The organism is Virgisporangium aliadipatigenens (assembly GCF_016863615.1).
GTDB classification, from domain to species: domain Bacteria; phylum Actinomycetota; class Actinomycetes; order Mycobacteriales; family Micromonosporaceae; genus Virgisporangium; species Virgisporangium aliadipatigenens.
Genome location: NZ_BOPF01000008.1, coordinates 228403 through 342410, shown reverse-complemented (window position 1 = coordinate 342410; position 114008 = coordinate 228403). Strand labels below are relative to the sequence as shown.

The 114008-nt window shown below is 72.1% G+C and carries 110 protein-coding genes (2 of these 110 only partly in view); 34 read left to right on the top strand and 76 right to left on the bottom strand.

What is annotated here, in order from left to right; genetic code table 11:
• The 6 genes from Val02_RS14225 to Val02_RS14200 form a co-directional block, all read right to left on the bottom strand.
• Positions 1–821, bottom strand: the 5' portion of a protein-coding gene (locus tag Val02_RS14225) for an NAD(P)-dependent alcohol dehydrogenase (protein ID WP_203899492.1). It extends 130 nt beyond the left edge of the window; only the first 821 of its 951 coding nucleotides appear in the window; it begins with the start codon at positions 819–821; the stop codon falls past the left edge of the window.
• Positions 818–1042 carry a helix-turn-helix transcriptional regulator gene (locus Val02_RS14220; RefSeq protein WP_203899491.1) on the bottom strand — a complete coding sequence of 75 codons (225 nt, stop codon included), beginning with the start codon at positions 1040–1042 and terminating at the stop codon, positions 818–820. Before Val02_RS14220 ends, Val02_RS14225 begins: the two co-directional genes overlap by 4 nt.
• Before the next feature lie 3 nt (positions 1043–1045).
• Positions 1046–1465, bottom strand: coding sequence for a hypothetical protein (locus tag Val02_RS14215; RefSeq protein WP_203899490.1), 420 nt, complete (start codon positions 1463–1465; stop codon positions 1046–1048).
• A gap of 88 nt (positions 1466–1553) precedes the next feature.
• Complete coding sequence (locus Val02_RS14210; protein ID WP_239152868.1) at positions 1554–4133, bottom strand: bifunctional acetate--CoA ligase family protein/GNAT family N-acetyltransferase; 2580 nt, start codon at positions 4131–4133, stop codon at positions 1554–1556.
• A 4-nt stretch (positions 4134–4137) separates the two neighbouring features.
• Positions 4138–5322, bottom strand: a complete 1185-nt coding sequence (locus Val02_RS14205; protein WP_203899489.1) for an acetoin utilization protein AcuC — start codon at positions 5320–5322, stop codon at positions 4138–4140.
• Position 5323: 1 nt separating this feature from the next.
• Positions 5324–6175 carry a sulfurtransferase gene (locus Val02_RS14200; protein WP_203899488.1) on the bottom strand — a complete coding sequence of 284 codons (852 nt, stop codon included), beginning with the start codon at positions 6173–6175 and terminating at the stop codon, positions 5324–5326.
• Between the two features lie 92 nt (positions 6176–6267).
• On the opposite strand from Val02_RS14200, the gene Val02_RS14195 reads away from it, so the two are divergent.
• Positions 6268–6978: an iron-dependent transcriptional repressor DtxR gene (locus Val02_RS14195; protein WP_203899487.1), complete on the top strand. Its 711-nt coding sequence runs from the start codon at positions 6268–6270 to the stop codon at positions 6976–6978.
• On the opposite strand, the gene Val02_RS14190 is transcribed toward Val02_RS14195, so the two are convergent.
• Positions 6975–7565 (bottom strand): hypothetical protein, encoded by a 591-nt coding sequence (locus Val02_RS14190; RefSeq protein WP_203899486.1) that lies wholly within the window; start codon positions 7563–7565, stop codon positions 6975–6977. The two genes, Val02_RS14195 and Val02_RS14190, sit on opposite strands and share 4 nt — an antisense overlap.
• A 114-nt stretch (positions 7566–7679) precedes the next feature.
• On the opposite strand from Val02_RS14190, the gene Val02_RS14185 reads away from it, so the two are divergent.
• On the top strand, positions 7680–8687 hold the full coding sequence (locus tag Val02_RS14185) for a lysylphosphatidylglycerol synthase transmembrane domain-containing protein (protein WP_203899485.1): 1008 nt from the start codon (positions 7680–7682) through the stop codon (positions 8685–8687).
• Here Val02_RS14185 and Val02_RS14180 read toward each other — a convergent pair.
• Positions 8666–9655, bottom strand: a complete 990-nt coding sequence (locus Val02_RS14180) for an ADP-ribosylglycohydrolase family protein (protein WP_203899484.1) — start codon at positions 9653–9655, stop codon at positions 8666–8668. The genes Val02_RS14185 and Val02_RS14180 overlap by 22 nt on opposite strands.
• 165 nt (positions 9656–9820) lie before the next feature.
• Here Val02_RS14180 and Val02_RS14175 point away from each other — a divergent pair, with 165 nt between their 5' ends.
• Genes Val02_RS14175 through Val02_RS14150 form a run of 6 tightly spaced genes read left to right on the top strand, consistent with a single transcriptional unit; the run spans position 9821 to position 13415 of the window.
• Positions 9821–11242 carry a diguanylate cyclase domain-containing protein gene (locus Val02_RS14175; protein ID WP_203899483.1) on the top strand — a complete coding sequence of 474 codons (1422 nt, stop codon included), beginning with the start codon at positions 9821–9823 and terminating at the stop codon, positions 11240–11242.
• A 47-nt stretch (positions 11243–11289) separates the two neighbouring features.
• A complete protein-coding gene (locus tag Val02_RS14170; RefSeq protein ID WP_203899482.1) occupies positions 11290–11697 on the top strand; it encodes a YbaB/EbfC family nucleoid-associated protein in 408 nt (135 codons plus the stop codon).
• Between the two features lies 1 nt (position 11698).
• On the top strand, positions 11699–12028 hold the full coding sequence (locus Val02_RS14165) for a type VII secretion target (RefSeq protein ID WP_203899481.1): 330 nt from the start codon (positions 11699–11701) through the stop codon (positions 12026–12028).
• A gap of 5 nt (positions 12029–12033) precedes the next feature.
• The gene (locus Val02_RS14160) at positions 12034–12522 is read left to right on the top strand and encodes a WXG100-like domain-containing protein (protein WP_203899480.1); all 489 of its coding nucleotides are present in this window, start codon (positions 12034–12036) and stop codon (positions 12520–12522) included.
• A gap of 4 nt (positions 12523–12526) precedes the next feature.
• The gene (locus Val02_RS14155; RefSeq protein ID WP_203899479.1) at positions 12527–12961 is read left to right on the top strand and encodes a hypothetical protein; all 435 of its coding nucleotides are present in this window, start codon (positions 12527–12529) and stop codon (positions 12959–12961) included.
• 13 nt (positions 12962–12974) lie between these two features.
• Positions 12975–13415: a DUF6334 family protein gene (locus Val02_RS14150; protein ID WP_203899478.1), complete on the top strand. Its 441-nt coding sequence runs from the start codon at positions 12975–12977 to the stop codon at positions 13413–13415.
• Positions 13416–13428: 13 nt separating this feature from the next.
• Here the strand turns inward: Val02_RS14150 and Val02_RS14145 are convergent, their stop codons facing one another.
• The 4 genes from Val02_RS14145 to Val02_RS47330 all read right to left on the bottom strand — a co-directional run bounded on the left by Val02_RS14145 (position 13429) and on the right by Val02_RS47330 (position 18993).
• Positions 13429–14103, bottom strand: a complete 675-nt coding sequence (locus Val02_RS14145) for a class I SAM-dependent methyltransferase (RefSeq protein ID WP_239152866.1) — start codon at positions 14101–14103, stop codon at positions 13429–13431.
• Positions 14100–17018, bottom strand: a complete 2919-nt coding sequence (locus Val02_RS14140) for a vitamin B12-dependent ribonucleotide reductase (protein ID WP_203899477.1) — start codon at positions 17016–17018, stop codon at positions 14100–14102. The genes Val02_RS14145 and Val02_RS14140 overlap by 4 nt, the downstream gene beginning before the upstream one ends.
• Positions 17019–17164: 146 nt before the next feature.
• Positions 17165–17623 (bottom strand): transcriptional regulator NrdR, encoded by a 459-nt coding sequence (gene nrdR / locus Val02_RS14135; protein ID WP_203899476.1) that lies wholly within the window; start codon positions 17621–17623, stop codon positions 17165–17167.
• A gap of 218 nt (positions 17624–17841) precedes the next feature.
• Positions 17842–18993 carry a LysM peptidoglycan-binding domain-containing protein gene (locus tag Val02_RS47330; RefSeq protein ID WP_239152864.1) on the bottom strand — a complete coding sequence of 384 codons (1152 nt, stop codon included), beginning with the start codon at positions 18991–18993 and terminating at the stop codon, positions 17842–17844.
• 532 nt (positions 18994–19525) lie between these two features.
• On the opposite strand from Val02_RS47330, the gene lexA reads away from it, so the two are divergent.
• Positions 19526–20272: a transcriptional repressor LexA gene (lexA, locus tag Val02_RS14125; RefSeq protein WP_203899520.1), complete on the top strand. Its 747-nt coding sequence runs from the start codon at positions 19526–19528 to the stop codon at positions 20270–20272.
• A 94-nt stretch (positions 20273–20366) separates the two neighbouring features.
• Here lexA and Val02_RS14120 read toward each other — a convergent pair whose 3' ends face one another.
• Both Val02_RS14120 and hflX read right to left on the bottom strand, forming a co-directional pair.
• Positions 20367–21767, bottom strand: coding sequence for an esterase-like activity of phytase family protein (locus tag Val02_RS14120; protein WP_203899475.1), 1401 nt, complete (start codon positions 21765–21767; stop codon positions 20367–20369).
• A 51-nt stretch (positions 21768–21818) separates the two neighbouring features.
• The gene (gene hflX, locus Val02_RS14115) at positions 21819–23249 is read right to left on the bottom strand and encodes a GTPase HflX (protein WP_203899474.1); all 1431 of its coding nucleotides are present in this window, start codon (positions 23247–23249) and stop codon (positions 21819–21821) included.
• Positions 23250–23393: 144 nt separating this feature from the next.
• Between hflX and Val02_RS14110 the strand changes: the two genes are divergently transcribed.
• On the top strand, positions 23394–24809 hold the full coding sequence (locus Val02_RS14110; protein ID WP_203899473.1) for an NAD-dependent malic enzyme: 1416 nt from the start codon (positions 23394–23396) through the stop codon (positions 24807–24809).
• On the opposite strand, the gene Val02_RS14105 is transcribed toward Val02_RS14110, so the two are convergent.
• Positions 24804–25679 (bottom strand): LLM class flavin-dependent oxidoreductase, encoded by an 876-nt coding sequence (locus Val02_RS14105; protein WP_203899472.1) that lies wholly within the window; start codon positions 25677–25679, stop codon positions 24804–24806. The two genes, Val02_RS14110 and Val02_RS14105, sit on opposite strands and share 6 nt — an antisense overlap.
• 57 nt (positions 25680–25736) lie before the next feature.
• On the bottom strand, positions 25737–26177 hold the full coding sequence (locus tag Val02_RS14100) for an HNH endonuclease (protein WP_203899471.1): 441 nt from the start codon (positions 26175–26177) through the stop codon (positions 25737–25739).
• Between the two features lie 49 nt (positions 26178–26226).
• On the opposite strand from Val02_RS14100, the gene Val02_RS14095 reads away from it, so the two are divergent.
• Together Val02_RS14095 and Val02_RS14090 are read left to right on the top strand one after the other, a co-directional pair.
• On the top strand, positions 26227–26385 hold the full coding sequence (locus tag Val02_RS14095; protein WP_203899470.1) for a hypothetical protein: 159 nt from the start codon (positions 26227–26229) through the stop codon (positions 26383–26385).
• Positions 26386–26476: 91 nt separating this feature from the next.
• Complete coding sequence (locus Val02_RS14090; protein ID WP_203899469.1) at positions 26477–27082, top strand: MBL fold metallo-hydrolase; 606 nt, start codon at positions 26477–26479, stop codon at positions 27080–27082.
• Here the strand turns inward: Val02_RS14090 and dapF are convergent.
• The 3 genes from dapF to Val02_RS14075 are packed head-to-tail and all read right to left on the bottom strand — an operon-like array spanning position 27079 to position 29468.
• On the bottom strand, positions 27079–27858 hold the full coding sequence (gene dapF / locus Val02_RS14085; RefSeq protein ID WP_203899468.1) for a diaminopimelate epimerase: 780 nt from the start codon (positions 27856–27858) through the stop codon (positions 27079–27081). The two genes, Val02_RS14090 and dapF, sit on opposite strands and share 4 nt — an antisense overlap.
• The gene (gene miaA, locus Val02_RS14080) at positions 27859–28770 is read right to left on the bottom strand and encodes a tRNA (adenosine(37)-N6)-dimethylallyltransferase MiaA (protein ID WP_203899467.1); all 912 of its coding nucleotides are present in this window, start codon (positions 28768–28770) and stop codon (positions 27859–27861) included.
• Positions 28767–29468 (bottom strand): class III extradiol dioxygenase subunit B-like domain-containing protein, encoded by a 702-nt coding sequence (locus tag Val02_RS14075; RefSeq protein ID WP_203899466.1) that lies wholly within the window; start codon positions 29466–29468, stop codon positions 28767–28769. Before Val02_RS14075 ends, miaA begins: the two co-directional genes overlap by 4 nt.
• A 189-nt stretch (positions 29469–29657) precedes the next feature.
• Here Val02_RS14075 and Val02_RS14070 point away from each other — a divergent pair, with 189 nt between their 5' ends.
• On the top strand, positions 29658–30872 hold the full coding sequence (locus Val02_RS14070) for a DUF349 domain-containing protein (protein ID WP_203899465.1): 1215 nt from the start codon (positions 29658–29660) through the stop codon (positions 30870–30872).
• Positions 30873–31035: 163 nt separating this feature from the next.
• Here Val02_RS14070 and miaB read toward each other — a convergent pair whose 3' ends face one another.
• Complete coding sequence (gene miaB / locus Val02_RS14065; protein WP_203899464.1) at positions 31036–32478, bottom strand: tRNA (N6-isopentenyl adenosine(37)-C2)-methylthiotransferase MiaB; 1443 nt, start codon at positions 32476–32478, stop codon at positions 31036–31038.
• Between the two features lie 5 nt (positions 32479–32483).
• Positions 32484–33287 carry a 5'/3'-nucleotidase SurE gene (gene surE / locus Val02_RS14060; protein ID WP_239152860.1) on the bottom strand — a complete coding sequence of 268 codons (804 nt, stop codon included), beginning with the start codon at positions 33285–33287 and terminating at the stop codon, positions 32484–32486.
• Between the two features lie 175 nt (positions 33288–33462).
• On the opposite strand from surE, the gene Val02_RS14055 reads away from it, so the two are divergent.
• From Val02_RS14055 to Val02_RS14035, 5 genes are all read left to right on the top strand, one after another.
• On the top strand, positions 33463–34257 hold the full coding sequence (locus Val02_RS14055) for an amino acid ABC transporter ATP-binding protein (RefSeq protein ID WP_203899463.1): 795 nt from the start codon (positions 33463–33465) through the stop codon (positions 34255–34257).
• Between the two features lie 51 nt (positions 34258–34308).
• Positions 34309–35202, top strand: a complete 894-nt coding sequence (locus tag Val02_RS14050; protein ID WP_203899462.1) for a glutamate ABC transporter substrate-binding protein — start codon at positions 34309–34311, stop codon at positions 35200–35202.
• A 71-nt stretch (positions 35203–35273) separates the two neighbouring features.
• On the top strand, positions 35274–35984 hold the full coding sequence (locus tag Val02_RS14045; RefSeq protein WP_203899461.1) for an amino acid ABC transporter permease: 711 nt from the start codon (positions 35274–35276) through the stop codon (positions 35982–35984).
• A 282-nt stretch (positions 35985–36266) separates the two neighbouring features.
• The gene (locus Val02_RS14040; protein WP_203899460.1) at positions 36267–37256 is read left to right on the top strand and encodes an amino acid ABC transporter permease; all 990 of its coding nucleotides are present in this window, start codon (positions 36267–36269) and stop codon (positions 37254–37256) included.
• Between the two features lie 104 nt (positions 37257–37360).
• Positions 37361–41662, top strand: a complete 4302-nt coding sequence (locus Val02_RS14035; protein ID WP_203899459.1) for an ABC transporter substrate-binding protein — start codon at positions 37361–37363, stop codon at positions 41660–41662.
• Positions 41663–41753: 91 nt separating this feature from the next.
• Here Val02_RS14035 and rny read toward each other — a convergent pair whose 3' ends face one another.
• The 8 genes from rny to Val02_RS13995 form a co-directional block, all read right to left on the bottom strand.
• The gene (gene rny / locus Val02_RS14030; RefSeq protein WP_203899458.1) at positions 41754–43553 is read right to left on the bottom strand and encodes a ribonuclease Y; all 1800 of its coding nucleotides are present in this window, start codon (positions 43551–43553) and stop codon (positions 41754–41756) included.
• A gap of 293 nt (positions 43554–43846) precedes the next feature.
• Positions 43847–44665, bottom strand: a complete 819-nt coding sequence (locus tag Val02_RS48660; RefSeq protein ID WP_203899518.1) for a regulatory protein RecX — start codon at positions 44663–44665, stop codon at positions 43847–43849.
• An 809-nt stretch (positions 44666–45474) separates the two neighbouring features.
• Positions 45475–46524, bottom strand: a complete 1050-nt coding sequence (gene recA, locus Val02_RS14020; RefSeq protein ID WP_203899457.1) for a recombinase RecA — start codon at positions 46522–46524, stop codon at positions 45475–45477.
• A 177-nt stretch (positions 46525–46701) separates the two neighbouring features.
• Positions 46702–46902 carry a DUF3046 domain-containing protein gene (locus tag Val02_RS14015; protein WP_203899456.1) on the bottom strand — a complete coding sequence of 67 codons (201 nt, stop codon included), beginning with the start codon at positions 46900–46902 and terminating at the stop codon, positions 46702–46704.
• Between the two features lie 9 nt (positions 46903–46911).
• Complete coding sequence (locus tag Val02_RS14010) at positions 46912–48507, bottom strand: MFS transporter (RefSeq protein ID WP_203899455.1); 1596 nt, start codon at positions 48505–48507, stop codon at positions 46912–46914.
• A 74-nt stretch (positions 48508–48581) separates the two neighbouring features.
• Complete coding sequence (locus tag Val02_RS14005; RefSeq protein ID WP_203899454.1) at positions 48582–49376, bottom strand: hypothetical protein; 795 nt, start codon at positions 49374–49376, stop codon at positions 48582–48584.
• Between the two features lie 35 nt (positions 49377–49411).
• Positions 49412–49996 carry a UdgX family uracil-DNA binding protein gene (locus Val02_RS14000; protein ID WP_203899453.1) on the bottom strand — a complete coding sequence of 195 codons (585 nt, stop codon included), beginning with the start codon at positions 49994–49996 and terminating at the stop codon, positions 49412–49414.
• Positions 49993–51291 (bottom strand): aminotransferase class I/II-fold pyridoxal phosphate-dependent enzyme, encoded by a 1299-nt coding sequence (locus tag Val02_RS13995; RefSeq protein ID WP_203899452.1) that lies wholly within the window; start codon positions 51289–51291, stop codon positions 49993–49995. Before Val02_RS13995 ends, Val02_RS14000 begins: the two co-directional genes overlap by 4 nt.
• Positions 51292–51318: 27 nt before the next feature.
• On the opposite strand from Val02_RS13995, the gene Val02_RS13990 reads away from it, so the two are divergent.
• Complete coding sequence (locus Val02_RS13990) at positions 51319–51945, top strand: pyridoxamine 5'-phosphate oxidase family protein (RefSeq protein ID WP_203899451.1); 627 nt, start codon at positions 51319–51321, stop codon at positions 51943–51945.
• Positions 51946–52034: 89 nt separating this feature from the next.
• On the opposite strand, the gene Val02_RS13985 is transcribed toward Val02_RS13990, so the two are convergent.
• Positions 52035–52733, bottom strand: a complete 699-nt coding sequence (locus Val02_RS13985) for a GntR family transcriptional regulator (protein ID WP_203899450.1) — start codon at positions 52731–52733, stop codon at positions 52035–52037.
• Between the two features lie 99 nt (positions 52734–52832).
• Between Val02_RS13985 and Val02_RS13980 the strand changes: the two genes are divergently transcribed.
• Positions 52833–54062 (top strand): MFS transporter, encoded by a 1230-nt coding sequence (locus Val02_RS13980; protein WP_203899449.1) that lies wholly within the window; start codon positions 52833–52835, stop codon positions 54060–54062.
• Entirely contained in the window at positions 54059–55435 is a 1377-nt protein-coding gene (locus Val02_RS13975) for an alpha/beta hydrolase family protein (RefSeq protein WP_203899448.1), read from the top strand. The genes Val02_RS13980 and Val02_RS13975 overlap by 4 nt, the downstream gene beginning before the upstream one ends.
• 199 nt (positions 55436–55634) lie before the next feature.
• Here Val02_RS13975 and Val02_RS47320 read toward each other — a convergent pair whose 3' ends face one another.
• Positions 55635–56534 (bottom strand): bifunctional helix-turn-helix transcriptional regulator/GNAT family N-acetyltransferase, encoded by a 900-nt coding sequence (locus Val02_RS47320; protein WP_239152856.1) that lies wholly within the window; start codon positions 56532–56534, stop codon positions 55635–55637.
• A 71-nt stretch (positions 56535–56605) separates the two neighbouring features.
• On the opposite strand from Val02_RS47320, the gene Val02_RS13960 reads away from it, so the two are divergent.
• A complete protein-coding gene (locus tag Val02_RS13960; RefSeq protein ID WP_203899447.1) occupies positions 56606–61126 on the top strand; it encodes an ATP-dependent helicase in 4521 nt (1506 codons plus the stop codon).
• Here Val02_RS13960 and Val02_RS13955 read toward each other — a convergent pair.
• From Val02_RS13955 to Val02_RS13945, 3 genes are all read right to left on the bottom strand, one after another.
• Positions 61123–61365, bottom strand: coding sequence for a hypothetical protein (locus Val02_RS13955; RefSeq protein ID WP_203899446.1), 243 nt, complete (start codon positions 61363–61365; stop codon positions 61123–61125). The genes Val02_RS13960 and Val02_RS13955 overlap by 4 nt on opposite strands.
• A gap of 165 nt (positions 61366–61530) precedes the next feature.
• Positions 61531–61698 carry a dimerization/docking domain-containing protein gene (locus Val02_RS13950; protein ID WP_203899445.1) on the bottom strand — a complete coding sequence of 56 codons (168 nt, stop codon included), beginning with the start codon at positions 61696–61698 and terminating at the stop codon, positions 61531–61533.
• A 59-nt stretch (positions 61699–61757) separates the two neighbouring features.
• Positions 61758–62711 (bottom strand): NAD(P)/FAD-dependent oxidoreductase, encoded by a 954-nt coding sequence (locus tag Val02_RS13945; RefSeq protein WP_203899444.1) that lies wholly within the window; start codon positions 62709–62711, stop codon positions 61758–61760.
• Between the two features lie 99 nt (positions 62712–62810).
• Here Val02_RS13945 and Val02_RS13940 point away from each other — a divergent pair, with 99 nt between their 5' ends.
• Complete coding sequence (locus Val02_RS13940) at positions 62811–63680, top strand: AraC family transcriptional regulator (RefSeq protein ID WP_203899443.1); 870 nt, start codon at positions 62811–62813, stop codon at positions 63678–63680.
• Here the strand turns inward: Val02_RS13940 and Val02_RS13935 are convergent.
• The 3 genes from Val02_RS13935 to Val02_RS13925 are packed head-to-tail and all read right to left on the bottom strand — an operon-like array spanning position 63677 to position 66133.
• Positions 63677–64432, bottom strand: a complete 756-nt coding sequence (locus Val02_RS13935) for an alpha/beta fold hydrolase (RefSeq protein ID WP_203899442.1) — start codon at positions 64430–64432, stop codon at positions 63677–63679. The two genes, Val02_RS13940 and Val02_RS13935, sit on opposite strands and share 4 nt — an antisense overlap.
• Positions 64429–65316 (bottom strand): LLM class F420-dependent oxidoreductase, encoded by an 888-nt coding sequence (locus tag Val02_RS13930; RefSeq protein ID WP_203899441.1) that lies wholly within the window; start codon positions 65314–65316, stop codon positions 64429–64431. The genes Val02_RS13935 and Val02_RS13930 overlap by 4 nt, the downstream gene beginning before the upstream one ends.
• Positions 65317–65326: 10 nt before the next feature.
• Entirely contained in the window at positions 65327–66133 is an 807-nt protein-coding gene (locus tag Val02_RS13925) for a DMT family transporter (RefSeq protein ID WP_203899440.1), read from the bottom strand.
• 262 nt (positions 66134–66395) lie between these two features.
• On the opposite strand from Val02_RS13925, the gene Val02_RS13920 reads away from it, so the two are divergent.
• Positions 66396–67508 (top strand): acyltransferase family protein, encoded by a 1113-nt coding sequence (locus Val02_RS13920; protein ID WP_203899439.1) that lies wholly within the window; start codon positions 66396–66398, stop codon positions 67506–67508.
• A gap of 4 nt (positions 67509–67512) precedes the next feature.
• On the top strand, positions 67513–68307 hold the full coding sequence (locus Val02_RS13915; RefSeq protein ID WP_203899438.1) for an SAM hydrolase/SAM-dependent halogenase family protein: 795 nt from the start codon (positions 67513–67515) through the stop codon (positions 68305–68307).
• A gap of 13 nt (positions 68308–68320) precedes the next feature.
• Here Val02_RS13915 and Val02_RS13910 read toward each other — a convergent pair whose 3' ends face one another.
• Positions 68321–68791, bottom strand: coding sequence for a GNAT family N-acetyltransferase (locus tag Val02_RS13910; protein ID WP_203899437.1), 471 nt, complete (start codon positions 68789–68791; stop codon positions 68321–68323).
• Positions 68792–68902: 111 nt separating this feature from the next.
• Between Val02_RS13910 and Val02_RS13905 the strand changes: the two genes are divergently transcribed.
• Entirely contained in the window at positions 68903–69736 is an 834-nt protein-coding gene (locus tag Val02_RS13905) for a DNA-formamidopyrimidine glycosylase family protein (RefSeq protein WP_203899436.1), read from the top strand.
• A gap of 3 nt (positions 69737–69739) precedes the next feature.
• On the opposite strand, the gene Val02_RS13900 is transcribed toward Val02_RS13905, so the two are convergent.
• From Val02_RS13900 to thyX, 16 genes are all read right to left on the bottom strand, one after another.
• The gene (locus Val02_RS13900) at positions 69740–70162 is read right to left on the bottom strand and encodes an SgcJ/EcaC family oxidoreductase (protein WP_203899435.1); all 423 of its coding nucleotides are present in this window, start codon (positions 70160–70162) and stop codon (positions 69740–69742) included.
• An 87-nt stretch (positions 70163–70249) separates the two neighbouring features.
• Positions 70250–71203 carry a helix-turn-helix domain-containing protein gene (locus Val02_RS13895; RefSeq protein ID WP_239152852.1) on the bottom strand — a complete coding sequence of 318 codons (954 nt, stop codon included), beginning with the start codon at positions 71201–71203 and terminating at the stop codon, positions 70250–70252.
• A gap of 93 nt (positions 71204–71296) precedes the next feature.
• Entirely contained in the window at positions 71297–72052 is a 756-nt protein-coding gene (pspM, locus tag Val02_RS13890; RefSeq protein WP_203899433.1) for a phage shock envelope stress response protein PspM, read from the bottom strand.
• Between the two features lie 16 nt (positions 72053–72068).
• Positions 72069–72938, bottom strand: a complete 870-nt coding sequence (locus tag Val02_RS13885) for a PspA/IM30 family protein (RefSeq protein WP_203899432.1) — start codon at positions 72936–72938, stop codon at positions 72069–72071.
• 157 nt (positions 72939–73095) lie between these two features.
• Entirely contained in the window at positions 73096–73533 is a 438-nt protein-coding gene (locus Val02_RS13880; RefSeq protein ID WP_203899431.1) for a helix-turn-helix domain-containing protein, read from the bottom strand.
• A 92-nt stretch (positions 73534–73625) separates the two neighbouring features.
• Positions 73626–74108: a CinA family protein gene (locus Val02_RS13875; protein WP_203899430.1), complete on the bottom strand. Its 483-nt coding sequence runs from the start codon at positions 74106–74108 to the stop codon at positions 73626–73628.
• Entirely contained in the window at positions 74089–74691 is a 603-nt protein-coding gene (pgsA, locus tag Val02_RS13870) for a CDP-diacylglycerol--glycerol-3-phosphate 3-phosphatidyltransferase (RefSeq protein ID WP_203899429.1), read from the bottom strand. The genes Val02_RS13875 and pgsA overlap by 20 nt, the downstream gene beginning before the upstream one ends.
• The gene (rimO, locus tag Val02_RS13865) at positions 74688–76139 is read right to left on the bottom strand and encodes a 30S ribosomal protein S12 methylthiotransferase RimO (protein WP_203899428.1); all 1452 of its coding nucleotides are present in this window, start codon (positions 76137–76139) and stop codon (positions 74688–74690) included. The genes pgsA and rimO overlap by 4 nt, the downstream gene beginning before the upstream one ends.
• 30 nt (positions 76140–76169) lie before the next feature.
• Positions 76170–76622 (bottom strand): DUF3291 domain-containing protein, encoded by a 453-nt coding sequence (locus Val02_RS13860; RefSeq protein ID WP_239152851.1) that lies wholly within the window; start codon positions 76620–76622, stop codon positions 76170–76172.
• Positions 76623–76636: 14 nt separating this feature from the next.
• On the bottom strand, positions 76637–77293 hold the full coding sequence (locus tag Val02_RS13855; protein WP_203899426.1) for a helix-turn-helix transcriptional regulator: 657 nt from the start codon (positions 77291–77293) through the stop codon (positions 76637–76639).
• A 15-nt stretch (positions 77294–77308) separates the two neighbouring features.
• Positions 77309–79867 carry an FtsK/SpoIIIE family DNA translocase gene (locus Val02_RS13850; protein WP_203899425.1) on the bottom strand — a complete coding sequence of 853 codons (2559 nt, stop codon included), beginning with the start codon at positions 79865–79867 and terminating at the stop codon, positions 77309–77311.
• Between the two features lie 21 nt (positions 79868–79888).
• Positions 79889–80284 (bottom strand): DUF2784 domain-containing protein, encoded by a 396-nt coding sequence (locus Val02_RS13845; RefSeq protein WP_203899424.1) that lies wholly within the window; start codon positions 80282–80284, stop codon positions 79889–79891.
• Between the two features lie 3 nt (positions 80285–80287).
• The gene (locus Val02_RS13840; protein WP_203899423.1) at positions 80288–81790 is read right to left on the bottom strand and encodes an NCS2 family permease; all 1503 of its coding nucleotides are present in this window, start codon (positions 81788–81790) and stop codon (positions 80288–80290) included.
• Between the two features lie 54 nt (positions 81791–81844).
• Complete coding sequence (locus Val02_RS13835; RefSeq protein ID WP_203899422.1) at positions 81845–83533, bottom strand: ribonuclease J; 1689 nt, start codon at positions 83531–83533, stop codon at positions 81845–81847.
• A 4-nt stretch (positions 83534–83537) separates the two neighbouring features.
• Positions 83538–84482 (bottom strand): 4-hydroxy-tetrahydrodipicolinate synthase, encoded by a 945-nt coding sequence (gene dapA, locus Val02_RS13830; protein ID WP_203899421.1) that lies wholly within the window; start codon positions 84480–84482, stop codon positions 83538–83540.
• A 46-nt stretch (positions 84483–84528) separates the two neighbouring features.
• A complete protein-coding gene (gene thyX / locus Val02_RS13825) occupies positions 84529–85281 on the bottom strand; it encodes an FAD-dependent thymidylate synthase (protein ID WP_203899420.1) in 753 nt (250 codons plus the stop codon).
• A 120-nt stretch (positions 85282–85401) separates the two neighbouring features.
• On the opposite strand from thyX, the gene Val02_RS13820 reads away from it, so the two are divergent.
• Together Val02_RS13820 and Val02_RS13815 are read left to right on the top strand one after the other, a co-directional pair.
• The gene (locus tag Val02_RS13820; RefSeq protein WP_203899419.1) at positions 85402–85911 is read left to right on the top strand and encodes a hypothetical protein; all 510 of its coding nucleotides are present in this window, start codon (positions 85402–85404) and stop codon (positions 85909–85911) included.
• A gap of 24 nt (positions 85912–85935) precedes the next feature.
• Entirely contained in the window at positions 85936–86757 is an 822-nt protein-coding gene (locus Val02_RS13815) for a DUF4097 family beta strand repeat-containing protein (protein ID WP_203899418.1), read from the top strand.
• Here Val02_RS13815 and Val02_RS13810 read toward each other — a convergent pair whose 3' ends face one another.
• The 3 genes from Val02_RS13810 to Val02_RS13800 are packed head-to-tail and all read right to left on the bottom strand — an operon-like array spanning position 86758 to position 89957.
• Positions 86758–87303 carry a DUF2752 domain-containing protein gene (locus tag Val02_RS13810; protein ID WP_239152849.1) on the bottom strand — a complete coding sequence of 182 codons (546 nt, stop codon included), beginning with the start codon at positions 87301–87303 and terminating at the stop codon, positions 86758–86760.
• Between the two features lie 4 nt (positions 87304–87307).
• Entirely contained in the window at positions 87308–88564 is a 1257-nt protein-coding gene (locus tag Val02_RS13805; RefSeq protein WP_373317890.1) for a winged helix-turn-helix domain-containing protein, read from the bottom strand.
• A gap of 43 nt (positions 88565–88607) precedes the next feature.
• Positions 88608–89957, bottom strand: a complete 1350-nt coding sequence (locus Val02_RS13800) for a glycosyltransferase 87 family protein (RefSeq protein ID WP_239152847.1) — start codon at positions 89955–89957, stop codon at positions 88608–88610.
• Between the two features lie 159 nt (positions 89958–90116).
• Here Val02_RS13800 and Val02_RS13795 point away from each other — a divergent pair, with 159 nt between their 5' ends.
• A complete protein-coding gene (locus Val02_RS13795; protein ID WP_203899415.1) occupies positions 90117–90707 on the top strand; it encodes a GNAT family N-acetyltransferase in 591 nt (196 codons plus the stop codon).
• Here Val02_RS13795 and dapB read toward each other — a convergent pair.
• The 15 genes from dapB to rimP all read right to left on the bottom strand — a co-directional run bounded on the left by dapB (position 90696) and on the right by rimP (position 106231).
• Positions 90696–91454, bottom strand: a complete 759-nt coding sequence (gene dapB / locus Val02_RS13790) for a 4-hydroxy-tetrahydrodipicolinate reductase (protein ID WP_203899414.1) — start codon at positions 91452–91454, stop codon at positions 90696–90698. The two genes, Val02_RS13795 and dapB, sit on opposite strands and share 12 nt — an antisense overlap.
• A 13-nt stretch (positions 91455–91467) precedes the next feature.
• Entirely contained in the window at positions 91468–92754 is a 1287-nt protein-coding gene (locus tag Val02_RS13785) for a M16 family metallopeptidase (protein WP_203899413.1), read from the bottom strand.
• Between the two features lie 29 nt (positions 92755–92783).
• Positions 92784–95237 carry a polyribonucleotide nucleotidyltransferase gene (locus Val02_RS13780; protein ID WP_203899412.1) on the bottom strand — a complete coding sequence of 818 codons (2454 nt, stop codon included), beginning with the start codon at positions 95235–95237 and terminating at the stop codon, positions 92784–92786.
• Between the two features lie 223 nt (positions 95238–95460).
• Positions 95461–95730 (bottom strand): 30S ribosomal protein S15, encoded by a 270-nt coding sequence (rpsO, locus tag Val02_RS13775; RefSeq protein ID WP_203899411.1) that lies wholly within the window; start codon positions 95728–95730, stop codon positions 95461–95463.
• Positions 95731–95799: 69 nt separating this feature from the next.
• Positions 95800–96774 carry a bifunctional riboflavin kinase/FAD synthetase gene (locus tag Val02_RS13770; RefSeq protein ID WP_203899410.1) on the bottom strand — a complete coding sequence of 325 codons (975 nt, stop codon included), beginning with the start codon at positions 96772–96774 and terminating at the stop codon, positions 95800–95802.
• A 10-nt stretch (positions 96775–96784) separates the two neighbouring features.
• On the bottom strand, positions 96785–97729 hold the full coding sequence (gene truB, locus Val02_RS13765) for a tRNA pseudouridine(55) synthase TruB (protein ID WP_203899409.1): 945 nt from the start codon (positions 97727–97729) through the stop codon (positions 96785–96787).
• A gap of 7 nt (positions 97730–97736) precedes the next feature.
• The gene (locus tag Val02_RS13760; protein ID WP_203899515.1) at positions 97737–99059 is read right to left on the bottom strand and encodes an MATE family efflux transporter; all 1323 of its coding nucleotides are present in this window, start codon (positions 99057–99059) and stop codon (positions 97737–97739) included.
• 304 nt (positions 99060–99363) lie between these two features.
• Positions 99364–99576, bottom strand: coding sequence for a DUF6186 family protein (locus Val02_RS13755; RefSeq protein ID WP_203899408.1), 213 nt, complete (start codon positions 99574–99576; stop codon positions 99364–99366).
• On the bottom strand, positions 99573–99989 hold the full coding sequence (locus tag Val02_RS13750) for a hypothetical protein (protein WP_203899407.1): 417 nt from the start codon (positions 99987–99989) through the stop codon (positions 99573–99575). Before Val02_RS13750 ends, Val02_RS13755 begins: the two co-directional genes overlap by 4 nt.
• A gap of 107 nt (positions 99990–100096) precedes the next feature.
• Positions 100097–100573: a 30S ribosome-binding factor RbfA gene (gene rbfA / locus Val02_RS13745; RefSeq protein ID WP_203899406.1), complete on the bottom strand. Its 477-nt coding sequence runs from the start codon at positions 100571–100573 to the stop codon at positions 100097–100099.
• Between the two features lie 91 nt (positions 100574–100664).
• Positions 100665–100958 carry a DUF503 domain-containing protein gene (locus Val02_RS13740; RefSeq protein ID WP_203899405.1) on the bottom strand — a complete coding sequence of 98 codons (294 nt, stop codon included), beginning with the start codon at positions 100956–100958 and terminating at the stop codon, positions 100665–100667.
• 68 nt (positions 100959–101026) lie between these two features.
• Positions 101027–104059 (bottom strand): translation initiation factor IF-2, encoded by a 3033-nt coding sequence (infB, locus tag Val02_RS13735; RefSeq protein ID WP_203899404.1) that lies wholly within the window; start codon positions 104057–104059, stop codon positions 101027–101029.
• Between the two features lie 86 nt (positions 104060–104145).
• Entirely contained in the window at positions 104146–104469 is a 324-nt protein-coding gene (locus Val02_RS13730; protein WP_239152882.1) for a YlxR family protein, read from the bottom strand.
• Between the two features lie 71 nt (positions 104470–104540).
• On the bottom strand, positions 104541–105569 hold the full coding sequence (nusA, locus tag Val02_RS13725) for a transcription termination factor NusA (RefSeq protein WP_203899403.1): 1029 nt from the start codon (positions 105567–105569) through the stop codon (positions 104541–104543).
• Positions 105566–106231 carry a ribosome maturation factor RimP gene (gene rimP / locus Val02_RS13720; RefSeq protein WP_203899402.1) on the bottom strand — a complete coding sequence of 222 codons (666 nt, stop codon included), beginning with the start codon at positions 106229–106231 and terminating at the stop codon, positions 105566–105568. Before rimP ends, nusA begins: the two co-directional genes overlap by 4 nt.
• Positions 106232–106456: 225 nt before the next feature.
• Between rimP and Val02_RS47315 the strand changes: the two genes are divergently transcribed.
• The 5 genes from Val02_RS47315 (at position 106457) to Val02_RS13700 (ending at position 111370) form a co-directional block, all read left to right on the top strand.
• On the top strand, positions 106457–106861 hold the full coding sequence (locus Val02_RS47315) for a hypothetical protein (protein ID WP_239152845.1): 405 nt from the start codon (positions 106457–106459) through the stop codon (positions 106859–106861).
• Positions 106858–107271, top strand: coding sequence for a ferritin-like domain-containing protein (locus tag Val02_RS47310; RefSeq protein WP_239152842.1), 414 nt, complete (start codon positions 106858–106860; stop codon positions 107269–107271). The genes Val02_RS47315 and Val02_RS47310 overlap by 4 nt, the downstream gene beginning before the upstream one ends.
• A 66-nt stretch (positions 107272–107337) precedes the next feature.
• Positions 107338–107916 (top strand): PadR family transcriptional regulator, encoded by a 579-nt coding sequence (locus Val02_RS13710; RefSeq protein WP_203899400.1) that lies wholly within the window; start codon positions 107338–107340, stop codon positions 107914–107916.
• Positions 107913–108623, top strand: a complete 711-nt coding sequence (locus Val02_RS13705) for an ABC transporter ATP-binding protein (RefSeq protein WP_203899399.1) — start codon at positions 107913–107915, stop codon at positions 108621–108623. Before Val02_RS13710 ends, Val02_RS13705 begins: the two co-directional genes overlap by 4 nt.
• On the top strand, positions 108620–111370 hold the full coding sequence (locus Val02_RS13700; protein WP_203899398.1) for an ABC transporter permease: 2751 nt from the start codon (positions 108620–108622) through the stop codon (positions 111368–111370). Before Val02_RS13705 ends, Val02_RS13700 begins: the two co-directional genes overlap by 4 nt.
• A gap of 134 nt (positions 111371–111504) precedes the next feature.
• On the opposite strand, the gene Val02_RS13695 is transcribed toward Val02_RS13700, so the two are convergent.
• The 4 genes in view from Val02_RS13695 to Val02_RS13680 are tightly spaced (at most 52 nt apart) and all read right to left on the bottom strand, a layout consistent with a single transcriptional unit that may run on beyond the window.
• Positions 111505–112206, bottom strand: a complete 702-nt coding sequence (locus tag Val02_RS13695) for a VIT1/CCC1 transporter family protein (protein ID WP_203899397.1) — start codon at positions 112204–112206, stop codon at positions 111505–111507.
• A 52-nt stretch (positions 112207–112258) separates the two neighbouring features.
• On the bottom strand, positions 112259–113116 hold the full coding sequence (map, locus tag Val02_RS13690) for a type I methionyl aminopeptidase (RefSeq protein WP_203899396.1): 858 nt from the start codon (positions 113114–113116) through the stop codon (positions 112259–112261).
• A gap of 9 nt (positions 113117–113125) precedes the next feature.
• The gene (locus tag Val02_RS13685) at positions 113126–113677 is read right to left on the bottom strand and encodes a pyridoxamine 5'-phosphate oxidase family protein (RefSeq protein WP_203899395.1); all 552 of its coding nucleotides are present in this window, start codon (positions 113675–113677) and stop codon (positions 113126–113128) included.
• Positions 113678–113717: 40 nt separating this feature from the next.
• Positions 113718–114008, bottom strand: the 3' portion of a protein-coding gene (locus Val02_RS13680; protein ID WP_203899394.1) for a gamma-glutamyl-gamma-aminobutyrate hydrolase family protein. Its footprint extends 396 nt past the window's final position; 291 of the gene's 687 nt are visible here — the last part of the coding sequence; its start codon lies off the right edge, out of view; its stop codon occupies positions 113718–113720.

Below are 114008 nucleotides of genomic sequence, written 5' to 3'. Positions count from 1 at the left end.
AGCTCGCGCAGGGCGTTCTCGTCCTCGCTCATGAACAGCGGGATCAGGGTCTGCTTCGTCAACGGGTTGAGCAGCAGCATCCGGAGCTGGCGGGTGACGCCCTGCAGGAGCCGGCCGCCGAAGCCCTCGCCACCGACGAGCACGAGCGTGCCGGTCGGGGTCAGCGCGGCGCGCAGTCGGGCGACCGTGCGTCCGCCGGCGGTGACGACGACGCGGTCGAAGACGGCGCCCGGCGGCAGGTCCGCGTACGCCTCGTCGGCGCCCAGGCCGCGCGCGAACTCGTGCTTCGCCGGGCGGCAGACCGCGGTCACGTGTGCGCCGCGCGCCTTGGCGATCTGCACGGCGAAGCTGCCCACTCCGCCGCCGGCGCCGGTGACGGCGACCCGGTCGCCGGCCTTCAGGCCCTGCAGCGCCTTGAGGGCGGTGACGCCGGAGATCTGCACCGTGGCGGCCTGGGCCATGGAGAGCGCGGCCGGCTTGGGCAGGATGCGGTGCTCCCGGGTGCGGGCGAACTCGGCGTAGCTGCAATCGGCCGCCCCGTACACCTCGTCGCCGACGGCGAACCGGGTGACCTCGGCGCCGATCGCCTCGACCACGCCGGCGACGTCCTCGCCGATGCCGTGCACCTTGGGCCGGCGCAGCCCGAACCCGACGGCCCGCACGAGCAGCGGCAGCCCCGTGATGAGGTGCCAGACGCCCTGGTCGACGCCGGCCGCGTGGACGCGCACGAGCACGTCCGTCGGACCGACCGGGGGAAGGTCGACGTCGCCGTAGGTCAGCGCGTCGGGGCTGCAGTAATGGTCGCGGACGATTGCCTTCATGACGACTCCTCCGGGTACTGGAACACCTCGTCCACCCGGACCTTGAAGACCCGGGCGATCTGGAACGCCACCTCGAGCGACGGCGAGTACTTGCCCTGCTCGATGGCGATGACGGTCTGGCGGGTCACTCCGACGTGCGCGGCCAGGTCGGCCTGGGTCATCTCGCCGTTGGCGAAGCGGAGTGCGCGGATCGAGTTGGTGATCTTCGTGGGCTTGACCATGTGTCAGAGACCCCGGCGGTAAAAGACGATCTTCGCGCCGGCCGAGGCCACCGCAGCGACGCAGAAGCTGAGGTAGATCGCGTTGGCGATCCAGAACGGGTCGAACTCGGCCATCGCGAGCCCGAGCGGCACGACGGTGCAGACGCTCATGACGATGAAGCCGACGGTGTAGCCGAGTCGGTCGTAGGCCACGTCCCGCTCGTCGCTGAGCTGCGGCTCGCGGTGCGACACGACGACGGTCGCGATGACGATCACCATGTTGGCGACGATCGCGCCGAGGATGGTGACGATCATGGGCCCGACGTAGGCGACGTCGGTCAGTGCGCCGTCACCGGCGCGGCCGAGGACGACGGCGGCGTAGATCGCGGGGCCGACGATCCCCACGACCAGGTAGATCCAGGAGCGCTTCTCCTCCAGGGACACGGCGACCACTCTCCATGTAAAGAATTCTGTACATGGGAGTGTCAACTGCAGCAGACATCATGTCAAGAAATTTTGACCTGACTTCCCTTCAGTGAACCTGGCGCGGGCCGGTGTCGGGCCGGGTCGCGGGCGGGCCCACCTGGATCTCGGCGCCGAGGACGCTCAGGCCGCGTTCGTGGGCCAGCACCGGGTTGAGGTCCACCAGCGTGAGCCGTGGCTGGTCGGCCGCCATCCGGCCGATGCGCAGCAGCAGATCCGCGAGTGCCCGGGTGTCCACCGGTGGGGTGCCGCGGTAGCCGTGCAGGATCGGGGCCGCCTTCGGGGCGCGGAGCAGCCGGACGGCGTCCCGGTCGGTGAGCGGGGCCGGGCGCCAGGCCATGTCCGAGAGCAGGTCGGTGGCGACGCCGCCCAGGCCGAAGCCGACCACCGGACCGAACGCCGGATCGTCGATCGCGCGGATCGTGCACGCCACCCCGGGCGTCGCCATCCGTTGCACGGTCACCTCGACCGAGAGGCCGAAGCGTTCCTGGAGGTCGGCGTGGGCGCGGGCGACCTCGGCGTGGGTGGCCAGGTCCAGCCGCACCGCGCCCAGGTCCACGCGGTGCCGCCACGGTGCGGCCGCCACCTTGAGCGCCACCGGGAAGCCCAGGTCGGCCGCCGCGTCGGCCACGTCCTGCGGGTCGCCGGAGAGGCGCCGGCCCGGCACCACGGGGATGCCGTAGCGATCGAGCAGGCGGGCGGCGCGGTCGTCGTTCCCCGGTGCGGTGCCGGTCCAGCCCGCCGCCGACGAGCCGACCACCAGGGCCGCCCCGGGCGGGTCCACGTCGGCGAGGTCGGGGTGCTCGCCGACCGGTTCGCGGCGCCAGGCGGCGTAGGTGGCGACCCGGCCGAGCGCGCGGACCGCCTCCTCGACGGAGGGGTACACCGGCACCTGGCCGACCGGTTCGCCCGCCGGGTAGACGCCGAGCACGGGCTTCTCGCAGTCCCGGGCCGCCTCGGCGACCGCGCGCTGCCCCTCGACCAGATAGGGCGGCGGGTGTTCGGGGTCCTCCCAGATCGGGGCCGCCGGATCGGTCGAGGCCGCCGGCGCGTACGCCACCAGCACCGCGTCGACCGCCGGGTCGGCCAGCGCCGCGCGCACCGCGTCGGCGAGCACGGCCGGCGTCACGTCGTACGACAGCCGGCGGACCGTGGTGACCGACAGCCCCGCGCGCGGCGCCGCGGCGGCCGCCAGCGCGGCGAAGACCTCCGCGTCGCAGACCACGCCCAGCCTGTTCCCGCCGGGGAGGGGCTGCGTGCCGACCAGTGCGCCGACGTCGAACATCGCCGCCACCGTCTCCGTGCGGATCACGCCCGACGAGGCGAACAGCGCCGTCTCCGCGCCGATGTCCAGCCGCGTCCCGTGACTGCGCGCCGCCGAGGCCACCGCGACGACCGGCTTGCGGCTCGCCAGTTCGCGGGCGATGCGGGCGAACTTGCGCGGGTTGCCGAACGTCTCCAGGTACAGCAGCACCGCATCGGTCGCCGGGTCGTCGTGCCAGTACTGCATGAGGTCGTTGCCGCTCACGTCGAGGCGCTCCCCCGCCGACACGAACGTCGACAGGCCGATCCCCCGCCGTCGGGCCGTCGCCAGCAGCGCCGTGCCGAGCGCGGCCGACTGGCTGAAGAAGCCCACCCGGCCGGGATGCGGCAGGGCCGGTGCCAGGGTGGCGTTCAACCCGATGGCCGTGTTGGCCACGCCCAGTGCGGCGGGGCCGATCAACCGCAGGCCGTTCGACCGGATCAGCCGGACCAGGGCGCGGCGCCCGGCGTCGTCGAAACCGCTCGACACGACGAGCACCGAGGTCACCCCCGCGGCGGCGCACTCCGCGACCACGGCGCCCACGTTGGGCGCCGGCACCACGATCACGGCCAGGTCGACCTCCGCCTCCGCCCGCAGCACCGCAACGGCCGCCAGCCCGCACACCTCGCCCGCGCTGCGGTGCACCGGCACCACCCGCCCGGTGAACCCGCCGTCGCGCAGGTGCCGCAGCACCTGGGCGCCCAGTCCCGTGCCGTCGTGCCGCGCCCCGTAAACGGCCACCGCGCGCGGCGTCAGCAGCTTCGCCACCGAACGCGCCTCGGCCCGCTGCTCCCGCCGCCGCTGCACCTCCACGGAACGGTCGGTCGGCGCGATCGGGAACGTCAGGTGCACCACGCCGTCGGCGTACTGCCGGGCCACCTCGTAGCCGGTGTCGACGAAGACCCGGATCATGCGCGCGTTGGCCGGCAGCACCTCCGCCACGAACCGGTGGATGCCCACGGGCGCGGCGGCCGCCGCCAGGTGCTCGAGCAGGACCGAGCCGAGCCCACGCCCCTGGTGCGCGTCCTCCACCACGAACGCCACCTCGGCCTCGTCGGCGCCGGCACCGAGCCGTTCGTAGCGCGCGACCGCGATCAGTTCGCCGCCGACCTCCGCCACCAGTGCCTCGCGGTCGTGATGGTCCACGTTGACGAAGCGCCGCAGGTCCCGGGCCGGGATGCGCGGGTACGGCGAGAAGTAGCGCAGGTAGCGGGTGCGTTCGGAGAAGCGGCTGTGCATCGCGACGACCGCGTCGGCGTCCTCCGGCGTGATCTGTCTGATGTGGACGGTCGCACCGTCGGAGAGCACGACATCGGCCCCGGACACGGGTTCAGTCCCGGGGGTCGAACGGGTCGAGGCCGTGTAACGGGAACACCGCGTTGCGGGTGGCGGTGATGGTGCGGTCCAGGGGGTTCGGCTCGCCGTCAGGCTGCCACGGCGCGTAGGAGGCCTCCGAACCGTCGCCCATCGTCTCCGGCACGATCGCGTCGGGGACCCTGCGGTGGGCCAGTTCGCGCCACTCCGGCGGGGTGGGCGTGGCCGGGTCGACCGGCTCCCCCGTGGCGACCGCGAGCAGGTGCGTCCACGCCCGCGGGACGGCCTCGGCCAGCGCGTAGCCCCCGCCGCCGGTCGCGACCCACTTGCCGCCGCAGATCTCGTCGGCGAGCCCGCGCAGCGCGATGTACGTGGCGCGCTGGGCGTCGACGGTCAGTTCGAGCCGCGCCAACGGGTCCAGCCGGTGCGCGTCGGCCCCGCACTGCGTGAACAGCAACTGCGGCCGGAACGCCCGCAACAACGCCGGCACCACCGCGTGGAACGCCCGCAGCCAGCCCGCGTCGCCGGTGCCGCTGGGCAGGGCGACGTTCACCGCGCTGCCCTCGGCGCCCGGCCCACCGGTCTCGCGCGGGAACCCGGTGCCCGGAAAGAGCGCCATCGGCGTCTCGTGCAGGCTGATCGTGAGGACCCGCGGGTCGTCGTAGAACATCTCCTGCACGCCGTCGCCGTGGTGCACGTCCACGTCGACGTAGGCGACCCGTTCGGCCCCGTCGGCGAGGAGCTTCGCGATGGCCACCCCGGGGTCGTTGTAGACGCAGAACCCCGACGCCCGGCTCGGCATCGCGTGGTGCAGCCCGCCGGCGATGTTGACCGCGCGGGCCACCTCGCCCCGCCACACCGCCCGGGTGGCCCGCATCGTGGCGCCCGCCACCAGCGAACTGGCCTCGTGCATGCGCGGGAACACGGGATTGTCCGGCGGCCCGAAGCCGAAGCCGCGGAAGCGGGGGTGTCCGGGCGCCGCCTTGACCGCCGCGATGTACTCGGCGGTGTGCACGGCCGTCAGGTCGGCGTCGGTGGCGGCGACGGGCTTCTCCCGCACGACACCCGGGCGGTCCAGAACGCCGAGGCGGGTGGCGAGGTCGACGGTCAGTTCCAGCCGGACCGGGTCCAGCGGATGGTCGCCGAGGTTGTAGCCGAGCAGCGCCTCGTCCCAGAGGACCAGCGTTTCGTCTTTACCCATGTCAGGCCTTGTCGATCGGGCGGTTCTCGTCAGTGATCCAGTCGCTCCACGATCCGACGTACAGCACGGGCGTGTACCCGGCAACCGTCAACGCAAGCACGGTCTGCGCCGCCGTGACACCCGAACCGCAGTAGGCGCCCACCGGCCCCTCGTCCGGCTCCAGGCCCAGCGCCTCGAAGCGTTCGCGCAGCGTGCCGGCGTCCAGCAGGCGGCCGTTGTCGTCGACGGTGTACGCGGCCGGCTGGTTGAGCGCGCCGGGGATGTGCCCGGCGACCGGGTCGACCGGCTCCTGTTCGCCGCGGTACCGGGCCGGCACGCGGGCGTCGAGCAGCCGCCCGTCGACCGCGAACGCGGCGGCCGCCCCGGCGTCGATCACCGGCTCGTGGTCGGGCGCGACGGTGAAACCGCCCGGTGCCGGTTCCACCCTGTCGTCCGTGACCGGCCGGCCGTCGGCCGTCCAGGCGGCGTACCCGCCGTCGAGGATCCGCACGTCGGGGTGTCCGGCCCAGCGCAGCACCCACCAGGCCCGGGCGGCGGCCCCGGTCGGCGGCGTCCCGCCGGCGTCGTAGACCACGACCGGCCGGCCGGCGTCGACCCCCGCGGCGCGCAGCGCCTCCTGGAGCACGGCCGGCTCGGGCAGCGGGTGCCGGCCGCCGGCGCCGGGTGGTCCGGCGAGCGCGGTGTCGAGGTCGACGAACGCGGCCCCGGGCAGATGCCCCGCGGCGTAGGCCTGCGCGCCGTCGCCTTTCAGGGTCCACCGAACGTCGATTAGAGTGGGCGGCCGCGCCGACGCCAGTGCGACGGCCAGTTCCGCGACCTCGATGAGCGGGTTCACCACGTCAGTTTGTCTCATCCGACGGGTACCATCGGGCACCGGGAGGACCGCGGCTGTGAACGATCTCGTCGACACCACTCGCGGGAACAGACCTGCGGGAGGTGGTACCAGTGAATGACCTCGTCGACACCACTGAGATGTACCTGCGCACCATCCTCGAGCTCGAGGAAGAAGGGGTGGTGCCGCGGCGTGCCCGCATCGCCGAACGCCTGCACCAGAGCGGCCCCACCGTCAGCCAGACCGTCGCCCGCATGGAGCGCGACGGGCTGCTGATCGTCGAGGGCGACCGGCAGCTCAACCTCACGGACGCCGGCCGGACCTACGCCGTCGCGGTCATGCGCAAGCACCGCCTCGCCGAGCTGCTGCTGGTCAACGTGATCGGCCTGCCCTACGAGGAGGCCCACCAGGAGGCCTGCCGGTGGGAGCACGTGATGAGCGAGAGCGTCGAGAAGCGGGTCTACGACCTGCTCGGCCGCCCCACCCGTTCGCCGTACGGCAACCCGATCCCGGGCCTGTCCGAGTTCGACGGGCTGCCGCACAGCGAGCCGATGGACGGCGAACGCAACCTCGCGTTCCCCGGGCTCGACGGCGCCGTCGTGGTGAGCCGCATCTGTGAAAGCGTGCAGACCAACGCCGACGTGCTGCGCCAGTTGCACATCGCCGGCGTGGACCCGGGCGCGCGGGTGTCGGTGCGGCAGGAGCGCGACGCGGTGCGCATCGACCGGGGCGACGAGCAGGTGCGGTTGCCGCGCGAGGTGGCGTCGCGGGTGTTCGTGACGGTCGGCGCGGCCACCGTCCAGGCGGGAGCCACGAACTCCTAGGCGGGATCCAGGAACCTCGCGAGGTCGACCAGGCGTTCGCCCATGGTGTCGGCCTCGGTCTGCGGTGCCGGCTGCGGCAGTCGGCACCGCACGACCATGATCTGATTGGTCTTCGTCAGCCAGCCGAGTTCGGCGCCGGCGCCCGGGCCCGCCGGGTCGGTGCCGGCCGCCGGGCGCACGAGCCGGTACGCCGCCTTACCGATCCCGGGCAGCTCCGTCGCCCCCGGCGGCGTCGCGCTCGCCTTGAAGGACTCCGGGGTCGCGCCGGTCGGCGTGATCGCGAGCGTCAGGTCCGGATACCCCTCTTCCCGCTGCTGGAGAACGCACGTGAGCGCGCCCTCGCTCTGACCGGCCGCCGCGACGTCGAACCTGATCCCGAGGAGCGTCTCGACGGCATACAGGTCGAGCAGCTGGCACGCTCCCCCGGCCGCGGCCGCCGGGGCACGTTCCTCCGGGCGCGCCGGCACACCCATCGACTGCGCCTTCGGCTCGCTGGATCCGGCCGCCCCGTCCGAACATCCGGCGGGAGCCACGCAGACGGCGGCAATCAGGACAACGGCGCCTTGGCGTCGGATCCGCGACATCACGCGCAGAGGGTACGACCCGGTGCCCGCTTCGCGCACCCCGCCGTCGCCGGATAGTAACCACGCCCGTGTTACTTTTTCGCACGTCTTGATTGCCGGCGAGCGGAGAAGTCGATCGTGGCCGAAGCGGAGACCGCGATGACCGAAGCCGCCCGACCCTCTCCGTGGCGCGCGCGCCTCATCACCGCCGCCCGGTACCTCACGATCGCGGTCGTCGCCTACTTCATCGTGGCGACCACGGTGGACCAGTGGCCCGCCGTGCGCGGTACGTTCGCGAGCCTCTCGTGGGGCGTCATGATCGCGTCCACGTTCTTCGCGGTGCTCTCGATCGGCGCCGTCATGATGGGCTGGCGCAGCATCCTCGCCGATCTCGGGCATCCCCTGTCGGTGCGCGCCGCCGCCCAGATCAACCTCGTGGGTTCGCTCGGCAAGTACGTGCCCGGCTCGGTCTGGGCGTATGTCCTGCAGATGCAGCTGGCGCGCCGCTTCGGGGTGCCGCGCAGCCGGGGGTTCCTCGCGTCGCTGGTGCTGACCGCGATCGGCATCTCGTCGGGCGTTCTGGTGGGCTCGCTGGGGCTGCGGGCGATGGCCACGATGACCGGCCCCGACGCCCGGACCGGCCGGTACGTCATGTGGATCTCGCTGGCGCTGGTGCCGGTCGTCATCGCGTACACCAACCCGTGGGTGCTGTCCCGCCTGGTCGGCCTCGCCCTCACACTCACGCGGCGGGAGCCCCTCGAACGCCCGTTCTCCGCGCGCGGGCTGGCGATCACGTTCGGGTGGGGGACGCTGGGCTACGTCTTCTCGGGGCTGCACCTGTGGGTGCTCGCGGGCACCGTCGCCGGCACCGGGCTGCGCGGCCTCGTGATCGCCTCCGCCGCCATGGCGCTGGCGATCATCGCCGGCACGGTGGCGTTCATCCTGCCCAGCGGGCTCGGGGTGCGCGAGGTCGTGATCGGCGCGACGCTGTCGGGGGTCGGCGTTCCGCCCGGGCAGGCGTTGGGGCTGGCGCTGGTGTCGCGCCTGCTGATGACCGTGGCGGACGTGGGCGGGGCGGCGATCGCCACCGTCGTGGCGCTGCGGCGCTTCGGGCCGCCCGCCGCTCAGTCCCAGACCGACGAGTAGCGGTGCAGGTCGTCGGCGTACTCGATGACGTTCTCCCAATGGGAAGGCCAGGCGGGGAACCCGAGTGAGGCACCGGCGTAGGCCCCGGCGAGACAGGCGATGGAGTCCGAATCGCCGGACGACGTCGCACCGCGCGAGATCGCGGCGACCGGGTCCTCCGGGAAGAGCAGGAAACACAGCAGCGACGTCACCAGCGCCTCCTCGGCCACCCACGCGGAGCCGGTGACCAGGCACGGGTCGGCGTCCCGGTCGCCCGCGGCGAGGGCGGTGTCGAGCCGGTCCAGCGCGTCGAGGCACTCGTCCCACCCCGTCGCGACGAAGTGCTCGGGTGACGGGTGGTGCGACTGCTTCCACAGCCCGCCGAGCCAGTCCGCGCGGTACACGCGCCGCTGGGAGCGGGCCCGCTCGCGCAGCGCGGCCGGCAGCTCCTTCGGCGCGACCGCCCCGCAGCGCAGCCACCACACCGCGAACGCCGTCAGCTCGCTCGCCGCAAGCCCGGTCGGGTGCCCGTGCGTGAGGGCCGCCTGGAGCTGGGCGGCGCCGGCCCGGTCGTCGTCGGTCAGGTCGGGGACGAGGCCGACCGGGGCGACGCGCATGTTGGCGCCGCAGCCCTTCGAACCGACGATTGTCGCCTCCTGCCAGGTGACACCCGGGTCGCCGAGGTTGGCGCAGGCGCGCAGGCAGGTGTTGCCGGGGGCGCGATCGTTGTCCGGGCTGATCGCCCACGCGAGGAACTCGGTGCGCAGCCGCTCGGCGAACCCCACCGGCTCGAGCGGGCCGCCGGCCAGCGCGGCCGCCACCGAGATCGTCATCTGGGTGTCGTCGGTGACGCGGCCGGTCTCCAACTCGCGCGGGCCCCGGGGACCGTACCGCTCGGCGATCATCGTCATGGACAGGAACTCCGTCGGCGCCCCCAGCGCGTCCCCGTACGCCAACCCGAACAGTGCACCCTTGGCCCGCTGCGTCACCCGGCCATTCTCCCGGGTTGCCTCAACTCGTTTCGGCCCGGACCGATGACGTGCCTGGAGACTCGTTCGCGGTATCCCGTGCCGCGCACCGGCGTACGACAACCGGGTGACAGAGGTCGCCGGGACAGCACTAAAGCCGGACCCGCCGCTGCCGATCTGCCACACGTGATCGTCGCCCAGGCCAACTCCGTCACCGTCGGTGCCGTGCTCCGCGCGGTCATCGAGGTTGCGGACGAAGCACTCGACGTGGCGGCGAGCGAGGAACAGGTGCTGTGCGTCGGCGTCAACGGCGTCGGCTCCGTCCTGGGGGACCGCTGCTCGATCCGGGTCACCCCGCTGACCGGCGCCGAACCGCCCACCACCGCCACCAGCCACCCGGACCCGATCGAGGCCGAGGTCGACGAGTTCGTCTCGGGGCTGGCCGTCAGCGCGACCGTGCTGGTCAACACCGACGAATCCGGCGACGACAGCCCGCAGGCGCGGGCCGCCGCGACCTGGCTCTCCCGGCACGGGCTGCGCCAGGCGGTCGTGGCGCCGCTGCTGGCCCGGGGGCGCGCCGTCGGCACCATCGCGGTCACCCGGGAGGCCGACCGCCCCTCCTTCACCGACGACGACGTGAACTTCGTCACATCCCTGGCGGACATGCTCGGCATCGCCGTGCAGAGCGCCCGCGTGCGCAACGACGCGATGGTCACCGTCGAGGACCTGCGGCAGCAGGTGCAGGTCACGGACAGCATCTCCGACGCCCTGGTGGCCTGCGACTCCTCGCACCTCATCGTCAGCTGGAACACCGGCGCCGAGAAGATCTACAAGTACTCGCGCGACGACGCCATCGGCTGCCACCTGTTCACGCTGCTCGCCACGGAGTTCTACAACACCGAGGGCGGGCAGATGAGCCCCGACGACGTCTTCGCCGAACTGGCGGAGATCGGCCAGTGGAACGGCGAGTTCCGCGAGCGCCGGGCCGACGGCGAGCCCCTGGTCGTGCTCTCCTCGCTGACCCAGATCTACGACGGGGCCCGCCCGACCGGCCTCGTGGCGGTGGGCCGCGACGTGACGGCGCAGCGCCGCGAGGAGTACCAGGCGATGCACGACGCCCTCACCGGGCTGCCGAACCGCCGCCTGCTCAACACCCGCCTGTACGAGGCGCTGGCCCGCGCCGTGCGCACCGACCAGCCGATCGCCGTCCTCTTCATCGACCTCGACGGGTTCAAGCCGATCAACGACACCTACGGGCACGCCGCCGGCGACGAGGTGCTCACCACCACCGCCGAACGCCTGCTCTCAGCCGTGCGCCACAGCGACACCGTGGGCCGGCTCGGCGGCGACGAGTTCCTGGTGATCCTGGAGGAGGCGGGCGGCACCGAGCACATCACCCGCGCCGCCGGCCGGATCACCTCCGCGCTCTCCGAGCCGATCGAGGTCGACGGGGCGGTCGTCACGGTGCTGCCGAGCATCGGCGTGTGCGTCTCCGAGCACCCGGCCTCGGACGCGGCGCCCGCGGAGCGGATGCTCGACTCCGCCGACCGCGCGATGTACGCCGCGAAGCGCGAGAAGAGCGGAATCGTGTTCGTGACCCCGGACTGACTACCATTGCCGCGAAGCGGCCGTCCGGGCTTGGGGGGACACTCACGGTGACTGGTGGGACACCAGACGTCGGCCGGTTGTTGGCCGACGCGATCGCGGCCCTCGGCCAGGCCACCAACGGGACGGTCGACAGCGAGCTGCGCGGCGCGGGCGAGGCACTCGACGGGCGGATCACGGCCACCGCCAAGCCCCATGGCGTCGTCGACTCGCTCGTGATCAGTCCGGGCGCGCTACGACTCGCGCCCGAGGCCCTCGCCGAGGAGATCCTGCGCGCGGTCAACGGTGCGTTGGACGACCTCCGTTCCAAGATCGGGTCCGCGCTTCCGGGCGCGCCGGACACCGCCGCACTCTCCGCCGAGCTGCGGGACATTCAAGAGCGTTCGACGGAACGGATGTCAGCGTTCCTGTCCGCGATCGAGACTGCCCGGACGGCGGCACGACCCGAGAAGCGCTGAGATGACGAAGCCGTTCAGCGTCGACCCTGACTCGGTGCACCGTTCCGGCGGTGAGGTGCTGGCCGCCGCGGATGCCCTGCGCAGCGTCGTGAACGCCGCGCGGGCTCAACTCAGCGAGTACACCGCCGCGTGCGGCGGCGACCAGATCGGCGCGATCATGGCGGAGACCGGCAACGGGTGCGCAGCGGTGATCTTCGACCTGTTCGACGAGATCGCCGATGCGCTGGGCGAGGACGGCACCGACCTCCAGGAGATGGCGGGCACCTACCTGCGCACCGACCAGGTCGCGGCGGAGACCATCACCGACGCCGGCCGTGGCCTGGCGGTGTAGCGCGCATGGGGCTTCAACTGCCGCCGCAACTGACGGAGCCGCTGAGCTGGATCGGGCTGGACTGGCCCACCGCCGACGAGGAGCACCTGTTCCGGCTCGGGCAGGGGTGGCTCGAACTGGCCGGCACCCTCGGCACCTCCGCGCAACGCGCCGACCAGGGTGCGCAGGCCGTGTGGACGGAAAACAGCGGGCCGGCCGTCGAGGCGTTCCGCAAGCACTGGGAGGAGGGCGGCGGCACCAAGGCGGTGCGCGGCGGGCAGGCCGCGGTCACGATCATCGGTGTCGGGCTGATCGTCTACGCCGCGATCATCCTCTTCCTCAAGATCAGCTTCATCGTGCACCTCATCGTCCTGTTGATCCAGGTGACCCAGGCGATCATCACGGCGGTGGCCACCTTCGGCGCCTCGCTCCTGGAGATCCCGGTCTTCCAACAAATCGCCCGTACCGCCGTGGACACGCTGCTCAACATGGTTCTCCTGGAAATCATCGGGTGACCGGGTGGGGCGGGGACGGCCACGCGGCGGACAGCGCGGACCGCGCAACTCACGCCTGGCGCGGGAGGTTTCCGAGGAGGTCGAGGAGACCGCCGAAAATCTCACCCGGCGCGGACGGCGGCGGCGCGGCAACGACGACGACACCGACACCGACAACACCCCGGAGACACCCGCCGGCCCGGTGAAGCTCTCCGCAGGCGGTCAGCGCAAGTTCGGCAATCTGCCGGCCGACATGAAGGACATGCCGGCCACCGAGGCGGTCAAGGCGCGCGGCGGCGGTCAGGCGCAGGTCAATATGATCGACAAGGAGTACCAGAACATGACCGTCGGCGAACTCGCCAACCGCGCGGCCGCCGGCGACGAGAAGGCCGAGACGGCCATGAAGATGGTCAAGCAGGCATCCTCGAAGGCCCAGAAGTACGGCCGCGGCGGCCACTGAGACGGAAAGAGCGATGACTCTCTACGACGACATCACCGACCTGACCGTGGACGCCGGACCGTTGCAGTACGTCGGATACCACGTCGACCCCGCCTTCCCGCGCGACGTCGCCGGCATCCGGCTGCGCTTCGCCCACGGTGCGTGGCTGGTCGGCGTCGACAGCGACGACGACACCGTGACGCTGCAGAAGGTCGAGGGCACCGCACCCGCCGGGGCAACCGTCGTGGATGCCGGCGGGCTCCTCCCGTGGGCGGCGGCACTCGGCAAGCATGTCCAGTGGCGATGGGTCCTGGAAAACCAGCAGGGCTACACCGACGCCCTGCAGATCGAGTTCACCGATCGCGTGCGCGTCGGCTCCGTGACGATCCAGGTGCTCGCGATCGGGTCCGCGCTGCGGGTGCACGCCGTGCTGCCGGTCGAGACACCCCTGCTGGTGCGCCCTCCGGCGGGCTGAACCCGGGCGGCGGCTACCGCACCGCCATGAGATACGCCTGTGCCGAGGACTCCATCGTCCCGGCGGGTTCGCGGAGCACCCGCGTGTGCACGGTCAGGCCGGCATCGTCGAGCATCCTCTCGACGAGCTGGGGCCCTCTCCGGTGGACCCGCAGTGCCACGGGGTGACCGTAGGCGCGGTCGAGGTCCCGCGGCTCATCGCCGGCCTGGAACGCCATCAGCAGTTGCCCACCCGGCCGTAGCACCCGCCGGAACTCGGCGAGGACCGCCGGCAGCCCTTCGGTCGGCGTATGGATGATCGAGTACCAGGCGAGCACTCCGCCGAGCGCGCCGTCCCCGATGTCGAGCGCCTCCGCCGAGCCCACGCGGAAGGGCAGGTCCGGGTGGCGCCTTCGGGCCTCCGCCACCATGCCCGGGGAGAGGTCGATGCCCTCGACGTCCGCGCCCAGGTCGCGCAGGAAGCGTGTGATTCTGCCCGGCCCGCAGCCGACGTCGGCGACCCGGCCGTCACCGACCTGCTCGGCGAAGGTCGTGAGCAGCGCGCGGTCGAGCGGCTTGCCGGCCAGTTCGTCCTCGAGGAGGGCCGCGTAGTCGACGGCGACCCGGTCGTACGACTCGCGGGTCGCCGTCACGTGCGCCGGGACGCCGGAAGCCGCAGCTCCCGACGCCCCGGTCAGCGGATCGATCAACTGCAGCCGCTGGTGCTGCCGCAGCCCTCACACACGTAGCAGCTCCCCGCGGGGCGCATCTTCGTGCCGCAGGTGAAGCAGAGCGGCGCGTCGGCGGCCTTGCCCTGCACCGCTTCGAGCAGTTCCGTCGAGGAACCGGCGGCGCGCGGAGCCGGCACCGACTCGGCGGCCCTGGCGGGCGCGGACGCCTCCTTGGGAGCCGACGACGCCAGCTCCGTCAGGTCGACCCCGGCCTCCGCCTCGGCCTCGGCCTTGATCTGCGCGGCCCGCTCCTTGGCCGTGAAGATGCCCAGCTCGGCGCGGTCGTCGTAGGGCAGGAAGTCCAGCGCCAGGCGACGGAAGATGTAGTCCATCACCGACGCCGCCATGCGAATGTCCGGGTCGTCGGTCATCCCCGCCGGCTCGAACCGCATGTTGGTGAACTTCGAGACGTACGTCTCCAGCGGCACGCCGTACTGGAGCCCTATCGAGATGGCGACCGAGAAGGCGTCCATCACACCGGCGAGCGTCGACCCCTGCTTCGACATCTTCAGGAAGACCTCGCCGAGCCCGTCGTCCGGGTACGACGACGCGGTCAGGTAGCCCTCCGCACCGCCGACCGAGAACGACACCGTCTCGCTGGGCCGCTTCTTCGGCAGCCGCTTGCGCACCGGGCGGTACTCGATGACCTTCTCCGGCTCCGGCTTGGTCTCCGCCTTCGCCTCTTCCTTCTTCGACTTGGCGGCCGACAGCGGCTGGCCGACCTTGCAGTTGTCGCGGTAGATCGCGAGCGCCTTCAGGCCGAGCTTCCAGCCCTCGTAGTAGATGCGCTCGACGTCCTCGACCGTGGCCGACTCCGGCATGTTGACCGTCTTGGAGATCGCACCCGAGATGAACGGCTGGATCGCCGCCATCATCCGCACGTGCCCCATCGGCGCGATGGACCGCTCGCCCATGGCGCAGTCGAAGACCGGGTAGTGCTCGGTCTTGAGGCCCGGCGCGTCGACGACGTGCCCGTGCTCGGCGATGAACTCGACGATCGCCTCGACCTGCTCCTCCTGGTAGCCCAGGGTGCGCAGGGCGCGCGGCACGGTCTGGTTGACGATCTGCATCGAACCGCCGCCGACCAGCTTCTTGAACTTGACCAGCGCCAGGTCCGGCTCGACACCGGTGGTGTCGCAGTCCATCATCAGGCCGATCGTGCCGGTCGGGGCCAGCACGCTCGCCTGCGAGTTGCGCCAGCCGACGCCCTCGCCGATCTCCAGGCACTTCTGCCACTGGGTGGTGGCCGCCGCGAGGATCTCGGTGTCGACGTCGCCCGTGGGGACGACCGCCGTGCTCGCCGCGGCGTGCTTGCGCATCACCCGGGTGTGCGCGCGGGCGTTGCGGCCGTAGCCCTCGTACGGTCCGACGACACCCGACAGTTCGGCGGAACGGCGGTACGCGGTGCCGGTCATCAGCGACGTGATCGCGGCGGCGAGCGAACGGCCACCGACGCTGTCGTAGGCGAGGCCGCTCGCCATGAGCAGGGCGCCCAGGTTGGCGTAGCCGATGCCGAGCTGGCGGTACTTGCGGGTGGTTTCGCCGATCTTCTCCGTCGGGAAGTCCGCGAAGCAGATCGAGATGTCCATCGCCGTGATGACCAGCTCCACCGACTTCACGAAGCGGTCGATCGCGAACGTGCCGTCCGAGGCGAGGAACTTCATCAGGTTGAGGCTGGCGAGGTTGCACGAGGAGTTGTCCAGGTGCATGTACTCGCTGCACGGGTTGGACGCGGTGATGCGGCCGGTCTCCGGGCAGGTGTGCCAGTCGTTGATGACGTCGTCGTACTGGATGCCGGGATCGGCACACTCCCACGCCGCCTTGGCCAGCTTGCGGAACAGCTCCTTGGCGTCGACGGAGGCGATCGCCTCGCCGTTCTGCCGCCCGCGCAGGTTGAACCGGGCGCCGGCCTCGTACGCCGCCATGAACTCGGCGTTGGTGCGCACCGAGTTGTTGGCGTTCTGGTACTGCACGCTCACGATGTCGGAGCCGCCCAGGTCCATGTCGAACCCGGCGTCCCGAAGCGCACGGATCTTGTGCTCCTCGCGCGCCTTCGTCTCGATGAACTCCTCCACGTCCGGGTGGTCGACGTCGAGGATCACCATCTTCGCGGCCCGGCGGGTGGCGCCGCCGGACTTGATGGTGCCCGCGCTCGCGTCGGCGCCGCGCATGAAGCTGACCGGGCCGGAGGCGGTGCCGCCGCTGCTCAGCAGTTCCTTCGAGGAACGGATCCGGGACAGGTTGACACCCGAGCCCGAACCGCCCTTGAAGATCAGCCCCTCCTCCTTGTACCAGTCGAGGATCGAGTCCATCGAGTCGTCGACCGAGAGGATGAAGCAGGCGCTGACCTGCTGCGGCGACTGCGTGCCGACGTTGAACCAGACCGGCGAGTTGAAGCTGAACACCTGGTGCAGGAGCATCCAGGTCAGCTCGTGCTCGAAGATCTCGGCGTCGGCCGGGGCCGCGAAGTAGCCGTGCTGCTCGCCGGCCGCCCGGTAGGTCTTCACGACGCGGTCGATGAGCTGCTTGAGGCTCCACTCGCGCTCGGGCGTGCCGACGGCGCCGCGGAAGTACTTCGTCGTGACGATGTTGGCGGCGTTGACGCTCCAGAAGTCCGGGTACTCGACCCCGCGCTGCTCGAAGTTGATCGAGCCGTCCCGCCAGTTGGTCATGACGACGTCACGGCGTTCCCAGGTGACCTCGTCGTAGGGATGAACGCCCTCAGTGGTCCACACCCGCTCGACACGCAGGCCCCGGGTGCTACCGCCGCCGTTCGTGCTCGCCGCGATCGCGCCACCTCCGTTCGCCGCGCTCGCGCGTCGTCCACCGGACCGCGCCGCCGCCACGCCGTTGCTCGCGCCGTTCGACGCCTTGGTCGTACTATCCCCCGCCATCAGGCCGGCCCCCTCACATACGCGGCATCTGCCGCGCTCCTCTGTAGCGGCCGTCGGACACCTGCCGACGGCCGTCGCGTTCAACGTCTTTCCGGCGGGGCGGTCGCGGACCTGCCTCGCCCTGGCACACCGGTCCGGGCGGCTTGTCAGCCCGGCACGTTCGCCTCTTCGCGCAGCGTCGCGATCTCGCGTTCGAAGTCCTCGATCGAGTCGAACGACCGGTACACGCTGGCGAACCTCAGATACGCCACCTTGTCGAGGTCCTTCAGCGGGCCCAGGATCGCCAGCCCCACCTCGTGACTCGGCACCTCTGCCGCCCCCCGCGCCCGGATGGTCTCCTCGACCTTCTGGGCCAGCAGCGCAAGCGCGTCATCGTCGACGGGACGGCCCTGGCAGGCCCTCCGCACCCCGGACATGATCTTCGTACGGCTGAACGGCTCCGTGACCCCGCTCCGCTTCACCACCGCGAGGACGGCCTCCTCGACCGTGGTGAACCGCTTCCCACACTCGGGGCACGAACGCCGTCGCCGGATCAGCTGACCGTCGTCGGCCTCCCGCGAGTCGACCACCCGGGAATCCGGATGACGGCAGTACGGGCACCGCATGACCGATCTCCTCCAACCGCCGAACATGCGCACGCGTCCGCAACGGTGAACCCGAAGGGCACCCCGCTGTGGATAAAGGTGTGCAGAAGCTGTGGGTAGGTGAACCCTACCTGTGGATACTTACACCGCTGTAACTACTAGATGTTGGGGTTGACGTTAGGCCGCGACCGACGCCGACGCAAGCCGAACGGCCGAATCCGGGCGGTTCGTTAGTCGTTTCACTCCCGCCCCGGCAGAACCAGTCGCTGACCGGGGTGAATTACATACCCTTCGAGGTCGTTGAGCCGCCGAATCTCCGCAATTGCGGCATAAGGGTCACGCCCAGGGAGGTTCCGCCGCGCGAACGCCCACAGGTCGTCGTCGGGCTGCACCACCGCGGTGCGCGGCGCGGCCGGCCGGTCGGCACGAACCGTCGAGGAGACGGCCAGACCCGCGCCGCCGAACATCAGCACCAACAGCACCAGCAGCACCAGGCGACCGCGCCGGGTCAGCCGGACCGGCCGGCGCCGCGTGCCGACCCGCCGTCCCGTGCCGCTCGCCCGGCGTCCGGCCGCGCCCCGCGACCGCGCTCCGATGGCCCCGGCGCGCGTCGACGCCGCTCCGCCGCGGGCGAACCCGTCCCGGCCGGACATCGATCCGACCGCCCCGTCGCGGGCGCCCCGGCCGGCCGCCCGGCGGGTCCGTGGGAGCGCGTCGTCGCCCGGGACGCGCACCTGCGGCGCATCGGGCGAGAGCGCCGCGTCCGGACCCCCCGGCCGGACGGCCGCGTCGCGGGAGGCCCACACCGGCACGCGGGCGTCCACGCCCGTCCCCGCGCCGTCGGCGGCGGCCCGCCCGGGGCGACCCGCGCCCGCCTCTCCCCGGTCGCCGGCGGTGCGCTCGCCGCAGGCCGCGCAGCCGCAGTCCCCCGGCCGCAGCGCCTCCCAGCCGACGATCCGGTCGCGACGGCACGCCGACCCGTCCCAGCCGGTGATCTCCGGCTCGATGGCCCAGTCGTGCGCGCCGTACGGGTCCTGGGAGACGTACGGCGCGTCGGCATCCGAGGCGTCCCGTGCGTCCCGTTTGTCCACAGAGGACTCAACGTCCGGATTCCGGGGTCCGCCGCCCCCAGATCCGAGCGCCGGCCCGTCGTCGCCCGGGTACCCGCCGGCGGTCCGCCCGTCCGCGACCCGCCCGTCGGCCACCCCCGGACCGCCCGCGTCCGACGTGCCCGGCCGCCGCTCGGCCACGTCGCGCTGGGCGGGTGGTGGAACGACACCGAGGCCGCCCGCCGTGGCGATCCCTGGGCCCGCCGACCCGTCGCGCCCCGGCGCCAGTGTGCGTCGGAACCCGGCGCGGCGCTCCGCCCGCCACGCCACGTACCGCTGCACGGATTCGTCAGAGGCCCACCGCGCCCGGCGGGATGCTGCGCCCCGCTCCGCCGAGACCAGGTTTGCCGCACATCGCCCACCAGTGGGCCTTCCCACGCCGCCCATGTCAAATACCTCCTCGGGCGTCGGCGAGTCGAACAGCCGTTCTATCGCACGGACGTACGATGGTGTACCAGACGGGTACGACAAAATCGAGCGACACGACGCGCCGCGTAGAACAGTTGTTTGAAACTGTCGGACCCGCCAGCTACCGTGCGAGCCACAGAAGATCACGGATCGTGCGCAGCACCACGCCGGGCGGTCGACGCGAATCGACCGGCCGGCCAGACAAAGGAGGGATGACGTGTCCGCCGACCAACGCGCCGCCGCGCAGAGCCGGAAACACGCAAAGGGTGGGCAGAGCGCCCCGGACGAGGCGTCCGCCCCGGCCGACCGCCCACCGACTTCCGCGACCGCCGGTGCGGCCGCCCGAGAGAGCACGACGACTTCAGCTTCCCCCGACGCCGCCTCCGCTCCCCCGGAGGAGTCCGAGCTGTCGGCCGCACGTTCCCGGCGCAGCGGCCGGCGTGCCAGCCGCCAGAAGGGCGGCGAGCCCGAGGTGCGCGCGGTCACGGCCGTGGTCAGCGCCTTCCCCGACCTGTTCGCCGCCGACCTGACGACGCGGCAGCAGCGGATCCTGGAGTTCATCCGGGGCTGGGTCGAGCGTTACGGCTACCCGCCGAGCGTGCGCGAGATCGGCGAGGCCGTCGGGCTGGTGTCGCCGTCGAGCGTGGCGTACCAGATGAAGCAGCTGGAGGAGAAGGGCTACCTGCGCCGCGACCCCAACCGGCCGCGGGCGGTGGACGTTCGGCCGCCGAGCGAGCTCATCGCGGAAAACGAGGAGGCCGTCCGGTCGGCGCGTCCCGCACCCGCGTTCGTGCCGGTGCTGGGCCGGATCGCCGCCGGTGGGCCGATCCTGGCCGAGCAGGCCGTCGAGGACGTGTTCCCGCTGCCGCGCGAGCTGGTCGGCGAGGGCACGCTGTTCCTGCTCCAGGTCAAGGGCGACTCGATGCTCGACGCGGCCATCTGCGACGGGGACTGGGTCGTGGTGCGCCAGCAGCCGACGGCGAACAACGGGGAGATCGTGGCCGCCATGCTGGACGGCGAGGCGACGGTGAAGACGTACCGGCGCCGGGACGGGCACGTCTGGCTGATGCCGCAGAACCCCGCGTTCGAGCCGATCGCCGGCGACGAGGCGACGATCATGGGACGGGTGGTGGCGGTCCTACGGCGGATCTGACGGACGCGCCGGGCCGGCCGGCGGGGCCGTCCCGGCACATCTCAGACCGTCATGCACGCGATCGGCACGAGCGCCGGTCGCGTAGAGGCGTCGCTCAGCGGCGCCCGTAGCCGCGCGGCTCGCCGTACGAGGCGTTGGGGTCGTCCCAGCCCGGCTCGGGGTCACGGCGGCCGCCGTACACGGCGCCCCCGCCGCCACCCTGCGGGGCACCGGACTGGCCGCCGCCCGAGCGGTACACGCCGCCCGTGGGCGGGTCCTGCAGCGACTCCCGCCGCCCGGCCCTCGGCATGCCCTGGCCCGGCGCGGGTGGGGCGTCGAAGTCGAAGTCGTCGCCGACGACCGGTGCCGGCGCACGCGCCGGGCCGTCGGGGCCGCGGCCGTCAGGGCCTCGGTTGTCGGTGCCGCGGTTGGCCGCAGCCGCGGCGCTGCGCTGTTTCCGGGAGCGCCGGATGCCGACGATCCCGACGACCACCAGCACCAGACCGAGGACCCCCACCCCGGCGACCAGGTACGTGATGTCGTTCAACGTGAGCTCGGACAGGCCGCCCGCCTCCTCTGTCTCCGGTGCGGCGCTCTTCTTGGTGTCGGCAACCGCCGCCGCCGGAGCCGCCGGCTTGTACTTGAGCAACGGCGTGGTCTTCGCCGTCACATCGGAAACAGTAACGAACGCCGATCCGTCCCGTGTATAGGTGATCGCCTCGCCCTGAGGCTCGTTGGGCAGGGGGGTGACCCGGGGCACACCCGTGGTGATGGCCTTGACGACGTCGCCGTCCGGAACGTCGTACTCCAGCGCGTCCGCGTACGTGCGCAGCACCACGCGCTTGTTGTCCGGCGCGTTGGCCCCGCCGGTGACGAGAGAGCGCCCGCCGATGCTGAACGGGTTGGGCGTGTCCGACGACGGCAGTTTGATCTCGCCGGCCTTCTTCAGCGGCACGCCCGCCTGGGTGTTCGGCTCCAGCTCCTTGGAGGGCACGAACACGCCGGGCGCCTTGCCGATGTCCTTCGTGATGATCATCGGGTTGCCGGCGGAGTCGAGCAGGATCGCCTCGGCGTCGTGCTTGCCGTCGGGATAGGTGACCCGGTACACGACCGGCGTCTGCCTGCCCGGTGAAAGCTTCCAGAACGCGACCGTGCGCCGCTCGGCGTTGTTGTCACCGATGTCGGCCGCCCAGACGGTGCCGTCGCCGGCGACCGCCAGATCCTCGACGTCGAGCGAGTTGGTCGGGTACTGCACGGAGGAGACGAGCTTGCACTGGTTGTCGAGCTTGAAGATGCGCTTCGCGGACTGGTCAGGATTGCTGTCGTTGATCACCCAATAGCCGCCGTCGATCGCGACTATCCCGGACAGTTCGGTCAGCTTGGAGTCGTTGATCGTGCACGCCGTCTCCGGGCCCGCGGCGGAGGGGGCCGGAGTCGGGGCATGGGCGGACGCCGCGGTCCCGGCCCAGGGAAGGGCCGCACACGCCACCGCGATGACCAAGGCAATCCGCCGCATCGGTCAAGCATTACAGAACCGCGCGACCACACCAGCGGCCCTACGGCCAGTTCACTCGGCGTGTTGCGGCTCCCACGCAAACGGCGCCAGCTCCGCCGCGAGCCCCTCGTCGACCCGCGCCCGCAGGACGGTGCCGCCCTCGGTGTGCTCGGTCGACAGCACCTCGCCCCGCCGGTGGGTCCGGGCGATGAGGTCGCCTCGGTCGTACGGGACGCACACCTGCACCTCGACGGCCGGCCACGGGAGGCGTTCCTCGATGGCGGCGCGCAGCTCGTCGACGCCCAGGCCGGTGCGCGCGGAGACGAACACGGCCGTGGGCCACAGCCGCTTGAGCCGCAGGACGGTCTCCTCGTCGGCCGCGTCGGCCTTGTTGATGACGAGCAGCTCGGGAACCTTGTCGGCGCTGACGTCGGCGAGCACCTCGTGCACCGAGCTGACCTGCTGCTCCGGGTCCGGATGCGAACCGTCGACGACGTGCACGACGAGGTCGGCCTCGGCCACCTCCTCGAGCGTCGAGCGGAACGCCTCGACCAACTGGTGCGGCAGGTGCCGGACGAACCCGACCGTGTCCGAGAGCGTGTACTGCCGCCCCTCGGCGGTGCGCGCCTGCCGGGTCGTGGTGTCCAGGGTCGCGAAGAGTGCGTTTTCCACCAGTACTCCGGCACCGGTGAGCCGGTTGAGCAGACTCGACTTGCCGGCGTTGGTGTACCCGGCGATGGCGACGCTGGGAACGGAGTTGCGCCGGCGGCCGCTGCGCTTGGTGCGGCGCATCTGCTCCATGTCGGCGATCTGACGGCGCAGGCGCGCGATGCGGGTACGGATGCGCCGGCGATCCACCTCGAGCTTGGTCTCACCGGGGCCGCGCAGGCCCACGCCGCCGTTGCCGCCGGCGCTACCACCGGCCTGGCGGCTCATCGCCTCGCCCCAGCCGCGCAGCCGCGGCATCAGGTACTGCAGCTGGGCCAGCTCGACCTGGGCCTTACCTTCCTTGCTCTTCGCGTGCTGGGCGAAGATGTCCAGGATCAGCGCCACCCGGTCGATGACCTTGACCTTGGTCTCGTTTTCCAGGCTGCGCAGCTGGCTCGGCGACAGCTCGCCGTCGCAGATGACGGTGTCGGCGCCGGTGGAGACGACGACCGAGCGCAGGTCGCCGACCTTGCCGCGGCCGATGAAGGTGGCCGGGTCGGGGCGCTGGCGCCGCTGGATCAGCCCGTCGAGCACCTGCGCACCGGCCGTGTCGGCCAGCGCCGCCAACTCGGCGAGGGAGTTTTCCGCGTCGGTCACGGTCCCCTCGGTCCAGACGCCGACGAGGACCACCCGCTCCAGGCGGAGCTGCCGGTATTCGACCTCGGTGACGTCGGTGAGCTCGGTCGAGAGGCCGGCGACCCGCCGCAGCGCGTTGCGCTCCTCGAGGTCGAAACCGCCGGTGCTCGTGTCCAGGTCGTCGTCGGTGACGGGGACGTGCTGTTCAGTAAGTCGCAAGATGCCCTCCAGAGCTTCGATCGTGACACGCCAGACCTACCCAGCGCATCCGCATTCAGGCCGCCGGAGGCGTGCGCCAGGATAGAAGCGCAGTTCTCGCCCGGGTCCGCCCGGGAGAACCCCTCATCGTCGAGTGGAGCGATCATGACCACACGTCGGCTTCCGAGTGCCGGCTTCTCCATCACCGTCCGGGTGTCGGTGCCCGCCGACGCCGCCGCCATCGGGCGGCTCACCACCGCCGTGGGTGAAGCGGGCGGGATCGTCACCGCCGTCGACGTCGTCGACTCCGACCCCGTCTCGGTGGTGGTCGACCTGACCTGTGACACCGCGGACACCACGCACGCCGACCAGGTGGTCGACATTCTCGAGGAGCTTCCCGGCGTCGACGTGCGCAAGGTCTCCGACCGGACGTTCCTGCTGCACCTCGGTGGCAAGATCGAGGTGAACTCCAAGGTGTCGCTGCGCAACCGCGACGAACTGTCCCGCGCGTACACGCCCGGGGTGGCGCGGGTGTGCCTGGCGATCGCCGACAAGCCGGAGGACGCGCGCCGGCTGACCATCAAGCGCAACACGGTGGCCGTGGTCTCCGACGGTTCGGCCGTGCTGGGACTGGGCAACCTCGGGCCGGCCGCCTCGCTGCCGGTCATGGAGGGCAAGGCGGCGCTGTTCAAGCGGTTCGCCGGGGTGGACGCGTGGCCGGTGGTGCTGGACACGCAGGACACCGAGGAGATCATCCAGGTCGTCAAGGCGATCGCGCCCGCCTACGGCGGGATCAACCTGGAGGACATCGCCGCGCCGCGCTGCTTCGAGATCGAGGCCCGGCTGCGGGAAATGCTGGACATTCCGGTGTTCCACGACGATCAGCACGGCACGGCGATCGTCGTTCTGGCCGCGCTGACCAACGCGCTGCGGTGCGTCGGCAAGCCGTTGGCCGACGTGCGGGTGGTGGTCTGCGGCGCCGGTGCGGCCGGCACGGCCATCGTCAAGCTGCTGCTGCGCGAGGGCGTGGGTGACGTGGTGGCGGTGGACCGCGCGGGCGCGCTGCACCGCGGCATGCCGGGGCTCAACGCGGACTGGCAGTGGCTCGCCGACAACACCAACCGCGAGGCGCGCACCGGTGACCTGCGCACGGTGCTGCGCGGCGCGGACGTGTTCATCGGGGTGAGCGCGCCCAACCTGCTCGTCGGGGACGACATCGCCACGATGGCGAAGGATCCGATCGTCTTCGCGCTGGCCAACCCGGACCCGGAGATCGACCCGCGGGAGGCGCGCGAGCACGCGGCCGTGGTGGCCACCGGGCGTTCGGACCAGCCCAACCAGATCAACAACGTGCTGGCGTTCCCGGGCGTGTTCCGCGGGATGCTGGACGGGCACGCCCGGGCGTACACGGACGAGATGGGCGTGGCCGCGGCGCGGGCCATCGCGGACACCGTGGGCGAGGACAAGATCAACCCGACGGTGATCGTCCCCAGCGTCTTCGACGCGCGCGTGTCGACGGCGGTCGCCGCGGCCGTCCGCGCGATCGCCCGGGGCGAGGCCCCGCCGAAGGCCGACTCATAACGTCGGGAGGACGTCGGCGGCGACCCGTTCCAGGACGGACTCGTCGCCGGCGTACCAACTCGACTCGCGGGGCCAGTGCGTGATCAGATCGGTGAACCCGCACTCGCGCGCCCGCCCGAGCGCGTCCACGAAACAGTCCACACCGGAGAGTGAGAACACGGGCGCGGCGTCGACGGAGAGGTGACGTTCCACTGTGGACGGATCGCGACCGGCGGCGGCGAGGATGTCGCTGAAGCGCGCCGACAACTCCCCCACGCCGCGCCACCAGTCGTCCCACGACGAGCCGCCGGCGCCGCTGGTGACCCAGCCCTGCCCGAGCCGGGCGGCGAGCCGCATCGTGCGCGGCCCGTTGGCCGCCACCAGGAACGGCACCCGCGGGTGCTGCACGCAGCCGGGGGAGGAACGCGCGTCGACGGCCGTGTACCACTCCCCCCGATGATCGACCCGCCCGCGCGTGAGAAGTGCGTCCAGCAGTTCCACGAACTCCACGTACCGGTCGGCCCGCCGCTTCGCCGACAGCGGCGGCACGCCCAGCACGTCGTTGTCGAACCCGGCGAGCCCGCCCGCCCCGACGCCGAGCGTGACCCGCCCGCCGGAGATGTCGTCGAGCGCCGTCACCTCCCGCGCGAAGTGCACGGGGTGCCGGAAGTGCGGCGACGCCACGAGGGTGCCCAACCGCATCGTGGAGGTGACCGTGGCGGCCGCGGTCAGCGTCGGCACCGCGTCGAACCACGGCCCGTCGACCAGGTCCCGCCAGCCGAGGTGGTCGTACGTCCAGCCGTGGTGGAACCCGTACGCCTCCGCACGCCGCCACCGCTCGCGCGCCACCGCCCACGGCTGGTCGGCCAGAATCACGATCCCCACTCGCACAGACGCATTCTCCCCGCCGGAACTGCCGCTTCGAGGAGCAGTCCGACGGGGAGAAGGTCAGCGGCCGACGAGCGACCAGGTGGGAACGACGGGCTTGTGGCGCAGCGGCATCCGGGCCTCACTCGGCGTCCGGTCACCCTTGCGCTGGTTGCACGCGTAGCAGGCGGCGACGGTGTTCAACCAGGTGTTGCCGCCCCCGCGCGAGCGCGGCAGAACGTGGTCGATGGTGTCGGCCTCGCGGCCGCAGTAGGCGCAGCACCGGTTGTCGCGCACCATCACGCCCGGCCGCGACCAGGACGGTCCGCGGGTGTAGCGCCACCGCGTCACGACGTAGCTGACCAGCCGCACCACCTTGGGCAGCGGGTACACGCCGATGAGGCGGTCGGGCTCGGCCTCGTGCACCACCGCGACCTGACGCAGCAGCATCCGGACGGCGTGCCGGAGGCTCACCCGGTGCAGCGGACCCAGGTCCGCGTTGATAACAAGAACCCCGGTCATCGGGTCCTCCTCCCCACAGCTCACAACCGAACGTCCCACGGACGGGGCGGTGGCAGCCGTGCTGGAGAAGCACCGCTATCCGGACCGGCCGACCGCGCCTGCCAACCGGGACCTACTCCGTCGGTGCGAACGCGGCACGACGGCGCCGCACGACCTGTGTCGCGCGGTGGTGCCGGCGTTGTGCGTCACGCGTGCTCCCGACGAGTAGCTGTCCTGGTTACGCCGACGATCGTAGATCGGCTGCGCCAGCGGGTCGACCGTTTTATACATTGCCAAGGGCCGATGGAGGGGGAACGCCGGTGCGGATCACGAAGTACACCCACGCCTGTGTGCGTCTGGAGGCGGACGACCGGGTCGTGGTCATCGACCCCGGCACGTGGAGCGAACCGCACGCGCTGCGCGGGGCGGACGCCGTTCTGGTCACGCACGCGCACTCCGATCACCTGGACCTGCTGCGGCTGATCGGGCTCGGGGTGCCGGTGTACGCGCCCGCCGAGGCGGAGATCCCGCGGCTGACCGTGCGGCGAGTGCATGTCGGCGAGGACTTCACGGCGGCCGGGTTCCGGGTGCGGGCGTTGGGCGGTCGGCACGCCACGGTCTACGACGGGCAGCCGGACTGCCCCAACCTCGGGTACCTCGTCGAGGACGCGCTCTACCACCCGGGGGACGCGCTGCACGTTCCGGCGCAGCGGGTCGACACGCTGCTCGCACCGGTGCAGGGGTCGTGGCTGAAGACCGCCGAGGCGCTGGACTTCGTAAGAGCCGTGGACGCGCGGCAGGTGTTCCCGATCCACGACGGGCAGGTCAACGCGCGCGGGCTGGCGAGCCTCAACGGCTGGTTCGCCGAACAGGCCTCGGGCTACCGCTGGCTGGCGCCGGAACAGTCCTCGATGGTGGCGACCTAGATCAGCACGTCGCCGTGCGCGACCAGGACCGCCGGGCCGGCCAGCCAGCAGCGGTCCGGCTCGATCGTGATCGTCAGCCGGCCCCCGGGAACCTCCACCGGCACCGTGCCGTCCGCGCCGCCGAGCACCACGGCGGCCACGGCGCACGCACCGGTGCCGCAGGAGAGCGTCTCGCCCGAACCGCGTTCGTACACGCGCATGCGAGTCAGCGACGCGTCGCCGGAGATCACCTCGACGTTGACCCCGGCCGGGAAGAACGCCGCGTCGAAGCGCGGGGCGTCGCGCAGGTCGACGATGTCGACGTCCGGCACCCGGCACACCAGGTGCGGGTTGCCGATGTCGACCGCCTGGCCGGCCAGTTGCAGGGCGCCCAGCATCGCGCTGCTCTGCCCCACGATCGCCGGCCGGCGCATCGCCACGGCGATCTCGTCCCCGTCGGCCACCGCCGTGATGACACCCGCCCGCGACCCGAACTCCAGCTTCGACCCGCCGGCCAGCCCCTGCTCCAGCAGGTAGCGCACGAACACCCGGGCGCCGTTGCCGCACATCTCGGCGAGCGAACCGTCGGAGTTGCGGTAGTCCATGAAGAACTCCGGCCCCTCGGGCGCGTCCGTCGCGGCGGCCGAACGCACGACCCGCAGCACGCCGTCGGCACCGATCCCGCGCCGGCGGTCGCAGAGGGCGGCGACCCGCTCGGGCGTCAGGTCCAGGGCGCCGTCGAGATCGGGCAGGATCACGAAGTCGTTGCCCGTGCCGTGGCCCTTCGTGAACCGCATTCAGCCCTCCCGGACGATCGCCAGCGCGGCGTCCGCCAGGTCCGGCCGGGCCGCGTCGATCCAGCGTACCGAGGGGTCCCGGCGGAACCACGAGCGCTGCCGACGCACGAAGCGCCGCGTCGCCCGCACGGTCTCGGCCCGCGCGGCCGCGTCGTCGCACTCGCCGTCCAGCAGGGCGATGACCTGCTGGTATCCGAGGGCGCGGCCGGCCGTGCGGCCCTCCCGCAGGCCCACCTTCAGCAGGGCGCGCACCTCGTCGACAAGCCCCTCGTCCCACATGGTGTCGACCCGTCGGGCGACGCGTTCGTCGAGGTCGGGGGTGTCGCGGTCGACGCCGATGAGCACCGCCGGGTACACCGGCGTCGGGTCCGGCAGCGACGCGGTGAACGGCCGCCCGGTCAGCGTCACGACCTCCAGCGCGCGCACGATGCGGCGGCCGTTGGAGGGCAGGATCCGCCCGGCCGCCTCTGGGTCCGCCGCCGCCAGCCTTTCGTGCAGGGCCGCGGGGCCGACCTGTGCGAGCTGGGCCTCCAGGTCCGCGCGCAGTCCCGGATCGGTCCCGGGGAACTCGAAGTCCTCCAGCACGGCCCGCAGATAGAGCCCGCTCCCGCCGACCAGCAGCGGTGTGCGCCCCCGGGCGGCGATGTCGTCGACCGCGGCCCGCGCCAGCCGCTGGTACTCGGCCACGCTGGCCGGCTCCGTCACGTCCCACACGTCGAGAACGTGGTGCGGCACGCCGCGCCGTTCGGACTCGCGCAGCTTGGCGGTGCCGATGTCCATGCCGCGGTAGAGCTGCATCGAGTCGACGTTGACCACCTCGCCGTCGAGCGCGTGGGCGAGGTCGAGGCTGAGCGCGGTCTTGCCGGCGGCGGTCGGGCCCACCACCCCCACCACCCGGGTCACGCCCCTCATCCCCAGCTCGCCACGAGGTAGGCCACGCCGTAGGGCGCGTCGTCGTAGTGCACCGTGCGCCGCGGGGGCGCCGCGTCGCCGGCCGCGCCCGCGAGCACCTGCCACGGCGCCCGGCCCGAACAGTGCAGCTCGTCCGCCAGCACGGGGTCGATGGCGGCCAGCTCGGCGACGTTCCCCCGGGAGAGCGCGGCGGAGACGGCGGCGTCGAAGGGGGCCGCGCGCGGGTCGAGGTACCCGGGCGCCTTCTCGGTGCGGCAGGTGGAACCGTCGCCCATCACGAGGAGCCCGACGGACGCCGCCGAGGCCGCGATCGACGCGCCGACGGCGGCGCAGCGCTCCGGCGGCGTGCCGGCGGGCAGTGACCGACCGATCACCGGACAGGGTGGCGAACCGAGCAGCCACGCCCCCACCGAAAGGCTCAGCGGCAGTGTCGGGTCTACGACACCCGACGGTGCCCCAAGGGTCACCAATTCCCGAACCCCCCACGGCGCGAACGACCCGACCGCGCCGGTCGGGTGATTCGCCTCGTCCGGACCGCACCCGACGACGACAATCAGATCCGGGGAACCGCCCAGCAAAACCGTGATCGCCGCACGGCACGCGGCCCGCAGCTCGTCGAGCTCGGGGGCCGCCGCACCGGCGAAAGCGGGCACGAGCAGCGGCGGATGGGGGCAGACGGCGGCGGCGACGAGGGACACGGACACACCGTATCGGGGCACAGGAATCGGATTGTCAGGCTGCTGAAGGTCACGAATTGGGCGCGACGGGTCGACGTAGCCCGGGGCCGACCTGTGAGAATGCCGGGCGGGGAACAATGCTGTGCGATGGCGGTGCCGCCGGGTGCGATCGACGATCCACTCCGGCGCCCGGGGAAAACGAGGATGGGCATGAGCGAGAGCGACCCGACGAGGTTCGGCCGGGTGGACGCCGACGGCACGGTCTACGTCAAGACAGCCGCCGGTGAACGGGCGGTCGGCTCGTGGCAGGCCGGTACGCCCGAGGAGGGCCTGGCGCACTACGCGCGCCGGTACACCGACCTGGTCATCGAGGTCGACCTGCTGGAGGCGCGGCTGGGCAGCGGAGCGGCCGACGCCGGTTCGACGCTGACCAGCATCAAGCGCCTGCGCGGCGGCCTGGACACCGCGGCCGTCGTGGGCGACCTGGACGGTTTGGCCTCCCGGCTGGACAAGCTGACCACCACCGCCGAGGAACGCGCCGGCGCGGCCAAGGCCGAGCGCGAGGCGGCCCGCGCCGAGGCCGTGGCCCGCAAGAACGCCCTGGTCGAGGAGGCCGAGCACATCGCCGCCGAGTCGACCGGCTGGAAGACGGCGGGCGATCGGCTCAAGGAGATCCTCGACGAGTGGAAGACCATTCGCGGGGTCGACAAGAAGACCGACTCGGAGCTGTGGAAGCGCTACGCGGCCGCGCGTGACGCGTTCGCGCGCCGGCGGGGTGCGCACTTCGCCTCCCTCGACCAGACCCGCAAGCAGGCCCAGACGCGTAAGGAGGAGCTGGTCGCCGAGGCCGAGTCGCTCTCGGACTCCTCCGAGTGGAACGCCACCGCCGACCGGCTCAAGCAGCTCATGGGCGAGTGGAAGGCCGCGCCGCGCGCCTCCAAGGAGTCCGAGCAGCGCCTCTGGGAACGCTTCCGCGCGGCCCAGGACGCGTTCTTCAGCCGGCGCAGCGAGACGTTCTCGGCGCGGGACGCGGAGCTGAAGGGCAACCTCGAGCGCAAGCAGGCCCTGCTGGCCGAGGCCGAGCAGATCGACGTGGACGCCGACCCGAAGGCCGCGCAGCAGAAGTTCCGCGAGATCCAGGGCCAGTGGCACGACGTCGGCCGGCTGCCCCGCGACGCGGGCGGCGGGCTGGACCGGCGGCTGCGCGCGGTCGAGGACAAGGTCAAGTCGGCGATGGACGCCGCGTGGCGCCGCACGGCCCCGCAGGACAACCCGCTGCTGGCCCAGATGCGGGAGCAGGTCGCCGAGGCCGAGCAGCGGCTGGCGCGCGCGCAGGCGGCCGGCGACCAGCGCCGGATCAAGGAGGCGGAGCAGGCGTTGGAGTCCAAGCGCCGCTTCCTGGCCCTGGCCGAACACGCGGGCTGAGCGCCGTAAGTAGTGGGGCCTTACGCAGGTCAAACCGGTTCGGTGACCTGCGTAAGGCCCCACTACTTGTGTACGCGGGCCTGGCAGCGGAGGCCCCCAGGGCCGGAGCGGTCCGCCGCGGGAGCAGCGGTCGTGCCCGCGACGGACCGTGGCAATGAAGCTCTTAGGCTTTGAGGCCGATCGTCGGCAGGCCGAGCAGGACGCCCTTGACCGGGGTCGCGGGCGGCGCCTCGCTCAGGTCCCCCGCCCGGGTCCGGCGGTGGGAGACCAGCGGGCCGTCGGCGTTGAGGTGGTGCGGGGCCGCGTAGGTGATCACGGTCTCGACCACGTCACCGGGGCGGACCTTCGCGTCGCCGGTGGCGAAGTGGACCAGGCGGCCGTCCCGGGCCCGCCCGGACATGCGGCCCGTCGCCGCGTCCTTGCGCCCCTCGCCGACCGCCGCGAGCACCTCGACCGTGCGCCCCACGAGGCGCTTGTTCTCGTCCCAGGTGATCTCTTCGAGGGTGGCGATCAGCCGGTCGTAGCGCTCCTGCACGACCGCCTTCGGGACCTGTCCCGCAAGCGTCGCGGCCGGCGTGCCGGGCCGCTTCGAGTACTGGAAGGTGAAGGCGCTGGAGAACCGCGCCGCCCGCACCACGTCCAGCGTCGCCTCGAAGTCGGCGTCCGTCTCCCCGGGGAAACCCACGATGATGTCGGTGGTGATGGCCGCGTCCGGCATCGCCGTCCGCACCTTCTCGATGATCCCCAGATACTTGTCGGAACGGTACGAACGGCGCATCGCACGCAACACGGCGTCGGAGCCGGACTGCAGGGGCATGTGCAGCGAGTGGCAGACGTTCGGCGTCTCGGCCATCGCCGCGATCACGTCGTCGGTGAAGTCCCGCGGATGCGGGCTGGTGAACCGCACCCGTTCGAGGCCGTCGATGTCACCGCAGGCGCGCAGCAGCTTGCCGAACGCCAGCCGGTCACCGAACTCCACGCCGTAGGAGTTGACGTTCTGGCCGAGCAGGGTCACCTCGAGCGCACCCTCGGCGACGAGCGCCTGCACCTCGGCCAGGATGTCTCCCGGGCGGCGGTCCTTCTCCTTGCCGCGCAGCGCCGGCACGATGCAGAACGTGCACGAGTTGTTGCACCCGACGGAGATCGACACCCAGCCGGAGTAGAGGCTGTCGCGCTTGGTCGGCAGCGTGGAGGGGAAGACCTCCAGCGACTCCAGGATCTCGACCTCGGCCGACTCGTTGTGGCGGGCGCGTTCGAGCAGGACCGGCAGCGAGCCGATGTTGTGCGTGCCGAACACGACGTCCACCCAGGGGGCGCGCTTGACGATCTCGCCGCGGTCCTTCTGCGCCAGGCAGCCGCCGACCGCGATCTGCATGCCGGGGTTGGCCGTCTTGGTCGGGCGCAACTGGCCGAGGTTGCCGTAGAGGCGGTTGTCGGCGTTCTCGCGCACGGCGCACGTGTTGAAGACCACCACGTCCGGCTGGTCCCCGTCGGCCGCGCGCACGTACCCCGCGGCTTCGAGCAGGCCACCGAGACGCTCGGAGTCGTGGACATTCATCTGGCAGCCGAAGGTGCGGACCTCGTAACTGCGGGGGTTCTCGTTCATGACGGTTAACCAGCGTAGCCGTCGACCGCGGGAACGCCGCCAACGGTTATCCCATCGAGCGGCACGGCGACGTCGAGCGCCTCCGCGACGGGCCGGATCGGCGTCACGGAGACGTACCCGCGGTGCATCCAGAACTCGTCCGAGTCGGCCTCCAGTTCGGCGTCGGTGTCGGTGAGCTGCATCCCGACATAGCCCTCCGGGTCCCGTTCCACCACGCCGAACTGCACCGCGCCGAAGTTCGCCAGGCCGCCGCGGCGCACGCCGCGCAGGTCCGCGTAAGGCAGGTCGGGCACGTTGACGTTGAGCACCACGCCGGGCGGCAGGTCCGCCACGACCGGCAGCAGGTCGGCGGCGACCACGCGGGCGGTCTCCCACTTCGGCTGCTGGCGCATCCGGATGCTCAGGCCGATCGAGAACGCCGCCGCGCGCCGGCCGTCCAGCGCGGCCGTGAGCGCGGCTCCCACCGTGCCCGAATGGGTGACGGCGCGGCCCGCGTTCGGCCCGAAATTGACCCCGGAGAGAACGACGTCCGGGACCGGCCCGAGCGCACCGTGCAGCGCGATCAGCGCGACGAACGCCGGCGACGCGGCGACCGAGAACGCCGGCACGCCCGGAAGTTCCGGCAGCTCACGCGCCTGCGTCAGGATCCGGCCGCCCCGCTCGACGGCGGTCAGCGCGGCACTCGCCCCGGAGAACTCCTGGCTCGGCGCGGCCACGAGCACCTCCCACCCGACGTCCTGCGCGGCGCCGGCGAGGGCCACCAGCCCGGGGCTGTCGATCCCGTCGTCGTTGGTGATCAGTACGCGCACCCGTGGCTCCTCTTGTCGGCCTTCTTCCGCTGTCGCTAGCCGGACCTTACGCGGCAGCCCCAGCGTTACCGTGCTGTGACCGCGCACCGTCTTTGCGCATGACACGCCGCCGTTAGAGTTCGGGCCACTGAGGCTCTTGACCATCCGCGTGGACAACTGAAGGAGGCGGAACCGCATGACGTCGCTCGACAAGGACGAGACCGGAGCCGCGGCCGGGCCCGAGACGCCGACCGGCGATCCGTTGATCGTGCTCGACGGCGTGAACAAGTGGTTCGGCTCGCTGCACGTGCTGCGTGAGGTCAACGTGGCGGTCGACCGTGGCGAAGTGGTCGTCGTGATCGGCCCGTCCGGTTCGGGCAAGTCCACGCTGTGCCGCACGATCAACCGGCTCGAGCCGATCAACTCCGGCTCGATCACGTTCGACGGCAGGCCGCTGCCGGCCGAGGGCAAGGCACTGGCGCGCCTGCGCAGCGAGGTCGGCATGGTGTTCCAGTCGTTCAACCTGTTCGCGCACAAGACCATCCTCGAGAACGTCATGCTCGGGCCGGTCAAGGTGCGCAAGGAGAAGTCCGACGTGGCGCGCGACCGGGCGTTCGCGCTGCTCGACCGCGTCGGCATCAGGGACCAGGCCGACAAGTACCCCGCGCAGCTGTCCGGTGGGCAGCAGCAGCGCGCCGCGATCGCCCGGGCGCTCGCGATGCAGCCCAAGGCTCTGCTGTTCGACGAGCCGACCAGCGCGCTCGACCCGGAGATGGTCGGCGAGGTACTCGAAGTGATGACGTCGCTCGCCCGGGAGGGCATGACGATGGTCGTGGTGACCCATGAGATGGGTTTTGCCCGGCATGCTGCCAACCGGGTCGTTTTCATGGCGGACGGCCAGCTGGTCGAGCAGGCCGCCCCGAACGAGTTCTTCACCAACCCGCAGAGCGAGCGGGCCAAGGACTTCCTGTCCAAGATTTTGACCCACTGAAATTCTCGGACCCGTTGTCCTCTGGCGACAGGTTCCTTTGGAGGGAGAGCAATGCGCGTGAAGCGTCTGGCCGCGTACGCAGCGGTCGCGGTACTGGCCCTCGGCGGTGTCTCCGCCTGTGGTGGGGACGACGACGACGCGGGTTCCGGCCCCGACGTCAAGAAGGACGTGACGTTCGAGGCCGGCACGACCATGGACAAGCTCAGCAAGGCCAAGAAGCTGCGCGTGGGCACCAAGTTCGACCAGCCGGGCTTCGGCCTCAAGGGCCTCGACGGCAAGCCGGCCGGGTTCGACGTGGAGATCGCCAAGATCGTCGCGGCCGAACTGGGCATCTCGGCCGACCAGATCGAGTACTCCGAGGCGCCGTCGACCGTGCGTGAGCAGGTCATCGAGCAGGACAAGGTCGACATCGTGGTGGCGACCTACACGATCAACGACAAGCGCAAAGAGCGGATCAGCTTCGCGGGCCCGTACTACGAGGCCGGCCAGACGATCCTGGTGCGCGCCGACGAGACCGGCATCACCGGCCCGGACTCGTTCAAGGCCGGCGGCAAGAAGGTCTGCTCGGTGAGCAACTCGACCCCGGCCGGCAACATCAAGAAGTACCTGCAGAACGAGGCCACCCAGCTGGTGCTCTTCGACACGTACCAGAAGTGCATCGACGCCATCAACAGCAAGCAGGTGGACGCCGTCACGACGGACAACGTGATCCTGCTGGGCTTCATCTCGACCAACGAGGGCAAGTTCAAGCTCGCCGGTGACACGTTCACCAAGGAGCCCTACGGCATCGGCCTCAAGAAGGACGACACCAAGTTCCGTAACTGGATCAACGACGTGCTCGAGAAGGCGTACGCCGACGGTCGCTACGCCAAGGCGTGGCAGGACAGCGCCGGCAAGATCAAGGACGCCAAGCTCCCGTCGCCGCCGGCCGTCAACCGGTACTGATCATCCCCGTCCCGCCCGGCGGTGCACACCACACCGCCGGGCGGGCCTAGGACTGGAGGCGGCAACCTCTCATGGGTGTGTTGTTCGAGAATTTCGGCGTCTTCCGGGACGGCTTCCTGCTCACGCTGCAGGTCGTCGTGCTGTCCGCCATCGGGGCGCTGATCCTGGGCACCATCGTCGCGGTCATGCGGATCTCCCCGGTACCGCCGCTGCGGTGGCTCGGCACGGCGTACGTGACGGTGATCCGTAACTCCCCGCTGACGATCATCTTCTTCTTCACCGCGTCGGGACTGCCCACCGCGCTCGGGTTCGACGCGTCGTTCCTGCGCATCCCGGGACTCGACGCGGTCTTCACCCGGCTCACGATCGACCTGCCGTTCTTCCGGTTCGCGATCGTCGCGCTGTCGGTCTACACCGGCGCGTTCGTGTGTGAGGCCATCCGCAGCGGCGTCAACGCCGTCAACCCCGGCCAGGCGGAGGCGGCCCGGGCGCTCGGGCTGACGTTCACCCAGACCCTGCGGCACGTGATCCTCCCGCAGGCGTGGAAGGCGGCGGTGGTACCCCTCGGCACCGTCATCATCGCCATGATCAAGAACTCCGCCATCGCCGGCTTCTTCGGCCTCGTCGGCGACCTGTCGCAGAGCGGCTACGACCTCGTCGTCCAGCAGGGCTACTCGGTGCTGCCGGTCTTCGTCGGCGTCTCCATCGGCTTCCTGATCCTCACGATGCCGCTGGGCCTGCTGCTCGACCGGCTCGAACGGAACGGAGCCCTGGCCCGATGAGCGAGGGATCGACGCCGCGGTGCGGCCTGGACCGGAGCGCAGCGGAGGGAAGGCCGCACCACCGGGCGGCGGCGAGCGCTGAGCGGGAAGCAGAGCGCGGACGCTTGCGGGAGCGAATCATGAAGCACTGCGCGCTCGCGTCTCGCGGCGCCGGGGAGCGAAGCGAGGCGGCGGCGTGAGCGAGCGATCGACGCCGCGGCGCGGCCTGGAGGGAGCGGAGCTTGCGGAGCGGAAGGAAGGCCGCGCCTCCGGGCGGCGGCCTGCGCTGAGCGGGGAGCACAGATGAGCGAGCAGACGGTTCTGTACGACGCCCCCGGGCCCCGGGCCCGGATGATCACCATTGTGTCGAGCGTGATCGCGGCCGTTCTCGTCATCGCCGGCGCGTACTTCTTCGTGTACCTGCCGATGGACGAGAAGGGGCAGTTCGACGAGGCGCTGTGGGGGCCGCTCCTCGACCCGTCCAACGCGGTCTTCGACCAGGTGTGGGAGCGCCTCGGTGAGGGCTTCCTCGCCACGCTCGAGGCGGCCGTTCTCGCCATCGTCTGCTCGCTCGTCGTCGGCACGCTCCTCGCCATCTGGCGGGTGCAGCTCAAGGCGTTGAGCAGGCGCCGGTTCCCCGGGGTGGCCGGTGTCCGGTTCCTGGTTGTCGCGCTCAACGTGATCACCCGGTTCTTCGTCGAGGTGTTCCGCGGCATCCCGGTCGTCGTGACGATCGTGTTCTGCTGGGCGCTGCTGCCGAAGCTCGGGATCGACCTCGGCGGCGACCTCGGCGCCCTGGTGCTCGGGCTCACGATCTACAACTCGGTGGTCATCGGCGAGATCCTGCGTTCCGGCATGGAAGGGCTCCCCGGGGGCCAGCGCGAGGCGGCCGACGCCATCGGGCTCACGACCGGACAGTCGATCCGCCTGATCCTGCTGCCGCAGGCGTACCGGATCATGTTGCCGGCGCTGATCAGCCAGCTGGTCGTGGTGCTGAAGGACACCTCACTCGGGTTCATCATCACCTACGAGGAGGCGCTGCGGATCAGCAACACGACGATCATTCCGGCGCTGCACAACCCGATCCAGACGTTCGTCGTGGTCGGCGCGATCTTCATTCTGGCGAACTACCTGCTGTCCAAGCTCGCGTCCTACACGCAGCGGCGGCTGGCCCGTGGCCGGAAGGCCCCCGGCGGCAGAGCGGCACCGCCCGCGGCATTGTCGGGTGAAATGCCCGGCGCCGTCGCGGTCCAACCGGCACCGGTCGGCGGACCACCGAAAACCGACGATTGATCTACCAACGGGCCACTCCGAACGGGGTGGCCCGTTATGGTTTTGCCGTTTGCCGTACGCATCACCGGGTTTGCAGGCTTGCATCGCTTGTTTACGCTGCCGGGGTGGTGGACAACGGCTTCCGTCTCAGCATCGATTTCGGGACCTCCAACACCGTTGCCGTGATCCGCTGGCCCGACGGCCGGACCAAGGCGCTGCTGTTCGACGGTGCCCAGCTTCTGCCCTCGGCCGTCTACGTCGCCGAAGACGGAAACATCCTCGCCGGACGCGACGCCGTCCACTCCGCGCGGCTGCATCCGCACCGGTTCGAGCCGTATCCCAAACGGCGTATCGACGAGACCACCGTCTATCTCGGCGAACGCGAGATCCCCTCCACGGAACTCATCGCCACCGTGCTGCGCCGGGTCGTCACCGAGGCGCAGCGGGTCGCCAACACCCGCCCGACCAACGTCACCATCACCCACCCCGCCGCGTGGGGCGCCCAGCGCCGCGACGCGTTGAGCCGGGCGGCCGTCGGTGCCGGACTGCCCGCTCCGCTGCTCGTCGCCGAGCCCGTCGCCGCCGCCTCCTACTTCGTCGGCACGGTCGGCGCGCACCTCCCGATCAACGGCCACGCGGTGGTTTACGACTTCGGCGCCGGAACGTTCGACGCCACCGTCGTTCGCCGCACCGCCGGCGGCGGTTTCGACGTGCTCGCGACCGAAGGGCTGACCGACGCCGGTGGGCTCGACGTCGACGCCGCCATCGTCGGATACCTCGGCCAGCAGCTCGCCACCAGCGCACCGGAGGAGTGGCGGCGCCTGTCCCAGCCGGCCGACGACAGCGATCGCCGCGCCGCGTGGCAGCTCTGGGAGGACGCCCGCCAGGCGAAGGAGACGCTCAGTCGGGCCGCGACGACGTACATCCACGTGCCGCTGGTCAACGACAGCGTTCCGCTCGGGCGCGAACAGCTCGAACAGCTCGCCCGCCCCATCCTCGACCGCACCGTCACCTCCACGCAGCTCGCCGTCTCCTCCGCCGGCCTGAACATCCGCCAGGTCGCGGCGATCTTCCTCGTCGGCGGCTCCAGCCGGATCCCGCTCGCCGCGACACTGCTGCACCGCGGCTTCGGCATGGCGCCCACCGCCATCGAGCAACCCGAACTCGTCGTCGCCGAGGGTGCCCTCCAGTTGGCGCCCCGGGCCGGACGCGCGATCGTCGGCCCGGGCGGCTCCATCGCGGGCGGGCCGAACCCGATCGCCCCGGTGTCGGGGCCCGCCGGCGGTCCGGTGTCCGGGCCGCCGGTCTCCGCGCCGCCGATGGCCGTCTCGGGGCCGCCCGTCTCGGCCCCGCCCGGTGTCCGGCCCGGCATCGCCGGGCCGCCGGTTTCCGCGCCGCCTTCCGGCTATCCCGTCTCGGGGCCGCCGGTCTCCGGGGCCGCGCCGGGCTACGGACTTCCCGGCGGGACGCCGTCGGCTTATCCCGCTCAAGCCGGATCCGTGGGAACTCCCGGATCGCCGGCCGTTCCCGGACATCCCGGATACGGGCGGCCGGGGTCGCCGGCTGTGCCCGGATCGCCGGGGGTGGTCGGTGCCGGGCAGCCGGGACAGGGTGGTGTGCCTGGGCAGCCGGGGTACGGCGCGCAGCCGGGATCGCCGGCGGTGCCCGGACAGCCTGGAGTCGCGGGAGCGGGCGGAGTGGCCGGGCAGCCGGGATACGGCGGAGCGGCCGGCGCGCAGGGCGTACCGGGGCAGGCCGGATACGGCGCGCAGCCGGGATCGCCCGCAGTGCCCGGACAGCCCACAACCGGCGGGCCCGGCGGAGTGCCCGCGCAGCCGGGATACGGCGCAGCGGCCAGCGCACAAGGCATGCCAGGGCAGGCCGGATACGGCGGAGCGGGCGGCGCACAAGGCATACCGGGACAGGCTGGATACGGCGCGCAGCCGGGATCGCCCGCAGTGCCCGGGCAGCCGGGATACGGCGCAGCGGCAGGCGCGCAGGGCGTACCGGGGCAGGCCGTAGCCGGCCAGCCCGGGGGCGTGGGACAGGCGGGGTACGGCGGGCAGGGTGGCGCGGCCGGCGCACCGGGGCAGGCCGGCGTTTCGGCGCAGCCCGGAGCGGCGGGTCAGCCCGGCGTCGGCGCGCCCGGTGCGGCGGGAGTCGGCCAGTACGGGCAGCCGGGGATTCCGGCGCAGGGGGCGGGCCAGTCCGAAGCGACCGTGCAGATCGGAGCGTTCGGTCAGCCCGGTGTGCCCGGCCAGCCGGGCTACCCCGGCGGCCAGCCCGCGATCCCGGGCCAGCCGAGCGCGGCGGATCAGTCAGGAGCTTTCGGCCAGCCGGGCGCAGGCGGGCAGGGCGGCGTGACGGGTGCGGCGGCGCAGCCCGGTGTCGGGCCGGCGGGCGGCGCGGGACAACCGGGCGCCCTCGGGCAGACCGGCGGCCAGCCGGCCGGCGTCGGACAGCAGGGCAGCGCCGGGCAGCCGGGCGTCATCGGCCAGGCCGGCGGCGTCGGACAGCAGGGCGTCGGGCAGCAGGGTGGAGTCGGCGGTCAGGCCGGCGGTGCGGGGGCGGCCGGAGTCGCTGGACAGCCGGGTGCCGTGCCGACCGGCGGCGTGCCGGGAGTTCCCGCTCAGGGTGGTGCTCCTCAGACGGGTGCCATGGCGGCCCCCGGCCAACCTGCGCAGGGGCTGACTCCGGGCTTCCCGACCTGGCCGCAGCAGGGCCAGCAGGGCATCGACCCCACGACCGGCCAGCACATCGTCATCCCGATGCCGGCCGGGCCGTACGCCGCCGGCCAGATCGGGCCGCAGGTCACCGGCCCTCAGGTCACGGGGCCGCAGGTCACCGGGGCTCATGCCATGGGGCCGCAGATCTCCGGCCCGCCGATCCCCGGGCAGCAGGTCAGTGGTGCGCCAGTTCTCGGGCAGCAGGTCGGCGGTCAGCCGATTCCTGGGCAGCAGCCGATCACCGGGCAGCAGCCGACGGTGCCGGTTCCGGGGCAGACGACGGGTCCGCAGGGCGTGAGCGCGGTAGGTCCGGGCGGGCCGCTCCGGCCGGTGTCCGGGCCGGCGGGTGGCGTTCCGGTGTCGGGGCCGGCGGGGGTCGTGTCCGGGGCGGCGACCGGGGCGGTTCCGACGCATCCGTTCGCGCGGACGGGGGTGACCGGTGCCGTGCCCGTGCAGTCGGGTCCGGCTACCGCCAACTGGCCGGCCGGTGCGCCGGGTGGGCCGGCGGTGCCGCCGGAGCGAGGCCGTTCGCGGGGGAAGCTGTGGGCCGGGGTCACCGCCGGTGTCGTGGTGCTGGCGCTGCTCATCGGCGGCGGCATCTACCTGTCGCGGGATCCCGATCCGAAGAAGCCCGGGCCGTCCGTGCCCGTGGCGGCCTCTCCGGCGTGCGGCTACAAGATCGCTTACCTCGGTGTGCTGAGCGGGGACGCCAAGGCCGACAGCGAGGCCGCGCGCAACGGCGTTCAGATGGCGATCGACAAGTTCAACCGGGAACACTCGGGATGCGCGGCGTCGCTGCAGGAGTTCGACACGAAGGGCGAGGCCGAGACCGCTGCGCGGCTGGCCAATGAGATCACCGCTGATCCCAAGATCCTGGGCGTGGTGGGGCCGTTCTGGTTGGACGAGGCGGAGCGGGTGCTGCCGATCCTCGACGCCGCCGGCATTCCGGTGATCTCCCCCGCTCTGTCGATGTCGGAGTTCAGCGGCAAGTACAAGTCGTTCCACCGGACTGTGGCATCGGACGCGGACCAGAACGAGGCGGCGGTCCGCTACCTGCTGAACGATTTCCGGGCGCGGAAGGTCTTCGTGGTCGCCGACAAGGACGACCGGACGCTGGACATGGCCGCCGAGGCGCGGCTGAAGCTCAACACGGCGTTCGTCGGCCGGGCCGACATCGAGACGAACCAGACCGACTTCGGCGGCATCGTCAACCAGATCACCTCGGCGACGGCGGACGCGGTCTACTACCTCGGCTACTCGGTGGCCGGCGGCGAGTTCGTGAAGCAGGTACGCGCGGCCCGCAAGGACATCAAGATCATTGGTTGGGACCGGATCTTCCGCTCCTCGTTCGTCGAAAAGGCCGGCAAGGAGAACGCGGAGGGCGTGGTCATCACGTGCCCGTGCGTGCCGCCGTCGGAGGCGGGTGAGAACTTCGGCGAGGACTACAAGAAGCGGTTCAACGCGACCGGCTACAACGCGCCGGAGGCGTACGACGCCGCGAACGTGCTGCTCAACGCGATGGCCGCGGGCAAGGCGACGCGGGCCGACGTGGAGAGCTACGTGGATTCATACGACAAGGCGGGTGTGTCGCACCGGATCAAGTTCACCGACAAGGGCGACCTCGATGCCACCACGTCGACGGTGTGGGCGTTCAAGGTGAAGGACGGCCAGATCAACGGCGAGAAGCTGATCGCCAAGTAGCCCTCGCAGATCTTGACGGGCGGTCGCTCACGCGTGTTCTCGAACGAGTTGACCTACATGAGCTACCGCTCGTCAAGATCCGTCGCGCGGATCAGCGGGCGATCTCGGTGACGCGGGATTCGCGGACGACCGTCACGCGGATCTGGCCCGGGTAGGTCAGCTCCTCCTCGATCTGCTTCGCCACGTCGCGCGCCAGCACGGCGGCCCCGATGTCGTCGACGTCGTCGGGTCGCACCATCACGCGGATCTCCCGACCGGCCTGCATGGCGAACACCTTGTCCACGCCGCCCTTGGTGCCCGCGATCTCCTCGATCCGTTCGAGGCGCTTGACGTAGGCCTCCAGGCTCTCCCGGCGCGCACCGGGACGGCCGCCCGAACACGCGTCGGACGCCTGCGTCAGAACGGCTTCGATCGTCTGCGGCGGCACCTCGTTGTGGTGCGCCTCGATGGCGTGCACGACATCCTCGTGCTCGCCGAACTTGCGGGCCAGATCGGCGCCGATGAGCGCGTGACTGCCCTCGACCTCGTGCGTGAGCGCCTTGCCGATGTCGTGCAGGAACGCGCACCGCTTGATCAGCGTCGGGTCGACGTGCAGCTCGGCCGCCATGATCCCGGCGATGTGCGCGGTCTCGACGAGGTGCTTGAGGACGTTCTGGCCGTAGGAGGTGCGGTAGCGCAGCCGGCCGAGCAGGGTCACCAGCTCCGGGTGCAGGTCGGTGATGCCCACCTCGACCAGGGCGTCCTCGGCGGAGCGGAGGCAGAGGCGTTCGACCTCGTGGCGTGCCTGGTCGAAGACCTCCTCGATGCGGTGCGGGTGGATCCGCCCGTCCAGCACCAGCTTCTCGAGGGTGAGCCGGCCGATCTCGCGCCGGACCGGATCAAAACACGACAGCAACACCGCCTCGGGTGTGTCGTCGATGATCAGGTTGACGCCGGTGACGGACTCGAACGCGCGGATGTTGCGGCCCTCGCGGCCGATGATCCGGCCCTTCATCTCGTCGCTGGGCAGGTGCAGGACGCTGACGACGCTCTCCGCCGTCTGCTCGCTCGCCACCCGCTGGATCGCGTCGACCACGATGTGCCGCGCCCGGGTCTCCGCCGTCGAACGGGCGTCGTTCTCGATGTCGCGAACGAGCAGCGCCGCCTCGCGCTTCGCCTGCGTCTCGATCGACTCGACCAGCTCCGAGCGGGCGGTGTCGGCGGTGAGGCCGGCGATCCGTTCGAGCTCGCGGCGGCGCACCTCCTCCGCCTCGGCCAGCGCCTGATCGCGCTCGGCGTAGGCGGCCTCGCGGGCGGCCAGGTCGGTCTCGGCGGCACTGATCCGCCGGTCGCGCTCGGCGAGGCGTTCGGCCTCGGCGGTGAGGAGGCGTTCGCGCTCGTCGAGGCGGTGCTGGCGACGGTCGGCGTCCTGCGCCTGCTCCTTGGCGGCGGTGGTCAGCTGGGCGATCTCGCGTTCGCCGGCCTTGCGGGCGGAGGCGCGCGCCTGCGCGGCGTCCTGCTCGGCCTGCTTGTGCGCCTTGTCGAGGATCACGTCGGACTCGCTGCGCGCCTCGGCGAGGATGCGCCGCGCCTCCTCGCGGGCGGCCTTCGCCTCGGCCTTCGCGGCGGCGGCCTCCGTGCGGGCGGCAGCGGCGGCCGCCCGTGCCTCGTCGGCGGTCGCGACCGCCTCGTCCGCGGCGAGCCGCAGCGTGTCCATCGTGGACTGGTCGACCGAGGGGGCGGCGGGTGCGGTCGCGGTCCGGGTCGCCAGCGCCGGCTCGCCCGTCGGAACGCCGGCCGGTGCCGGGGACGACAGGGTGCGCAGCAGCTTGATCCCGAAGACGAGTGCGCCGAACACGAGCACCGCCAGGAGAACAACGGCACCGGCGAGCAGTATCTCCACCGGGTTCATCGTCGCCTCCTCCCGACGTACGCCGGAGTTCGGCGCACGTACCGGTACCTGGAGACGCACGTTTGCGCGGCAGCACAAATCCCGACGTGCCGAACGCGGTATCCGTGCGTCCGACGGTATGCCGGGAACCGGTCGACGGGCCGCCGACCGGTAATGCGGACCCGTCGCCAACGGGCCCGAAATTGATGTCTTTCCGTAATGCGATCTATGTTGTGCGGTAAACCCGCGGTGGTTGTGCTGTCTCCATCCGGTAACGCCGAGGCTAGGTTGTCCGGACCCGTTCGGTCAAGGACTCATGATCGGAGTTGATCGAAGTCTGCTTCCTCGGCGCCGAAAACATCAGGGTCGAGAAGCTCCACCGTCTCAGCGTTGTCGATCTCCTCGGAGAGCGCGTCCTTCACGATGCGGAAGGCCATTCCCGCCGGATACCCCTTGCGCGCGAGCATCCCGACGAGCCGCCGGATCAGCGCCTCCTGCGCTTTGCGGAGCGCCGCCGGGTCGTCGTCCCCGTCGCCTTCCCCGGGGGAACGCCGTGGGCGCCGCTGCGCGGCCCGCTCCTGCTTCAGCCGCCGCGCGACGAGTTCGCGGGCGGTCGCCTCCTCGGTCTCGTCGTCCAGCTGCTCCAGCGCCGCGCCGCTCTCGTCGTCCGTCACGCCCTTGCGGCGCAATTCGCCGGCGAGCGCGCGTTTGGCGAGGCCCTTGCTGTGGTGCCGGCTGGTGACCCACGCCTTCGCGAACGCCGCATCGTCGATCATGCCGACGTCGGCGTACCGCTCCAGCACCTCGGCGATCACGTGGTCCTCGACCCCGCGCCTGCGCAGCGCCGCGTCCAGCTCGACCCGCGTCCGCGGCCGGACGGAGAGCAGCCGCAGGCAGATCTCGCGGGCCGCGCTCGCCGGATCGGGCGGCGGCGCCTGCCGGCGGGCACGATCGCCGGTGGCCTCCTCGGCGGCCCGCCGCTTACCGCGAGTGCGCTTTCCCGAACCGTCGCCGTCGTATTCGGAACCGTAATTCGAACCGGCCGCCCCGCGCCGTCGCCTTCCCGGACGCCCATTCTCCGGTGAATCGTCGACGGAATCCGGCGCGTCCCCGGTGGAATCCGCTGCGGATATGAATGCGTCCGGCGCCCATTCCGTCGGGGAATCCGGGGTGCCGCTCTTGCGGCGCCGCGCACGGGTGGGGCGCTCCGCCGCCGCGTCGTCGGCCCACGGGTCGGCGGCACCGCCCCGGCGGGCCCCCGAACGGCGTCGCCGCGGCGCGTCGGCCTTCGCCCCGGAACCGCCGGGACCGCCGGAGCCTCTTGCGGACGCCGACGGCTGACCGGCCGAGGCGCCGTCGAGCATGGCCCGGAGGCGTTCGCGGACGGCGGCGGCCGGATCGGCGGAGGAGGTCGCTGCCGTCGATGGCAGACCGCCGCGGGCGCCGCCCGGCGGGCCGGCATCGACGGGCGCGACCGAGGCGCCGGACCGGTCACGGCCACCGGACGGGTCCGAGCCGCCAGGACCGTCGAAACCGGCGGGGCGGCGTGGGTCGTCCGGATCGGCGGCGTCATATGAATCCGGGAGATCCGGCCGATGGGAAGCGCCGCGTCGGCCGGCACCGATGGGCCGATCGGGCCCGGACCGGTCGAAGTCGCCCGGGACGGGGATGTCGCCCGGGACAGACTCGCCCGGGATCGGATCGGTGAGGCTGCCGCGTCGACGAGACAACCGCGGCGGCCGGGCGTCAGCCGGATCGACCCCGTCGGCCCACACATTGGGGCCGGCACCGAACTCCGACGCCGCCGCGGGATCCGGGTCCTCCGACCCGCGCCAGCTGACCGGCGGCGGCGCCGCACCGGCCCACACGTTGGGGCCGGCACCGAACTCGCGGTGCGGGGCCGGCCGGTCGTCGTCGGCCCCGCCTCGCTCGTCGGCCATCGTCAGAAGTCCACCGGAGGCAGTGCGGGACCGGAGCCCTCGTCGCTGATGGCGACGCCGACCCCGAGCTTCTCCTTGATCTTCTTCTCGATCTCGGCCGCCACGTCGGGGTTTTCCTTCAGGAAGTTACGGGCGTTTTCCTTGCCCTGCCCCAGCTGGTCGCCGTCGTAGGTGTACCAGGCGCCGGCCTTGCGAATGATCGACTGCTCGACACCGACGTCGATCAGCGAACCCTCGCGCGAGATGCCCTTGCCGTACATGATGTCGAACTCGGCCTGCTTGAACGGCGAGGCGACCTTGTTCTTCACGACCTTGACGCGGGTGCGGTTACCCACGACCTCGGTGCCGTCCTTGAGGCTCTCGATGCGGCGCACGTCCAGGCGCACCGAGGCGTAGAACTTCAGGGCCTTACCACCGGTCGTGGTCTCCGGACTCCCGAACATCACGCCGATCTTCTCGCGCAGCTGGTTGATGAAGATGGCGGTGGTGCCGGAGGCGTTGAGCGCACCGGTGATCTTACGCAGGGCCTGGCTCATCAACCGGGCCTGCAGACCCACGTGGCTGTCGCCCATCTCGCCCTCGATCTCGGCGCGCGGCACCAGCGCGGCGACGGAGTCGATGACGATGATGGACAGGGCGCCGGAGCGCACCAGCATGTCGGTGATCTCGAGCGCCTGCTCACCGGTGTCCGGCTGGGACACCAGGAGCGCGTCGGTGTCGACGCCGAGGGCGCGGGCGTACTCGGGGTCGAGCGCGTGCTCGGCGTCGATGAACGCCGCGATGCCGCCGTCGCGCTGGGCATTGGCGATGGCGTGCAGCGCCACCGTCGTCTTACCGCTGCTCTCCGGCCCGTAGATCTCGATGACCCGGCCGCGGGGAAGCCCGCCGATGCCCAGGGCCACGTCGAGCGCGATCGAGCTGGTCTGGATCACCTGCATCTGGGTGACCGGCCGCTCGCCGAGCCGCATGATGGAACCCTTGCCGAACTGCTTGTCGATCTGTGCGAGGGCCAGGCTGAGCGCCTTCTCGCGGTCGGGCTGCCCTGCTGCCATGTCTGCCACTCCTGAGTTTGCCGTCTTCGCGGATGCCCGTCTCGTCGTCACGCCCGTCACGTTAGAGGTCGGGTACGACAGAAACGCGGCTGGTGGACGGGGTTCAACCATGCGGACAATACCCGAACATGTGTACGAGTAAAGGCGACACGCCCGTATCCGCAGGCCAGATGACGCTCAGTGCAGCCTGGACGGCACACGGTCAGGATAGGTGGCTACCACTGCTCGCCACACGGTCACCGTCTCCACACCCTGCGCGAGCGCTTCCTTGATCGTCCGGCCGTCGAGACCGATCAGCACCTGGTCCTCCGCGACGCTGGCCGCGTAACCCGCGCCGAAGACCTGCTCGAGGCGTTCCCAGAAGTCGGTCAGTCGCACCGGTCAACGCTACCGCGCGGGCGTCGGGGCCAACCGGGTCCGGGCCGCCTGGGCGAGCAGCGGCAGGGCCGCGATCGCCGCGATCAGCGCGAGCGTCGGGTAACCGCTGTACTCCAGCACCACCCCGGACAGCGCCCCGGCCGCGGCGCCGGCGATGCCCATGACCAGGTCGTTCAGGCCCTGGGCGGCAGGGCGCACGGCCAGCGCCACGGACTCGGACAGCAGCGTCGAGCCGGCGACCGTGGCCGCCGACCAGCCCAGCCCGAGCAGGGCCAGCCCCACCGTCAGCCGCGCCGTGTGGAACCCGGCCGTCCCCGCGACGGCGCACGCGGCGAGCAGCAGCGCCACGCCGGTGACGATGACCGGCCGACGGCCCACCCGGTCGGTGAGCCAGCCCATCACCGGCGCGAACGCGTACATCCCGACGATGTGCATGCTGAGCACGAAGCCGACCACGGTGAGGACGCGTTCGCGGTCGTGGATGCCGTGCCCGAGGTGCACCGGCGTCATCGACATCACGCCGACCATGACGAGGTGCGCGACGGCCACTGCGGCCATCCCGAGCCGGGCGGCCGGGTTGCCCGCCACCACGCGCCAGCCCACCGCCAGCCCGTCGGTCCGCTCCGCGCCTCCGGATACCGCCGCGCCACCGGAAGCCACCGCACCACCGGAAGCGGCCGCGCCACCGCGGCCGGCCGCTTCGCCGACAGCCACCGCGTCGTCGGAGACCACCGCGCCTCCGCCGACCCGGCCGGCCTCCGGAGCGCCGCCAAGGCCGGAAGCGCCGCCGACCGACGAAGCAGCACCACCAAGGCCGGAAGCGCCGCCGACGGAAGAGGCACCACCGACCACGGCAGCGCCGCCGACCGGGGAAGCGCCGCCAGGAAAACCAGCGCCCGAAGCGCCGCCGACCGGCAAAGCGCCGGCAGAAAGAGCAGCGTCCGAAGCGCCGGCAGGAGGAGCAGAAGCGGCGGCCACCTCGCGCGCCACCCGCAACGGATCCGGCCGCATCAGCAGGAAGAGCAACCCGGCCGCCAGCCCGAACGCCATCGCGCTGAACGCGAACGGCCCCGCGTACTCCCGGATCCCCCAGCCGTGCACGGCCCGGTCGGCGAGCGCCGCCACGTTGGGTCCGGAGACCGCGCCGACCGTCGTGGCGGCAACCACGATCGACAGCTGCCGCCCCCGCGTGGCCGGCGTCGCGAGGTCCACGGCGGCGTACCGGGCCTGCAGGTTGGCCGTCGAACCCCCGCCGAACAGCGCCATCCCGAGAATCACGACGGGCAGCGAGCCCAGGCCGGCGCCCGCCACGACGATGACGGCGCCGAGCGCTCCCACGAGGTACGCGAAGACCAGTCCCGGCCGCCGCCCGCCGACGCGCATGAGCCGGGTGGCCGGAACGGCGAGCGTCCCGCCCCCGATGACCGCGGCGCTGGAGGCGAGTCCCGATGCGGCCGACCCGCCGAGGTCGGCGGCGAGCAGGGCGCCGACGGTGATCCCGATGGCGACGCCGATGCCGCCGATGATCTGGGTGCACACGAGCAGTCCCACGGCCCGCCGCTGCACCCGGGAGACATCGACCAGCGGCTCTGACTGAACGACCATGCGGGCACCTCGGCGTAAGGGGCGGTCAAGCCCCCAATCCTTGCCCACATGTCAATACGTGAGAAGGACCCAGGTCACGCCTGGAGGATGTCGTACACGGCGGCCGGCGGCTCGACCGCACCGGCGGGCTTGTCGATCGGGAACTTCCCGCCGTGCTCGCCGTACGTCAGCTCGAACGGCGTCTCCTTCTCCGTGCCGTGCGCCGGGATGGTCATCTTCCAGGTCGCGAGCTTGCCCTGCGCGTTGACGGTCGCCTCGAACGGCACCGCCTTCGCCTTCTCCCCCAGAGCCTTGGCGGCGGCCTCGTCGAGCCCGAACGCCGTGCTGCCCTTGGTCAGGTCGAGGGTGCCCTTGTAGGAGCGGTCGCCGGTCTTCTGGATGGTGGCGATGGTCTTGGAGAGGGTCTTCACACCGCTCGGGTCGTCGACGTCCTGGATCCCCAGCGCCGAGAACGACTTGATCTTCGAGCGGTCGATCTTCAGCCACTTCTGCCCGTCGAGCCCGGGCAGCGGCAGCCCGGAGATGCGCACGTAGAGCTCGGTGTCCAGGATCAGCACCTCGGTCTTGAAGTCCTCGTCGGCGTCGATCGTGACGGTGAGGCTGGACTGCTTGACCGACGGGTCGACGGTGCCGCCGCCGGCCGCGTCGCCCGCCTTGAGCGTGTACCGGTAGCTCGTCTTCGTGAGCTCCTGCACGGCGGTGTTGAGGTCACCGGTGGCGACCGCGGCGGCGGAGGAGGCCACCGCGGCGGCCTGCGCCGAACGGCTGGCCCTGGCGGCCGGGCTGCCGCCCTTGTCGTCGTCCCCGGAACAGCCCGCGGTGGTGAGCAACAGACCCGTGACCAGCCCGATCACGACGACAGCCTTCACTGGAACCTCCCGGGGGCACCGAACTCCCCGCGACCCTACAACGCCTCACCGACAACCTTCAGGTCGGCCACCAGTCCGGCAAATGCCGCTTCCCGGTCATCCGAACGGAGCACCGCCGACGGGTGAATCGTCGCCACGGCGAAGCCGTCGCCGGCCAGTTCGGGGGGCCAGGGCAGGAGGGTCCCGCGCGACTCGGTCACCTTGAACGACGGCCCGAACAGCGCCTTCCCTGCGGTCGCACCCAGTGCCACCACGGCTCGCGGCGTCAGCGCGGCGAACTCGCCAACCAGCCACGGCCGGCAGGCGACGATCTCCGAACGCACCGGCGTGGCGTGGATGCGCCGCTTCCCCGAAGGCCGGAATTTGAAGTGCTTGACGGCATTCGTCAAATAAAGACGGGAACGGTCGAGTTCGGCCGCTTCGAACGCCCTGTCCAGCAGCTTTCCGGCGGGTCCCACAAAGGGTTCTCCCCGCCGGTCCTCGATGTCGCCGGGCTGCTCACCCACCACGATGACCTCGGCGTCGGGCGGCCCCGCGCCGAACACCGTCTGCGTGGCGTCCTTGTACAGGTGGCAGCGTTCGCACGCGGCCGCCTCCTGGCGTAGGGCCGACAGGTTCATACCCCGGCGGATACCCGGTTGGACGCGGCCAATGCGTCCACCAGAGGTCCCACCATCGGGGGACGCAGCGCGCCGACGCTGATCCGCACCGCCGGCGGGGTGGCGATCCGGTACATGCCACCGGGCGCCACGGCGAAGCCCGCGTCGCGCAGCCGGGTCACGGCAACGGTCTCGTCGGCCACCGGTACCCAGACGTTGACGCCGCTGCGGCCGCGCGCCGGGATCCCGCGCGCGGTCAACTCCTCGACGAGGGCACGACGGCGGTGCCCGTATGACCGGGAAGCCTTGGAAACGGCCGCGGACACGGCGGGGTCCGACCACATCCGCACGACGAGCGTCTGGAGAATCGTGGACACCCAGCCGGCGCCGAGCCGCATCCGCCCCTCGACGCGGGCCACCGTGGTCTCGTCCCCGGCGAGGACCGCGAGGCGCAGGTCCGGGCCGAAGGGCTTCGAGCAGGAGCGGACAAACGCCCAGGACTCGGTGGCGCCGACGAGTGGGTGCAGAGGTTCGTCGGCCAGTTCCGCCGCATGATCGTCCTCCACGACAAGCACTCGGGGGAACGTCTTGAGCACCCCACGCAGCCCTCTCGCCCGGCCGGCCGTGACGGTCGCGCCGGTCGGGTTCTGCGCGCGGCTGGTGACCACGAGCCCGGCCGCCCCGGCGGAGAGCGCGCGGGCGAGCCCGTCCACCGTCGGCCCGTCGTCGTCGACCGGCACCGGCACCGGGTGCAGTCCGAGGACGGCGACGAGGTCGAGCAGATTCGCCCAGCCGGGGTCCTCGACGGCGATCCGGTCGCCGGGGCGCAGGTGCGCGGCGAGAACGCGTTCGATGCCGTCGAGCGCGCCCGAGGCGACGGTGAGGTGCCGGCCGTCGACGGGGCGCAGCCGCTCCCGGGCCGCCTCCCGCAGCTCGGGGAGAACGCCCTCGCGCAGGTAGTTGCGTCGCTGCGGGGTGCCGGCGGGGATGCGGGGCAGCAGGTCGGGATCGGGCTCGCCGCTGGAGAGGTCCACGAGGTGCCCGACCTCCGGGCGCAACGTCTGCCGCCGCGCGGCGACCGGCGGCCGGCCGCGGACCCGGGTGCCGTTGCGGCCGGCGGTCTCCACCAGCCCGCGCTCCCTGAGCAGGCGGTACGCGGCGGCGACGGTCGCCGGGCTGACGCCCACCTCCCCGGCGAGGGTGCGCACGGGCGGCAGCGCCGCGCCCGGGGCCAGTGCGCCGCGCCGGATGCCGGCCTCGACGCTGGCCGAAATGGCGGCGGAGGTCGTGCCCTCGATCTGGTAATGTACTGCCACAGTTCGCCGATTGTACTAGGACAAACGATGTACACACAAACCCCTCGCACGACGCCCTCCCGGTCCCGGGAGCGGGCCTCCTACGACGCCGACGTGGTGCACGCGATCCTGGACGAGGCGCTGGTGTGCCACCTGTCGTTCGTGGTGGACGGGATGCCGCGGGTGCTGCCCACGCTGCACGTGCGGATCGACGACACGTTGTACGTGCACGCGTCGACCGGTTCGCGGCCGTTGCTGCTGGCGCGCTCGGGCGGGCTGCCCGTGTCGATCGCCGCGACGCTGATCGACGGGCTGGTGCTGGGCCGCTCGCAGTTCCACCACAGCGTCAACTACCGCTCGGTGGTCGCGCACGGGCTCGCCACCCTCGTCGAGGAGGAGGCGCACAAGCGCGCGGTGCTCACGGCGCTGGTGGAGAAGGTGGCGACCGGCCGGGCGGCGGACAGCCGGGAGCCCGACGCGCAGGAGCTGGCCAAGACGGCCGTGCTCGCGCTGCCGCTGGTCGAGGTGGCGGCGAAGGTGCGCACCGGCGGCGTGGTCGACGAGCCCGAGGACTACGCGCTCCCGCACTGGGCCGGCGTGATCCCGCTGCGCGTCGAGCGCGGCACCCCCGAGCCCGACGAGGGCGTGGTCGGCGTGCCCGCCTACCTGTCCTGAGGCCGCCGACGCAGCGCGACCGGACCGTGCGACTTCGAGCGCGATCCACTCCACGAGCAGCCCGACGAGGGCGTGGTCGGCGCGCCCGCCTACCTGTCCTGAGCTCCCTCGCGCAGGGCGGCCAGGCCGGACTGCGAGTCCTCCAGCGCGATCCGCTCGGCGGCGGCGGAGTCGCGGGCCCGTAGCGCGCGGACCAGGGCGCGGTGCATCGTGTACCGCTCCAGCCCGAACGTGTCGTCCGCGCCGATCCGCCGCAGCAACAGCTCCCGCCGCTCCGGACGGGAGAAGACGCGGCTCTGCTCCAGCATCCGCACCAGCACGGGATTGTGCGCGCACGCGCTCACCGTGTCGTTGAACTCCTGCATGGTGTCCAGCAGCGCCACCAGGTGCCGGTCGATCGGCTGGCCCTGGTGGCGCCGTTCTTTCACCAGGATCAGCAGGTCGTCGGCGCGGTCCAGGATCGCGTCCAGGGCCTCGAGCTGCCCGTCCGTGGCGTGCCGCGCGGCGAACCGGGCGACGAGGCCGCGCAGGCCGACCTCCACCTCCGCCAGATCGTCGATGGCGGCGTCCCGGATCGCGGCGACGAGCACGGTGCGCGGGCCGATGCGCTCGATGAGCCCGTCCAGTTCGAGCCGGCGCAGCGCCTCCCGAACGGGCGTCGGGCTGATCGCCAGCCGTTCGGCGACCCCGCGCTCGGTCACCTTCTCCCCCGGCGCCAGTTCGCCGCTCGCGATGGCGGTGCGGACGTGCCGGTACGCCTGATCGGCGAGCGTCTCAGCGGCTGGCATGCGCGCACTCTACCGCATGCCATGGCGCCAAATGTTTGCAACTGTTGACGATTTTGCTACAGCAAATTAACGTGACGCCGGACACATGAGGGGGCCCACATGCCCGACCGGCGCATCATCTTTCTCATCGCCCTGGCGCTGTTCGCCCAGGAGTCGACCTGGAACTTCTACGACAACCAGGTGCCCGCCCTCCTGCGGGAACACGTCACGAGTGCGGCCATCATCGGCGCGCTGATGGGCATGGACAACCTCCTCGGCATCTTCATCCAGCCGTGGATCGGCAACCGTTCGGACAACACGCGCACCCGATGGGGCCGGCGCATGCCGTACCTGGCGGTGGGCATGCCGGTGGCCGCACTTCTGTTCGTGCTGCTGCCGTGGGCCACGTCGCTGGTCGCGCTGGTCGCCGTGATGTTCCTGTACGCGCTGGTCGCCAACACGATGCGGCCGCTCGCCGAGTCGCTCGTGCCGGACTTCCTTCCGCCGGAACGGCGCGGCCGCGCCAACGCCGTCGTGAAGATCGCCACCGCGCTGACCATCATCGTGGCGTCGCTGATCAGCCTGTTCCTGGTGGACGACCATCCCCGGGGCGCGTTCGTCGTGCCGTCGGTGATCATGCTGCTCGCCACGTTCGTGCTCATCGCGAAGGTGCGCGACAGCGAATCGCCGGCGTACAAGGCCGCCACCGAGGCGCAGTCGGTCGACAAGGCCGTGCCGCTGCGGGAGGTCGTCGCCGAGCTGTTCACCCATCCGGACCGGCGGCGGGTCCTGCTGCTGCTCACCGTGTTCCTCTTCGGTGGCGCGTGGTTCGCCTCGCGGTCCCTCGTCACCCCGTACGGGATGCAGGCGCTGGGGCTGACCCGCGGCGAGGCCGGCGGACTCACGCTGCCCAGCGGCGTCGCGTACGTGCTCGCCGCCTACCCGGCCGCCCTGCTCGCCGAACGCCTCGGCCGGCTGCGGGTGATCGCCGGCGGGATGGCCCTCTTCGCCGCCGCCATGGTCGCCGGGACACTCGCGCGCACCGCCACCGGCACCGTCATCGTCTTCTGCGTCGCGGCCGTCGGCGCGGCCGGTTTCACCATCAACGCGGCCGTGGCGCTGTGGAACCTGGCCCCGTCCAGCCGCGTGCTCGGCACCTACACCGGCCTCTACGCCGTGACCTGGTACCTGGGCGGCTTCGGCGGTCCCGCACTCATCGGCGGGGTAGTCGACCTCACCGGCTGGGACCTGATGCTGCTCGACGTGGCGGTACTCGCCGCCCTCGCCGTTCTCGTCATCGTGCTGCTCGAGCGGATGCAGCGCAGGCATAGAGAAGGAGTAGTCAGTTGAAGACACGTGCGGTACTGACCGCGGTCCTCGCGACCGCGCTCGTGGCCACACCGGCAAGCGCGGCCCCCGCTCAGCCGCGCCCGGACCGGCCCACACCCGTCGACTGCCCGGAGCGCCTCGCCGGCAAGGCGACCTGCTACACGGGCCGCGACGCCACCGGCGCCTACTGGACGGCGGCCGTCCCGAGGCGCTGGAACGGCGCGCTCGTCGTGCACGCGCACGGCGGCCCCGACCGTTCCGTCGAGGCCGGCAGCACAGTGGCCGACCTGGCCGAATGGGCGGTGATGGTCGAGCAGGGGTACGCCTGGGTGGCCTCCTCCTACCGGCGGGGCGGCTACGGCGTCCGGACCGCCGCGGCCGACACCGAGAACGTCCGCAAGCTCTTCGTCGCGACGTTCGGCCGGCCCGCGCGCACCTATCTGCACGGCCAGTCCTACGGCGGGAACGTCGCCGCGAAGGCCGCCGAGATCTACGGGCGTTCGTACGACGGGGTGCTGCTGACCAACGGCCTGCTGGCGGGCGGCTCGCGCGGCTACGACCACCGGGTGGACCTGCGGGTGGTGTACCAGTACTACTGCCGCAACCTGCCCCGTCCGGACGAGCCGCAGTACCCGCTCTGGCAGGGCCTGCCGGCCGACTCCGAGATCACCCCCGACGACCTGCACGAACGCCTCCAGGAGTGCACCGGCATCGACTCCGCGCCGGCCGCCCGGACACCGGAGCAGCAGCGCAACCTCGACGACATCCTGGCCGTCACCCGGCTCCCCGAACGCACGCTCGAGACGCACCTGCAGTACTCGGCGTACCTGTTCCAGGACATCGTGTTCAACCGGCTCGGCGGGCGGAACCCGTTCGGCAACGAGGGGGTGCGCTACACCGGTTCGCACGACGACGCGGCCCTGAACGCCGGCGTGGCCCGCTTCGCGGCGGACCCGACCGCGCGCCGCGACCTCTCCTACGACAGCGACCTGACCGGCCGGGTGTCGGTGCCGGTGCTCACGCTGCACGCGATCGGCGACCCGTCGGTCTTCGTCGAACACGAGGCGGCCTACCGCGCCACGCTGCACGCCGCCGGCCGCGGCGGGAACCTCGTGCAGACCTTCACCACGGAGTCGGAGCACGGCGAACTCGCCACGGCCGAGTACGCCGCCTCGATCAACGCGCTCGACGCGTGGGTCCGCACCGGCCGCAAGCCGACGCCCCGGGCGATCGCCAACGCCTGCGGCGGGACCTGCTTCTACGCCCCGGACTACCGGCCGGCCCCCTTCGCCACGCGCATCCGCCCGAGGCCCGGCGGCACCGACTGGCCGGCGATGACCGCCGCCCAGGAACGCGCCTGGAGCCACATCCCCGACGTGGGAATCGCCCCGTAGGACAAACCGCCGAACCTGTGTGAGCTCACGGAGGTCAACAAGCTAGTTGATATCCGTGAGCTCACACACGTCCGCACCGAACTCACACCCGTGTGAGCCGGCAGCGGAGTGGTCGGTCACGCCGAAGGCGGATCGACCCGGAGCGGTGCGCGCGGGAGCATACGGTCGTGCGCCCGACGGACGCGCGTAAATAAAAGCTCTAAAGCTCTTTTGTCCAGGTCTCGGCGATCAAGCCCGCGCCGAAGTCCGAATGCGGGGCACGCGATACGCACTCGAAGCCGCGCGACGCGTAGATGTGTCGCGCGGCTTCGAGGATGTCGTTGGTCCAGAGCGTCATCCGCGCGTAGCCGGCGTCCCTGGCGAACCGCACGCACTCGTCGACCAGCCGGCCGCCGACGCCCCTCCCGCGCGCCCACGGCTCGACGAGCAACAGGCGCAGCTTGGCCGTCGTGTCGTCGTGGCGGACGCAGAAGACGCAGCCGGCGGGAGCGCCGCCGACCTCGGCGATCCAGGCGGACTCGGTGGCCTCGTCGTGCTGCCGCCCGTAGTCCGCGACGATGCCCGCCACCAGCGCCTCGAACGCGAACCCCCAGCCGTACTCGGCGTCGTAGACCGCGCCGTGTCGGGCGACCACCCAGCCGAGGTCTCCCGGCCGCAACGCGCGCAGGGTGACGGTCGCCTCGACGGGTGACAGCAGGCTGCGGATCGTGCTCATGGCGTGACCGAGGCGTTCCCGGTCGGGGTGCGGCAGGCGGTCCAGCAGTGCGGCGATCTCGCCGGCCGAACGGCTGTCGAGCGTGGCGTAGGCGGCCCGGCCCGCGTCGGTCAGGCGCACCACCTGGCGCCGCCCGTCCGCGGCCGAACGCTGCCGGGCGGCGAGGCCGGCCGCCTCGAAGCGGGCGAGGATGCGGCTCAGGTACCCCGCGTCGAGGCCGAGGGTCGAGCGGAGCGTGACGACCTCGGTGTCGTCGCGTTGGGCCAGTTCGAAGATGACGCGGGCCTCGGTGAGCGTGTACTCGGTGCGCAGCAGCCCTTCTTCCAGCACCCCGATCGTCGCTGTGTAGAACCGGTTGAACTCCCGGACCGCCGCCACCGTCATCGCCGGCTCCAATCCTTTGACTGAGTCAAAGAACACAGCTTAGCGGGAAAGTGTCAGACCTGGGGGGCACCATGGATCGCATGACGTTGGAGCGGTTCGGGGCGGCGACGCGGGAGTGGTTCACGGCCGCGTTCGCGGCACCGACGGCCGCCCAGTCCGGTGCGTGGGACGCGGTGTCGGCCGGCCGGCACGCGCTGGTCGTGGCGCCGACCGGCTCCGGCAAGACGCTCGCGGCGTTCCTCTGGTCGCTGGACCGGCTGGCGCAGGCGGGGCCGCCCGCCGACAAACTGAAGCGGTGCCGCGTGCTCTACGTGAGTCCGCTCAAGGCGTTGGCCGTCGACGTGGAGCGCAACCTCCGGGCTCCCCTGGCCGGCATGCGCCAGGCGGCGGCCCGCATCGGCGCGCCGATCCCCGACATCACCGTCGCCATGCGCACCGGCGACACGCCCGCCGACGAGCGGCGGCTGTTCACCCGCACCCCGCCGGACATCCTCATCACGACGCCGGAGTCGCTGTTCCTCCTGCTCACCTCCGCGGCCCGCGAGTCGTTGCGCGGCGTCGAGACGGTGATCCTCGACGAGGTGCACGCCATGTGCGCCACCAAGCGCGGCGCCCACCTCGCCCTGACCCTCGAACGCCTAGACGCCCTGCTGGAGCGGCCGGCCCAGCGGATCGGGCTGTCGGCGACGGTGCGCCCGATCGAGGAGACCGCGCGCTTCCTCGGCGGCGCCGCGCCGGTGACCGTGGTGCAGCCGCGCACGCCCAAGACCATCGAGGTCTCGGTGCAGGTGCCCGTTCCGGACATGACGCGGCTGGACGAGTCCGACGACGACGGGTCCGAGGAGGGCACGCGGCAGGCGTCCATCTGGCCCGCCGTCGAGGAGCGGGTGCACGACCTGATCGCGAGCCACCGGTCGACGATCGTGTTCACCAACTCGCGGCGCGGGGCGGAGCGGCTGTGCGCCCGGCTCAACGAGATCGCCGCAGAGAAGGCGGAGGTCGAGCCCGTCGAGCAGAAGCGGAAGCTGCCCGCCGAGATCATGGCGCAGTCCGGGGCGGCCGCCGGCGCGCCCACCGTCATCGCCCGCGCGCACCACGGCAGCGTCTCCCGCGAGGAGCGCAAGCACATCGAGGAGGCGCTCAAGTCCGGCCGGCTGCCGGCCGTGGTCGCCACGTCCAGCCTGGAGCTGGGCATCGACATGGGCGCCGTGGACCTGGTGGTGCAGGTGGAGGCGCCGCCGAGCGTGGCGGCCGGGCTCCAGCGGGTCGGCCGGGCCGGCCACCAGGTGGGCGCCGTGTCCCGCGGGGTGGTCTTCCCCAAGCACCGCGGCGACCTGCTCTCCTGCGCGGTCGTGGCCCAGCGCATGGTCGACGGCGGCATCGAGGAGATGCGGATGCCGCGCAATCCGCTGGATGTTCTCGCCCAGCAGATCGTGGCGATGGTGGCCATGGAGCCGTGGCAGGTCGACGACCTCGGTGCGCTGGTGCGGCGGGCGGCGCCGTTCGGGGAGCTGCCGGCATCGGCCCTGCATGCCGTGCTCGACATGCTCGCCGGGCGGTATCCGTCGACGGCGTTCGCGGAGCTGCGGCCGCGGCTCGTGTGGGACCGCGGCACCGACGAGCTGACCGCCCGGCCGGGTGCCCAGCGGCTCGCCGTCACCAGCGGCGGGACCATCCCGGACCGCGGGCTCTTCGGCGTGTTCCTCGCCGGTGCGGAGAAGCCGATCCGGGTCGGCGAGCTGGACGAGGAGATGGTCTACGAGTCGCGCGTCGGCGACGTGTTCCTGCTCGGCTCGACGTCGTGGCGCATCGAGGACATCACCCCGGACCGGGTGCTCGTGTCGCCGGCGCCGGGGCAGGCCGCGCGAATGCCGTTCTGGAAAGGGGACTCCCCGGGACGGCCGATCGAGCTGGGGCGCGCGATCGGAGCGCGGCTGCGCGGCCTCGCGAAGGCGAAGGACACCGACGCGCGGGCGGCGCTCACCGCCGGCGGCCTCGACGAGTGGGCCGTCGACAACCTGCTCGCCTACCTGCGCGACCAGCAGGAGGCCACCCGCCACGTGCCCGACGACCGCACCGTCCTGGTCGAACGCTTCCGCGACGAGCTGGGCGACTGGCGGCTGACCGTCCACTGTGTACTCGGCGCCAAGGTCAACGCGCCGTGGGCGCTGGCGATCGGCAAGCGACTCACCGAGCGGTACGGCGTCGACGCGCAGGTGGTCGGCAGCGACGACGGCATCGTGGTGCGGCTGCCCGACGTGGCCGACGAGCCGCCCGGTGCGGACCTGGTGACGTTCGACGGGGACGAGATCCGGGCGCTGGTCGAGGACGCCGTCGGGACGTCGGCGCTGTTCGCGTCGCGGTTCCGGGAGTGCGCCGCGCGGTCACTGCTGCTGCCGCGCCGCGATCCTCGCAAGCGCCAGCCGCTGTGGCAGCAGCGCCAGCGGGCCGCGCAGCTGCTCGACGTCGCACGCGAGTACGGCGATTTCCCGGTGACGCTGGAGGCGGCGCGCGAGTGCCTGCAGGACGTGTTCGACGTGCCGGGCCTCGTCGGGCTGATGGGCGAGGTCGCCTCCCGCAAGGTGCGCCTGGTGGAGGTGGAGACGCAGCGGCCGTCGCCGTTCGCGCGGTCGCTGCTCTTCGGCTACGTCGGGGCGTTCCTCTACGAGGGGGACGCGCCGCTCGCCGAGCGCCGGGCCGCCGCCCTCGCCCTGGACTCCACCCTCCTCGGCGAGCTGCTCGGCCGGGTCGAGCTGCGCGACCTCCTCGACCCGGAGGTCGTCGCCGAGACCCACCGCCGCCTCCAGTGGCTCACCGGCGACCGGACCCCGCGGGACGCGGAGGACGCCGCCGAGCTGCTGCGGCTGCTGGGCGACCTGACCGACGCCGAGGCCGCCGAGCGCGGCGCCGATCCACAGTGGATGGTCGAGCTGGCCGCCGCGCGCCGGGCGATCCGGGTGCGCATCGGCGGCGAGGAGCGCTGGATCGCCGTCGAGGACGCCGCACGGGTGCGCGACGCGCTCGGGGTGGCGCTGCCGGTGGGCGTTCCGGAGGCGTACCTGGCGCCGGCCGCCGACCCGATCACCGACCTGGTGAGCCGCTACGCGCGCACCCGTGGGCCGTTCACGGCGGCGGCGTGCGCGGCCCGGTTCGGGCTCGGTGCCTACGTGGTGGAGCAGTGCCTGCGCCGGCTGGCGGCTACCGGGCGCGTGGTCGCGGGCGAGTTCACGCCCGGCCCCGGGGTCGCCGAGTGGTGCGACGCGGAGGTGCTGCGGCTGTTGCGGCGGCGTTCGCTCGCGGCGCTGCGCAAGGAGATCGAGCCGGTCCCGCAGCGGATCCTCGCGCGCTTCCTGCCCCGCTGGCAGCAGGTCGGTGGCAGTGGACGCGGCGTGGACGCCGTGGCGGCGGCCGTGGAGCAGTTGCAGGCCGTGCCCATTCCGGCCTCCGCGTTGGAACGTCTTGTGCTCCCCGCCCGCGTCGCCGACTTCACTCCGTCCTATGTGGACGAGCTGTGCGCCTCCGGCGAGCTGCTGTGGGCGGGATCCGGCGCGATCGGCAGCGGCGACGGCTGGATCGTGCTCGCGTACGCCGACGTCGCCCCGCTGCTCCTCCCGCCGGTCAACCCGGACGCGGTCGCCACTCCCCTGCACGAGGCGGTGCTCGGCGCGCTCGACGGCGGGCAGGCGCTCTTCCTGCGCCAGTTGACGGCGCTGCTGCCTACTGTCGGGAGCGAGGCCGAGGTGCTGGCCGCCGTGTGGGACCTCGTGTGGGGCGGCTACCTGAGCAACGACACGCTCGCCCCGCTGCGCGGCCTGGTCAGCAGCGGTTCGGGTGCGCACCGGGCCAAGGCGCCGCCGCCCCGTTCGCGCTACCGGCGGCCCGGCCGGCCCTCGCTGAGCGGCGCGGGAGTGGTGCGTTCGGGCCCGCCGTCGGGTGCCGGCCGCTGGCACCGGCTCCCCGATCGGGACCTCGACCCGACGCGTCGCGCCGCGACGATCACGGATCTCCTCCTCGAACGCCACGGCGTCGTCACGCGCGGCGCCGTCGCCGCCGAGGGGATCCCGGGCAACTTCGCCGGGGTGTACCCGGTGCTCGCGGCGCTGGAGGACCGGGGCTCCGCCCGGCGCGGGTACTTCGTCGACGGGCTGGGCGCGGCGCAGTTCGCGATCCCCGGCGCGGTCGACCGCCTGCGCGGCATGGCCGACGGCGCCGACAGCACGGCGCTGGTGCTGGCCTCCACCGACCCGGCCAACCCGTACGGCGCGGCCCTCCCCTGGCCCGAACGCGTCGTCGACGAACTGGCCACCGGCCACCGCCCCGGCCGCAAGGCGGGTGCCCTGGTGGTGCTGACCGGCGGCGAGCTCACCCTGTACGTCGAACGCGGCGGCCGCACGCTGCTGTCCTTTGTGGACGATCCGGAGACGCTGACGGCCGCGGGCAAGGCGCTGGCGGATGCCGTCCACAGTGGAGCGTTGGGTGCGCTGTCGGTCGAACGCGCCGACGGGGAGGCGATCCACGCGAGTCCGCTCAGCGATGCGCTGCGCGCGGCCGGGTTCCGGGTCACGCCCCGCGGCCTCCGCCTCCGCGGCTAGCGCCCGTCATCGCCGTACTGATCAACGATTTTGGCCTGGTACTCCGGCGAAATGATCGCCGAGTGCACTATCTGCCCGAATCCGGGCTCGATACCCATGACGCCGCCGGGCTCGGGCAGCCAATCGGCGGCCGCGACGCCCGGAACGCAGTTCAGAACGACAGCCAGAAACTCCGGATCGATGAACCCCTCGGCGACGACGGCGATGTACGCGTCGCCGTCCCTCGCCCGAACGAGCACCGAAAGCTCATACCTGTCAAGCAATGCCGCCCATTGCCGGCCGTCACGTATCGAGCGCTACGCGCGGGCGACCACCGGGTGCGTCAACTCATGCAGCGGTCGTTCAAGGTGCGGGAACGTGATGCCGAGATCATCGAGGCAACGCTCCGATCCACCCGACAGGGGTCAGCCGGTCGGGTCCTCGAAGCCACCGATTTCGTCGAGCTCGGCGCGGGACATACCGGTGAGCAGCGAAACGGCACCGGCGACGCTGCCGTCGAGCTGCTTGAGCGCGCGTGCCACGGCCTCCTGGATCTCCGCCCGATGGTTTTCGATGTACTCGCGCACCGCCATGTCGACGACGTCCTTCTTGGCGTGCCCCAGAAAGTGGGCAGCGTGCGAGATGAGCGACGTCAGTAGCCGGCGGCGAGTTCGACGGCCGCGGCGGCCCCCGCCAGGTACCCCGACGCGACCGCGGCCGCCATCGACGGCGGCACCGGCGTCGCCGCATCCCCCGCCGCGTACAGACCGGGCACACCGGTGCGCCCCATCGGATCCACCGCGATCGCCTCCACGCTCAGCATCTCGTCGGGTGCGGTGAGCGTGGCGCCGAGGTCGCGGGCGAGCGTGCCGCGCTGGTACAGCGTCGACTTGACCAGCATCGCCGTCACGTCGAGCGCGCCGCCGTCGGCGAAGACCACCGCGCTCAGCCCGGCACCGGGGCCGTCGAAGCCTGTGCCAGGGCCGTCGGAGGCAGCGCGAGGGCCGTCCAACGCCGCGACCGGACGCTCGTCCCACGCCACCCCGCCGGCGGTGAGCAGGTCGCGTTGCCCGTCGGTCAGCGGCGTGCCGTTGGTCAGCAGCGTGACGGAGTCCGTCCAGCCGCGCAGGTTGAGTGCGCCGTGCACCCCGACGGCGCCGGTCGCCAGCACGGCCATGGGCCGCTCGCGCAGTTCCCACCCGTGGCAGAACGGGCAGTGGAACACCGATCCGCCCCACCGCTCCGCGAGCCCCGGCACGGGTGGGATGCGGTAGTCCATGCCGGGCGCGAGGATCATGGTGCGGGCGTGCTCACTGCTCCCGTCGCCGAACGTCACCACGAAACCCCCGCCGTCCTGGCGAACCGCGGTGACGGCCTCGCCGCTGCGGAGTTCGACCGAGGGGTAGGCGGTGAGGTCGGCGCGGGCCGCGGCGTAGTACTCGGCGGGTGGTCGTCGGTCGTGGCCGAGCAGCCCGCCGATGGTGGCGGCGGCCAGGTTGCTCTGCTGCCCGGCGTCGACGACGAGGGTGGAACGGCGGGCGCGGGCCAGGGTGAGGCCGGCGCTCAGACCCGCGGGACCCGCACCGATCACGATGCTCTCCTTCATACCGTCGATCCCACCCCCGGCGAGACCGCGCGACCATACCCGCCCGACGCGCCGACATACGCGATCGCGCACCCCGCCGGCCGGCTACCATCGGCCTCGATGGACGAACTCAGCCGCGCGATCTCCGCCCTCCGGGTGGGCCGCGGCACGGTCCGCCGCTTCCGCCGGTCCGCCCCGTGGGGGGTGCGCTTCTCCGGCCTCACCGGCAGCGGCTTCCACCTGGTCCTGCGCGGCACCGGTTGGCTGTTGACGCCCGACGCGCCGCCGGTCCCGCTGCACGAGGGCGACATCGTCCTCATCACGGCCGGCGCCGATCACGGGCTGAGCGCCGCGCCGCGGCCGCTGCGCGGTCTCCCGCCGGTGGTGCTCGGCGTGGCCGACACGACGCCGGGGCCGGCCGAGTTCGAGTTCCTGTGCGGGGCCTATCGGCTGGAGCGTGGGCCGGTGCACCCGTACCTCGCCGCGCTGCCGGACCCGATCGTGGTGCCGGCCGACGCCGGGAGTTCCCCGCTGGTCCGGCTCCTGGACGACCACGAGTCGCAGCCGGGGCCGGGCGTCGCGGCGACCCGCGCCGCGCTGCTGGACCTGGTGCTCGCGCACGCCCTGACCCGCTGGCTGGCGACGGCCGACCGGCGGGTCACCCCCGATCCGGCCATCACCGCGATCCTGCGCAGCGTCCACGACGACCCGCACGCCGGGTGGACGGTCCAGGCCCTCTCCCGAGCCGCGGGACTGTCGAGGTCCGCCTTCACCCGGCGTTTCACCACCGCGACGGGCCGCACCCCCGCCTCCTACCTTCTGGGGGAACGCCTGGAGCGTGCCGCCCGCCTCCTCCGGGAGACCGACGCACCGCTGTCGTCGATCGCCCGGGAGGCCGGATATTCGACGGAGTTCGCATTCGCCGGGGCGTTCCGGCGCGAGTACGGCATCGCACCCGGCCGCTTCCGCACCGCCCACCGCACCGGCTAATCGAGGAAGTCGCCCAGGTGGCGCAGGGTCTCCTCGGGGCGGGCCTCCAGCACCATGTGCCCGCAGTCGACGTCGACCACCCGCACGTCGCCGTCGCGCGCGCACGCCGCCAGGAACCCGGGCCGCACCACGCCCGCCGACACCGAACGCAGCAGCAGCGTCGGCACTTCTTTCGGCGGGGCCACGGCGGGGCGCGCCATCTCCGAGTAGGCCGTCACGACCACCGTCGGCCGCCACCGTGGGCGCCATCGCCCGTCGGTCGCGTCGCGCACCAGGTTTCCGGTGAGCTCGTCGTCCACAAAGGACGGTTGCGCGTCCGGCCAGCGGACGGCCCGGTCGGCGCGGGCCTCCTCGACCGAGCCGAACGACGGCACCACGAGCGACTTCGCCGCCTCGTCCCGGGCGGCCCGGCGGCTGATGCCAACCGCCGGGTCGAGCAGAACGAGCCGGCGCACCCGGCCCGGCGCGGCGCGTGCCACGTGCACGGCGACGCACCCGCCGAACGAGTGCCCCACGAGGTCCACTGTGGACAGTCCAAGAACGTCCATCGTGGACAGCACGTCGGAGGTGTGCTGCTCCAGCGTCCACGGCGCCACGTCGGGCGAGTCGCCGTGCCCGCGCAGATCGAATCCGTGGACCCGGCGGCCGAGTTCGGCGAGCCGCTTCCACCGCCCGCCGAATCCCCGCACCCCGTGCAGCGCCACCAGCGGCGCACCGCCCTCGGGCCCGAACGCGTACCCGTGCAGCGTCACAGCAGCGGCGCCACGTCGGAGGCGATCACGTCCAGGTGATCGAGGTCGGAGAGGTCGAGGATCTGCAGGAAGAGGCGTTCGGCCCCGATCTCGGCGAACTTGCGCAGCCCCTCGGCCACCTGCTCGGGCGTGCCCGTGATGCCGCGCGCCCCACCGATCGCGTCGGCGCGCCGGGCGACCTCGGCGTCGGTGCGCCCGCACACGACGGTCTGCGCCGCCGAGTACACGAGCTTCCGTTCCGAGACCGCCCGCACCCGCTCGAACTGCGCCGCCGTCTCCTCGAGCGAACTGAACGCCACGTTGAACTCCGTCGCGTACTTCGCCGCCAGCGCCGGGGTCCGCTTCGGCCCGCGGCCGCCGATGATGATCGGCACGCCGGGCCGCTGAACCGGCTTCGGCAGGCCCGGCGAGTCCTCCACCGCGTAGTGCCGCCCCGTGAAGGAGAACGACTCCGCGTCCGACCACAGCCCGGTGATGATCTCCAGCTGCTCCTCCAGCCGGTCGAACCGCTCCCGCACCGGCGGGAACGGCAGCCCGTACGCCCTGTGCTCGGCCTCGAACCAGCCGGCGCCGAGCCCCAGTTCGACGCGGCCGCCGCTCATCCGGTCGACCTGCGCGGCCGTGATCGCCAGCACGCCCGGCAGCCGGAACGTCGCCGAGCTGACCAGCGTGCCCAGGCGCACCCGGCTGGTCTCCCTGGCCAACGCGCCGAGCGTCACCCACGAATCCGTCGGGCCGGGGAGGCCGGACCGCTTGCCCATGCTCAGGAAGTGATCCGCACGGAAGAAGCCGTCGAAGCCGCAATCCTCGGTCCGTCGGGCGAGGGCGAGCTGATCCTCGTAGTCGGCACCCTGCTGAGGTTCGATGAAGACGCACAGACGCATGGTGAAAACCCTACTGACGCTCCTCGCGGGCCTGTACCAGGACGGCCGTCAGCAACATCACCGTGCCGAGAACGGCGGGCCGGCTGAGACGTTCCCCCAACAGAAGAACGGCGGCGACGGCGGCCGTGACCGGCTCGATCAGGGCGACCACCGACGCGGTCGTGGCCCTGACGACGGTGAGGCCGGCGAAGAAGAGCCCGTACGCGAGCGCCGTCGGCACCAGCCCCAGGAACGCCAGCAGCCCCAGCGTGACGGCCGGATCGCCGCCCTCCGGCAGCAGCCCCTCCGCGAACGCCAGCGGCGCCAGCAGCACCGTCCCGACGGCGAAGCCGCCCGACGCCCGCGCCAGCGCGTCGTCCGCATCGGTCGCGCGCCGCCGCGTGTGGAGCGTGACCGCCGCGTACCCGAACGCCGACAGCAGCGCCAGCGCGATGCCGAGCGCCGGCCGCGGCCCGCTCCCGTCGGCCCCGACCAGCGCGCAGAGCCCCACGACCGCGAGAACGACCGCCGTCCGGCCGCCCCGCTCGGCGCCGGTGAGGCGGCCGCCCACGGCGATCAGCACCGGCCCCGCCCCCAGCGTCACCACCGTGGCGACGGCGACACCGGTGCAGGTGACGGCCGCGTAGTAGGCCGCCTGAAAGACCGCCAACCCGAGCCCGGTCCAGCACAGCGAACCGTCGATCCGCGGCAGCCGCCGCAGGTAGAGCGCCAACAGGGCGGTCCCGCCGACGAACCGCCAGAACGTCACCGCCAGCGGCCCGAGGCCGGCCCGCGTGTAGAGCAGTTGGGCCGCGATCGCGCCGGCACCCCAGGCCACCGCGGCGAAACAGACATAACTCAGACCCCGTCCGACGGACAGGGTGGAAGAAGGACGCGTCAAAGGAAGGTCTCCCGACCGGTCGTGATCGACAAAGGACCCGGACCGGGCGGCAACCGCCTGCTGTCGGAGTGTCGCCGCCCGTCAGGCGGCGGGTGGCGGACAGATCACGAGATGACGCACGAGGGGGAACGGTATCGGTACGGCATCAGGGTTTCCACCGGATTGCCGGCCCCGCCGGCGGGTGACATCTTTGGATGGCATGTCGACCGCCGCCCCCGCGCCTGCCGTTCAGAAGCACGGCGAGCGCAACCGATACGTCGACTGGCTGCGCGCGCTCAGTCTCGTCGTGGTGGTGATCTGGCACTGGGCGTTCACCATCGTCGACTGGCGCGCCGACGGGCCGCACGCCACCAGCCCGCTCGGCTTCACCCGCGGGTTCTGGCTCGTCACGTGGCTCTTCCAGGTGATGCCGCTCTTCTTCTACATCGGCGGCTTCGTGCACCTGCGCTCCTGGCAACGGGTGCACGCCCGCGGCGTCACGCTCGGGGCGTTCATCGGGCGGCGGCTGCGGCAGTTGGCCGTTCCGGCCGGGGCGCTGCTCGTCGTCTGGATCGCGCTCGGCAGCTGGGTCGGCTGGTACTACGACGCCGCGTGGGCCGGGCGGGCGACCCGGCTGGTGGTGAGCCCGCTCTGGTTCCTCGCCGTGTACCTGATGCTCATCGCGCTGCTGCCGGCCGCGCTGTGGCTGCACCGGCGCTACGGCGTTCTGGTGCTCGTGTGGCTCGCCGGCGCGGCCATGTGCGTGGACGTGCTGCGCTTCAACTACAAGGTGCCCGGCGTCGGCTGGGCCAACATGGTGATCGTGTGGGGGCTGGCGCACCAGGCCGGGTTCTTCTACGAACACCTCGCCGGCGCGCCGCGGCGCATCCACTGGGCCGTCACCTGGGGCGGGCTCTTCGGCCTGGTGGGACTGGTCTTCTCGGGGCTCTACCCGGGATCGATGGTGGGGGTGCCGGGCGACCGCTTCTCCAACATGGCGCCGCCGACGTTCGTGATGGTGGCGCTGCTGATGTTCCAGGCCGGGGTGGCCCAGCTCGTGCGCCCCGCCACCGAACGCGCCCTCGAGAAGCCGCGCTTCCGGACGGCCAGCGATCTGGTGAACCGGTTCGCGCTGCCGCTGTTCCTGTTCCACATGACCGGCATGGCCATTTCGCGTTTCGTGCAGTGGGCCGTCTTCGACCCCGAACTCGACGACCGCATGCCGCCCGACGCGATCTGGTGGTTCTCCCGGCCATTGGCGATCATCGGTCCGCTGCTGTGCACGCTGCCGGTCATCTGGCTCTTCAGCCGACGCCGCAACGGGAAAGAATGAACGGATGCGATACGACTGGATCTCGATCACCACGGACTACGGGCTCTCCGACGGGTTCGTGGCCGCGTGCCACGGAGTGCTGGCCCGCCAGGCGCCGCACGCGCGGGTCATCGACGTCACCCACCTGGTGCCGCCCGGCGAGGTGTCGCAGGGGGCGACGGTTCTCGCGCAGACCGTTCCGCACCTGCCGGAGTCGGTGCACGTGGCGGTGGTCGACCCGGGCGTGTGCACGGCGCGGCGCGGCATCGTCGTGGTGGCCGCGGGCGGGCTGCTCGTCGGCCCCGACAACGGGCTGCTGCCGGCGGCGGCCGAAGCCCTGGGCGGGATCCAGCGGGTGATCGTGCTCGACGATCCGGAGTGGCACGCCGACACCGTCTCGCCGACGTTCCACGGGCGGGACGTGTTCGCGCCGGTGGCCGCGCGGCTCGCGGGTGGCGCCGACCCCGCCACCGCCGGCAGCGAGGCCGACCCGTCGACGCTGGTGCGGCTGCCCGATCCGCTCGTCACGGTGGGCACCGGTTGGCTGGAGGCGGAGGTGACCGCGGTCGACCGATTCGGCAACGTCCAACTCGCCGCCCCCGGCGGCACGCTCGACGAACTGGGCGAGGACATCCTGGTCGGCGGCCTGCGCGCGACCCGGGTCCGCACGTTCGGCGACGCCGGCGCCGGCACCCTGATCGCCTACGTCGACTCCGCCGAACGCGTCGCCGTGGCGGTCAACGGCGGCCGCGCGGTAGTAGCGCTGGGCGTGGCCCCCGGCGACACCCTGAGACTCGCCAAACGCGCCGCGACGAACTGACGCCTGCTCCTTCTCAAAGGCTCATCTCGAGGGTGACGGTGTGCGGGTGGAAGCCGACGCGCTGGTAGAAGGCCTGCGCGCGGACATTGCCGCTGTACGCCGTCACCTGGGCCAGCTCGGCCCCCTGGTCCCGCGCCCACGCCAGGAACGCCCGCACCAACGCCTCACCGGCGCCGCCGCTGCGATGCCCCTCCGCCACGAAGACGCTCTCCAGGTCCGCCACCGACACCGGCCGGGTGCTGTACGGCCCGCCCAGCTTGCCGGTGGCGTACCCGATCGGCTCGTCGCCCAGCTCCGCCAGCCAGATCGCGGACGCGTCGCCGGCGATCAGCTTGCCGAAGTAGGTCTCCCCGTCACGGGCCGGCCATTCCTGGTCGGTCCACGGGTCGAATTGACCGGCGTCGATCGCGAACAGTCCACCGGACAGCCGCGCGAGCGCCGGCAGGTCCGACGCGGTCGCCGGTCTCACCGTGACAGTCGACATGGTGAGAGATCGTACAAAGAAGGATTAAAGGTGTCAGTACGTCGCGGTACTTTCGTACATTCGCGCGCCGCGCCGGGGGCGGTCCGTAGCGGTTGAGGGCAGTATGGGCTGATGCCCGAAGGCGACACCGTCTGGAACACGGCGCGCGTGCTGGACCGGTTGGTGGGGAAGACGCTGACCGGGGCCGAGTTCCGCGTCCCCCGCCTGGCCGCCGCCGACATCATCGGATGGAACGTCGTCGGCTCGGCGAGCCGCGGCAAGCATCTCCTGACGCGCTTCACCGACACCGCGGGCGCACCTTGGACGCTCCACTCGCACCTGCGGATGGACGGCACGTGGCGCGTCTTCGGCCCCCGCGAACGGTGGAGCGGCCGCCCCGCGCACCTCATCCGGGTGGTCCTGCGCACCGACGACTGCGTAGCCGTCGGCTACCACCTGCACGAACTCGACCTCGTGCGCACCCCGCACGAGGACCGGCTGGTCGGGCACCTCGGCCCCGACCTGCTCGGCGCCGACTGGGACCCCGCCGAGGCGGTCCGCCGGCTGAGCGAACGCCCCGACCGCGCGATCGCCGACGCCCTCCTGGATCAGCGCAACCTGGCCGGGATCGGCAACCTCTACAAGGCCGAGACGCTGTTCCTGCGCGGGCTCAACCCGTGGACCACAGTGGACGGAGTCGCCGACCTGCCGGCCGTGGTGGCCCTGGCGCATCGGCTGCTCGCCGCCAACCGCGGCCGCTGGAACCAGGCCACCACCGGCTCGCTGCGCCGCGGCGAACAACACTGGGTCTTCGAACGGGCCGGCGCGCCGTGCCGGCGCTGCGGGACCACGATCCGGCGCGCCGCCGAGGGCGACCACAACCGGATCACGTACTGGTGCCCGCAGTGCCAGCCCGGCGCCGTTCCGGAAGGCACGGTGTCGCGCCCCACCCTGGCCCGGGATTAGGTCCTAGTTTTCGAGGGCCGCCATCATCTCCAGGGAGAGCAGGCGGGCGTTCTCCAACGCCACCACCACCCAGCGCTCCTCCCGCCACACCACGACGAACAGCTGCATCGAGAAGCGCGTCGCCGGCGGCTCCGCCTCGCCCGGCATCCGGATCCCGACGCGGCTGTGCACCACTCCCACCCCGGGGCTCACGAGCCGGGCGAAGTGCACCTCGCCGCGCTCCAGCCGGGACCCCTTCAGCACCGTGTCGAACAGCGTCTCGTGCGCCGCGATCATGTCCTGGCGGCGCGTGTAGATGGTCCCCTCCAGCTCCGCGAAGACGGCGTCCTCGGCGAAGTCGGCGAAGAAGCCGGGGACGTCACCGCGATTCCAGGCCTCGTACATCCGGGTCGGAATCGTGCTCATCGCCTCGACCGACTGCTCCATGCGCCCACCTTTCCGCGTTCCGAACGCCACCATCCTCACCGGGCGGAACGCCTGGCGCGTTGACCGTGCGCGCACGGCCGTTGAACCTCAGCGCCGAGGCGCGCCGGCGGGCGATGCGCACTCGGACGCGTCGGCGGGGCCGGTGCGCTCGCCGGCGGTCAGCGTCGCCGCGTTGTACCCGAACGTCGCCTTGAACAGCCGGCTGAAGTGCGCCGGATCGGCGAACCCCCACCGCGCGGCCACGGCCGTCACCGTGCGGTCGCGGCGCATCAGGTCGGCACGGCACCGTTCCAGGCGGCGCCGGCGGATCAGTGCCGCGACGGTCAACGGCTGATCCTCGAACAGCCTGTGCAACCGGCGCAGCGAGATGTGGTGCGCCGCGGCGATCCCGGCCGGTGCGAGTTCGCGATCGGAGAGCCGCGCCTCGATGTAGCCGACGATGCGCTCCCGCAGCGCCTCGTCCGGCCCCGGGCGCGGGTCGCCCAACTGGGCCTCGAGCGCTACCGAGACCAGTTCGATGACGGCCGCCGCCGACCGGTCCGCCGCCCCCGCCCCGAACCCGCGCAGCGACCGCGCCATCTCCCGGGCGAGGGACGCCACCAGGGCCCACGGGCCGTGATCTCCCGGGAAACGCACACCCGCCAGGCGTTCGGCGTCGCCGGTGCGCAGTCGCAGTTCGCGGCGCGGCACCAGCAGTGTCACGTGCGTGGAGGCCGTACTGGCGAAGCGCACCGGGCGCGCGGGATCGATGAGAACGACGTCGGCGGGGCCGAGTTCGGCGGCCCGGCGGCCCTGCTCGACGCGGGCGTGGCCGCGGGTCATCAGTTCGACCTGCCAGAACCGCTCGTCGGCCTCGCGGGCGCATCGGGCGTCCCGGAAACACTCGCCGGCGGGGGTGTTCAACGCGATCAGCCGGAGCGGGCCCAGTGCCCGGGCCACGACGCCGGCCCGGAATTCACCGCTGTCGTGGCGGCCGCTGAGCACGGGCGGCAGGCCGCTGTCGACCAACGCGTTGCCGAACGCTTCGATGTCCGTGAACACGCGCCTCACGCTAGCGCCGCATGCCGCAGCCGCCGGGACGGCGTCCTCGGTGAGCCCGGGGGCCACCCGGGGAGCCGCCCGCCAAGCAGAGCCCTACGGGTGCTGCTGACGCAACTCCGCCAGCCCGGCCGCGATCCCCCGCAGCAGATCCGTCGCCTCGGTCAACCGCGCGGTAGCCGTGTCCAGGTACTTCGCCCCGAGCCGCCCGTCCTCCGCCACATAACCCGCGGCGGCCGCGACCAGCCGTTCGAACGCGGTGACCCCGTCGGCCAACTGCGAAACGAGATCATCCAGCGCCGCCTGCAACGCGGGCCGGCTCTCGGCCGGAGAGATCCGCAGCGCGCGTTCGACGTCGGCGCCCCGGGCGGCCAGTTCCCGCAGCCCCTTCTCGACCACGAACGCCTCGAGCACCGCATCGGAAGCCGGCCCGCTGAGTCGCCCGGCCAGCCCGGTCAGCGTGACCGAGGCCCGGTCGAGCCGCTGCCAGTAGGGCGCCACGGCGAGCCCCCGCAGCCGCAGCCGCGAACGTTGCCGCCGCAGCTCGTCCAGCGCGCTCTGCCCGGCCGGCAGCGCACCCACCACCCCGGTCAGCCGGCGCACCATGTCGTCGGGCGTCGGCTCGGGAACGGGAAGTGCCGCCAGCGCGCGATAGTCCCGCCACCGCCAGACGGCTGCGATGACCGAACCCCCGGCGGCCGCCACCCACGCGGCGTCGGGCAGTCCGATCCCCGCGTAGGGAACGAGAATCGCGCTGGCACCGGCGAGCGCACCCGCCTGGATCGACCAGCGGCGGGCACCCCGCAGCCCGCGACGGACCTTGCGTAGATGCTTGGAACGGGCGTCGGCCATCGGGGCGCCCCCGCCCTTACGCGGCGCCGCCGGCGGGCGGCTGCGGCTTGTTCATGCTCGCGCGGATCTGGTCCAGCCGGGCCACGCTCGCCCCGTCGGTGGCGGCCGCGGCCTGACCGTTGCCGGCCGCCACGGCGGGCTGCTGCGGCGCGGCGCTGACCGCGGGACCGTGCATGCCGGCCCGGATCTGCTCCAGGCGCGAGGCGCCCGCCATGTCCAGCGTGGACTTCTGGATCTCCAGCATCCGGCCCTCGACCGAGTTGCTCGCCAGCTCGGCGCGGCCGAGCGCGCGGGCGTACTGGCCCTCGATCTTCTCCCGCACCTGGTCCAGCGACGGCGTCGTGCCGGGCGCCGTCAGCGAACTCATCGACTCCAGCGACTGGGCGATGGTCTCCTGCATCCGGGCCTGCTCGAGCTGGCTGAGCAGCTTGGTGCGCTCGGCGAGCTTCTGCTGGAGGATCATGGAGTTGTTCTCCACCGCGCGCCGTGCCTGAGCGGCCGCACCGAGCGCCTGGTCATGGAGGGTCTTGAGATCCTCCATGCTCTGCTCGGCGGCGACGAGCTGCGTGGCGAACGCCTGCGCGGCGTTCTCGTAGTCGGCCGCCTTGGCCGGGTCGTTCTGCGCGCGGGCCTGGTCGGACAGCACGATCGCCTGACGCGCCGAGTTCTGCAGCTTCTCGACCTCGCCCATGGTGCGCGAGAGCTTCATCTCCAGCTGGCGCTGGTTGCCGATGACAGCGGCTGCCTGCTGGACCAGCGCCCGGTGGGTGCGCTGCGCCTCCTCGACCGCCTGCTGGATCTGCACCTTCGGATCGGCGTACTCGTCGATCTTCGCGCCGAACAGCGCCATGAGGTACTTCCAGCCCTTGACGAACGGACTCGCCATGATGTCGCGGTCTCCTCTCCCCCAGCTACGGCCGGCTCGTTATCGGCGGAGCCGCCCCGCAACGTCGACGCGGGTTCCATCGTGGCAGGCGACCGCCATCTCCGTCACCGGTCCTAGGGGTCATTCCAGGGACCTCACCCATTAACCGGGATGCGGATCAGGCCGCGCGGATGATGTCGCGCGTCCGGGTCGCCTTAAGAGTGGTCCGCAGCGGCCCGTCGCGGCGCACGGCCACGGAGACGCCACCGTCGCCCACGAAGTTGGTCACGGAGCCGTCGCGTGGGGCCGGGGCCGCAGCGGGCGCGAACGCCTCGCCGTCGCTGCCGACCGGCACCGGGCGAAGGCCCTCGGCGGCCGTCAGCTCGGCCAGCTCCAGGGTGTCGCTCACCTCGCGGAGCACCTCGGACAGCTGCGCACCGAGGGCGTCGCAGATGGACGAGAGCAGCTCGCTGGACGCTTCCTTCTGACCGCGTTCGATCTCGGACAGGTAGCCCAGGCTCACGTTGGCGGCGCCGCTGACCTCACGCAGCGTGCGGTGCTGGGCCTGTCGCCGCGCCCGCAGCGCGTCGCCGAGGACCCGACGAAGCAGGATCATGGCACCTCCCGGCTGCCGAAGGGATATGCCTACGGCACTGCCACCGTACCCGCTGATCGCCCCAGCGGCATCCTCCCCCGCACGGTTGCGCCCTAAGCGAAGCCGGGAATCGACACCGCGTTCGCGATCAGCGCCAGGACCTGCGAAACCGTGCCGGATCGGATCTCCGCGCGGCTCCCGGCGAGTGTGAGCCGCCGCACCTCGTCGACCCCCGGACCGCGGACCGCGACATAGACCGTCCCGACCGGGTGGCCGTCCTGCGGGTCGGGGCCGGCGACGCCCGTCGTGGCGAGGCCCCAGTCGGCCGCACAGCGTTCGCGCGCGCCGGCCGCGAGCGCCCGGGCCACGTCCGGATCCACCGCTCCGCGTTCCCGCAAAAGCTGCGGGGGAACGCCCGCCAGCACGGCCTTCAACTCCGTCGCATACACGACGAGGCCACCCCGGAAAACGGCACTGGCCCCGGGCACGTCGACGAGCGTCGCCGCGAGCAGCCCACCCGTCAGCGACTCCGCGACGGCGAGCGTCTCCCCACGGGCGCGCAGCGCCGCGAGAACCTCACGCGCCGGCGCTGCCACGACTCAGCCGGATCGCGCGGATCACGTAGTCCACACCGGTGCCGACGGTGATCAGCATCGCGGCGTACATCATCCACAGCCCCACCACGTCGACCGGTTCGGGCATGGGCCACAGCAGCCACCCGATCGCGAGGCTCTGCAGCAACGTCTTCAGCTTGCCGCCCGGGCTGGCCGGGATGACGCCGTGGCGCAGCACGAAGAAGCGCATCAGGGTGATCCCGATCTCGCGCACCAGGATCAGCGTCGTCACCCACCACGGCACCACGTCGTAGTAGGAGAGCAGCACCAGCGCCGTCCCGATCAGCGCCTTGTCGGCGATCGGGTCGGCCACCTTCCCGAACGACGTGACCAGGTTGTGCCGCCGCGCGATCCACCCGTCGACGTAGTCCGTGATCGACGCGACCCCGAACGTGAGCGCCGCGGCGATGCGCAGGCCCGGCGAGGTCAGGGCGGAGTTCACGGTCAGCGTGGCGAAGATCGGCACCATGAGGATCCGGGCGAACGTGAGCGCGTTGGCGACGTTCCACAGCGAAGGCTCGACCACGACGGCGCCCGAGGAGTCCGGTGGCGGGGCGGCGGTCACGCGGAGGACGGGGCTCGTGAGACGACCTCGACGGGGGCGGCGACCAGGTCGACCCCCTCGCTGGCCGTGACCTTGGCGCGGACCAGGTCGCCGGGGCGCAGCACGCCGCAGTCGTCCCCTTCGAGGAGCGTGGTGCCGTCGATCTCCGGCGCCTGGTGGGCGGCGCGGCCCTCGACGCCGTCCTCGCCGATCTCGTCGACGAGCACGATCACCTCGCTGCCGACGCGCTCCTCGGCGCGCTGCGCGCAGAGCATGTCGGCGAGCTCCGCCATCCGTTCGGTGCGGCGGCGCACCGTGGCGGTCGACACCTTGCCGGTGAACCCGGCCGCCTCGGTGCCGTCCTCGTCGCTGTAGCCGAAGACGCCGATCGCATCGAGCCGCGCCTCGGTGAGGAACCGTTCGAGCTCGGCGACGTCGGCCTTGGTCTCGCCGGGGAAGCCGACGATGACGTTGCTGCGCGCACCCGCCTCCGGGGCCAGCGCGCGCACGTTGCCGAGCAGTTCGAGGAAGCGTTCGGTCGAGCCGAACCGGCGCATCCGCCGCAGCACCGGCTCGCTGGAGTGCTGGAACGACAGGTCGAAGTAGGGCGCCACGCCCGGCGTCGTGGCGATCGTCTCCAGCAGGCTCGGCCGCAGCTCGGCCGGCTGGAGGTAGGACACGCGCACCCGCACGATCCCGGCGACGGCGGCCAGCTGCGGCAGCAGCCGGTCCAGCGCGCGGGTGTCGCCGAGGTCCTTCCCGTAGGAGGTGCTGTTCTCGCTCACCAGCACCAGCTCCCGCACGCCGGTCGTGGCCAGCCACTCGGCCTCGGCGAGGATCTCGTCCGGCGTGCGTGACACGAACGCCCCGCGGAACGACGGGATCGCGCAGAACGCGCACCGCCGGTCGCAGCCGCTGGCGAGCTTGAGCGAGGCGACCGGCCCCTTCTCGAGCCGCTGCCGCATCACCTTCAGGTGGGCCGGAAGCCCCTCCTGCGATGCGGCGGAGCCGTGCCCCGGCAGCGAGACGGCCACCTCACGCCGCTGGACGGGCGTGATCGGAAGAAGTTCCCGCCGGTCGCGCGGCGCGTGCGACTCGACCCGCTCGCCGGCCACGATCGCATCGAGCCGCGCGGCGATGTCCGGGTAGTGGTCGAACCCGAGCACCGCGTCGGCCTCGGGCAGGCTGCCGGCCAGCTCCTTGCCGTAGCGCTCGGCGAGGCAGCCGGCGGCGACCACCTTCGCCCCGGAGTCGGCCGCGGCGAGCAGCGTGTCGATCGACTCCTGCTTGGCGTCGGCGACGAACCCGCACGTGTTGACCATCACCACGTCCGCGCCGTCGGCCTCGGTGCCGACCGACCAGCCGCCGGCGCTGAGTCGGGCGGCCAGTTCCTCGGAGTCGACCTCGTTACGGGCGCAGCCGAGGGTGATCAGCGCAACACGGCGCGTGGAGTCAGCGGGGTCGGACACCCAACGAGGGTACCGGTTCGCCCGCCCACGTCACGCCGCCAGCGTGCCCGGTCGCGGGAACGGCGCACGGAACGTGAACGCCTCCGGCGTCGGCCCGTGGACGCGCAGGTGCTCGAGGCGTTCCCCGGCCTCCACGACCGACGGGATGTGACCGGCGGGGACCCACCACATCGCCAGGTACGGCCCGTCCGCGGCCTTGAACCACTGTCGCCGCGACCGCATGAGTTCCAGGTGCCCGGTCCGGTAGGTGAACTCCCGCAGCGACTCGAGGGACTCCCACACGCTGAGGTTGACCATGACGTCCGGCCCGTAGGGACGCAGGCCGGTGGCGTCGTCCCCGTCGTCGCCGACGAGCCGCCAGACGAAGCCGGGCGAGCGGTCGGCGAGGGCGTTGATCTCTTCGAGCCGCGACATGAACCCCTCCAGCTCGGGGCTGCCGGGCGGGGCGACGGGGGTGGCGATGTTGAGCTGCGCGAGATGCATGCCCCGCACTTTAACTAATCGCCGTTGTTTTTAGAAAGCCTGATCGCCACGCAGCATCCCTCGGGCCGCGGATCCAGCCGGGGCGCGCACCCCGACCCGTCCAGCACCCCCTCGATCAGCGCCAGGTTGAGCCCGCACACCAGCGGCGGGAACGCGGCGGCCACCGTCCCGAAAGGACAGTTGCGCAGCCGCACGTCTGCCCCGTCGAGGTATGGCTCGTAACCGAGCTCGGTGAGCAATGCGACCGGGTCGGCGCCGTCGTCCGGGGCCAGGCCGCCCCTGATCGCCGCGGTCCGCGCGGCCCCCTGCCGGCGGGCCGACGCGGCGGCCGCCGCGTCGGCCCCGCTCTCCTCCACCGCCTCCGCGAGGATCTCCGCCAGCGCCCGGTACTCGCGCGGCGGCACGCTCAGCAGGTGCTCGCCGACCGCGCGCCGGTACAGCTTCGCCGGCCTGCCGGCTCCCGGCCCGGTCCGACCGGCCGGACGCGCGTACGTGACCTCCAGCAGTCCTGCCGCCGCCAGCTTGTCCAGGTGGAACGCCGCCAGCGTCCGGCCGATGGACATCCCGCCCGCGACGGCGTCCCGCCCCACGGGCGCACCCTGCGCGGCGACGAACTCGTAGACGCCCCGCCGGACGGGATCGTGCAGGACGGCAAGGGGCGAAGCGGTCATGCCCCCAGTGTGCCGCTACTCCGACGCCTTCAAGGAGGTGAGCACTTCCTCCAGCTCGTCCGGCTTGATCAGCACATCGCGCGCCTTCGAACCCTCGGACGGCCCGACCACCCCGCGCGTCTCCATGAGATCCATCAGCCGGCCCGCCTTCGCGAAGCCCACCCGCAGTTTGCGCTGCAGCATCGACGTCGACCCGAACTGGCTCGTCACCACCAGCTCGATCGCCTGCAGCAGCAGCTCCAGGTCCTCACCGATGTCCTCGTCGACCTTCTTCTTCGACGACTCCGGGGCGACCGTGACGTCGGGCCGGAACTCCGGCTCCCGCTGCTCCTTGCAGAACTTGACGACGTCGGCGATCTCCGACTCGTTGACCCAGGCGCCCTGGATGCGGATCGGCTTCGAGGCACCCATCGGCAGGAACAGCCCGTCGCCCCGCCCGATGAGCTTCTCGGCACCCGGCTGGTCGAGGATGACCCGCGAGTCGGCGAGCGACGACGTGGCGAACGCCAGCCGCGACGGCACGTTGGCCTTGATCAGACCGGTGACCACGTCGACCGAGGGGCGCTGCGTGGCGAGCACCAGGTGGATGCCGGCGGCCCGGGCGAGCTGCGTGATGCGCACGACCGAGTCCTCGACGTCGCGCGGCGCCACCATCATCAGGTCGGCCAGCTCGTCCACGATCACGATGAGGTACGGGTACGGCCGGATCACCCGTTCGCTGCCCGGCGGAGCAGTGACCTTGCCGGCGCGCACCTTCCGGTTGTAGTCGTCGATGTGCCGAACGCCCGACGCGGCCAGGTCGTCGTAGCGCATGTCCATCTCGCGCACGACCCATTCCAGGGCGTCGGCCGCCTTCTTCGGGTTGGTCACGATGGGCGTCACGAGGTGCGGGATCCCCTCGTACGCCGTCAGCTCCACCCGCTTCGGGTCGACCAGCAGCAGCCGCACCTCGTCCGGCGTGGCGCGGGTCAGCAGCGACACCAGCAGTGTGTTGAGGCACGACGACTTACCGGCACCGGTCGCACCGGCGATCAGGATGTGCGGCATCTTCGCGAGGTTGGCCGTGACGTAGCCGCCCTCGATGTCCTTGCCCAGCCCGACGACCAGCGGGTGGTGGTCCGACGTCGCGGCCCGGGAGCGCAGCACGTCGCCGAGCGTGACGTTTTCCCGGTCGAGGTTGGGGATCTCGATGCCGACCGCCGACTTGCCCGGGATCGGCGACATGATCCGCACGTCCGGCGACTTCACGGCGTAGGCGATGTTGCGGGTCAGGGCGGTGATCCGCTCGACCTTCACGCCGGGCCCGACCTCGACCTCGTACCGCGTGACCGTGGGGCCGCGGGTGAAGCCGGTGACGGCGGCGTCCACGTTGAACTGCTCGAAAACGCCGCCGAGCGCCGCGATCACCTCGTCGTTGGCCCGGGTGCGCGCCTTCGGCGCGTCGCCGGCGGCGAGCAGGTTGGGTGGCGGGAGCTTGTAGTCGGCGTCGGTCAACGCCAGCTGCTCGGCCCGGGTCGGCAGCGGCGAGTGGTCCGGCGGCGGTGGCGGCGGAGTCTTGATCTTCGGCGGCTTGCGCACCGGAACGTCCACCGGCACCGGCGACACCGGCTCGATGTCCACGATGGACGGATCCGCGTCGGCGTCGGCGAGGGCGGCCTGCCGGCGACGCGACGGCGCCCGCTTCTTCGGCGGCACGGGCGCCTCGTCGAACTCCTCGTCGTACCCGTCGACCCCGTCGAGATCCTCGTCGTCGTACTCGCCGTCGATCTCGCGCGCGCCCCGGCCCAGGGCCAGGTCCATCAGCTCGCGGAACCGCTCGGGCACCTTGTTGATCGGCGTCGCCGTCACCACGAGCACACCGAAGAGGGCGGTCAGCAGCAGCAGCGGCCCGGCCACCCAGCCGGTGACCCAACCGGCGAGCAGCCCACCGGCGAGCCCGCCCAGCAGCCCGCCCGCCTTGTCCAGGCCGAGCGGCTGCGTCGGCTGCCCCATGGCCAGGTGCAGCAGCCCCGCGACGCCGATGAACAGGGCGCTCCAGCCGACGATCCCCCGCCCGCGGTGCGCGTCCTCCTCCTCGACCGGCCGGCGCATCATCCGCACGGCGCCGAAGACCAGCAGCACCGGCAGCACGGCCGAGATGCCACCGAGCAGGAAGCGCACCTTGTCGGCGATCCACTCGCCGACCTGACCGGCGGAGTTGAACCACACCCCGGCGGCCAGCAGCACCGCCAGCCCGATGACGGCGAGCCCGGCACCGTCGCGGCGATGCTCGGGGTCCAGGTCCCGCGCGTGCGCGGCCTTGCGCCCGATGGCCCGCACGACCCAGCCCAGGGTGTTGGCGAGGCCCATCCAGGTGGCGATGATCAGCCGGCCGAACAGGGCCAGCGGGTTGAACGTGACCGCGCTCGCCGGCCGCCGCGCGACGGGACGGGCGGCGGGGCGGGCCGCGGTTTTCTTCGCCGCGCGCGCGGGAGCCTTGGCCGGAGCCGCCTTGCGGGCACGCTGAGCGGGCCGTCGCGCCGGCGTCGTGGACGACGTGCGACGGCGGGGAGTCTGCGCCGGTCGGCCCGCCATGACTCACACGGTAGCGGGGAGCTACGACGAAACCTCGGTTTTGGTGGCCGTGTTGGCCGTCCTGTTCCGACGTCGGCGCAGCAGGTAGGCGCCGGCCCAGGAGCCGAGCACCACCACGCCGACCAGGATCTGCAGCGCGAACGTGTACCGCTCGGGATAGAGCACGCCCTCGATGTACCGGTCGATGAAGCCGGCCGTGGCGCCCCGCCCGCCCGCCCGCCGCCGCGCCCAGTACTCGGCCTCGGTCAGCGGACAGGTGAGCGGAACGCCCACCACGGCCACCCCCCACGCACCCGCGAGGAGATGCGGCCAGATCAGCTTCGGCCAGCGCCACGCCAGGAACCCGCCGAACACCACGTAGCCCAGGTAGGCGAAGTGGAGTCCCAACAGGACGGTGACCAGGGTGTGCCAGCCCACGTTCTAGAAGATAAGGCTCTCGATCGGCGCACGCAGGAAGTAGACGACGAACAGCGCCGCGGCGACCCACATCAGCACGCCCACCTCGCGCGCCTTGCCCCGAACGGCCTTGAGCAGCACGAACGCGATGAACGCCGCCCCGATCCCGGCCGAGATCGAGTACGTGAACGGCATCAGCACGATCGCCAGGAACGCCGGGATACCGATCTCGTAGTCCGTCCAGTCGATGCCCCGCACCGAGGTCATCATCAGGAAGCCGACCACGATCAGCGCCACCGACGCCGCCTCGAACGGCACCACCGTGACCAGCGGGGAGAAGAACATCGCCAGCAGGAACAGCGCACCCGTGACGAGGTTCGCCACGCCGGTGCGCGCGCCCTCGGCGACCCCGGAGGCCGACTCGATGTAGGAGGTGTTGCTCGACACGCTCGCCGCGCCGCCGGCCGCAGCCGCGATCGAGTCCACCAGCAGGATCTCCCGGGTGCGCGGCGGCGTGCCGTCCTCCCGGATCAGCCCGCCCTCGGGACCCGCCTCGTAGCCGACCGCGACCATCGTGCCCATGGTGTCGAAGAAGTCCGTCACCAGCAGCGTGAAGACGAACATGACCGCCACCAGCACACCGGCCGACTCCCACGCCCCCAGCACGCTGAACTTCCCGAGCAGCCCGAGATCCGGCAGCGCGAACACCTTGTCCGGCCAGCTCGGGACGTTGAGGCTCCAGCCGTTCGGGTTCGCCTTGTCCGGCGGCGTGAACGACGGCCCCACCTTGGCGAGCGCCTCCACGACGATCGCCAGCACCGTCCCGAACGCGATCCCGATGAGGATCGCCCCGCGCACCTTCCGGACCACCAGCACGAGCGTGACGAGCAGCCCGGCCACGAACACCACGGCCGGCCACCCGGTCAGCATGTTCGCGGTGCCGAGCTGCAGCGGCGGCGACGCCTTCCCGCTGGAGCGCACGACCCCCGCGTCCACGAAGCCGATGACGGTCAGGAACAGCCCGATCCCCACCCCGATGGCGATCTTCAGCTGCGCCGGCACCGCCCGGAACAGCGCCTCCCGCAGCCCGGTCAACACGAAGATCGTGATGAGCAGGCCCTCGATGACCACCAGGCCCATCGCGTCGGCCCAGGTCATCTTCGGCGCGATCTCGAGCGCCACCAGCGCGTTCACGCCGAGTCCGGCCGCCAGCGCCAGCGGGAACCGCCCGACGACCCCCATCAGGATCGTGACGACACCGGCGACCAGTGCCGTCGCCGCCGCCAGCTGCGTGATCGGCAGCGTCGCGCCGGTGCTGTCCTTGGCGTTGGCCAGGATCAGCGGGTTGAGCACGACGATGTAGCTCATCGTGAAGAACGTCGCCAGCCCGCCCCGGATCTCCCGCGCGAGCGTCGAACGCCGCGCGCTGATCTCGAAATAGCGGTCGAACGCGTTGCGCGGCGCATGCGGCGCCTCGGGCGGGGGCCCGGGCGGGATGTCGGGGGCGGGGGTGTCAGTCGCGGCCATGGATGGACGCTAAAGAACCCCCGTTACAACCGCATGTCGAGGTCGATCCCTCTTTCAGACCTCGACAACCGTGGGAACGATCATGGGGCGGCGGCGGTACTTCTCGTTGACCCAGCGGCCGACCGTGCGGCGCACGATCTGCTGCAGCTGGTGCGGATCGGTGACCCCGTCCCCCGCCGCGCGCAGCAGCGCCTCCGTGATCAACGGCAGCACCGCGTCGAACGCCGACGGGTCCTCGGAGAACCCCTTGGCCGACACCGTGGGCCCACCGACGACCTTGCCGTTGACTGAGTCGATCACGACCGTCGCCGAGATGAAGCCGCCGTCGCCGAGGATGCGGCGCTCGGTCAGCAGCGACTCGCTCACGTCGCCGACCGCGAGCCCGTCGACGTAGACATAGCGCGAACGCACGTGCCCGACCAGGCTCGCCCGGCCGCCCACCAGGTCGACGACGTCGCCGTCCTCGCACAGCACCACGCGGTCCGCCGGCACCCCGGACTCGATCCCGAGCTGGGCGTGCGCCCGCAGGTGCCGCCACTCCCCGTGAACGGGCATGAAGTTGCGCGGCTTGACGACGTTGAGCAGGTAGCGCAGCTCACCGGCCGGCGAGTGGCCGGAGACGTGCACCTTGGCGACGTCCTTGTGCACCACGACGGCACCGGCCCGGGAGAGCCGGTTGATCACCCGGTAGACGGCGCTCTCGTTGCCCGGCACCAGCGACGACGCCAGCACCACGGTGTCGCCCGGCGCGATCGTCACGTGCCGGTGGTCGCCGTTGGCCATGCGGCCCAGCGCGCTCATCGGCTCGCCCTGCGAACCGGTCGACATCATCACGATGCGCTCCGGCGGCAGGGACATCGCCTCGTCCATGCCGACCACGAGACCGCCCGGGATGTGCAGCAGTCCCAGGTCGCGGGCGATGCCCATGTTGCGCACCATCGACCGGCCGATGAACGCCACCTTCCGGTCGTGTTCGTGGGCCGAGTCGAGCACCTGCTGCACCCGGTGCACGTGCGAGGCGAACGACGCGACGATGATCCGCCCGCGCGCCTTCGCGAAGATCCCGTCGAGGACCGGCCCGATCTCCTTCTCCGGCGTGACGAAGCCCGGGATCTCGGCGTTTGTCGAGTCGGAGAGCAGCAGGTCGACGCCCTGCGCGCCCAGCCGGGCGAACCCGGCCAGGTCGGTCAGCCGCCCGTCGAGGGGAAGCTGGTCCATCTTGAAGTCGCCGGTGTGCAGCACGGTGCCGGCCGGGGTGGTGATCGCGACGGCCAGCGCGTCCGGGATCGAGTGGTTGACCGCGAAGAACTCGCACGTGAACGGCCCGAGCCGCTCGGTCTGCCCCTCGCGCACGGTCAGCGAGTACGGCTCGATGCGCCGCTCGGCGAGCTTCGCCTCCACCAGCGCGAGCGTGAACTGCGACCCGACGACCGGGATGTCGGGCTTGTGCGCCAACAGGTACGGCACGGCACCGATGTGATCCTCGTGCCCGTGCGTGAGCACGATGGCGTCGATCGCGTCGAGCCGGTCCAGGATCGGTGCGAAGTCCGGCAGGATCAGGTCCACGCCGGGCTGCTCGACGTCGGGGAAGAGCACCCCGCAGTCGACGATCAGGAGCCGCCCGCCGAACTCGAACACGGTCATGTTGCGACCGATCGCGCCGAGCCCGCCGAGCGGGGTGATGCGCAGGCCTGAGGCGGCCAGCGGTGGCGGCGGACTGATCTCCGCCGGAGCGTTCGTCATGCAGTTATCCCTGTGTGTGAATATGCGCCATCTGCTCGGCACTGCCGAGGGTGTATCCCGCCTCGGCGCAGTCCTCGCGCAGGCGCGCGACCTCGGCCGCCGTGGCGTCGAGCAGCGGCGGCCGCATCGGCCCCGCGGGAAGCCCGGCGAGGTTGAGTGCCGCCTTGGTCAGAATGGCCCCCTGCGTGCGGAAGAAGCCGCAGTACGCGGGGAGCAGCTCGTGGTGCAGGCGCAGCGCCTCGGTGACGTCACCGCGCTCGAACGCCTCGATCATCCGCTTGGTGGGCGGCCCGAACAGGTGCGTCGGCACCCCGACGACACCCACCGCGCCGACCGACAGCAGCGGCAGCGTGAGCATGTCGTCGCCCGAGTAGTACGCCAGGTCGGAACGCTTCGTGACCCACGCCGTCTCGGCCAGGTCGCCCTTGGCGTCCTTCATCGCGACGATCCGCGGGTGCTCGGCCAGCCGCACGATCGTCTCCGTCGCGAGCGCGACACCGCTGCGGCCCGGGATGTCGTAGAGCATCGCCGGCAGGCCGGTCGCCTCGGCAACCGCCGTGAAGTGGCGGACCAGCCCTTCCTGCGGCGGCTTGTTGTAGTACGGCGTCACGACGAGAACGCCGTCCGCACCGGCCTTTTCGGCGGCTCTCGCCAGTTCGACCGAGTGGTTTGTGTTGTTGGTCCCGACGCCCGCGACGACGCAGGCCCGGTCACCGACCGCCTCGACCACGGCGCGCAGGAGGGTGTCCTTCTCCGCGTCGGAGGTGGTCGGGGACTCCCCGGTGGTGCCACTGATCACCAGGCCGTCGTGCTCCTGGCTGTCCACCAGGTGCGTTGCCAGACGCTGCGCTCCCTCGACGTCGAGCGAGCCGTCGGCACCGAACGGGGTGATCATCGCGGTCAGCAGGCGCCCGAAGGGCCGCTGGGGATCCGAACCGGTGCGGGTCATACCGAACAACCTAGCGAACCGCACACCGGGTCCGCCGCCGGAGGTGTCACGACTCCCAGGTGTACGCGCTTGCCGCGATCTCCGACCCGTCGGCCAGCGTGGAGATGGTGAAGTCGGCGAAGACGTTGGCCGCGATCTTCTGCAGGTGCCGCAGGCACTCGACGGCCAGGGCGCGGATCTCCACGTCGGCGTGCTCGGTCGCGCGCATGGCGATGAAGTGCCGCCAGGCCCGGTAGTTGCCGGTCACGACGATGCGCGTCTCGGTGGCGTTGGGCAGGACGGCGCGGGCCGCCTGGCGGGCCTGCTTGCGGCGCAGCGTCGCGTTCTCCACGTCGGCGAAGCGCTCCTCCAGGCCCTGGAGCAGCTCGGTGTACGCCCGGACGCTCGCCTCCGTGGCGGCGACGAACTTGGCGTGCAGCTCCGGGTCCTCCGCGATCACGTCCGGCTCGACCATCGCGGCGTTCTTCTCGGGAACGTAGCGCTGCGACAGCTGCGAGTACGAGAAGTGCCGGTGGCGGATCAGTTCGTGGGTGAACGACCGGGAGACACCCTCCATGTAGAACGTCACCGTCCCGTGCTCCAGCACGGAGAGGTGACCCACCTCGAGGATGTGCTTGAGATAGCCGGCGTTGGTGGCGGTGGCCGGGTTGGGCTTGCTCCAGGACTGGTAGCACGCGCGCCCGGCGAACTCGGCCAGCGCCTCGCCGCCCTCGGCATCGGTCTCCCAGGGGACCTCCGGCGGATTCGAGAAGTGCGTCCACGCGATCGGAGTGATTGTCGGGCGCACCATCTCAGCCATGGCCGCCACCCTAGATCCGCCGCTGGTCGGGGGGCAAACCCGCATACCCGCACGGAGCGACATCATGATGACATCACCACATCGTTGCCATGACGCCATCTGTGACGTCATAGTGGCGTCATGGACCTGACCCCGTACCTCGAATCGCTCCGCCGGGAGCTGCGGGCCAGCGCCGCCCCGGCCGGTGAGGACGCCGCGCGCACCGCCGAACTGTTGGGCAACGCCCTGGACTCCGCCGCACGCCTGTGCCTGCTGGAAGCCCTCTCCGACGCCGCCGCCGAGATCACCTCGAAGCTCAGTTCCGCCTCGGTGGAGGTGCGCCTGCGCGGGCGGGAGGCGGAGTTCGTGGTGACCGAGCAGACGCCCGAACCGGCCGCCGCCCCGCACGCCACCAAGATCCCGGACGGCGGCGACACCGCCCGCATCACGCTCCGCCTGCCCGAGCAGCTCAAGGAGCTCATCGAGAACGCCTCCTCGACCACCGGCGCCTCGGTCAACTCGTGGCTCGTGCACGCCGTCGCCGGCGCCCTCAACGGCATGCCGCCGGCGCCGCCTTCACCGCCGTTCCCGCCACAGCCGCCGCACGGTCGGGGCAAGGGCCGGCGGATGACCGGTTACGCCCAGGCCTGACCCACCCACCCAGGAGGAATGACGATGCATGAGTTCCCGGTCAGCGGACCGATCCGCGCCTCGATCACGATCAGCGCCGGCGACGTCACCGTGACCGCCGAGGAGCGCGACACCGCCACCGTCACCGTCGAGCCCTACGACAGCGGCGGCGCCGCCCGGGAGGCCGTCGAGCAGACCCGGGTCACGTTCGACGACGGCGAACTGCGCGTCGAGACGCCGCAGAGCGGCTGGATCTGGCGGCGCGGCTGGCGGGTGCGGGTGCACGCCCGGATCCCGTTCGACAGCGAGCTGCGGGTCAGCGCCGGCGCCGCCGACACCCGCGCGAACGGCCGCTACTCCACTGCCCAGGTGGCGCTGGCCAGCGGCGACCTGATCCTCGACGACGTCACCGGCGCCGCCAACATCACCACCGCCAGCGGCGACGTGCACGTCGGTACGGTCGGCGGCGACCTGCAGGTGCAGAGCGCGGCCGGCGACGCCCGGGTCGGCGCGGTCGGCGGGGACGCGCTGCTGCACAGCGCCAGCGGCCACCTGCGCGTCGGCACCCTCGCCGGCTCGGTCACCGCGCGCAGCGCCGCCGGCGACATCGAGCTGCGCGAGACCCGCCAGGGCGAACTGCGCCTCTACAGCGCCTCCGGTGACATCGCGATCGGCGTCGCCCCCGGCACCGCGCTCCGGCTCGACCTCAACACGCTCTCCGGCCGCACCCACAGCGACCTGCCGGTCGGCGACACACCGCCCACGGGCCGCGGCACCGACCTGGAGATCAACGCCCGCTCGCTCAGCGGCAACGTGAGCGTCTTCCGGGCGGCCGCGCCGAAGGTCTCGACCGAGAAGGCCGCCTGATCAGACGTAGAAGAGGGTGAAGGGCGCGAACGGCAGGTTGCGCAGCACCGTGAAGACGGCCCACGCGCCCAGGAACCCCCACACGAGCGGCATCGACAGCCGCGGCATCGGCAGCCGCCGGTGGAACACCACACCCGCCACCCACGCCACGTACGCGTAGGCGATGAACGGCACCATGAACACGAACAGCAGGTGGTGCTGCGCGGCGGCGGCCAGATCGCCGTGCGCCAGGAACCACGCCGCCCGGGTACCGCCGCAGCCCGGGCAGTCGAACCCGGTCGTCAGCCGCACCAGGCAGGCGGGAACGTCCGAGGCCCCGCCGTCGGTCGGGTTGAGCGCCAGCACGTAACCGGCGGTGGCCAGGCATCCACCGGCGACGGCCGCCGGGCCGAGCCACTTCGGCAGCCGGGCGAGGAACCGGTCCAACCTGCCCTGCGGATAGGCGTGGCCGCCGTACGCACCGGCGGCGACGGGGGCGCCGTATCCGTCCGGCGGGGCCGGATACTCGACCGCCACAGGCTGCTGAACGGGGGACGGGGAGGTCACACCGTCACGGTACACGCAGGCCGGTAACGGCACCGACCTCGACGGACGGCCGCAGGGCATCGGTGAGCGCCGTCGCCAGGTCCCCGGACTCCGGCGCGGCGACCTCCCTCAGCCCGAGCCATCCGGCCAGCCGGTACAGCTCCGCCGCCAACGCCTCCGCGACCTCGCCCGGCCCTGGGTCGCGGCGCGTCCGCGGCGGCTCCACCCAGGCGGCCGGCACCCGCAGTACACCCGCCTTACGGTCGGCCTTGAGATCCACCCGCGCCACGAGCCGGTCCCCGAGCAGGAACGGCAGCACGTAGTACCCGTGCACCCGCTTCGGCGCCGGCACGAAGATCTCCAGCCGGTAGTCGAACCCGAACAGCCGCGCCACCCGCGCCCGCTCCCACATCAGCGGGTCGAACGGGCTGACCAGCGTCGCCCCGGTGATCCGGCGCGGCAGCCGGGCTCCCTCGTACAGGTAGGCCGGCGCGCTCCACCCCTCGACCCGCACCGGGCGCAGCTCCCCCGCGTCGACCAGCTCGGCGACGGCCGTGCGGGTGCCCTCCAGGGAGAGCCGGAAGTAGCCGCGCAGCTCCGGCTCCGCCGCCACACCCAGCCCCGCCGCGGCGACGCGCACCAGGTCCCGGTGGGCCTCCTCGACGGACGGTGTCGGCGCGGCCAGCACGGCGGCCGGCAGCACCCGCTCCGGAACGTCGTACAGCCGCGCCCACGCCGTGTTGCGGCCGGCGGCGGTCACCTCACCGGTCCAGAACAGCGCCTCCAGCGCGGTCTTGACCTCGGACCAGTTCCAGCCCCAGTTCCTGCGGCGGGGGCCGGTGTCCTCGATCTCCCCGGCCGTGACGGGACCGCGCTCGCGCACCTCGGCGAGCACCCGCTTGACCAGCTCCGGCTGCTCCTGCGCGATCCGGCCCGGGGCGCCCCACGCGTGGCCGCGTGCCATCCGCCAGCGCAGCGCCGGGTGCAGCCCGACGGGCAGCAGCGACGCCTCGTGCCCCCAGTACTCGAAGAGCTCGCGCGGGGCGCGATAGGCGGCACGGTCCAGCAGGGCCGTCGGGTAGGGGCCGAGCCGGCTGTAGAGCGGCATGTAGTGCGCCCGCATGAGGACGTTGACCGAGTCCATCTGCAGGAGGCCAACCCGGCGGATCACCCGCCGGAGGTGCCGCACGTCGGGCACCCCCGTGGGGCGGGGATCGGCGAACCCCTGCGCGGCGAGCGCGATCCGCCGCGCCTGGGCGAGCGAAAGGAGATCCTCAGTCATCACCCGGCACGCTACCGGCCGGGTGTGACAGAAGTCGGCCCGCTTACTGCTGGTCGGCTCCGACCAGGCGGCGCGCCGGGGCCGGCACGGTGACCGTGGCGGCCGGCGCCGGCAGCTCCGGCTCCGCCTCGATCTTCTCCGCCGAGGCGGCCTCCGACTTCGGGCGCGCCACCGGCGCCAGCGGCAGGACCACCAGCAGCATCAGCGACAGCCAGACGTAGGCGTTGCTGCCCACCCAGCCGGCGAACGTGTCGAACTTGCCGTTGAACGCCCACACCAGCCGGCTGCACATGATCATGTACGTCACGGCGGCCGTGCCGATCAGCCAGTTGCGCCGGCGCTTCGACACCCCCGGGTCGAACGCCCGCACCACGAGCAGCACCAGCGCCGGCATCACCCACACCAGGTGGTGCACCCACGAGATCGGGCTGATCAGCACACCGAGCGCACCGGTGAACGCCAGCCCGCTGGCCTCGTCGCCGCGCTGCACCGCCCGGTGCGAACGCCACGCCCACACCGCCAGCACGGCCAGCACCAGCGCGATCCAGACCAGCTTCGACGGCTGGGACGGGTCCCACCGGTTGGTCAACCCGCTCAGCGCCTGGTTGGAGACGAACGACTGCGACCCCACGCGGCTGGTGTTCCACAGCGCGTCGGTCCAGAACTCACGGGTGGCGTCCGGGGCGACCGCGCCCGCGAACAGCGTCGCGGCGGCCGTGGTGCCGCTGGCGACGACCGCCGCCCGGTACCGCCGGGTGACGATCAGGTAGACGATGAACACGCCCGGCGTCAGCTTGATGGCTGTGGCGATGCCGATCCCGACACCGGCCACGCTGCGGTTGTTGCGCACCAGGAGCAGCAGGTCGCCGGCGACGAGCACCAGCAGCACCGAGTTGACCTGCCCGAAGAGGAACGTCTCGCGCATCGGCTCGAACGCCACCGCCAGCGCGGCCGCCACGCCCAGCACGAACCAGGCCGGCTGCCCCAGGCGCTTGGCCAGCGGCTTGGTGAGCCAGTACAGGACGGCCACGGCCCCGATGACCGTCATCGACACGCTGATGAAGACGGCGAGGTTCCACTCCAGGAACGCCATCGGGATCATCAGCAGCGCCGCGAACGGCGGGTACGTGAAGCCGTACTTGGTGTTGGTCAGCAGGTAGTCGTAGATCTCACCGGTGCCGTCGACCCAGTAGTTGAGGGCGCCGTAGTACACCTGCATGTCGAACCAGGCGTGCCGGACGGCGAAGAACGCGTCGAACACGAGGGCGCAGAGGAACAGCGCCGCCACGACGCCGATCCGCTTGGCGGTCGGGCTCGGGTGGCGCAGGCGCATGACGGCGCCGGTCCGGCCCGCGTCGACACCCTCCGGTGCCGGCACGCGCTGGGTCGTCACTCGTCCTCGCTCTGCCACGCTGACGTTCCTCCCGATCGATACCGCGGACCCACGTCTACCCGTAAACGCGAGATCCAACATCCAACACGCACAAGGGTGACGGCCGTACGTGCCACCCCGCACTCCTCGTTACGAAACCGGTACGTACCCTTTGCTGTTATGGCGCTGGGTTACGTCCGGGTTGCGCGCCCCGACGACGTCGTCGACATTGCGCGGATCCAACTCACGACCTGGCAGGTCGCTTACCGTCGGTTGATACCCCGCACGGTACTGGATCAGCTCAACGTCGAGTGGCTGTCGGAGCAGTGGCACGGCGCCGTAACGGCGCCCCCAACCCCGGAGCACCGGGTATTGATGGCGATTGAGCAGGCCGAACGGGAATCCGTCGCCGAGCCGGCACCAGCGTACCGTGTCGGATTTGCGGCGTCAGGCCCCGCGGACGCGACCACTCTCGCGCCTGACGAGAATCACAATGCGTTGAGTGACCGCGTGGTTGCGATCACTGAACTGTTGGTGGAACCCCGTTGGGGGAGGCGCGGCCACGGAAGCCGGCTTTTGGCCGCGAGCGTGGACCACTGGCGTACAGACGGTTACGAAACCGCGGTTACATGGGTGTTCCGTGACGATGTCGCGACGGTCAAATTTCTGACGTCCACCGGCTGGGCCCCGGACGGTGCCGCCCGGGCCCTCGACGTCGACGATCTCCTCGTGCCCCAGATCCGGATGCGGACCGAGATCTCAGCCGAGTAGGGGACCCAGCCCCACGGTCAGCCCCGGCCGTCCGGTCACGGCGCGGACCGCCAGCAGCACACCCGGCATGAACGACGACCGGTCCAGCGAGTCGTGCCGCAGGGTCAGCGTCTCGCCGACGCCGCCGAAGAGCACCTCCTGGTGCGCCACGAGGCCGGCCGAGCGGATCGAGTGCACCGGGATCCCCCGCACCCGTCCGCCACGCGCGCCCTCCAGCTCGTCCTTCGTCGCGTCCGGAACATCACCCAGCCCGGCGGCCTCACGGGCCTCAGCGATCAGCTCAGCGGTCCGCAGGGCGGTGCCGCTCGGCGCGTCGAGCTTCTTCGGATGGTGAAGTTCGATCACCTCGACCGACTCGAAGTACCGCGCGGCCCGCTGGGCGAACTCCATCATCAGCACCGCGCCGAGCGCGAAGTTGGGCGCGACGACCACGCCGACCTCGGGCCTGTTGCGCAGCCACGCCTCGACCCGGTCCAGCCGCGCCGGCGTGAACCCGGAGGTCCCCACCACGGCGTGGATGCCCTGCTCGACACACCAGTGCAGGTTGTCCATCACGACGTCCGGGGTGGTGAAGTCGACCACGACCTCGGCACCGGCGTCCTGCACGGCGAACAGCCCGTCGCCGTCGTCGACCATCGCCACGAGTTCGAGGTCGTCGGCGGCGTCGACGGTGCGGCAGACCTCGGCACCCATCCGGCCGCGGGCGCCGAGCACCCCGACCCGCACGGGTTCTCTCTCTTCGGACACGGGGGTAAGCCTCTCAGGCAGCGACGGCGGCGGAGAAGTCCCGGTCGCCGAACGGTCCGAGGACCGCCAGCGAGGGCGTACAGGTGAGCAGTTCGGCGGCCACGCCCGCCACGTCGTCCGGGGTGACGGCGTCGATCCGGGCCAGCAGCTGGTCGACCGTGAGCAGGTCGCGGTGCAGCAGCTCGCCCTTGCCGATGCGGCTCATCCGGGACCCGGTGTCCTCCAGGCCCAGCACCAGTGCGCCCTTGAGCATGCCCTGGCCGCGGGCCACCTCGGCGTCGGTCAGGCCGGTCGCGGCGACCCGGGACAGTTCCTCGCGGGTGATGGCCAGCACCTCGTCGGCCTTGCCGGGCGCGCAGCCCGCGTACACCGCGAAGATCCCCGCGTCGGCGTAGAGGGAGGTGTAGGAGTAGACGGAGTACGCGAGGCCGCGCTTCTCCCGGATCTCCTGGAACAGGCGGCTCGACATGCCCCCGCCGAGCACGTTGTTGAGCACGCCGAGCGCGAACCGGCGTTCGTCGTCGCGCGGGATGCCGGCGCAGCCGAGCACGAGGTGCGCCTGCTCGGTGTCCTTGTCCACCACCGACACCAGCCCCGAACGCACCGGCACCAGGCCGCCGCTGCGCGGGGCGACCGGGGCCGCCGGGCCGCCGACCCCGGCGAGGGCCGCGGTGACCTGGGCGACCACGGCGTCGTGCCGCAGGTTGCCGGCCGCGGCCACCACGATCGACGGCGGCGTGTACCGCGAACGGTAGAAGTCGTTGATCCCGTCGCGGGTCAGCGCGGAGATGCTCTCGACGCTGCCGCTGATCCGCCGGCCGAGCGGGTGATCACCGAAGACGGACTCGGTGAAGACGTCGTGCACCTCGTCGCCGGGTTCGTCGTCCTGCATGGCGATCTCTTCGAGGATCACGCCCCGCTCGGTCTCGACGTCGGCCGGCGCGAGGACCGAGTTGGCCACCGCGTCGCACAGGATGTCGACGGCGAGCGGCAGGTCGGTGTCGAGCACCCGCGCGTAGTAGCAGGTGTACTCCTTGGCGGTGAACGCGTTCGTCTCGCCGCCGACGGCCTCGATGCCGGCCGAGATGTCCAGCGCGCTCCGCTTCGGGGTGCCCTTGAACAGCAGGTGTTCGAGGAAGTGCGAGACGCCCGACTGCTCGTCCGTCTCGTCGCGGGAGCCGATCCCGACCCAGATCCCGACAGAGACACTGCGCACGCCGGGGATGTCCTCGGTCAGCACACGCAGGCCGTTGGGCAGGACGGTGCGGCGCACCGTCCCGCCCAGGGCGTCGTCAGTCATGTAGCGCGTTCCTCGGGGGTGTCGAAGGATCAGCTGTGCCGGTTGCGACGCCGGCGGAACTCGCCGCCGCCTTCGCCACCCTCGCCGCCTTCGCCGCCGCCCTCACCTTCCGGGCGGGTGCCGCCCTCGGCGCGCGGCACCTCGCCACCGGCGTCACGGCGCGGGCCGCGGTCGCCACGGTCGCCGCGCGGGCCGCGCTCACCGCGTTCCCGGTCACCACGGTCGCGGGGGCCACGGTCGCGCGGACCGCGGTCGCCACGGTCGCCACCGCGCTCGCCGCCCTCGGCGGCCGGGGCCACCTCACCGTCGGGACGCACCTTGTCCAGGTAGATCTTGCCGCGGGCGTCGATGTCCGCGATCTGCACCTCGACCTTGTCGCCGACGTTGAGGAAGTCCTCGACCTTCTCGACCCGCTTGCCGTCGCCCACCTTGGAGATGTGCAGCAGGCCGTCGCGGCCGGGCAGCAGCGAGACGAACGCGCCGAACGCGGCCGTCTTGACCACTGTGCCGAGGAACCGGTCGCCCACCTTCGGCAGGGTCGGGTTGGCGATGGCGTTGATCCGCTCGACGGCGGCCTGGGCCGACGGCCCGTCGGTGGCGCCGACGTAGATCGTGCCGTCGTCCTCGATGGTGATGTCGGCGCCGGTCTCGTCCTGGATCGCGTTGATCATCTGACCCTTGGGGCCGATCACCGCACCGATCTTGTCGACCGGGATCTTCACCGTGGTCACCCGCGGCGCGTAGTCGGACATCGACGCCGGCTCGGCGATCGCCTCGGCCATCACGTCGAGGATCGCGTGCCGCGCCTCGTGCGCCTGCTGGAGGGCCGCCGCCAGCACGTCCGACGGGATGCCGTCGAGCTTGGTGTCCAGCTGCAGCGCCGTCACGAAGTCACGGGTGCCGGCGACCTTGAAGTCCATGTCGCCGAACGCGTCCTCGGCCCCGAGGATGTCGGTCAGCGTGACGTACTCCGTCTTGCCGTCCACCTCGTCGGAGATGAGCCCCATCGCGATGCCCGCGACCGAGGCCTTCAGCGGCACGCCGGAGGCGAGCAGCGACATGGTCGACGCGCAGACCGACCCCATCGAGGTCGAACCGTTGGAGCCGAACGCCTCCGACACCTGCCGGATCGCGTAGGGGAACTCCTCACGGGTCGGCAGGACCGGGATCAGCGCACGCTCGGCGAGCGCCCCGTGCCCGATCTCGCGCCGCTTCGGCGCACCGACCCGGCCGGTCTCACCGACCGAGTACGGCGGGAAGTTGTAGTTGTGCATGTAGCGCTTGGACTTGGCCAGGCCCAGGGTGTCCAGGGTCTGCTCCAGGCGCAGCATGTTGAGCGTGGTGACACCCATGATCTGGGTCTCGCCGCGCTCGAAGATCGCCGAACCGTGCACCCGCGGCAGCACGCCCACCTCGGCGGTCAGCGGCCGGATGTCGCGCAGCCCCCGGCCGTCGATGCGGATCTGCTCGCGGAGCACGCGGGCGCGCACCTCGTTCTTGGTGACCGAGCGCAGCGCGGCACCGATCTCCTTCTCGCGCCCCTCGAACCGGCCCGCGAGACGCTCGGTGGCCAGTTCCTTGATCGCGTCGAGCCTCTCCTCGCGCTCCGCCTTGGGGGCGATGGTCAGCGCCTCGGCGACCTCCGCGCGAACGGCCTCGGCGACCGCCTGGTACACGTCGTCCTGGTAGTCGAGGAAGACCGGGAACTCCTGGACCGGCTTCGCCGCGACCTCGGCCAGCGCCGACTGCGCCCGGCACAGCTCCCGGATCGCCGGCTTCGCCGCCTCCAGGCCGCTCGCCACGACGTCCTCGGTGGGGGCCGTGCCGCCGCCGCGGATCAGCTCGATCGTGTGCTCGGTCGCCTCGGCCTCGACCATCATGATCGCGACCTCACCGTCGGGCAGCGCCCGACCGGCGACGACCATGTCGAACGTCGCCTTCTCCAGCTCCTCGTTGGTCGGGAACGCCACCCACTGCCCTTCGACGTGGGCCATGCGGGTCGCGCCGACCGGGCCGCTGAACGGCAGCCCCGAGAGCTTGGTCGACATCGAGGCGGCGTTGATCGCGACGACGTCGTACGGGTGCTGCGGGTCGAGCGCGAGAACCGTCTCGACGACCTGGACCTCGTTGCGCAGCCCCTTGACGAAGCTGGGCCGCAGCGGCCGGTCGATGAGGCGGCAGGTGAGGATCGCGTCCTCGCTGGGCCGGCCCTCGCGGCGGAAGAACGAGCCGGGGATCCGGCCCGCCGCGTACATCCGCTCCTCGACGTCGACCGTCAGCGGGAAGAAGTCGAACTGCTCCTTCGGGTGCTTGCTGGCCGTGGTGGCCGACAGCACGACGGTGTCGCCGAGCTGCGCGATGCACGAACCGGCGGCCTGCTTGGCCAGCCGCCCGGTCGAGAAGATGATCTCGCGGGTACCGCGCTCGCCGTTGTCGATCACGGCGCGGGATTCCTGGGTGCCGAGCGCGTTCTGCTCAGTCATGTTCTTTGAAACTCCTTCGGTCGGGTAGGCCCGTGTTCTCGAGCCGTCCGCGACCGGTCTTCGATCGAAGCTCGCGGTCCGCGTCGAACCGAAAGCCACTACCGAGGACCGGGGCAAGGACGCGCCCACGGGCTCAGATGTTCACCAAGTGTACGTGTCGACCGTCTTGCCGACACTTAAGCAAAGGGGAGCGGCGCCCTCGCCGCTCCCCTTTGTGTGATCACTACCGGCGCAGGCCGAGCTTTTCGATCAGCGCGCGGTAACGCGCGATGTCGGTGCGCTGGAGGTAGTTGAGCAGCCGGCGGCGGCGGCCGACGAGCAGCAGCAGGCCGCGGCGGCTGTGGTGGTCGTGCTTGTGCGTGCGCAGGTGCTCGGTCAGGTCGAGGATGCGCTTGGACAGCATCGCGACCTGGACCTCCGGCGAGCCGGTGTCGTTCTCCGAGGTCCTGTGCTGCGACATGATCTCGGTCTTCTGGGCAGAGTCGAGCGCCATGATCTCCCTTTGATTTACTGCTGAAATGTCCGCACCCCGCGGCGTCGGGCAGGCGTGCGGCCGGGTTTCTCACCCAGTGGACGGCTCCACCTTATCAGGCCCACCGAGGATCACCCTGGTCGCGGCCACGTCGTCCGTTATCTGGGCGATCAACGGTTCGATGCCGGTGTATGCGCGCTGCTCGCGCAGGCGGGCCACGAAATCCAGACCGACGCGTTCGCCGTAGAGATCTCCGTCGAAATCGAGGGCGTACGCCTCCACGCGTCGTTCCTGTCCGTGGAACGTCGGATTGGTGCCCACGCTGATCGCCGCCATCAGCGGTGCGTGGCCGGTGCGCAGGAGCCGGCCCGCGTACACGCCGTCGGCCGGGACGGCCGCCCACGGGCCGGTCAGCAGGTTGGCCGTGGGGAACCCGAGTTCGCGGCCGCGCCGGTCGCCCCGCACCACCACGCCCTCCAGCCGGTGCGGCCGGCCGAGCGCACGCGCCGCGGCCGGCATGTCCCCCGCCGCCACCAGCGAACGCACGTAGGTCGACGAGAACACCGCGTCTGTTGAGGCAAGCAGGGCCTCGTCGCTGACCAGGTCCGCCGCCTCGACCCCGAACCCGAACGTGCGGCCGAGCCGGCGCAGCATCGTCACGTCGCCCGCGGCCCGGTGCCCGAAGCGGAAGTTCTCCCCCACCACGACGGTGCTGGCGTGCAGCCGGTCGACGAGCACGTCGTGCACGAACACCTCCGGCGCCAGCCGCGAGAAGTCCAGCGTGAACGGGATGACGCACAACGCCTCGACACCCAGCGCGGCGACCAGGTCGGCCTTGCGGCCCGGTTCGGTCAGGACGGCCGGGTGCGAGCCGGGCCGCACCACCTCCGACGGATGCGGGTCGAACGTCACCACCACCGCCGCCACGCCCTGCTCCGTGGCCCGCTTCACGGCGTGCCCGATGATCTGCTGGTGCCCGCGGTGCACCCCGTCGAACACCCCGATGGTCACCACCGAACGGCCCCACCCGGCCGGAACGGCCGACAGCCCCCGCCACCGCAGCATGCCCACTCCTTTACACGAGAACGATCTCGGGGCGCGCCTTGCCGTCGCGTTCGGAGACCACGGCCAGCACCTCCCCGTCGGGGTCGAACACCGCGTAGGGCCCGCTGATGCCCACGCTCGACAGCGGACCTCCGTGGCTGAGCGTCTTCGCCTCGGACTCGTCCGCGTCGCGCCGGGGCAGGAAGCGCGCCGCGGCCTCGCTCAGGGTCAGCGTGACGGGGTCGTCGCGCTCCGCCAGTTCCCCCAAAGTGGCCGACTCGGCGAGCGTGAAGGCCCCGACGGAGGTCCGGCGCAGGGACGTCAGGTGTCCGCCGACACCGAGGGCGGAGCCGAGGTCGCGCGCGATGGCCCGGATGTATGTACCCGAGGAGCAGGCGACGTCGACGTCCACGTCGACGTGCGGCCCGGCGCGGCGCACGTCGAGCACGTCGAGCCGGGAGACCGTGACCCGGCGGGCGGCCAGCGCGACCTCCTCGCCCGCACGCACCATCTTGTACGCCCGCTGTCCGTTGACCTTGATGGCGCTGACCGCGCTCGGCACCTGGTCGATCTCGCCGGTGAGCGCCGCGAGGCCGGCCCGCACCGCCTCGTCGGCGACGCCGCTCGCGTCCGCCTCGGCGGTGACCTCCCCCTCCGCGTCGTCGGTCACCGTCGCCTGTCCCAGCCGGATCGTCGCGGCATACGACTTGTCGGAACCGATGATGTAGGTCAGCAGTCGGGTCGCCCGCTCGACCCCGAGCACGAGAACGCCCGTGGCCATCGGGTCGAGCGTGCCGCCGTGCCCCACCCGTCGCGTCCTCGCCAGCCTGCGCACTCTCGACACCACGTCGTGCGAGGTCATGCCTCCCGGCTTGTCCACCACGACCAGTCCACCGCGTCCCACCGTGCCTCCTGTTCGCGACTGCGGTGCTCGCAAGCTGCGCCCTTGCGTGCTCACGGGGGATAAGCGTGCCATGCGGCGTTCACCGGCTGGCGCCGACCACCGCCCACCGCCCGGAACGCACCCGCCACAGCATCGCCACCAGCCGCACCAGGATGAACAGCGTCAGCGCCGCCCACACGCCGCCCAGCCCGAGGTCGAGCCAGCGCGCCACGAGCGCACCCGGCAGGTAGGCGCCGAGCGCCGCGGCGATGGTCAGGTTGCGCAGGAACACCGCGTCGCCCGCGCCGAGCAGCACCCCGTCGAGCGCGAACACCACACCGGCGGCCGGCTGCATCGCCGCGAACCACGGCCAGGCCGTCCACGCCTGCGCGTGCACCAGCGGATCGGGACTGAACAGCTGTGGCAGGAACGGCGCACCCGCCCCGATCACCGCCGCGAAGGCGAACCCGGTCACGAGCCCCACGCCGGCGACCCGCCGCGCGACGGCCTTGGCGCCGGCGACGCGTCCGCCGCCCAGTTCGGCACCGACCAGCGACTGCGCGGCGATCGCCACCGCGTCCTGCGCCAACGCGGTGAACATCCACAGCTGGAGGGCGATCTGGTGCCCGCCGAGGGCCGCCGCGCCGAACCCGGCCGCAACGGTCGTGGCCCCCAGGAACGCCCCCTGCATCGCGGCCCCGCGCACGACGAGATCGCGCCCGAGCACCACCTGCTGCCACAGCACCGCCGGATCGGGCCGCAACGACACCTTCTCGCTGAACAGCGCCCGCGCGAAGAGCACACCGGAGACGGTCTGCGCGACGGCGTTGGCGACGGCGGAGCCCACCAGCCCCAGCCCGAACGGGTACACCAGCAGCGGGCACAGCAGGGCGGAGAGCCCGCACGCGCCCAGCACGAAGAAGAGCGGCCGGCGGGTGTCCTGAACGCCGCGCATCCAGCCGTTGCCGACGGTGGCGAGCAGCAGCCCGGGAACGCCCAGCGACGCGACGCGCAGCCAGTCGGCGGCGGCCTCGGCCACCCCGGCTTCGCCGCCCGCCATGAGACGGGTCAGCGGCGGTCCACCGACCTGCAGGACAAGAACGATCACCAGGCCGGCCGCGAGGGCGAGCCACGAACCCTGGACGCCCTCCGCGACGGCCGCGGCGCGCTGGCCCGCCCCGAAGCGACGGGCCGCACGCGCGGTGGTGCCGTAGGCGAACACGGTGCCCAGCCAGGCCGCAACGGTGAGGACCGCGCCCCCTAGTGCGAGCGCGCCCAACTCGGTCCGGCCGAGGTGTCCCACCACGGCGGTGTCGACGAGTACGTAGGTCGGCTCGGCGGCGAGCACGACCAACGCGGGAACCGCCAGCGCCGCGATCCGGCGCAGCCCCGGCAGCTCGGGTGATGCGGTGTGCGGACTCAGCCCCGGCGGTCCATCGACATCTGCAGGGCGGCGCGGGCGCGCTCGGCCGGCGTGGACTGCTCGGGCTTCGGCTGCGGCTTCGGACGATCGGACATGACAGGTCTCCCCTGACGGTGCTGCTGGTGATACTGCGATCCGGAGGGCGCCGACCGGGGTCACCGGCTCGTGGTACCGACCGTGGTGGTCACGTGGTTGGAGACCGCTGTTCACTCCACGCTAGCCCCGCGTTCCATCCTTTGGAGCGGTCATCCCGGCCACTGGGAAGCAAGCCGCGTGTCAGAAATTTGCTACCTGGCAAAATCTGCTATCTGGCAAAGAAATGCCAGCCGACCCACCACCAGAAGCCCAGCAGCGCGATGCGGCCCACGGGCAGCCGCCCCACCCGGTACGACAGCACGTGCCCGCACAGGTCGCCGAAGGTCGGCAGGTCGGCGTCGGGCCGCCGGGCCCGCCACTCGAGGATCGCGAGACAGGCCAGCGCCGCCAGGAACGCGGCGATCGTCAGCACCCGGGTCATCGCCGCACCAGCCCCCAGAACGCCAACAGCCACCCCAGGAACCCCGCCGCGCGCACCGGGTACCGCTCCAGCCACGGGTCGGCGAGCAGCGAGAGCGTGGGATGTTCGGGCGTGGAACCGAGCACGAAGGAGACTGCCTCCATGCCGGCGAGCACCCCGGCCGGCAGGAGCCACCGGGTGGACCCCTTCGGCCAGCGGCGGGCCGGGGATCGACCCGTGAGCGGCCGGTACGTCACCCCGGCCCAGAAAAGCGCGCCGCCCACGCCCAGAACGAGCAGGTTTGCGGCGAGGGAGAAGGACGGCAGTCCACCGGCCACCAGTGCGATCGGAACGAACGCCCCGGCCACCAGCAGCCGGGTGCGGGTGTCGGCGGGTGCGGCCGCCGTCACGGATGAGCCGTCACCAGCCTCCATCCATCGATTGTGACCATAGGGTCACCCCGACGGAAGGGGATTACACCCTGAGACGGAGCCGGGGAGATCACCCGACTCCGCCCCAGGGTCATGGATCGGTTGTCCGGTCAGCGGTCCCTGGACGCGACCGAATCCAGATCGACGGTCTCCGATTCCTCGTCCTCGTCGTCGTCCACCTTGTACGGCTGCGGGTCGCCGGCGTAGTGCGCGCCCGCCGCGAGCCGCTGCACCTCCGCGTCGGCGGTTCGGGCGGCCGCCAGCAGCTCGTCGATGTGCTTCGCCTGGTCCTGCACGTTGTCGAGCACGAACGTCAGGCTCGGCGAGTGTCGCAGGCCGAGGGCCTTGCCGACGGTGCTGCGCAGCAGCCCCTTCGCGCTCTCCAGCGCCGCCGCCGTGCCCGCCTCGGCCTGCGCGTCCCCGAGGACGGTGTAGAAGACGGTGGCTTCCCGAAGATCGGCCGTCAGCCGCGCGTCGGTAATGGTGATCATGCCAAGGCGGGGGTCCTTGATCTGGGTCCGCACGACGGACGCGACAAGTTCGCGTACGCGCTCGGCGTGGCGACGCACCCGTGCCGGGTCGGACATCTCCCTCACCTCCCACAGTTCCGCCCACCGGAAGGGCGGACGTTTTGACATTACCCGCCCTCGCGAGCGCGATACCTTGCGGCCGTGGGCGTCAGTCGTCGTCGCCGTACAGCCGGCGCTTGACGGAGAGCAGCTCCGTCTCGGGGCGGCCGGCGATGAGGCGTTCACACGAGTCAAGGACGGTGCCGACGTGGGCCGCGTCGGGCGCGACCACCGCGACCCCGATCTCGGACCGGCCGTGCAGGTCCAGATGACCCACCTCGGCGACCGACACCTCGAACTTGCGCAGCGCCGCCACGATCGGCCGCACGTAGGCGCGCTTGGCTTTCAGATTCCGGGAGTCACCCGGCAGCAACAGGTCGAAAACAGCGGTACCAGTGAACATCAACCACCCTCTTCCTAGATGGAACGAGGGTCCGACCCTGACGGCCGGACCCTCGCACACTTCAGGTACTACGAGCGGGGCTTCTCCCGCATCTCGAACGTCTCGATGACGTCCCCGACATTGATGTCGTTGTAGTTGCCCAGGTTGATACCGCACTCGAAGCCCTCGCGGACCTCGGTGGCATCATCCGTGAACCGACGCAGCCCGACCACCGTGAGGTTGTCGGCCACCACGGCACCGTCGCGGATGAGCCGCGCCTTGCCGTTGCGCCGGATGAGCCCGGAGCGCACCAGCGAACCGGCGATGCTGCCGAAGCGGGACGACTTGAAGACCTCGCGGACCTCGGCCGTACCCAGCTCGACCTCTTCGAACTCCGGCTTGAGCATGCCCTTGAGCGCGGCCTCGATCTCCTCGATGGCCTGGTAGATGACGGTGTAGTACCGGATCTCCACGCCTTCGCGCTCGGCCAGCTCGCGGGACTTGCCCTCGGTGCGGACGTTGAACCCGATGACCACCGCGTCGGACGCGCTGGCCAGCATGATGTCGCTCTCGGTGATGGCACCGACGCCACGATGGATGATCTTGAGCTGAACCTCGTCGGACACCTCGATCTTGACGAGGGCGTCCTCCAGGGCCTCCACCGAACCGGACACGTCGCCCTTGAGGATGAGGGTGAGCGAGGTCTTCTCGCCCTCCTTGATCTGCTCCATGAGCGTTTCCAGCGTGGCGCGACCGCGGCTGTTGGCCATCTGCGCCGCGCGCCGACGGGCCTGCCGCTGCTCGGCGATCTGCCGGGCGGTGCGGTCGTCATCCGCCACCAGGAACGTGTCACCCGCGCCGGGCACGGCCGTGAGGCCGAGCACCAGCACCGGACGGGCCGGACCCGCCGACGCCACCGGCTTGTGGTGTTCGTCGAGCATCGCCCGGACGCGGCCGTAGGCACCACCGGCGACGATCGCGTCACCGACGTTGAGCGTGCCCTTCTGGACCAGCACCGTCGCCACCGGACCGCGACCGCGGTCGAGGTGACCCTCGATCGCGATACCCTGCGGCGCACCGTCGGCCGGCGCCCGCAGGTCGAGCGACGCGTCCGCGGTGAGCAGCACCGCTTCCAGCAGTCCGTCGATGTTGATCCGGCTCTTCGCCGAGATGTTGACGAACATCGTGTCGCCGCCGTACTCCTCGGCGACCAGGCCGTACTCGGTGAGCTGCTGGCGCACCTTGTCCGGGTTGGCGTCCGGCTTGTCGATCTTGTTCACCGCCACGACGATCGGCACCTCGGCCGCCTGCGCGTGGTTGAGCGCCTCGATCGTCTGCGGCATCACGCCGTCGTCGGCCGCCACCACCAGCACCACGATGTCCGTGGCCTGGGCACCACGGGCACGCATGGCGGTGAACGCCTCGTGACCCGGGGTGTCGATGAACGTGATCGCACGGTCGTTGCCGTCGTGCTCCACGTGCACCTGGTAGGCACCGATGTGCTGGGTGATGCCACCCGCCTCACCGGCGACCACGTTGGCCGAACGGATCGCGTCGAGCAGCTTCGTCTTACCGTGGTCGACGTGGCCCATGACGGTCACGACCGGCGGGCGCGCCACCAGGCGCTCCTCGTCGATCTCGGCGTCGAGGTCGATGTCGAACCGCTTGAGCAGCTCGCGGTCCTCGTCCTCCGGGCTGACGATCTGCACGTCGAAGCCGAGGTGCTCGCCGAGCAGCAGAAGCGTCTCGTCGGAGCACGACTGCGTCGCGGTCACCATGTCGCCCAGGTTGAACATCTCCTGGACCAGCGAACCCGGGTTGGCGTCGATCCGGTCGGCGAAGTCCGACAGCGAGGCACCACGCGGCAGCCGGATGACCTGGCCCTGACCGCGCGGGGCGCCCGAACCCATCGTCGGTGCCGACAGGTTGTCGAACTCTTGACGCCGCTGCTTCTTCGACTTGCGACCCCGCGTCGGACGCCCACCGGGACGCCCGAAGGCACCCGCGGCACCGCCGCCACGACCGCGACCGCCGCCACCACCGGGACGACCGGCCATGCCCCCACCTGCGGGAGCACCACCGCCGCCACCGGGGCCACCGCGGTAACCGCCGCCGCCACCACCGGGAGCGCCGCCGCCGGGTCGGAACCCGCCGCCGCCACCACCGCCGGGACCGCCGCGGAACCCGCCGCCGCCACCACCGGGACGACCGGCACCGCCGCCGCCACCGGGACCGCCGCGGAAGCCTCCGCCGCCACCACCCGGACGACCGGCACCGCCACCACCCGGACCGCCGCCCGGACGCGCCGGACGCTGGCTGGGCATCTGCGACGGGTTCGGCCGCGGGCCGCCCATGGAGGCCGGGCTCGGCCGGGGCGGCATCGAGGCCGGGTTGGGCCGCGGGATGGAGTTCGGCGTCGGGCGCCCGCCACCGGCAGCGGCGGGGTTGATGCCGAACGGGTTGTTGCCGCCGCTACGCGCCGGCGGACGCGGCGTCGCGCCACCGGCCGGGCCGGGACGCGGACCCGCGGGAGCGCCACCCGCCGGACCGGGCCGGGGGCCGGGGCGCGGACCCTGCGACGGGCCGCCCTCGGCCGGCGGCTGGCGCCGGGTCTGGGTGTCGCGCTGCTGCGCCGCCCGGGCCGCCTTCATCGCGGATTCCTGGTCGGCCTTGAGCTTGGCGGCCCGCTCCTCGGCGGCGGCCACCTCGATGTCGTGCGCACTCGTCGGCTTCATCACCGGGGCGGCCGGCGCTGCCGGCGTGGCGGGACGCGGCGGTCCGGGGACCGGACCACGGGAGCCACCGCCACCGCCACCGGCCGGCGGGGAGACCCGCTTCGGCGGCGGCGGCCCGGGACGGGCACTGGTACGGGGCGGAGCCGGACGGCCCGGCACGGCGGCCGGGGTGGCCGGTGCGGACGGAGTGGACTTCGCCTCGGCGGGCTGCGCCGACGGGGCTGCGCCCGCGGCATAGTGTGCGCGCAGACGCCGGGCGACCGGCGCCTCCACCGTGCTCGATGCTGATTTGACGTACTCGCCCAGCTCCTGAAGCTTGGCCAGAACGGTCTTGCTCTCGACCCCGAGCTCCTTGGCGAGCTCGTGTACGCGGGCCTTTCCTGCCACTGCACTCCTCATCTCGAGGCCGGCAGCAGCGGTTGCCCGCGCGCCGACCTCACTCGTGCACTTGAAGCCTGATCATTTCGGCGACTTCATCGTGTGCTCATGCCGGTCGTCCTACCTTGCGAGTCCGGGTGGGGCTGGACGCTCCCACCTCTGGCGGTGCCGGTCTCGGCGGCCATGGGAACCGCCTCGGCCAACTCACCGATGTCGACGACACCGGTGACGCGCAACGCACGCCCGAAGGCGTTTCGTCGCTGCGCCAACGCGAGACAAGCCTGGTCGCGGTGCAGATGAGCACCCCGCCCGGGCCTGATGCGGCGCGGATCAGGAACCGCCAGATATCGATCCGGCGCGACCCGACTCGCGACGATCCGCAACAACTCGGAGGCTGGCGCGCGCTTCCGGCATCCCACGCAGGTGCGGACGGGTTGCCCCGGCCACTCCGACGGGATCGCCGGTCGTGCACGACGTACCGCCAAGAAGTCTACCCCGCAGTCTCGGCCCGCGCGCCGCCCGGTGTGGGCGCCGTTCCACCGCCGGCTTCGTTGTCGGGCCTGATGTCAATGCGCCATCCGGTCAATCTGGCGGCAAGCCGGGCATTTTGCCCCTCGCGCCCGATCGCCAAGGAGAGCTGGAAGTCCGGCACCGTCACCCGTGCGGTGCGGGTGGCCGCGTCGACCACTTCGACGCGCAGCGCCTTGGCGGGCGACAGCGCGTTCCCGACGAACGCCGCGGGGTCGTCCGACCAGTCGATGATGTCGATCTTTTCGCCGTGCAGTTCGCTCATGACGGCGCGGACCCGCTGGCCCATCGGACCGATGCAGGCGCCCTTCGCGTTGACGCCGGCGGCGGTGGACCGAACGGCGATCTTCGTCCGGTGACCTGCCTCACGCGCGATGGCCGCGATCTCCACCGTGCCGTCCGCGATCTCCGGCACCTCCAGCGCGAACAACCGCTTCACCAGGCTCGGGTGCGAACGCGACAGCGTGATCTGCGGGCCGCGGAAGCCCTTCGCCACGTGCACGACGATGCACTTGATGCGCTGGCCGTGGTCGTACCGCTCGCCCGGCACCTGTTCGGCGGCGGGGAGCATGGCCTCCACCTTGCCGAGGTCGACGGTGACGATCCCCTTCTCGGTGCGCGCCTCGTGCGCCTGGATCACGCCGGTGACCAGGTCGCCGTCGCGGCCGGCGTACTCGCCGAAGTGCGCCTCGTCGGTCGCCTCCCGCAGCCGCTGGAGGATCACCTGCTTGGCCGTCATGGCGGCGATCCGGCCGAAGTCGTGCGGGGTGTCGTCGTACTCGCGCACGATCACACCCTCGTCGTCGACCTCCTGGGCGAAGACGGCCGCGAACCCGCTCTTCCGATCGATCTCGACGCGGGCGTGCGGGTTGGCCCCCTCTGTGTGGCGGTACGCCGTCAGCAGCGCCGTCTCGATCGCGGCGAGGATCGTCTCGAACGGGATCTCCCGTTCGCGCTCCAGCGCGCGGAGGGCCGCGAGGTCGATGTTCACTCCTCGTCCTCCTCCCAGTCATCGTCAGCGTCGTCTACGTCGGTGAACTCGTCATCCGTGCCGACGTCCTCGTCGGGCAGCTCCGACAGCCGGTTGAACTCCAGCTGCACCTTGCCCGGGCCGAGCGCGTCGTAGGAAAAGCTGTGCGCGGTGCCCTCGACGTCGAGCGTGACCCCGTCCGGGCCGGCCTCCGTCACCCGCCCCGTCACCTGGCCGGCGTCGCCGGCGCGCACCTGCACCAGCCGGCCGGTGTTGCGCCGCCAGTGCCGCGGCTCGGTCAGCGGCCGGTCGACACCGGGGGAACTGACCTGCAGCTCGTACTCGCCGTCGAGCACCTCGCCGTCGCGTTCCTCGGCCTCGTCGAGCGCCTTGGAGACCAGGCGCGACACGTCGGCGACCCCGTCGAGGTTGATCGCCTCGTCCCCGTCCACGGTCAGCCGGACGAGGTAGCGCCGGCCCGCCCGGGACAGCGCGAGGCCCTCCAGGTAAAAACCGGCTTCGCTGATCACCGGCGTGATGATCTGTCGTAGTTTGGTGCGCTGGGCGGACAGATCGCGCCCCGCGGGTGGGCGCCCAGGGGCACCGACCGCGGGTCGCTGGCTCCGGCCGCCGGTCCGGCTGCCCGCGCGGCCGCCGGCGCGGTTACCCCGCCGCTCCGCCATGGTGGGCCACCCTCTCGATTACATGCCTGAACGCCGCCCGAGAACACTTTCGCCGGGCGGCTCGCCGTGAAGCCTAACGCGACGTAACGACGTACGGCGTCGCGGCGCTCCGACTGGGACCCCGTGCACCTATGGTGTTCACTAGTCCCGGTGCGGAGCGGACGGGCGTATTCACGCCGGGTAGTTCTCGTGGCCGGAGCGTCCGGCCTGCTCAGCGGGTGTGCGATGCCCGGATTTCCCAGACTGGCCGGTCCGGCCGTGATGGCCGACGCCGACCTGTTGCGCGGCGTGCTGGCCGAGTCGGCGCGGCTGGCCGCCCGGTACGAGGCGGCGATCGGCGCGCTGCCCGCCGAGGCCGAACGGCTCACGGTCGTTCGGGACGCGCACCGGGCGCACGCCGATGCGTTGCTGCGCGCGCTCGACACCGCCACGGCACCGGCCGATCCGTCCGCGTCGGCGGCCCCCGGGGGCACCGTCACGCTCAAGACCCTCGCCGAGGACGAACGCGCCGCGTCCGGCCGCGCGGCGACCGCCTGCCTCGGCGTCCTGTCCCATCACGCCCCGCTGGTCGGCACCATCGCCGCCGCGCGGGCGACCCACGCCGAGAGCCTAGCCGGAGCGCAGCAGTGAGCCTGACGGACGCGCTCGCCGCCGAGCACGCGGCGATCTACGGCTACGGCGTGGTCGGGGCGTTCCTCGACGCGCAGCGCAAGGGGCTGGCCATGGAGGCCGAGGCGGCACACCGGGGTCGGCGCGACGCGTTGGCGCTGCGGCTGGCCGCCCTGGGGGCGAGCGCGCCGGCGGCCGAGGCGCGCTACGGGCTGCCCGAGCCGGTCACGGATCCGGCGTCGGCGCTGCGGCTGGCGATCGTGCTGGAGGAGCGCACGGCCGCCGCGTGGCGTGCCGCGCTGCTGGCCGCCGAGGGGGACGACCGGCGGCTGGCGGTGGACGCACTGACCGACTGCGCCGTGCGGGCCACCCGGTTCCGCAGGACGGCCGGGGTCGCGCCGGCGATCGTGCCCTTCCCCGGGCGTTCGTAGGGGTCCGGGGGTCGACTGCATACCCGGTATGGACATGTGAATACCCGGTATGCATACTCGGTAGCCATGTCAGTCAGGTACGGCCTTCTCGCCCTGCTCCGTCGCGGCCCGATGTACGGCTACCAGTTGCGCAGCGCGTTCGAGGAGTCCACGGGGGGCACCTGGCCGCTCAACATCGGGCAGGTCTACACCACGCTCTCCCGGCTCGAGCGGGACGGATTCGCCCGCGCGCTGCCCGGACAGGACAGCCAGCGGCCGTACGAGATCACCGAGGCGGGCCTGGCCGACCTGGAGAAGTGGTTCACCACGCCGGTCAGCCGGACCGAACGCCCCCGCGACGAGCTGACCATCAAGCTCGCGCTCGCCGTCACGACGCCCGGCGTCAACGTCACCGACGTGGTGCAGCGGCAGCGTTCGGCGACCATGCGCGCGCTCCAGGAGTTCACCCGGATGAAGGCCCGGGAACACGGGCCGGGCGACCTCTCCTGGCGCCTCGTGCTCGACGCCATGGTCTTCCAGGCCGAGGCGGAGATCCGCTGGCTGGACCACTGCGAAGCCACCGTCCTGCGGCACCGGCCGGCCCATCCCACGCCCACGAGCCCGGCAGCGCCCGACCCCTCGACCCAGGAGGCGCACTCCCGATGACCATGCTCGAACTCGACGCCGTGCACCGCACGCACGGCACCGGCGACACGGCGGTGCACGCCCTGCGCGGCGTCACGCTCGCGGTCGCCACCGGCGAACTCGTCGCCGTGATGGGCCCTTCCGGCTCCGGCAAGTCCACGCTGCTCAACCTCGCCGGCGGCCTCGACGCGCCCACCGGCGGCACGGTGCGCGTCGACGGGCAGGCGCTCGGCGGGCTCTCCCGTCGCAAGCTCGCGGCGCTGCGCCGCCGCCGCATCGGCTACGTCTTCCAGGAGCTCAACCTCCTGCCCAGCCTCACCGCCCTGGAGAACGTCGCCCTCCCCCTCGAACTCGACGGCACCTCCATCGGCAAGGCCCGCCGGCTCGCTCTCGCGTCCCTCGGCGACGTGGGCATGGCCGACCTCGCCGGACGTTTCCCGGAGGCGCTCTCCGGTGGACAGCAGCAGCGGGTCGCCATCGCCCGCGCCCTGGTCGGCGAACGCCGTCTCGTACTCGCCGACGAGCCCACCGGCGCGCTCGACTCCACCACCGGCGAGGCCGTCCTGCGGGTCCTGCGCGCCCGGGTCGACGCGGGGGCGGCCGGGGTGCTCGTGACGCACGAGGCGCGGCACGCGGCCTGGGCCGACCGGGTGGTGTTCCTGCGCGACGGCCTCGTCGTCGACACCTCCGGCCCGCTGGCCCAACCCGAGGAGCTGCTGGCGTCGTGAAGATCGTCAGCAACTGGCGCTCCGCGCTGCGCATCGCGTGGCGGGAGACCCGGCGCGCCAAGGGGCGCAGCGCGCTCGTCGTGGCCCTGATCGGGCTGCCGGTGCTCGGCCTGTCGTTCGCGGCGGTCGCGTACGACACGTTCAAGCTGCGGCCCGCCGAGATCGCCGAACGCCGGCTCGGTGCCGCCGACGCGCTCGTGCACTGGGAGTGGGAGGGGCCGGTGCGGCAGGCCCCGACGGAGTTCGCCGGCGGCCCGGTGGGCGAGGCGCTGCCGTTCGCGCCCACGGCCGAACAGCTCGTCGCGGCGCTGCCGCCGGGCAGCCGGGTGCTGCTGGACCGCAGGGGGGAGCAGACGTTCCGCACCGCGCACGGGCGGGGCACGCTCCACGCCCGCGAACTCGCCTACGCCGACCCGATGGCCCGCGGCATCCTGCGCCCGCTCTCCGGGCGCGCACCCGCGTCGACCGACGAGGTGGCGCTCACCCCGGTGGCCCGCGAACGCCTCGGCGTCGGGCTCGGCGGCACGGTCACGCTGGCCGACGGCAGCCGCACGTGGCGGGTCGTCGGGCTGGTCGAGGATCCCTCCCAGCTGAAGATCGCCCAAGTGATCATGGCGCCGGGGACCTACCCGCCGCCGACGGTCAAGGACCGCAGCGCCATGTACCAGTTGCACTGGCTGGTCGACACGCCCACGCCGCTCACCTGGTCCGCGGTGCGCGCGCTCAACGCCAAGGGCATCATGGCGATCTCCCGGGAGGTGCTGCTGCACCCGGAGGGGCCGTTCGAGGGGGCGGTCGAGGAACAGCGAAGCGACGACTCGTTCAGCGTGCTGACCGCGGTCGGCGGTTCGCTGGTGCTCGAGGTGGTGCTGCTCGCCGGGCCGGCCTTCGCGATGGGTGCCCGCCGCCGGCGGCGCGACCTGGCGCTCGTGGCCGCCACCGGTGGCACGCCCCGCCAGTTGCGCCGCATCGTGCTGGCCGACGGGGTGCTGCTCGGCGCCGCCGCCGCCGGCACCGGGCTGGTGATCGGCACGATCGCCGCGTGGTTCAGCACCGGCCTGCTCGCGGGACTCGTGTACTCCACCCGGCCGGGGGCGTTCCGGCTGTACCCGGCGGCCCTGGCGGGACTGGCGTTCGTGGCCGTCGCGTCCGGGGTGCTCGCGGCGCTCGTCCCGGCGTGGATGGCCGGCCGGGTACCGGTGACCGCCGCGCTCAGCGGGCGGTTCGCGCCGAGCCGGCTCCGGCACCGGTGGACCGTGCTGGGGGTGCTCATGGCCGGTGGCGGGGTGGCGCTCGCGACGCTCGGCGCCCGGAGCGAGAACTCCAACGCGACGATGTTCGGGCTGGTGCTCGGCCAGCTGGGGCTGGTGCTGTGCACGCCGGCGCTGGTCGCGCTCATCGCCCGCCTGGGCAGCCGGCTGTGGCTACCGGTCCGGATCGCGCTGCGCGACGCCGGGCGCAACCGTTCCGCCACCGCCTCGGCGATCTCGGCCGTCCTCGGGGCGGTGGCAGTCAGCGCGATGATCGCGACGCTCGTGGCCTCGACCGACAGCCGTTCGATGAAGTCGACCAGCCCCGGCATGCTGCCGATCGGCTACGCCACCGCCCTCGTCGACACCTCCGGGAGCGACCCCGACTCGCCGATCGTTCTGCCTCCGCCGGAGGCCGCGCCGGCCCTGGAGAGGGCGCTGCGCGACAGCCTGCCCGCGGCCGATGTCGTGCCGGTGCGCACGATCACCTGCGTCCCGGCGGAGTCCACCAAGTGCGGGGTCTCGGTCGACATTCCGCAGGACCGACGCTGCCCGTACTGGGAGCGCACCGGCCCGCTGTCCAAGGCGGAGCAGAAGGCCGCCCGGCGGGACGAGCGCTGCGCGGTGGAGGTCAACAGCTTCGGCAACTCCGTCTACCTGTACAACCTGGTGATCGAGCCGGAACTGCTGAACCGGGTGCTGAAGCTGGACCGCGCGACGGTCGAGAAGGCCGTTCAGGTGCTGAACGCGGGCGGGGTGCTGGTGCGCGACGACCGGTACGTGGTGGACGGGCACGTGACGCTTCGGGTGCACGGGCTGCCCGACGCCGTGCCGACCGAACGCGGCCAACCGGAGGGCAAGCCGGTGCGCGTTCCGGCGATGGTGTTCCCCGAAGGGGCGGAGGTGCCGACGCTGGTGATGACGCCGGCCACGGTCACCGCGGTCGGCCTGTGGAGCCGGCCGAACGGGTTCGTGGTGGCGACGACGCGCATGCCGAGCCAGGCCGAACGCGATCGGGTGCTAGACGCCGTCGCGCGGGTGCCGGGCAGCTACCGGATCGACGTCGAGCGGCTGCCGCAGCCCGAACGCGGAAACCCGTTCCTGCTGGTGATCGCGGTCGTCGCCGGGTTCATCGCGCTGGGCGCCGCCGCCATCGCCACCGGCCTGGCCGCCTCGGAGAGCAGGGCCGACCTGTCGACGCTCGGCGCGGTGGGTGCCTCCCCGATCGTGCGCACGCTGCTGTCGGCCAGCCGGATGGGGCTGATCGCCGGGCTCGGTTCGGTGCTCGGCATCGTCGCCGGGGTGGCCGCCGCCATCGCGGTGATCAACGGAAACAACCACGCCTATGCCGAGTCGTGGCCGCCGCAGCCGTTCGTGATCCCGATCGTCATCCCCTGGTCGAACGTGGCGATTTCCCTGGTCGCGGTGCCCGCGGTGGCGATCGGCCTGGCCGTGCTCTTCACCCGCGCACGCCTGCCGATCGAGCGCCGACAGTAACGGACGCGACACACTCCCGGACTCGTGCCACCCCTGCGCCCGCTGCCACCACCCCGGCAGCGGGCGCGGGATGATATAGCTCCACAGGAAAACACACAAACTGAGGAGCCAAAGATGCGTTGGGCCGGTCCTACCTAAGAGATCCACATTCCGATGAGATAGGTCGCCGCGGCGGCCCCCGACCCCAGCACCAACTGCCGAAGGCCACTGCGCCACCACGGCCGTCCGGTGAAGCGGGCCACCACCGCACCAGCGGTGAACAGCCCGAACCCACCGGCGACCAAGGCAGGCCACAACACCGTGGCACCGAAGAGATACGGCAGCACGGGCACCAATGCCCCCACCGCGAAGCACACGAACGACGATCCCGCCGCCACCCACGGGCTCGGCACCTCGTCCGGATCGACCCCCAACTCCTCCTGGGCGTGCACCCGCAGCGCCTCCCGCGGATCGCGGGCCAACGACCGCGCGACCTCCAGCGCCAGTTCCGGGGGCAGGCCCCGGCCCTCCCAGATGGCGGCCAGCTCGGCGGCCTCCGCGTCGGGATGCTTCTCCAGTTCGCGGCGTTCCTTGGCGACCTCGGCCTGAATCTGCTCGTTTGACGTGCGCACGCTGGTGTACTCGCCGAGCGCCATGGAGATCGCGCCCGCCACGAGCCCGGCGACCCCGGTCAGCACCACGGTGCGCGGTGCGACGGCGGCCCCACCCACACCGGCGATCAGCGCGATGTTGCTGACCAGCCCGTCCATCGCCCCGAAGACGGCCGCGCGCAACCACCCGCCGGCGACGTCGGCGTGATGATCCGGATCGAGCGCGGCCGGTACGGTCTCCACCATCAGTGCCTCATGGTTCGCGACAGCGGTCCTCGCAAGCTGCGGTCCTTGCTGCTCACGGCAGCGTCAGGATCTCGTACCCGTCCTCGGTCACCACGATGGTGTGCTCGAACTGCGCCGTCCACTTGCGGTCCTTGGTGACCACGGTCCAGCCGTCCCGCCACATCTCGTACTGGTGCGTGCCGAGGCAGATCATCGGCTCGATCGTGAACGTCATCCCCGGCTCCATGACCGTCGTCAGGTCCGGCTTGTCGTAGTGCGGGATGTACAGGCCCGAGTGGAACGACTCACCGATGCCGTGCCCGGTGAAGTCGCGCACCACCCCGTAGCCGAACCGGCGCGCGTAAGCCTCGATGACCCGCCCGATGACGTTGATCGAACGCCCCGGCGCGACGGCCTTGATGCCCCGCATCATCGCCTCGTGGGTGCGTTCGACGAGCAGCCGCGCCTCCTCGGAGACGTTGCCCACGCAGAACGTCGCATCCGTGTCGCCGTGCACCCCGCCGATGAACGCGGTCACGTCGACGTTGATGATGTCGCCGTCCTCGATCACGGTCGTGTCAGGGATGCCGTGGCAGATGACCTCGTTGAGCGAGGTGCAGCAGGACTTGGGGAAGCCCTTGTAGCCCAGCGTCGACGGGTAGGCCCCGTGGTCGCAGAGGAACTCGTGCACGATCGCGTCGATCTCGTCGGTGGTGACGCCGGGCCGGCAGTGCTCCCCGGCGAGCTGCGTGGCCTGGGCCGCGAGCCGCCCGGCGATCCGCATCTTCTCGATCGTCTCGGGGGTCTGGACGTCGGAGCCGCGGGACCGCTTCGGGCCGCGCTTGCCGACGTACTCCGGTCGCGTGATGTGCGCCGGCACCTCCCGCCACGGGGAGAGCGTGCCTGGTCGAAGCGGAGCGCGGGTCTGCATTCCCCGAGACTAACTCTTCAGTGCGGGCAGGCCGTCGATGCTCCGGGCGTTCTTCTGGGCCCGGTATTCGTCCAGATCGGACTCGCTCTTGCGCTCGGTCCACCGGGTCAGCAGGTCCCGGTCGCCGACGTACTCCATGAGCGGCACCTGGAAGCCGCACGAGTCGCTGACCCGGTCGGCCGTCACCTCGATGACCGACCGCAGCCCGTGCCTGTCCGGTGCGTCGAATGCCGCCAGGAGGCCGTCGAAGTCCGGATCGGTGGGCAGCACCGCCCGGCCGGTCCCGTGCACGCGCACGATGTTCGGCGGGCCGGCGAAGGCGCACCACATGAGCGTGATCCGGCCGTTGTCGCGCAGGTGGGCGATGGTCTCGGCGCCGCTGCCGGTGTAGTCGAGGTACGCCACCCGCAGCGGGTCGAGGACGACGAGCGTGCCGCGGCCGCCCTTCGGTGAGACGTTCACGTGGCCGTCGGCGCCGGCGGGAGCGGTGGCCACGAAGAACATCGGCTGCGCGTCGATGAACTCCCGCAGCCGCTGGTCGATGGACTCGTGCAGCTTCATGCCGCCGATCCTGCGGCGCCGTCCCCGCGGGCCACAACCGTTATCCCAGACTCGCCTCGACCAGCGCGGCGAAGGGGCGGGGGTCGCCGGCCGTCTCCGGGTGCCACTGCACCCCGAACACGAACCGCAGCGACGGGTCCTCCACCGCCTCGACCACGCCGTCGTCGCAGCGGCCGGTCACGGTGAGCCGCCCGGGGTCGTCGACCGCCTGGTGGTGGTAGGAGTTGGTCTCCGCCCGTTCGCCGAAGATCTTGGCCGCCCGCGATCCCGCGACGAACCGCACGTCGTGCGAGCCGTAGACGCCGGGCGAGGGCTGGTGGCGGGTGGTGCC

What these genes read in the sequence shown, in the direction of transcription:
- rbfA (WP_203899406.1), bottom strand. Translation starts at nt 100,573, where the DNA reads ATGTCCGACCCGGCACGGGTGCGTCGCCACGCCGAGCGCGTACGCGAA.
- Val02_RS14070 (WP_203899465.1), top strand. Translation starts at nt 29,658, where the DNA reads ATGAGCGAGAGCGACCCGACGAGGTTCGGCCGGGTGGACGCCGACGGC.
- Val02_RS14200 (WP_203899488.1), bottom strand. Translation starts at nt 6,175, where the DNA reads ATGAGACAAACTGACGTGGTGAACCCGCTCATCGAGGTCGCGGAACTG.
- map (WP_203899396.1), bottom strand. Translation starts at nt 113,116, where the DNA reads ATGCAGACCCGCGCTCCGCTTCGACCAGGCACGCTCTCCCCGTGGCGG.
- dapF (WP_203899468.1), bottom strand. Translation starts at nt 27,858, where the DNA reads ATGCGGTTCACGAAGGGCCACGGCACGGGCAACGACTTCGTGATCCTG.
- Val02_RS14165 (WP_203899481.1), top strand. Translation starts at nt 11,699, where the DNA reads ATGACGAAGCCGTTCAGCGTCGACCCTGACTCGGTGCACCGTTCCGGC.
- Val02_RS13900 (WP_203899435.1), bottom strand. Translation starts at nt 70,162, where the DNA reads ATGGAGCAGTCGGTCGAGGCGATGAGCACGATTCCGACCCGGATGTAC.
- Val02_RS13780 (WP_203899412.1), bottom strand. Translation starts at nt 95,237, where the DNA reads ATGACTGAGCAGAACGCGCTCGGCACCCAGGAATCCCGCGCCGTGATC.
- Val02_RS14040 (WP_203899460.1), top strand. Translation starts at nt 36,267, where the DNA reads ATGAGCGAGCAGACGGTTCTGTACGACGCCCCCGGGCCCCGGGCCCGG.
- Val02_RS13990 (WP_203899451.1), top strand. Translation starts at nt 51,319, where the DNA reads ATGTACACACAAACCCCTCGCACGACGCCCTCCCGGTCCCGGGAGCGG.
- Val02_RS14220 (WP_203899491.1), bottom strand. Translation starts at nt 1,042, where the DNA reads ATGGTCAAGCCCACGAAGATCACCAACTCGATCCGCGCACTCCGCTTC.
- Val02_RS13705 (WP_203899399.1), top strand. Translation starts at nt 107,913, where the DNA reads ATGACCATGCTCGAACTCGACGCCGTGCACCGCACGCACGGCACCGGC.
- Val02_RS13835 (WP_203899422.1), bottom strand. Translation starts at nt 83,533, where the DNA reads ATGACGAACGCTCCGGCGGAGATCAGTCCGCCGCCACCGCTGGCCGCC.
- thyX (WP_203899420.1), bottom strand. Translation starts at nt 85,281, where the DNA reads ATGGCTGAGATGGTGCGCCCGACAATCACTCCGATCGCGTGGACGCAC.
- Val02_RS14120 (WP_203899475.1), bottom strand. Translation starts at nt 21,767, where the DNA reads ATGCGGCGGATTGCCTTGGTCATCGCGGTGGCGTGTGCGGCCCTTCCC.
- Val02_RS14050 (WP_203899462.1), top strand. Translation starts at nt 34,309, where the DNA reads ATGCGCGTGAAGCGTCTGGCCGCGTACGCAGCGGTCGCGGTACTGGCC.
- Val02_RS13930 (WP_203899441.1), bottom strand. Translation starts at nt 65,316, where the DNA reads ATGCGTCTGTGCGTCTTCATCGAACCTCAGCAGGGTGCCGACTACGAG.
- pspM (WP_203899433.1), bottom strand. Translation starts at nt 72,052, where the DNA reads ATGGCCGACGCCCGTTCCAAGCATCTACGCAAGGTCCGTCGCGGGCTG.
- Val02_RS13855 (WP_203899426.1), bottom strand. Translation starts at nt 77,293, where the DNA reads ATGACCGCTTCGCCCCTTGCCGTCCTGCACGATCCCGTCCGGCGGGGC.
- Val02_RS13685 (WP_203899395.1), bottom strand. Translation starts at nt 113,677, where the DNA reads ATGAAGCTGCACGAGTCCATCGACCAGCGGCTGCGGGAGTTCATCGAC.
- Val02_RS14110 (WP_203899473.1), top strand. Translation starts at nt 23,394, where the DNA reads ATGACCACACGTCGGCTTCCGAGTGCCGGCTTCTCCATCACCGTCCGG.
- rpsO (WP_203899411.1), bottom strand. Translation starts at nt 95,730, where the DNA reads ATGGCGCTCGACTCTGCCCAGAAGACCGAGATCATGTCGCAGCACAGG.
- Val02_RS13710 (WP_203899400.1), top strand. Translation starts at nt 107,338, where the DNA reads ATGTCAGTCAGGTACGGCCTTCTCGCCCTGCTCCGTCGCGGCCCGATG.
- Val02_RS47320 (WP_239152856.1), bottom strand. Translation starts at nt 56,534, where the DNA reads ATGACGGTGGCGGCGGTCCGGGAGTTCAACCGGTTCTACACAGCGACG.
- Val02_RS14100 (WP_203899471.1), bottom strand. Translation starts at nt 26,177, where the DNA reads ATGACCGGGGTTCTTGTTATCAACGCGGACCTGGGTCCGCTGCACCGG.
- Val02_RS14010 (WP_203899455.1), bottom strand. Translation starts at nt 48,507, where the DNA reads ATGGTCGTTCAGTCAGAGCCGCTGGTCGATGTCTCCCGGGTGCAGCGG.
- Val02_RS14000 (WP_203899453.1), bottom strand. Translation starts at nt 49,996, where the DNA reads ATGAACCTGTCGGCCCTACGCCAGGAGGCGGCCGCGTGCGAACGCTGC.
- Val02_RS13740 (WP_203899405.1), bottom strand. Translation starts at nt 100,958, where the DNA reads ATGTTCACTGGTACCGCTGTTTTCGACCTGTTGCTGCCGGGTGACTCC.
- Val02_RS13860 (WP_239152851.1), bottom strand. Translation starts at nt 76,622, where the DNA reads ATGCATCTCGCGCAGCTCAACATCGCCACCCCCGTCGCCCCGCCCGGC.
- Val02_RS14160 (WP_203899480.1), top strand. Translation starts at nt 12,034, where the DNA reads ATGGGGCTTCAACTGCCGCCGCAACTGACGGAGCCGCTGAGCTGGATC.
- Val02_RS14140 (WP_203899477.1), bottom strand. Translation starts at nt 17,018, where the DNA reads ATGGCGGGGGATAGTACGACCAAGGCGTCGAACGGCGCGAGCAACGGC.
- Val02_RS14055 (WP_203899463.1), top strand. Translation starts at nt 33,463, where the DNA reads ATGACGTCGCTCGACAAGGACGAGACCGGAGCCGCGGCCGGGCCCGAG.
- Val02_RS13940 (WP_203899443.1), top strand. Translation starts at nt 62,811, where the DNA reads ATGGACGAACTCAGCCGCGCGATCTCCGCCCTCCGGGTGGGCCGCGGC.
- Val02_RS13820 (WP_203899419.1), top strand. Translation starts at nt 85,402, where the DNA reads ATGGACCTGACCCCGTACCTCGAATCGCTCCGCCGGGAGCTGCGGGCC.
- Val02_RS13770 (WP_203899410.1), bottom strand. Translation starts at nt 96,774, where the DNA reads ATGCTGCGGTGGCGGGGGCTGTCGGCCGTTCCGGCCGGGTGGGGCCGT.
- Val02_RS13695 (WP_203899397.1), bottom strand. Translation starts at nt 112,206, where the DNA reads ATGGTGGAGACCGTACCGGCCGCGCTCGATCCGGATCATCACGCCGAC.
- Val02_RS13805 (WP_373317890.1), bottom strand. Translation starts at nt 88,564, where the DNA reads ATGACTGAGGATCTCCTTTCGCTCGCCCAGGCGCGGCGGATCGCGCTC.
- Val02_RS47315 (WP_239152845.1), top strand. Translation starts at nt 106,457, where the DNA reads ATGCCCGGATTTCCCAGACTGGCCGGTCCGGCCGTGATGGCCGACGCC.
- Val02_RS13980 (WP_203899449.1), top strand. Translation starts at nt 52,833, where the DNA reads ATGCCCGACCGGCGCATCATCTTTCTCATCGCCCTGGCGCTGTTCGCC.
- nrdR (WP_203899476.1), bottom strand. Translation starts at nt 17,623, where the DNA reads ATGCGGTGCCCGTACTGCCGTCATCCGGATTCCCGGGTGGTCGACTCG.
- Val02_RS13880 (WP_203899431.1), bottom strand. Translation starts at nt 73,533, where the DNA reads ATGATCCTGCTTCGTCGGGTCCTCGGCGACGCGCTGCGGGCGCGGCGA.
- miaB (WP_203899464.1), bottom strand. Translation starts at nt 32,478, where the DNA reads ATGAACGAGAACCCCCGCAGTTACGAGGTCCGCACCTTCGGCTGCCAG.
- Val02_RS13920 (WP_203899439.1), top strand. Translation starts at nt 66,396, where the DNA reads ATGTCGACCGCCGCCCCCGCGCCTGCCGTTCAGAAGCACGGCGAGCGC.
- miaA (WP_203899467.1), bottom strand. Translation starts at nt 28,770, where the DNA reads ATGAGGGGCGTGACCCGGGTGGTGGGGGTGGTGGGCCCGACCGCCGCC.
- Val02_RS14150 (WP_203899478.1), top strand. Translation starts at nt 12,975, where the DNA reads ATGACTCTCTACGACGACATCACCGACCTGACCGTGGACGCCGGACCG.
- Val02_RS13840 (WP_203899423.1), bottom strand. Translation starts at nt 81,790, where the DNA reads ATGGCCGCGACTGACACCCCCGCCCCCGACATCCCGCCCGGGCCCCCG.
- Val02_RS13915 (WP_203899438.1), top strand. Translation starts at nt 67,513, where the DNA reads ATGCGATACGACTGGATCTCGATCACCACGGACTACGGGCTCTCCGAC.
- Val02_RS13960 (WP_203899447.1), top strand. Translation starts at nt 56,606, where the DNA reads ATGGATCGCATGACGTTGGAGCGGTTCGGGGCGGCGACGCGGGAGTGG.
- Val02_RS13950 (WP_203899445.1), bottom strand. Translation starts at nt 61,698, where the DNA reads ATGGCGGTGCGCGAGTACATCGAAAACCATCGGGCGGAGATCCAGGAG.
- Val02_RS14045 (WP_203899461.1), top strand. Translation starts at nt 35,274, where the DNA reads ATGGGTGTGTTGTTCGAGAATTTCGGCGTCTTCCGGGACGGCTTCCTG.
- Val02_RS13815 (WP_203899418.1), top strand. Translation starts at nt 85,936, where the DNA reads ATGCATGAGTTCCCGGTCAGCGGACCGATCCGCGCCTCGATCACGATC.
- Val02_RS13850 (WP_203899425.1), bottom strand. Translation starts at nt 79,867, where the DNA reads ATGGCGGGCCGACCGGCGCAGACTCCCCGCCGTCGCACGTCGTCCACG.
- Val02_RS13750 (WP_203899407.1), bottom strand. Translation starts at nt 99,989, where the DNA reads ATGGAGGCTGGTGACGGCTCATCCGTGACGGCGGCCGCACCCGCCGAC.
- Val02_RS13985 (WP_203899450.1), bottom strand. Translation starts at nt 52,733, where the DNA reads ATGCCAGCCGCTGAGACGCTCGCCGATCAGGCGTACCGGCACGTCCGC.
- Val02_RS13945 (WP_203899444.1), bottom strand. Translation starts at nt 62,711, where the DNA reads ATGAAGGAGAGCATCGTGATCGGTGCGGGTCCCGCGGGTCTGAGCGCC.
- Val02_RS13905 (WP_203899436.1), top strand. Translation starts at nt 68,903, where the DNA reads ATGCCCGAAGGCGACACCGTCTGGAACACGGCGCGCGTGCTGGACCGG.
- Val02_RS13785 (WP_203899413.1), bottom strand. Translation starts at nt 92,754, where the DNA reads ATGACTGACGACGCCCTGGGCGGGACGGTGCGCCGCACCGTCCTGCCC.
- Val02_RS13885 (WP_203899432.1), bottom strand. Translation starts at nt 72,938, where the DNA reads ATGGCGAGTCCGTTCGTCAAGGGCTGGAAGTACCTCATGGCGCTGTTC.
- Val02_RS14205 (WP_203899489.1), bottom strand. Translation starts at nt 5,322, where the DNA reads ATGGGTAAAGACGAAACGCTGGTCCTCTGGGACGAGGCGCTGCTCGGC.
- truB (WP_203899409.1), bottom strand. Translation starts at nt 97,729, where the DNA reads ATGGCACGCTTATCCCCCGTGAGCACGCAAGGGCGCAGCTTGCGAGCA.
- Val02_RS13910 (WP_203899437.1), bottom strand. Translation starts at nt 68,791, where the DNA reads ATGTCGACTGTCACGGTGAGACCGGCGACCGCGTCGGACCTGCCGGCG.
- dapA (WP_203899421.1), bottom strand. Translation starts at nt 84,482, where the DNA reads ATGACCCGCACCGGTTCGGATCCCCAGCGGCCCTTCGGGCGCCTGCTG.
- Val02_RS13795 (WP_203899415.1), top strand. Translation starts at nt 90,117, where the DNA reads ATGGCGCTGGGTTACGTCCGGGTTGCGCGCCCCGACGACGTCGTCGAC.
- rimP (WP_203899402.1), bottom strand. Translation starts at nt 106,231, where the DNA reads ATGGCGGAGCGGCGGGGTAACCGCGCCGGCGGCCGCGCGGGCAGCCGG.
- recA (WP_203899457.1), bottom strand. Translation starts at nt 46,524, where the DNA reads ATGGCAGCAGGGCAGCCCGACCGCGAGAAGGCGCTCAGCCTGGCCCTC.
- Val02_RS13755 (WP_203899408.1), bottom strand. Translation starts at nt 99,576, where the DNA reads ATGACCCGGGTGCTGACGATCGCCGCGTTCCTGGCGGCGCTGGCCTGT.
- rny (WP_203899458.1), bottom strand. Translation starts at nt 43,553, where the DNA reads ATGAACCCGGTGGAGATACTGCTCGCCGGTGCCGTTGTTCTCCTGGCG.